This is a genomic window from Microbacterium sp. Y355 (assembly GCF_059445345.1).
Genome location: NZ_JCAIUD010000001.1, coordinates 3232580 through 3347922, shown reverse-complemented (window position 1 = coordinate 3347922; position 115343 = coordinate 3232580). Strand labels below are relative to the sequence as shown.

Here is a 115343-nt window from a genome sequence, read left to right as displayed (position 1 = left end):
CGAAACCGGCAAAGACTGCGAAGAAGCCTGCGCCGGCACCGAGGCCCGAACCGGCACCTGCACCGGAGCCGCGCGTCTTCCGCCTCGGCGCCGTTCCAGGGGCGACACCGGGCAAATGGATCGACACGTGGAACCGGCGGATGCCACACGTCACTCTGGAACTCACACCCATCGACAGGGCGACGCAGCGCGAATCCATCGACGAGTTGGATGCCGCCCTCATTCGCCTGCCTCTCCTCGACGAGAGCCTGCACCTGATCGCGCTCTATGACGAGATGCCGGTGGTCGTGGCATCCATCGAGTCCCATCTGCTGGTGGCGGACGAACTCGATCCTTCCGATCTAGCCGGAGAGGTACTGATCACGCCGCTCGATGATGTGCTCGGGCCCTTGGATATCCCCGGCATCCTGACCCCGAACTTCGCCCCTCTCGACACCACCGGAGAGGCAATCGCCACGGCAGCATCCGGCACCGGCATTGTGATCGTGCCGATGTCACTCGCCCGCATGCACCAGCGCAAGGATGCCGACTACCGCCCGCTTCGCGGAGGGCCGAGTTCCACCGTGGCCATCGCGTGGCCGCGCGATCGCACGACAGAAGACGTCGAGACCTTCGTCGGGATCGTCCGCGGACGCACCGCGAACTCCTCACGCTGAGCGACGGTAGGTTATCTGCATGGCCTCGCTTCTCTACGTCTGCGTGCGTCCTGAGCGCGGCGCCGCCGAGGCCGAGCACGCATCATTCCAACGTGGGCTCGGTGTCGCTGATCTTGATCAGCTCGACCTCCTCGCGGATCCCCTCACCGATGAGGTGCTCGCCCGGCACGACGGAATCGTCATCGGCGGATCGCCATTCAATGTGACGGATGCCGCGAAGACACCGTTGCAGGAGCGGGTCGAGGCCGATCTCGCGCGCATCGCCGCGCGCTCGCTCGCCGGAGAGACCGCCACCTTCTTCACCTGCTTCGGCATCGGCATCGTCACGCGGATGCTCGGCGGCGCGCTGACGCTGGCCCACCCCGAATCCACCAGAGCTACTGTGATCAGCACGACCGATGCCGCGGCATCCGATCCGGTCTTCGGGCCGAGTGCGCCGGCATTGAATGTCTTCACAGCGCACAAGGAGAGTGCGGTGGCCGTGCCACCCGGCGCCACGCTGCTCGCAACAAACGAGGACTGCCCCGTGCAGGCGTACCGCGTAGGTGAACGGCTGTATGCGACGCAGTTTCACCCCGAACCCAGCCCGCAGGATTTCGCCGACCGGATGACGTTCTACCGCAACAACGGATACTTCGACGCTACCGAGTTCGACGCCGTGGAAGCAGAAATCCTCGCCGCCCAGGGTGTGGGCGGCGAGGATCTGTTGAGCAGGTTCGCGCTGACTTTCGGGTAGTGCTGGCTTACGCCGCCTGGAGCACGGCTACCTTCACGATGAGACCGTTCTCGTCTGCGTCCAGTCGCACTACGCCACCATCGTCGAGAGCACCGCTGACCAGCAGATCGGCGATGCGGTCATCGACCTCGCGCTGGATCAGCCGGCGCAGCGGACGAGCACCGAACTCTGGCTCGTAGCCGTGCTCGCCGAGCCATGCCACCGCAGCATCCGTCACGTCGAGGCGCATGTCGCGCTCGGCGAGACGAGCTGAGGTCGCCCCCAACAGCAAATGCACAATGGGTGCCAGCTCATCTTGAGTCAGCTTCTGGAACAGCACGATCTCGTCGATGCGGTTGAGGAACTCGGGCCGCATCGCCTCACGAAGTTTGCCCATGACGCGATCACGCAGGTCCTTCATCGACGCGAAGCCGTTTGCTGCGGCATCCTGCGAAGAGACGAATCCGAGCGCACCGGAGCGCGACGCGAGGAACTCCGACCCGATGTTCGAGGTCATCACGATCACCGTGTTGCGGAAATCGACCGTGCGACCCTGCCCATCAGTGAGGCGTCCGTCGTCGAGCACCTGCAGCAGCAGGTTGAACACGTCAGGGTGTGCCTTCTCGATCTCGTCGAACAGCACGATCGAATACGGGTTGCGCCGCACCCGCTCGGTGAGCTGCCCTGCTTCGTCGTAGCCGACGTATCCGGGAGGAGCACCGACGAGCCGCGACACGGTGTGCCGCTCGCCGAACTCGCTCATGTCGAACCGGATCACCGCAGACTCATCGTCGAACAGCCGATCGGCGAGTGCCTTCGCCAGCTCGGTCTTGCCGACGCCGGTCGGACCGAGGAACAGGAACGATCCGACGGGACGCCGCGCGTCACCCATGCCAGTGCGGTTGCGCCGCACGGCGCGCGCAACAGCCGCGACCGCGTCATCCTGTCCGATCACCCGCGCGTGAAGCTCGCTCTCAAGGTCGGCGAGGCGCTCTCGCTCGCCCTCTGTCAGACGGCTGACCGGAATGCCGGTCGCCCGCGCGATCACCTCGGCGATCTCACGCTCGTCGACGATCGTCTCAGCAGCAGCCGATGCTCCCGCAGCGGCCATATCGATCTGGGACTGGGTCAGGGCGATCTCATCGCGCAGTTGCAACGCCTCCTCGTAGTGCTCGGTGGCGACGGCGTCGTTCTTGCGCACCTCGAGATCGGCGAGCTCGGTCACGAGCGCTGAGGTGTCGACGGGGAGGCCCAGCTTCAGGCGCAGTCGGGCGCCGGCCTGGTCGATCAGGTCGATCGCCTTGTCCGGCAGAACCCGGTCTGGAAGGTAGCGGGCACTCATGGTGACGGCGGCGCGCAGCGCGGCATCCGTATAGGTCACCCGGTGGTGATCCTGGTAGGCGTCCTTCAGCCCATCGAGAATGCGTACAGCGTCTTCGATACCGGGCTCGTCCACCTTCACTGGCTGGAAACGACGCTCCAACGCCGGGTCCTTCTCGATCTGGCGGTACTCCTTGAGCGTCGTCGCGCCGATCATGTGCAGGTCTCCGCGAGCGAGACGCGGCTTGAGGATGTTGCCCGCGTCCATGCCGCCCTCGCCGGATCCACCTGCTCCGACGACGGTGTGCACCTCGTCGATGAACACGATCACGGTGTCTTTGTGCGCGGCGATCTCATCCATGGTCTTGGTCAGACGCTCTTCGAAGTCGCCTCGGTAGCGGGTGCCAGCGAGCATGCCTGGGAGGTCGAGCGTGATCACGCGACGCCCCTCGAGTTGCGCGGGAACAGTGCCGTCGACGATCGCCTGCGCGATTCCGTCGACGATCGCCGTCTTGCCGACGCCAGCCTCGCCGATCAGCACGGGGTTGTTCTTCGTGCGCCGGCTGAGGATCTCGATGGTCTGTTCGACCTCTTCGGCGCGGCCGATCACCGGATCGAGCTCGCCGGCGCGGGCGCGGGCAGTCAGATCGATACCGTATTTGTCGAGCATGGGCGAAGCGGATGCTCCGGTCTCGGTGTCGTCCGTGTCGCCGCCGACGGGCGCGGTCACGTGCTCACGTGCAGACTCGGTGAGGGCATCTGCCGTCACGCCGACCTGTGCGAGCACCTGACCTGCTGGCACATCCTGGCCCAGCACAAGCGCGAAGAAGAGGTGCACAGGTTCGATGTACGTCGCACCGGACGAGCGTGCCACCTGATACGCGTGGAAGAGCGCGCGACTTGCACTCGGTGTGATCGTCGCGGCCTCCGCTGCAGCGCGTTCAGCGGGCAGCGGCAGTCGGGTCTCGACAGATTCGATGATCTGTTGCGGGGTCACACCGATGCGTTCGATCGCCTGGGTGACGGCGTCATCCTCGACAATCTTCCGCAGAACGTGCAGGGCATCAAGCTCGGTCTGTCCGCGCTCCAGCGCGAAACGGCCGGCGCTCTGCAGGATCTGCTGCGTGCGCGCGGTGAGGAATCGGCTGAGGTCGATCGAACGGGTCTGACGGGCTCGATCGCCCGCAAGGTAGCGCGCGAGGAACTCATCGAACGAGTTCGCGCCGGCATCGCTGAAGTCGTTGGGCATTGCATCCTCCTGAAAGTTGAGTGTACTTCGCTCAACTTCAACGCATACGGAGCCCGAGTATTCCTGGAGGTTCTCAAAAAGCCAGCATTGGGGGCTCTCAAAGATCGCGGATAAGGCCGATCCGCTCACGAAAATACGCATCCAGCGGCATGTACGCGCCGGTGTTCGACCAGCGCACCTGCGGCACACCGTCCACCGTTGCGAGCGGGCCGGAAGAGCCGCCGGCATCCACGGCATCCACATCGATGACCGACCATCCGATGTGCGCGACCTCGCCCTCGGCGAAGCCACCGCGCAGCGCCATCTGTCGGCGCGCGGCGCGCTCACGCGCCGACTCTGCCGTGTAGCCGCGGCGCCCTGGGTCTGCGGCGCGCAGCACCTCGGCCGTGGCCAGCACACGGTCATCGGTGAGCAGGAGCACACCGATGTGCCAGGCCTCCCCGATCCGCACGATTCGATCGCCACGCCACCGCGATGAACGTTCCTCGCCGAGGCCTTCCTTGGGCACGCCGACCAGTGCCGTACGTGCGGCCACCAGGAGCTTAGAAGCGGTCACAGTTCTCCCTGCGGCCGGTCGTGCTCGACAGCATCCAGTCGTTCGCGATCCCCTCGAAGTGTCATCGCGATCAACGGATAGATCAATACCGACAGCATCCCCGCACCGACCAGTGCTGCAGCGATCGCCGAGTCCAGGATCTTCTCGTTCACGCCGATCGCGGTCACGGCCACGATAATCGGCAGGCCGGTAGCCGCCATCAGGGCGATCGATGTGCGCTCCTTGACGTCGGCACCCACGGGTGCCGAGAGCTGCGCGGCGCTGCCACGAATCACGAGCAGGGCGATCAAGAACAGCGGCACCAAGGCGAGGGCGAGAGGTGACGCAGTGAGAGATGCGAGATCGAAGGTGACGCCGGTGTACAGGAAGAAAATCGGCACGAGGAAACCGAATGCGATCGCCTCAATCTTGCTCTCGATCGCGTCGGCGTCCAACTTCGGCGCTCGCGCCATAATGATGCGCCAGACCGCCCCTGCGACAAACGCGCCGAGCAACATATCGAGATCGAGAAAGACGCTGATCCCCACCAGCAACGCGATGAGCATCAGCACGAACCGCACGCCGAACTGATCAGAGGTGTGCAACGTGGCCCTGACGAGCTGGTGCAGACGCCCGTGCGGTGCGCGATGGGCGATGAACACCACGAGAGCGGCGAGGACCACGAATGTCAGCAGGATCGCGGTCGCGATCGGAGCCGTGCGTGTGCTGAGGAAGATCGAGATCGCAATCAGCGGCAGAAACTCCCCCACCGCGCCGATCGCGGTGATGACCTTCCCGAAGGGCGTGCCGAGCTCCCGTGCGTCGCGAAGAATCGGCATGAGCGTGCCCAGGGCCGTCGAGCTGAGCGCAATGCCGATCACGACCATTCCTTCGTCCGGCGCAATCAGGAATCCGACTCCGATGCCGAGCACCAGGCTGAGCAGCCATCCGAGAGAGGCGCGTACCAGCGGCCGACCGGCGACAGCGCGGAAGTCGATCTCGGTGCCCGCCACGAAGAACAGCACCGCGAGCCCGAAGTCGCTGAGTTTGTCGAGCACGACGCCCGGTTCCACCCAGCCGAGCACGGCGGGACCGACCAGGATGCCAAGGACGAGCTCGAACACGATGATGGGCACGCGCAGCACCGGGCGGATGCCGCGGGCCAGCAAGGGCGCAGCGACCGCCAGCAGTGGTACCAGCACTAGTCCTAGCTCGCTCGCGTTCATTCGCTCAGAGTATCGACACCACAGCCGGGCCGCTCGATTCGCCACCCTCCGGCGAACGGGGCAGAATCGACACAGACCTTTGCAAGGAGCATCCATGTCCCAGACCGATACCGCACGTCTGCTCATCGCCTGCGATGACCAGCCCGGAATCGTCGCCGCCGTCGCCAATGTCCTGGCCGAGCACGGCGCGAACATCATCTCGCTCGATCAGCACTCGACGGATGCCGAAGACGGACGCTTCTTCCAGCGCACAGTGATCCACCTTCCCGGTCTCTCCGCTGCGCGCCCGGCACTGGAAGCTTCACTCAGCACGGTCGCCGAGCGATTCCGCATGGAGTGGTCACTGCACGACACCTCGCTCCGCAAGCGGGTCGCGATCTTCGTCTCAAAGTATGACCACTGCCTGATGGAACTGTTGTGGCGCACGCAGCGCGGCCAGCTCGACATCGACATCACGATGGTCGTATCGAACCACGCCGATCTCGCCGAATCCGTGCGCACTTTCGGTGTACCGTTCGTGCACATCCCGTCTGGCGACAAGGTCGCCATGGAGCAGCGTCAGCTCGAGCTTCTGCAGGGCAACGTCGACCTCGTCGTTCTCGCCCGCTACATGCAGATCCTCACCGACGACTTCATCGAGAAGGTCGGAGCGCCGGTGATCAACATCCACCACTCGTTCCTGCCAGCCTTCATCGGTGCAAACCCGTACGCCCGCGCCAAGGATCGCGGCGTGAAGCTGATCGGGGCAACCGCGCACTATGCGACGGCCGACCTCGACGAGGGTCCGATCATCGAGCAGGACGTCACACGCGCCACGCACTCCGATTCTGCTGCTGACCTGCAGAGCCGCGGCGCCGATGTCGAACGTCTGGTGCTCGCTCGCGCAGTGCAGTGGCACGCAGAGGACCGCGTGATCGTGCACGGGAAGTCGACCGTCATCCTCTAGGGCGGATCTAGGGCGGGTCTCAGTTCACGACGTCGACTGCGAGCCCACGGGATGCCGCAGCGAGTCGCTTGTCGTTGGTCCAGAGCGCATCGCAGCCACTCAGCTGGGCCGCGGCGAGATGCAGCGCATCCGGCGTCTTCAGCCCGAAGTCAGCACGCACTTCTGCGGCTCGAATGAATGCCGCAGCGTCGAGAGGGACGCGCTCGAGCCGCTCGAACATCGCAAGATAGCGATCTTTGAGTTCGACGTTCTTCTCCCGCAACGGCACGACCAGGCATTCGTGAAGTGCGAGATCGCTCGATCCGACAGGCGTTTCCAATTCGCGCAGCGCTGCGCGCACAGCATCCCCTCGGGAACCGTGGTCTTCCAGCGCATAGATCAGGATGCAGGAATCCAGGTAGATCATTCCCAGGCATCCCTCGCTTCAGCGATCTGGGCATCCAGTTCGCCGCTGGTTCGCAAGAGTCGCGAAGGTACCGGGTTGGCCTCGATCCATCCGACCAATGCCGCGCCGTTCATGATCAGATCGACCGGACCGATCGGAACGAGTCGCGCCACCGGAGCGCCTCGCTTCGTGATCACCACGTCCTCGCCGGATTGCGACTCGGCGATCAACCGCGACAAATTGTTCCTCGCATCGAGAACACTATGCTGAACCATCTAGCCATTATAGCCAAGTTCCTAGCCAGATTGAAGGATGCCCGAATCAGGAACATGTCCCCAGATCAGGAGTTTTCTGCAGGTTCGTCCTGATCTCGGGAGGAGTTCCTGATTTCGGCAGGGGGTGGCGCGCCTTATAGCCCTGCCACCAGCTCAGCGAACACCTCGTCCGCGGCATCCCAGCGCGCCAGCGGCGCCGCCTGCCCGAGCCACAGGGACTGCAGCTCGCCGAGGTTCTGCTCCCCCGCGGCGACGCGGAAGCGCCCCGTGAGCCAGTTCTGCATCGGGAACGGCGCAATCGTTCCGCTCGCCTCGATCGCCCGCACGGCGCGGTTGCGGCCGCCGCGCGCCAGGCGTCCGCTCATCGCCTTGGTGAGCACGCTCTCATCGGCCGCCGTCTGCCTGATCGCTGCGCGGTGGGCATCGTTCGCCGCAGACTCGCGCGTCGCCAGGAACGCCGTGCCCACCTGAACACCGGATGCCCCGAGCGCACGCGCCGCAGCCACACCGCGCCGGTCGGCAATGCCTCCGGCCGCGACCACGGGAACTCGGACGGCATCCACGACCTGCGGCACAAGCGCGAACGTGCCGACGAGGGACTCCTCGGGCGCACGCAGGAAAGACACGCGGTGCCCGGCCGCCTCGGCGCCGCTGGCGATCACGACATCGACGCCGCCCGCCTCGAGAGCGACCGCTTCGGCCACCGTCGTGGCGGTGCCGATGACACGGATGCCGCGGCGATGTGCCTCCTCGACAACCTCAGCCGACGGAACCCCGTACACGACGCTGAGCACGGCAGGTGCGGCATCCCAGATCGCATCCAACTGTTCCTCGAGCGACGGCATATAGCGCTCCGGGCGCGAGGGGACCTCAACCCCCACCGCCTCGTAGAACGGCTCCAACGCCTGAGCGAACACGGTGTGCTGCGCGCCGGGCTCGACCTCATCGCCGGTCGGGAGCCAGATGTTCAACGCGAATGGCAGGGAAGTAGCCTCGCGCAGCGCGGTTACCGTCGAGCGAATCCGCGCACCGTCGTATCCATACAGTCCATAGGCTCCCAGACCGCCGGCATCACTCACCGCAGCCGTCAACGCGACGGACGAGAGGCCGCCGAAAGCACCGAGGAGAATTGGATGACGGATGCCGAGAAGCTCACGCAGATCGCTCATGCTCTCGAGGCTACGCCTCAGCCGGCCGCTGATACTGTCTATGACATGGTGGACACATTCGAGCAGCTCATGCGGCTCATGCTGTCTGCGCTCGGACTGATCAACATGCCCGATCTCGCCTCGCTCGATCTTGCTGCGCTGACCCTGTCCGTCGCGCTGCTCGCAGTCGTGACGCTCGTTGTCGCCTACACGTTCGGCATCGTGCAGCCCGGTCAGGGTTCATCCCCGCATCCGCTGCGCGCCATAGATCTGTCCGTCCTACTGTCTCAGAGCGATCCGGATGCTGCGGGCCACCCGCGTCCGCGGGCCCCGGGAGTCGCCTCCGCCGTGTAACCGTCCGAACGAGTCGGGAACACGGCATCAGGCCGACCTTCCCGACACTTCGAACGGACACTCTTTTGGACATCTATGCCTTCGGGCCCATCGCGGCGATCCTCGACACCGCGTGCGGCGCCCTCACCGGACTCGCAAACCTGCTCGAGCCCTTTACCGCAACGGCGTCCGCTGCGGCAGCCGTCATCCTCGTTACCCTGCTCGTGCGCGCCATCCTCATCCCGGTGGGAATCTCCCAGGCCAAGGCCGAACAGACCAGAGCGCGGCTGGCGCCGAAGCTGCGCGAACTGCAGAAACGGCACAAGAAGAACCCAGAGCGCCTGCAGCGCGAGACGATGCAGCTCTACAAAGACGAGAACACCTCGCCGTTCGCCGGCTGTCTGCCCGTGCTGCTGCAGGCGCCAGTCGTAGGCATCCTCTACACGCTGTTCCTGCGCACCGATATCTCCGGCCACCCGAACGAGCTGTTGACGCACGACCTGTTTGGCGCGACGCTCGGCACGAGCCTGGTCTCGATGGTATTCACCGGCCCGTTCTCGCTGTCGACGCTCCTCGTCTCCGGCGCGCTGATCGCGATCATGATCGTGGTTGCCGAGATCACACGCCGCGTGTTCCGGCCGGTGGCCGTCGACGACTCTCCAATGTCCTCACCAGGGATGCTGCGCATGATGAGCGCGCTGCACTACATGACCGCCGTGTTCGCGGTGTTCGTACCGCTGGCTGCGGGGCTCTATCTCACGATCACTGTGACCTGGACGCTCGTTCAGCGGATGATCCTGCGGCGGCGCTACCCGCTGACTGACACGGCGCCGGTCACGGTGTCGCCGGCTCGCTGAGCGGCGGATCACCCGGGTCGCCCAGAGTCGGATCATCTCGCCGTCTTCGGGTGCCAACCAAACTGACCCCGACACTAGCGGTGACCACGAACACGATCGCCAGCACACGCAATCCACTCGCATGCTGACCAAGCACGAGCCAGCCGGCAAGCGTCGCCGTCGCCGGCTCAAGACTGAGCAGGATGCCGAAGACGCGCTGCGGCATCCGCCTGAGCGCCGACAGCTCCAAGGTGTACGGGATGATCGAGCCCAGCAGGGAGGTGAGCAACACGAGAACCAGGAGCATGGGGTCGGCGGACACGATAATCGCCGCAGGGATGCCGAAAGGCAGCATCAGCACCGAGGCGACGACGAAGCCGATGGCGAGCGCACCTCGACCGGGGATGATCGCGCCCGCATGGGCTGTGGCACGGATATAGAACGCCCAGAACGCCGCAGCGATCAGCGCGAAACCCACCCCGATCATGTCAAGCGGGGCTTCGCCGAGCATCCCGTCGATCCCGAGCAGCGCGATGCCTGCGACCGCGAGCACCAGCCAGCCGGTGTCGACCAAACGCCTGGTCAGCAACGCCGACAGTACGAGCGGTCCGAGAAACTCGATCGCGACCGCGGGTCCGAGTGGAATACGCTCGATCGCCGCGTAGAACGCACCGTTCATGCCGCCCAAGGCGATGCCGAAGATGATTGCGGCGCGCCACTGCCGTCGTTTCCAGCGCCGCACCGCAGGGCGCACCGCCACGATCATCACGATCGCAGCGATGCTCAGTCGCAACGCCGTCACGCCCCAAGCACCGAGCGTGGGGAACAGTTGCACCGCCACCGCCGCGCCGAACGAGAGCGAAATACACGAGGCGAACACCATGGCGGCACCGATAACGGGACGCGAGGGTGCAGACGAAATCATGCTTCCAGTCTGCAGCGTGAAAGTTGCGCGTCGCGAGTTCAGCGAGGATTCAGCGCCACGCGCAGCGGCGCCCCTGGCGCGGACGCCGCTGCGAGCGCAGCATCCACATCGCTGAGCGGATACACCGCACCGACGACCTCGCTGAAAGGATAGGCGCGACCTCGGCCAGCAAGGAAGCCGACCGACGCGGACAAATCTGTCGCCGTGTAGTTGTGCACTCCCGTCACCGTCACCAGTCGCCGCACGATGCTTTCGGCATCGAGGGGAACCGGATCGGCCGGGAACACACTACCGACGAGCACGACAGTGCCGCCGATGTCGGCAGCGGCGATCGCGTCGCCGACGGCGTGGCCGGATGCCTCGATCACGATGTCTGCCGGCCCGGTCGCCGCTACCGCCCCCACCCCTCCGAACCGCTCGGCGAAGGTCCGTCGAGCAGCAGACGGGTCGACGACGGTGACCTCTGCGCCGGCATCCGCGGCGATCGCCACTGCAGACAACCCGACAAGACCTGCACCATAGACGAGCACGCGCACGCCCTCAAGGCCGCGTCCGGCGGCTCCGCGGGCGACTGCAGCCCACGCCGTGGCAGTAGCGCACGACGCGGGTGCGAGGATCGCGGCCGGCAGAGCTTCCGGCACGCGAACGATCGTGGTGCCCGTGCGCAGGTGAGCGTGGCTGGCGAACCCGCCGGTGAGCTCCCACCGCGGCTCAATGCGCTCGTGTCCGTACTTCGCCAGCGTCCGACATTTCTGGGTGAAACCCACGGCGCAGCGATCGCACGTGCCGCATGACACGGTAACGGACCACACCACACGGTCGCCGATGCGCAGAGCGCTGGCATCCGCTGCCATCACGCCGTCTTCTCCGACTGCGATCACCCGGCCGACACTCTCATGCCCCAGCACCAGCGGCGCCGGCGCCGAGCGATGCCCCTGAACGGTGTGCACATCAGAACCGCACACCGTCGAGAGCTCGATGGCCACGAGCACGTCGCCGCGGCCGAGGGCGACGCCAGGAACGGCTACGGTCTCGTGCGCCTGACCCACGCCGAGCCAGACCATGGCCGTTGCGGCGGGTCTCAGCGCGACGTCGTGCCGCTCCTCATGCGGCAGAAGAACACGCATGTCAGGTGGCCTGTGCGAGTGAAACACCGAGCAGATCGCGCTCTTCCAGCGCCGCCTGCAGACCTGTGATGTCATCGAGCACGGCATCCGCACCGGCATCCATCAGCGTCGCGCGATCATGTGCGCCGGTGAGCACCCCGGCGATGAAACCTGCGCCTGCCCTGAGACCGGACTGCACATCGCTGCTCGTGTCGCCAGCAACGGCGACGGCCTCAACCGAGGAGGTGCCGGTGCGCAGCAGCGCGGTGAGTACCAGGTCGGGCGCTGGGCGCCCACGACCGGCATCCACCGGCGACAGCGCCAGGTCAACCAGGCCATGCCAGCCCAGTCCATCAAGCAGCGCGTCACGAGTCACCGGGGCGAACCCAGTGGTGAGCGCGACCTTGAGACCGGCATCACGCAGGTTCGAGATAGCGTCAGCGGCGCCAGCAATCTCTGCCACGCCCTGCTCAGCGATGATCTCGGAGTAGGCACCCTCGAACGCGGCGGTGGCCGTAGTCGCGGCGGAGATGTCGCCACCTGCCAGGTGCGTGAAGACGTCGATCTTCGACATGCCCATGGTGTCGCGGACGTAGCGAAGAGCGTCATCCCACGGCATCCGATCGGCAACGCCGGTGCGTTCAGCGGCACGCTGGAACGCCTGCTCGACGACGCCGTCATCGCGGACGGTCGTTCCTGCCATATCGAGAACGATGAGTTCGATGTTGGTCATGGGGTTCCTCCCTGTGCGGGCTGCAACGCCCGGTCGTATGCGGTCTGAAGCGTGCGCTCGGCGAGCCCCAGACCCGTTGTCATGCCGATCCCCGTCGTCGCGGCGATCACGTGCAGGCCCGGTTCTGGCTCCTCGATGAGGAACTCGCTCGGTCCGGACGCGTACACGCCCTGCCAGCGCTCGAGCACGCGGAATCCATCGACGTCGAAGAGCACGCGAGCCTCGTCGAGGAAAGCGGCGAACGCTGCCTCCGGCTGAAAAGGCTCCGGCTGAATTGCCCTGGCGTGCGAGTCGCCAAAGATGAGCGAACCGTCCGGCAGCTGGGTGTACATCTGATTCAGATCGAGTGCGGCCAGATCGGGGCGCGCTGCATGCAGTCGCTCGCGCAGCGCCGTGGTCTCGGAGAACGCAGTGAAACGTCCATAGCGCAGCAACGACCACGCGGTCAGCAAGGGAGCATCGAGCGTGCGCGGTAGGTCTGCTGTGACCCGCATCATGTCGAGCGTGCAGCGGATGACGCCGGCTTGCTCGGCGAGATCAGGCAGTAGCTGATCGATGTCGTGATTTACCGCAGCAACGACGAGACCAGCGTCGATGGAGCCACGGGTCGTCTCGACCCGGCCCGAGGCCACCGTTGTCACAGCCGTGCGGAATCGGAACTCGACTCCGAGGGTTACCAGATGCCGGACGATTGCTCCCGCGGCTTCACGCGGGTTCGTCTGCAGGTCGGGTTCGAGCAGCGCGCCACCCAGTACTGCGTCCTGGCGCAGCGGCGCGCGGCTCAGCAACTCGTTCTGCGAGAGCATCCGCACGTCGCCGTCAGCTGATGCCCGCTCGAGCACGGCAAGTTCGTCGTCGTGGCGCGCGGCGATGAGGGTTCCGGATTCGCGCAGCCAGAAGTCGGCATCCTTCGCGAGTTTCAGCCACAACTCGCGTGAGGTGTCGGCGAACTCGCGGGCAAGACCGCTCTGAGCGCCGATGCAGACGTGACCGAAGTTGCGGATTGTCGCACCGACCGGCGCCTCGGTGCGATCGATGACGATGACGCTGAGGCCTCGTCGGATTCCGGCGTAGGCCGCGCCGAGGCCGACGATGCCCGAGCCGACTACGACAAGGTCTGCGGTATCTGCCGACATGGAATGGATCTTCACGGCGGCCTTTCGATGCAGACGAACTGTTCCGTGACAACTGTGACACTCGGCAGAGCGGCCACTGCGCCGATCCGGGAAGTGTTTGCCTTGCGTTAACCCGACCTTCGCTCGGGTGAACACGAGTCAAACAGGCCAGGCCGCGGGCGATTTCTACAGCGGCTTCTACCGGGCCGCAGCATGATTACGGCGACCACGATGGCGTCGATCCCGATGGCGTCGACGGACGCAAGGACGCGCATCCTCCACCACGGCATGGAGCGCGAGAGCATCCTCGTGGGGAGAGCCGAACCAGTGCGATCGCGAGCGCAAGGGGATTCAAAAGCCGAATACCGCGCTCGCGCCCGCGATCGCAGCGCTGGGGACGCTTTATTCTGGGGTGCTCCTCACGGTACCGAGGCACGGCTGCGGGAAGAAGGGACGAAGGTCGAAAGAGTATTAGACCTTCGTCCAATACTCTGCGCTAGTCGGGTGCTGCCGACATCACTCACACTGTGGGCAGCCGAGCCGACACCGTCCACCGATCATCGACTGCGCCGGCGCTGAACTCGCCGCTCGCCCCGAGCACCCGCTCAGCCATTCTGTTGAGGCCGGTGCGGCTGGAGGACAGGTCTCGCCGCGGCGCCACCGGAAGTGGGCTGCGGATCGTGAGCAGCACAGATTCGCCGTCGATTTCCAGCCCGATCCGTACTTCACCAGTACCGGCATACTTGAGGACGTTCGTCGCGGATTCGCGCACGATTCTGGCGAGAATGAGATCGCCCGCTCGAGAGATGCGATCGTCGCGAGGGTCTCCTTCGAAGACCACCGAATACCCTGCGTCCTCGAACTCGTGACGGGCTTCTTCGATGGCTGCGGCGAGTCCATCCGTCTGCCCGCCGGGCGAACGCGGTCCATCGTCGGCGAGCTCGATCACGAAGCGCAGATCGGTCATCGCCTTCTTCGCGGCAAGCCGGATCGCCTCCTGTGAGTTCTTGCTCGCCTCTGCATCGTCGAGCATCTGGACGTGCAGTGCCACCACGGTGAGTTGGTGCGCGATGCTGTCATGCAGTTCGCCTGCTATCCATCGCCGTTCGGCGAGCACTGCTTCATGCTCCTGCTGCGCCTGGATCGCGAGTTGCTGCTCCAAGCGGCGACCACGCGCCGACGCCATTCGAAGCGCGAAGCCGATCGCGCCCGACACCGCCGCGACGATGAGATAGATGCCGACATTCACTGTGACGCCGCGGTCGCTATAAGTAATGATCGCGGCCGCCAAGAGGAAGAAGGCGGCGTACGACAGAATCAGCGCGGTTCGCCCCAATCTCATGACCAGCCCGGCCGCAACTGCGGCAGCAAGGATCACAAGGAACTCGGATTCCGTGATGAATGACACGGCGAACAGGAATCCGAGTGAAGCGGTGGCTACCCAGGGCAACCAGAGGTAAAGCGCAAATGCTGCTGTGGTCGCGATACTGAGAAGGGAGGCGAGGAGATTAACGTCAGGAGAGAAGAAGATACCGAAGATGTCGACGGCGATGAGGCCACCGATGATCACCAGCATGGCGATGCGTTCGAGAGCGCTCAACGTCTCGCCCCGTGTCAACCGGAGAACGTCGGGTCCATCTCGGGGTGACAGGTCCAAAGCCATGGTCCCTTATTCTATTCGCCAGGGGCTTTAGCGGTAGATGCCAAGAGCTCGTGCAAGCTGTTCCCAAAAAGTCATAGTATTCACCGCCCTGATCTAGTCGTACGTCGAATGTCTGAATTCATCTTCTCTCTAGCTCGCAGCGGGCACATCTGACCTGCGAGCAGTCTTTGCTAGCCAAAGGTCTACATGCCACCAGGCCGGGCCTCCAGCCGCGGTTAGGCTTCCCCCATGCCGGAAATTCGCGTTCTCATCGTCGATGACGATCCCCTGGTTCGCGCTGCGCTCTCACACTTCGTCTCCCGCGCCCCAGACATCCAGGTCATCGGCGAGGCCGAGAACGGCATCGAGGCGATCGCCTCAGTGGAACAGCAACGCCCCGACATCGTCATGATGGACGTGCAGATGCCGGAGATGAACGGCATAGAGGCGACCGCGGCGATAGCCAGACGCTGGCCGAACGTGCGCATCCTCGCTGTGACCACGCTCGACGGTCGAGACACGGTCCTTCCGATGCTGAGCGCCGGCGCGTCCGGATATCTGCTCAAAGACTCCAGCGCCGAGGACATCGTCTCCGGGGTACGAGAAGTCCACCAGGGCGCAAGTTCCCTCTCACCTCGGATCGCGTCCATGCTCATCAAGCACGTGCGCGACACCGAACCCGCGGGCGGCACACCTTCAGGCGGCCTTGAGCCGCTCACCGAACGTGAGACAGAGGTGCTGCACCGTCTGGCCGACGGCATGTCGAATGCCGAGATCGCACGTACGCTCATCGTGTCTGAAGGCACCGTCAAGGCTCACCTCGGGCGCATCATGTCAAAATGGCAGGTGCGCGACCGAGTGCAGATCCTCGTCGCGGCCGCGCACGCAGGACTCGTGACTTTCCGCTGATCCCCGCGGCGGGCTCGGGCCCGCATGCCCGCGATAACCGGGCCGCCCGATTACGATCGAAGCATGCCCGTCACTTCTCCCGCCCTCGCTCACGCCGAGGATCTTGCCGATTTCGTCGCAGCGTCCCCCTCCAGCTATCACGCAGCTGTTGAGGTTGCGCGGCGCCTGGAAGAGGTCGGATTCGTGCGGCTGAACGAGGAGGACGCGTGGCCGACACCGGCCGGCGGCCGTTTCGTCGTCGTGCGTGACGGCGCCGTGATCGCATGGACTGTGCCGGCGGATGCCGCGGTGACGACTCCCGCGCAGATCTTTGGCGCACACACCGACTCCCCCGGTTTCAAGCTCAAGCCGAAGCCGACCACTGGCTCGCGCGGCTGGCTGCAAGCCGGCGTCGAGGTATATGGAGGGCCGCTGCTGAACTCGTGGCTCGACCGGGAGCTCCGCCTCGCCGGACGCCTCGCTCTGGCCGATGGGCGCGTCGTACTCGCCGACACCGGCGCTCTGCTTCGACTGCCGCAGCTGGCCGTGCACCTAGACCGCGAGGCGAACAGCGGACTGACGCTCGACAAGCAGTTCCACACCCAACCGGTGTGGGGCCTCGGCGACCCGACCGCGGAGGATCTGCTCGGCGAACTCGCGGCCTCGGCCGGGGTTTCCGCTGCGGACATCCGTGGGTTCGACGCGGTCGTCGCCGACTCCGCACGCGGTGCGGTCTTCGGCAAGGACAATGCGTTCTTCGCGAGCGGGCGCCTCGATGACCTGGCATCCGTGCACGCGGGAGTCGTCGCACTCGCCAGTGGCGGGGTGGGCGACCGCATCGCCGTCCTTGCGGCTTTCGACCATGAAGAGCTGGGATCGTCATCCCGCTCCGGAGCGGCGGGCCCATTCTTGGAAGACATCCTTGTGCGCGTATATGCCGGGCTCGGTGCGGATGCATCCGAACAGCGCCGGGCGTTCGCGGCGTCTTGGCACCTCTCCAGCGATGTCGGTCACTCCGTTCACCCCAACTACGCGCACAAGCACGACCCGATCGTCCAGCCGCTGCTCGGCTCTGGGCCGATCCTGAAGGTCAACGCCAACCAGCGCTACGCGACGGATGCCATCGGCGCCGCCGCCTGGGCACAGTGGTGTGAGACGGCAGGGGTGGCCTCGCAGGAGTTCGTCTCGAACAACGCGGTGCCGTGCGGTTCGACGATCGGCCCGATCACGGCGACCCGTCTCGGCATCCGAACGGTGGATGTCGGCATCCCGATCCTCTCGATGCACTCGGCACGCGAGCTCGCCGGGGTCTCTGATCTCTATGCGCTGACGCGCGTCGCCGACGCGTTCTTCTCGGCCTGAGTTCGGGTACCGACGCGATTTCCGCGACACCTGCACGAGCATCTGGCCCATCGGCACCTCAGTGGTGCCAATATGGGGGCATGTCCGAGAAGATCGCAGCTGGGCCCGGCCTGATCGAGCGCGCCGGCATCGAAGTCATCCCCGAATCTGAGCGAACGGCGAAGCCCCGCGACCTGTTCTGGCCGTGGTTCGCGGCGAACGTGTCGGTGTTCGGCATGTCGTATGGCTCGTTCGTGCTGGGCTTCGGCATCTCGTTCTGGCAGGCGACGATCGTGTCCGTCATCGGCATCGTGGTGTCGTTCCTGCTGTGCGGGCTCATCGCGATCGCCGGCAAGCGCGGCTCAGCGCCGACGATGGTGCTCTCCCGTGCGGCGTTCGGCGTGCTCGGACAGAAGGTGCCTGGCATCGTGTCGTGGCTGACCTCGATCGGCTGGGAGACATTCCTCGCGATCTTGGCGGTGCTCGCCACAGCTACCGTCATCACGCAGCTTGGCGGAGATGGCGAGAGCATCGCACTGAAGATCACCGCCACGATCATCGTCGCGGCGCTCATCGTCGCGGCATCCGTTCTCGGATATCACACGATCATGAAAATGCAGTCGGTGCTCACCTGGATCACCGGCGCCGTCACGATCCTCTACGTGATCCTCGCCTTCTCCCACATCGACTTCGCGGCCGTCATGGCCCTCCCCAGCGGCAGCCTCGCACAGACCATCGGCGCGCTCGTGATGGTGATGACCGGTTTCGGCCTCGGCTGGATCAACATCGCCGCCGACTGGTCGCGCTACCAGAAGCGCACCGCCTCGGATGGCGCGATCGTCGCCTGGAACACCATCGGCGGCTCCATCGCACCGATCATCCTCGTCATCTTCGGTCTGCTGCTTGGCGCATCCGACGAGGATCTACTGAACGCGATCGCCGGCGACCCTGTCGGCGCGCTCGCCACAATCCTGCCGATCTGGGTGCTCATCCCCTTCCTGCTGACGGCCGTGCTCGCGCTCGTGTCCGGTGCGGTGCTCGGCATCTACTCATCCGGCCTCACACTGCTCAGCCTCGGCATCCGCATCCCCCGCCCGTCGGCGGCCGCAATCGACGGCGTGATCCTCACCATCGGCACGATTTTCGTGGTGTTCTTCGCGACCGACTTCCTCGGTCCGTTCCAGAGCTTCCTCATCACGCTCGGTGTGCCGCTCGCCTCGTGGGCCGGCATCCTGATCGCCGACATTCTTCGCCGCAAGAAGGACTACGACGAGGATGCTCTGTTCGACGCAAAGGGTCGCTACGGCGCGTGGGACTGGACGTCGATCATCACCATGGTCGTCACCAGCGTCATCGGCTGGGGCCTGGTCATCAACAACTTCGCCGCGGAGGCCGCCTGGAACAACTGGCAGGGCTACCTGCTGTTCATCGTCGGCGGCAAGGACGGCGACTGGGCCTACGCGAACCTCGGCGTTTTCTTCGCGCTGGTGCTGTCGTTCGTGGTGACGTACTTCGCTCGCGCGGGAAAAATCCGGCGGCAGGAAGAAGCATGACCGCCAGCGAGTCCTGGCTCGTCGTCATCGATCCGCAGGTGATCTTCGCTTCGCCCGATTCCGCCTGGGGCTCGCCGCTCTTCGCCGACGCGATGCCTCATATCCGTGCACTGGCCGATGCCTTCGGCGAGCGCGTCATCGTCACCAGATGGATGCCGACGGCAGACCGATCCACAGCATGGGGCGCGTATTTCGAGGCCTGGCCATTTGCTGATCAGCCACCCACAGATCCGCTGTTCGATCTGGTTCCCGAAGCCCGTGATCTCAGCCCGCATCCGACACTCAACCTGCCCACGTTCGGCAAATGGGGAATCGAGATCGAGGAAATCGTGGGACGAGGTGCACACGTCGTTCTCGCCGGAGTCTCTACCGACTGCTGCGTGATCTCGACCGCGCTTGTCGCAGCGGATGCCGGAGCCCACATCACCATCGCTGCCGATGCCTGCGCCGGATCAAGCGCCGAGAATCACGCGGCCGCGATCCAAGTGATGGGGCTCTACCCACCGCAGATCACCGTCAATAGCACAGCAGAGGTGCTCGCGGAAGGCCCCTGAACAGGTGTCCAGCGTTTTGCTATCGTCAGTGCCAGCACGTAACTGGCAATGACTTTCACTGAGCGACACCTGACGAAACTGATGTGATGCCTGAAGATACCTCGCCCCCTGTTCGCTCGAACCGGCGAAACGCGGCCCCGCCGCCTCGCTGGCCGGTGCTGATAGGGTCGGCCGCGGCGATCCTGGCGATCGCTCTGTGGGCGATCCTTGCACCCGAACACGCGGGCGAAGTGATCGGCGTCATGGTCGTGTGGATCTCGTCGACCTTCGGCTGGTACTTCGTCCTCACCGCAGCAATCGTGGTGGTGTTCGTGCTGATCCTCGCGTTCTCCTCTGCGGGGCGCATCAAACTCGGACCCGACCACTCCAAGCCGCAGTTCAGCATGTTCACCTGGGCATCGATGCTGTTCGCGGCAGGTATCGGCATCGACCTGATGTTCTTCTCGGTCTCAGAGCCCGCAGCGCAGTACATGCATCCGCCGACCGGCGAGGGCGAGACGATCGCCGCCGCCCGGCAGGCGATCGTGTGGACGTTCTTCCATTACGGCCCCGTCGGCTGGGCGATGTACGCGTTGATGGGCGCCGCTTTCGCTTACTTCGCGTATCGCCGCAACCAGCCGCTCAGCATCCGCTCGGTTCTGGCCCCTGTACTGGGCAAATACTCCGCAGGATGGCTGGGGCACAGCGTTGACATCTTCACGGTCCTCGGCACCGTGTTCGGCATCGCCACTACCCTCGGCATCGGCGTCGTGCAGCTCAGCTATGGCATGCACGTGCTGTTCGGCACCCCCGACGGCGTCTCGATGCAGATCGCCCTGATCGTCTTGGCCGTGGCGATGGCCACCATCTCCACAGTGTCTGGTGTAGAGAAGGGCATTCGCAGGCTCTCCGAAGCGAACGTCATTCTCGCCATCGCTCTGTTGGTGTGGATCACCGTCACCGGCCAGACCCGGCTCATCATGGAGGGCCTGGTGATGAACGTCGGCGATTTCGTCGCCACGTTCCCGAGCATGCTCATGGAGACGTTCGCGTGGAGCCGTCCCGATGACTGGATGCAGGCATGGACGCTGTTCTTCTGGGCCTGGTGGATTGCGTGGGCACCGTTCGTCGGCCTGTTCCTCGCGCGCATCTCACGGGGTCGGACGCTCCGCCAGTTCATCCTCGGTGTGCTCGTGATTCCGTTCGCCTTCATCGCGATCTTCATCTCGGTCTTCGGTAACTCCGCACTCGCACTCATTCAGGGCGGAGATACCGCCTTCGCTGAAGCGGCAGTGAACACACCGGAGCGGGCCTTCTTCGACCTGCTGCAGCAGTATCCGGCGGCTCCGGTGGTTCTCGGCGTTGCCCTGCTGACCGGCCTCCTCTTCTACGTCACCTCCGCCGACTCGGGGGCGCTGGTGCTGGCGAACCTGACGTCGAAGATGGAAGATCCGAGACAGGATGCCGGCAAGCTGCAGCGCATCTTCTGGTCGCTCGCCACTGGTCTGCTGACACTCGGCATGCTGCTGGTGGGCGGCGTTCCGACGCTCCAGCAGGCCACCTTGATCATCGGGCTGCCGGTGTCGCTGCTGCTGTATCTGGTGATGATCTCGCTGTACCGCGCGCTGGGTTCCGAGAAGCAGCATCGCGCGGGATACCTCGCCGCGATACCGGGCAGATTCGGCCCCACGCAGACGAACTGGCGTCAGCGACTGAAACGCTCCACGACATTCCCACAGCGTGCCCAGACGATCGCCTATTTGGAGAAGATCGCCGCCCCCGCGCTGAAGGAAGTCACCGACGAGCTGCAGGCAGCCGGTGCGCAGGCGACGCTGGAGCGTATCGACATCGAAGGGCTGGACGTGCCCTCGATGGTGCTCACCGTGCACTTCGACGATGCCGAGGACTTCATCTACCAGGTGTATCCGATAAGCCAGGAGCTCCCGACCTTCGCCTACCGAAGCATCAGTCAGTCCGGCCAGTACTACCGGCTCGAGATCTTCACCGCTACTGGTTCACGCGGGTACGACGTCTACGGCTACACGAGCGACCAGCTGATCACCGATGTGCTCAGCGCCTACGAATCCCACCTGGAGTATCTGCGCATCACGGCCGATGTTCCGGAGCCCGTCTTCACAGAGGCACTGCCGGTGATCACCGATTGGCAAGGCGATTTCCAAGACCCGGCATCCGATGCGGACATGACCAGCCCCGACCCGACCGCTGCAGATGACTCAGCGAACATTCCCCCTGAAAAGGAGACCCCATGACCTCGACACTCTTCATTGACGGCGCCTGGACCTCGGCGATCGAAGGAGGGACCCGAGAGATCCACTGCCCGGCAGACGGCACGCTCGTCGCAGTCGTCGACGAGGCTTCGGAGGCCGACACGATCGCGGCGATCCACGCCGCACGGCGGGCGTTCGACATTGGCGAGTGGAGTTCGACTCCGGCGCCAGCGCGCGGCGACTTCCTGCTGCAAGTGGCAGAGCGCTTGCGAGAGCGCAAAGAGGAGTTCGCACGCGCCGAATCTCTCGACACGGGCAAACGCCTGATCGAATCGCGCATCGACATGGACGACATCGCGGCCTGCTTCGACTACTTCGGAAAGCTCGCCGCCCAAGATGCCGGGCGGATCGTGGATGCCGGCGACGCGAACGTGCTCAGCCGCATCGAGCACGAACCAGTCGGGGTGTGTGCGCTGATCACGCCATGGAACTACCCGCTGCTGCAGGCCGCGTGGAAGATCGCACCGGCGCTGGCCGCGGGAAATACGTTCGTCCTGAAGCCCGCTGAGCTGAGCCCGCACACGGCAATCCTGATGATGGACGTGCTCGATGAGCTCGGCCTGCCTGCCGGCGTCGCCAACCTCGTGCTCGGCGCTGGCGCCACCGCCGGCGGTCCGCTGTCCACGCACGAAGACGTGGACATGGTCTCGTTCACGGGCGGGCTGGTCACTGGTCGGCTGCTCGCGGCGAATGCCGCGGCGACCGTGAAAAAGGTGGCGCTGGAACTGGGCGGCAAGAACCCGAATGTGATCTTCGCGGATGCCGACTTCGATGCCGCGGTCGACAACGCGTTGAATGCGGCATTCGTGCACTCAGGACAGGTCTGCTCTGCCGGTGCCAGGCTGATCGTCGAAGAGTCGATCGCCGAGCGCTTCATCGATGAGCTGGTCCGACGCGCCGAGGCCATCCGCCTCGGCGGACCGTTCGACGACGATGCGGAGACCGGCCCGCTCATCTCCGCCGCGCACCGCGAGAAGGTCGACGCCTACGTGCAGGCCGGCGTCGCCGAGGGCGCACGGTTGCGCACCGGAGGGCGGGCACCTGCGGGCGATCTGGCGGACGGCTTCTACTACTTGCCAACCATCCTCGATCAGGTGAAACGCGGCATGTCGGTGGTGCGTGACGAGGCGTTCGGTCCTGTCGTCACCGTCGAGACGTTCTCCACCGAGGACGAAGCGGTCGAGATCGCCAATGACACCATCTATGGGCTCGCGGGCGCCGTCTGGACGCAGGATGCTGGGCGCAGCCAGCGCATCGCCCGGCGCCTCCGCCACGGCACGATCTGGATCAACGACTACCACCCCTACCTTCCGCAGGCGGAATGGGGCGGGTTCAAGCAGTCTGGCTTCGGCCGTGAGCTGGGTCCGATGGGGCTGGCCGAATACCAGGAAGCCAAGCACATCTACCAGAACCTCACCCCCGCGGTGACGGGCTGGTTTCCCGAGCACTGACGTACTGATCTGGAGTGATGACGATGAAGACGACGCATACCTTCGACTACGTGATCGTCGGCGGCGGCTCTGCCGGCGCCGCGGTGGCTGCCCGACTGAGCGAGGATCCCACCGTGACGGTGGGCCTGCTGGAGGCCGGGCCCTCCGACAAAGATGAACAGGTCGTGCTGCAGCTTGATCGTTGGATGGAGCTGCTGGAATCCGGCTTCGATTGGGATTACCCGATCGAGCCGCAGACGAACGGCAACTCGTTCATGCGGCACGCACGCGCGAAGGTGCTGGGCGGATGCTCCTCCCACAACTCCTGTATCGCGTTCTGGGCACCGCGCGAAGATCTCGATGAGTGGGCACACACACACGGCGCAAGCGGCTGGGAATCAGAACAGACGTATCCGCTCTACAAGAAGCTCGAGACCAACGAGCTGCAGGGCGAGCTTCACGGCCACGACGGCCCGGTACATCTGATGAACGTTCCGCCAGTCGACCCGTGCGGAATCGCACTGCTGGATGCCTGCGAGCAGGCCGGCATCCCCCGCGTGCAGTTCAACACCGGCGAGACGGTCATCAACGGTGCGAACTTCTTCCAGATCAACCGCCAGCCCGACGGCACTCGAGCATCGTCGTCGGTGTCGTACCTGCATCCGATTCTGGAGCGGGATAATCTCACGATCCTCACCGGGCAGCACGTCAAGGAACTCACCTTCGACGAGCACAACGTGTGCACCGGAGTCATCAGCGTCGACAACCCCTTCGCGCGCTCTTCGCACATCGAAGCACGTCGTGAGGTCATCGTCTCGGCCGGCGCCATCAACACCCCTCAGCTGCTGATGCTCTCCGGGATCGGCCCGGCCGCGCATCTGCGCGAGGTCGGTATCGAGGTGCGGGTGGACTCCCCCGGTGTCGGCTCGAACCTCGCCGATCACCCAGAGGGGGTCGTGCAGTGGGAGGCGAAGAAGCCCATGCCGCGCACATCGACGCAGTGGTGGGAGATCGGGATCTTCACACCGACCGAGGAAGGCCTGGACCGGCCCGATCTGATGATGCACTACGGTTCCGTGCCGTTCGATATGCACACCTATCGCGCGGGCTATCCCACAGCCGAGGAGATGATCTGCCTGACCCCGAACGTGACGCACGCCCGCTCGCGGGGGACGGTGCGGCTGCGCTCGATCGACTACCGCGACAAGCCCAAGGTGGATCCGCGCTACTTCACTGACTCAGAGGGCCACGACATGCGGGTGATGATCGACGGCATCCGCAAGGCGCGCCAGATCGTCGCGCAGCCAGCGATGGCCGAATGGGCAGGGCGCGAGCTCGCACCGGGAGCGGATGCCACGAGCGACGAAGATCTGGCCGACTACATCCGCGCTACTCACAACACCGTCTACCATCCGGTTGGCACGGTGCGGATGGGCTCGGCGGACGATGTCACCTCGCCCCTTGACCCACAGCTGCGCGTCAAGGGCGTGACCGGATTGCGTGTGGTGGATGCCTCGGCGATGCCGGAGATCACCACGGTCAACCCCAACATCACGGTGATGATGATGGGCGAGAAGTGCGCCCAGCTCATCCGCTCGGGGAGCTGAGCTCAGGCCGACGACCGGACGGCGGCGGCGATGTCGGCGGGTGTGCCGTGCCACGGAGCGCCGTGCCCAGGCAGCACCCACGACGCCTGGACCCGCGCCAGGGCGTCGAGGGATGCCAGCGCTTCTGCCGGCTCATCAGTGAAGGGGGCGGGCTGCGGGCCGCTGTGCCCGGTCAGAACGTGCCGGGTCGTGAGCGCGTCGCCAACGAAGACGGCATCCGCCGCGGGCACGTGGACGGCGATGCTGCCGGGCGAGTGACCGGGCATCCCAATGATCACCGGCGCGCCGGGCAAGTCGAGGACATCACCGTCGGCGACCGCGGTGACTTCCTTTACGTACCTCGTGCGCATCGCGTTCTTGCGCAGACCATAAGCGAAGAAGCCCAACATCGGGCCCAGTCGTGATGGGCCCATCGGGGTCTTCGGCTTCTCGCCAGTGCGGGTGCGAACAGCATCCGCCGCGTGCACGTAGACCGGCACGCCTGCCTCGCTTCGCAGCCGCTCGGCGAAGCCGATGTGGTCGCTGTCACCGTGGGTGAGGATGAGGCCGCGGATGTCGGAGAGCGGGCGGCCGATCGCCTCGAGCTCCTTCTGCAGATCATCCCAGTGCCCCGGCAGGCCGGCGTCAACCAGGGTGATGCCCTCGGGCAGGTCGATCAAATACGAGGCGACGATGTCATTTCCCAGACGGTGCAGGTGCGGTGCGAGCTTCATTTCGTGTCCTTTCCGCCATCCGCGTGGCGCTTGTCATAGCTACAGTACGTAGCTATGATGGCTAATGTCAATAGCTACTATCCGAGGAGACCAGGATGCCGACACCGGAACGCACGTCATATCCAGCGATCATCACAGCCGGTCGAGAAATCCTCGAGGAGAACGGCCCGGCCGGACTAACGATGAATGCTGTCGCCGCCCGCGTCGGGGTGCGCGCACCGTCGCTGTACAAGCGGGTGAAAGATCGGGATGCGCTGATCGCCGCCGTCGCCGAGGCGGTCGTGGACGAGGTCACCGCACGGCTGGAGGCCGCGGGCAATGATCTCGAGTCCCTGGCCCTCGCCTATCGCGCACACGCACATTCGACGCCGGAGGGGTTCCGCCTGATGTTCACCGCATCCGCCCCACTGACCTCACTCGATCGGGCTGCCGCTCCCGTCATCCGCGCCGCATCCGCACTCGTCGGCGAAGACGACGCGCTGGACGCAGCCCGCCTCTTCACCGCCTGGGCCACCGGCTTCTTACAGATGGAACTGTCCGGGGCGTTCCGACTCGGCGGAGACGTCGATCGGGCCTTCGCCTATGGCCTGCGAGCCATCATCGCGGGGCTGCGGCACCATTCAGCGGCATCCTGAACCCGGCCGACGCGCGAGAGAGAGGGAACTCCTGCCACACTGAACCGTGGAAGGGGTTCCATGACCACGCTCACGCACGAGGCCGCACACGACGAAGACAACCCGAAGAAGCCGCATCGGCGGTGGCGGAAGACGAGGATCACCCTCGGAATCATCATCGTCATCGCACTTGTGGTCGCGATCGTTGGAGCCATCACCCCCTGGCCATCCGCCATGGTGATCCGGGCCGTCTTCACGCAGGGCGGCGACGCCACGGCTGCCGAGATGGACAAGTACGTCCCAGACACGAAGCTCACCGAGACGCTCGATGTCTCCTACGGTGACGACGGCGTCGACACGACGATGGATGTCTTCACTCCGGCATCCGCCACAGGCCCCCTGCCGACCATCGTCTGGATCCACGGCGGCGCCTGGGTCTCCGGCTCGAAGGAGAACGTCGACCCGTACATGCGCATCCTCGCCGCCGAGGGGTACACGACCATCGCCGTGAACTACACGCTCGGCCCGGAGGGCGCTTATCCGAAAGCCGTGCACCAGATCAACACGGCGCTCGGGTACATCGACGAGCACGCCGACGAGCTGAACGTCGATGCGTCCCAGATCGTGCTCGCCGGAGACTCCGCAGGCGGCCAGCTGGCCAGCCAGATGGCGACGCTCATCACGAGCAAGGACTACGCCGAGATCATGGACATCACGCCCGCGCTGTCGTCTGATCAGGTCATTGCGACGGTGCTGAATTGCGGCGTCTACGACCTCGCCGCTCTCGCCGCGCTGGACGGCATCGTCGGCTGGGGCCTGAAAACATCGATGTGGGCCTACGCCGGCTCGAAGACCTGGGCGGAGGGTTCGACCGGCGCGACGATGTCGACCGTGAACTGGGTGACGAAGGACTTCCCGACCACCTACATCTCCGGTGGCAACGGTGATGGTCTCACCTGGCTGCAGTCGATTCCGATGGCTGACCGCCTGAGCGAATTGGGCGTCGACGTGACGACCCTGTTCTGGCCAGCACCTCATGAGCCGCAGTTGCCGCACGAATACCAGTTCCACCTCGACATGCCGGATGCTCAGACCGCGCTTCAGGCGACGATCAAGTTCTTGGACGCGAACACGACCCGCTGACCTGAACGCTCTTTCGGGGATACTCTCGGTGATCATGGGCACTGAAAACTCCACTGGCACAGGCAACGAGCGCGCGCTCGAAGACGGCATCGTCACCGACCTCACCGGACGGATGACCTACGGGTCATACCTCGAATTGGACAAGCTGCTGGGTGCCCAGCATCCGGTCAGCACACCTGAGCATCACGACGAGATGCTGTTCATCATCCAGCACCAGACCACCGAGCTGTGGTTGAAGCAGCTCCTGCACGAGCTGTCGTCCGCGCGCGACCTGTTGGCGAGCGACGACCTGCGCGAGGCGCTCAAGCGCGTCGCGCGAGTCAAACGCATCCAGGACGTCATGACCCAGCAGTGGTCGGTGCTCGCGACCCTCACCCCGACCGAATATGCGCAGTTCCGCGGAGCGCTGGGCAACTCCTCTGGGTTCCAATCCGTGCAGTATCGCGCTGTCGAGTTCGCCCTGGGCAACAAGAACGAGCGGATGCTGTCGGTCTTCCGTGATCACCCAGCCAACCTGGCGCTGCTCACTGTCGAGTTCGAACGCCCCACTCTGTATGACGAATTCCTGCGGTACGCGTCTCGCCGTGGCATCCCGATTCCGACCGAAATTCTCGAGCGCGACGTCCACGAGCCATACCGACCGCACGCGTCGCTCGTGCCGGCGATCCAGGAGATCTACGAGAACCCGAAGAAGCACTGGGATCTCTATGAGGCGTGCGAAGACCTGGTGGATCTCGAGGACAACTTCCAGTTCTGGCGCTTCCGGCATCTGAAGACCGTCACCCGCACGATCGGCATGAAACCCGGCACGGGCGGATCCAGCGGCGTCGACTTCCTGCAGCGAGCGCTGGCACTGACCTTCTTCCCCGAGTTGTACACCGTTCGCACCGAAATCGGTACATGATGCGCGCCGTCACCTACTTCGACGGAGCGGTGCTGCGCGAAGGGATGCTGACGAAGGATGCCAGCGGCATCACACTGTACCCCTCCCCTGCGCCACAGGATGCACAGCGTCTGGATGGCGTGATCACCGGGCTGTTCACCGACCACCATGTGCACCTGCAGCTCATCGATCCGAGCGGGCTCGCCACGAGCCGCCTGGGCAGAGTCATCGACCTGGGTGCAAACGTTGACGCGGTGCGCGAGTACGACTTCGCGCTTGAAGACGACGGGATCCAGCTCGAGTACGCCGGACCTTTCCTCACCGCCGTCGGCGGCTACCCGGCTGATCGGGACTGGGCGCCGGAGGGTGCCGTGCACCAGGTGCGGGATGCCGCGGATGCCGCCGCCGTGATCGGTCTGCTTGCCGCGGCAGGGGTGCGTTGGATCAAAGTCGTCGGCAACAGCGACGCGGGCCCAGTGCTGGACGACGAACTGTTCCGCGCGGTGGTTCGCGAAGCCGCTGAGCACCGCCTTCCGGTCGTGGCCCATGCCGAGGGTGCAGGTCAAGCGCAGAGGGTCGCGCACCTTGGTGCGTCCCGTCTCGCGCATTCTCCTTTCACGGAGCGCCTCACCGATGACGAGATCGCGGTGCAGGTGGCATCCGTGTCGTGGATCTCGACGATGGCAATCCACGAGGGTGCGGCGTACGCGCACGTGGTCGACAACGTGCGCCGTTTCGCGTCGGCCGGTGGAGATCTGGTCTACGGCAGCGACATGGGCAACGGCCCGACCCCGGTCGATCTGCGCGCCACCGAGATCGAGGCGCTGCGCGAGGCAGGCGTGGATGGGGTTGCTCTGCTGACGGCGCTCGCGCCGCTCGAAATCGGGTCGAGCGACCTGCTCCTTCTCCCTGACGGCGACCCTGTGCGCGCCCACCGTCTCACGATTGCCGATCTGGAGAACTGACATGTCTGATCTGCTTGAGGTCGCCCGTTCGCTGGACGCACGCGACCCGCTGGCCCCGCATCTCGACGCGTTTGTCGAGGCCCCGGGCGTCACCGCATACCTGGACGGCAATTCGCTCGGCAGGCCGCTGCGCTCGCTGCCCGACCGTCTCGCAGCGTTCGTGCGCGAGGACTGGGGCACACGTCTGATCCGCTCCTGGGATGAGCAGTGGATGGAACTGCCCATCGAACTCGGCGATCGGATCGCCGCGCTGTGCCTAGGCGGCGCGCCAGGGCAGACGGTCGTCGCCGATTCGACCACCGTGCTGCTGTACAAGCTCATGCGCGCGGCGGTGGCTGCGCGGCCTGACCGCAGCGAGATCGTGATCGAGGAGGGCAACTTCCCGACCGACCGCTTCGTCGCCGAGGGGATCGCCGCCGAACGCGGGCTGACACTGCGTTGGATCAGCCCCGATCCGGTGGCGGGCGTGCAGGTCGATGACATCGCCGAAGCGGTCTCAGAGCAGACCGCGCTGGTCGTGCTCAGCCACGTTGACTACCGCTCTGGCGCGTTGGCCGACATGGCCGCGATCACGAATGCCGTGCACGAGTCGGGCGCGCTCATGATGTGGGATCTGTGCCACTCCGTCGGCGTGATCCCGATCGATCTCGACGCGTGCGGCGTCGACCTCGCCGTCGGGTGCACGTACAAATATCTGGGCGGCGGTCCGGGCTCCCCGGCCTTCGCCTATGTCAGTGCGCGCCACCACGGAGTTTTGCAGCAACCCATCCAGGGCTGGATGGGGGCGGGCGACGTGTTCGCGATGGGTTCCGCATATGCGCCGGCCACCGGCATCCGTCAGTTCATCAGCGGCACGCCTCCGGTGCTCGGGATGCTGGCGATGCAGGGCATGCTCGAGAAGATCGAGGATGCCACGATCACGGCCGTGCGCGAGAAGTCGAAGGCGCTCACCGATCTGGTGGTTCGTGCCTTCGACCAGGAGCTCGCTCCCCTCGGTGTGCGACTGCTGAGTCCGCGCGATGCCGACCGCCGCGGCGGGCACGTGACGATCGGGCATCCGGACTTCGCCGAGGTGACCAAGACGCTGTGGGCAGATGGAGTGATCCCAGATTTCCGCTTCCCCGATGGCATCCGACTCGGGCTGTCGCCTTTGAGCACGTCCTACGTCGAGGCGGTGACCGGCGCGCTGGCCGTGCGTGACGCGCTGAGGGTGTGATGCGCTCGCCCTAGGATGAGAGGCGATGAGCAACGCCGGAAATGACACGAACTGCGGCCCCGGCTGCACCTGTGGCGCACCTGCCCGCGACCAGTTCCTGACACTCGGTGCGACCGTAGCAGCGAGCACCCCTGCATCCGCTGCTCCGGCAGCCGATGGGCATCCGATCATCCAGGCCGAGATTCCGGCAGGAACCTTCCTGATGGGCGATTCCTCCGGCGACCAGAACCCCGGCGACGGAGAGACACCACGGCACGAGGTGACGCTGCCCGCCTTCTCGATCGATTCGACCGCCGTCACGAATGACGCGTTCGCGGCCTTCGTCACCGCGACCGGGTACCTGACGGAGGCGGCGACCTTCGGCTTCTCTGCCGTCTTCCACCTCGCCCTCGCCGCTTCAGAGGACGACATCCTCGGTCAGCCACCGGGAACCCCCTGGTGGTACGGAGTCCGCGGCGCCGACTGGGCGCACCCCGGCGGGCGCGAGTCCAGCATCGAAGGCCTTGGCGACCACCCGGTCGTGCACATCAGCTGGAATGACGCGGTCGCCTACTGCGAGTGGGCCGGCCGACGTCTACCCACCGAGGCCGAGTGGGAGTATGCGTCCCGCGGCGGCCTGCATGCCGCCAAATACCCGTGGGGTGACGACGAGGTCGACGCCGGCGGGTGGAGGGCGAACATCTTCCAGGGCTCCTTCCCCGGCGAGAACACGCGGGAAGACGGATTCCTCACCACCGCGCCGGTCCGATCCTTCGAACCCAACGGATTCGGCCTCTGGCAGAGTGTCGGCAACGTCTGGGAATGGTGCTCGGATTGGTACGACCCGACGTACTATGCGCGTCAGCTCGCGGGCGCGCCCACGGGGCCGGATGCAGGTACCTCGCGAGTGCTCCGCGGCGGCAGTTACCTGTGCCACGTCTCGTATTGCAACCGGTACCGCAACTCAGCGCGGTCGCAGAACACTCCCGATTCCTCAATGGGCAACGCCGGCTTCAGGACAGTGACGAGATGACCAGACCACCCCGCTCCCGATTCCCCGCAGCCGTCTATCGGCACGGCGAAGAACCCGATGCTCGATTCACCTTCGCGAACGAGCGCACCTTCCTCGCGTGGACTCGGACCGCTCTCGCGCTGACTGCCGCAGGTGTGGCACTCGAGCTTCTCGGACTCGATTTGCAGCCCACGCTCAAGCTCGCCGCATCCCTCGTCCTGATCGGCACCGGCATCATCACCCCCGCGCTCGCATGGGTGAGCTGGATCCGCAGCGAACGGGCGCTGCGCCTCGGCAACCCGCTCCCCGCTTCGCTGCTGGCACCGCTGGCGGGACTCGCGGTGACCGTCGCCGGAGTGCTCATCCTGATCGCAACGCTGGTGTGATGGCGCTTTACGACTCTGGGCTTCAGCCAGAGCGCACCGAGTTAGCGTGGCGCCGCACCGCGCTCGCGATCGCCGTCGGCTCGCTGGTGAGCATGCGGGTGCTGCCCGTCATGCTCGGATCCACGCTGTGGATCCTTCTCGGTGTGGCCGGAATGATCATCGCGGCGTTGATGTGGCTCGCGGCGCGTGCTCGCTATCGCAACGGCTACCGCGCACTCCAGGATGACGCGGGTACTGTCGCGCTACCGGATGGACGCCTGATCGCGGCGACGGCCATGTTCAGCATCGGTGTGGGCCTTGTCGCTCTCGCCGCCGTGATCGTCTCTGCCGCCGCCTGAACTGCTGGCGCTAGCCAGCGACCTCACGCAGGAACGCCCGCACGTGTTCGCCGAGGCGCACAATGCGCGCGTCTCTCGCCGCCTCGCGGTCGAAGCCCTCGTAGGCGAGCGGCGGCAGCATCCGCACGTTGTGGGAACATCCGAGCTCGGCACAGACCAGCGTGCCGATCGTGTCACCGCCCCGACCAGCAGACCCGGCCTTGCGCGCGGCGAACAGTTGCACGTCGTTGCGGAGTGTGACGTCTTCGCACCACGAACACTGTGCGCGGGCGAGCACCCGCTGCTCGGCACGCTGCAGAAGCGCGCCGGTGAGCACACCGTCGACGTCGGTCACGACATATGCACGACGGGCGAACTTGGGGTCAGACCAGCCGAGATAGTCTCGCCGGTCGAAGTCGATCTCGGCGAAGCCGGGCGGCAATGTCAGCGAAGAGACCTCCTTGCGGGAGGCATTGATGAAGGATGCGCGGATGTCGCGCTCGTCGATGGGACGCATGGTGAAGTGCTTTCAGAAGTGAGGTGAGAGAAGTGATCACGGCATCCCTTAGATGGATGCCGGGTATGACAGATCACCGGCGACGGGAGTCCCGCCTCCGGCTGATGATCAGCCTCTGCCGCCGGCGCTGAACGCGCCTGCAACCACCTTTCGCGCCCTGCGGGCGCTCACATAAAACAACACCCGGTGAGCCTACTCCTGCGCAGTGAGCGGCGCGACTATGCGGTGAGCGGCGCGATCTCGTGGCGGTGCGGCGTACCGAAGCGGTGCGCCGAGATCGACACGGCCTGCTCGCGCAGGAACGGCAGCAGTTCGACCCTGCCGGCAGACACGACCGGGCCCGCATAGACCGCGACAGCGGGCGAGCCGCCGGTGTGCGCGGCGACCGCTGCGGCATTGCCGCCGACGAGGCGGATGCGTCCACCCGTCTCGGCGAGGCGTGCGGCACGGGCACCCCACGCTGCGGCATCTTCGACCGCGACGCCGACGCCGGATGCCGTCAGCCAACGCTGTGCGGATGCCGGCAGCTCGGCCGCAGTGCTGACGCTGAGGCGGGAACCGGCACGCACACCGGCCGCGATCACGCGGATCGCCTGAGCGGTGCCTGCCTGTTCGAGACGGATCGTCACAGGCAAGACGTCATAGCGCAGCGCGTTCTGCTCGGTGATGAGGCCGGTCGCATCGCGCACGGTGCCGAACTCGTCGCGCCAGGCGGCGACATCGGTGGAGAGGGCGCCCTGCAACCAGGCGGTGTCGGCATCCTCAGCATCCTTCGCGGAGCCGAGAGCCGCCAGCGCCGCCAGCGAGACCGCATCCTTCGGAGCATCAGCGGTGACCGGGGCGTCTTCCCAGTTGGACAGGCCGATCAGGTAACTCGGACCGCCGGCCTTGGTTCCGGCGCCGACAGCAGCCTTCTTCCAACCGCCGAACGGCTGACGCTGCACGATCGCGCCCGTGGTGCCACGGTTCACGTAAAGGTTTCCGGCCTGCACGTTCGCGAGCCACTGCGCGATCTCACCGTCGTCCAGCGAGTGCAGCCCCGAGGTGAGGCCGTAGTCGATGGCGTTGACCATCGCGGTGGCCTCATCCAACGTCTTTGCGGTCATGACGCCGAGCACAGGGCCGAAGTACTCGGTGAGGTGGAAGGGCGACCCGGCAGCGACACCCTCACGGATGCCTGGACGCCACATCTTGCCCTCGTCGTCGAGCTTCGACGGCTCGATGATCCACTTCTCGCCGGGCTCCAGCGTGGTGAGCGCGTGCAGGAGCTTGCCGTCGGCCGGGCCGATCAGCGGTCCGATGCGGCTGGAGCCGTCCCACGGCTGACCGACCTGGTACGAGCCGACCGCGTCGATGAGCTGACGGCGGAACCGCTCGCTCTGCGCGGCCGATCCGACAAGGATGACGAGGGATGCCGCAGAGCACTTCTGCCCGGCGTGGCCGAACGCCGAGTAGGCGACGTCGCGGGCGGCGAGGTCGAGATCGGCGTGCGGAGTGACGATGATCGCATTCTTGCCACTTGTCTCGGCGAGCAGTGGCAGGTCGGGACGGAAGCTGCGGAACAGCTCTGCCGTCTCGTATCCGCCGGTGAGAACGACGCGCTCGACAGCCGGATCGCTGATGAGGTGCTGGCCCAGTTCGCGGCCGTCGAGCTGCACGTACTGCAGCACCTCGCGCGGGACTCCTGCCTCCCACAGCGACTCGATCATGACGGCGCCGGAGCGGCGAGCCTGGCGAGCGGGCTTGATGATCACGGGAGAGCCGGCGGCGAGAGCGGCGAGCGTGGAGCCGGCAGGGATCGCAACGGGGAAGTTCCACGGCGGGGTGACGACGGTCAGCCCGACCGGCTTGTGCGTCGCGCCCTCGATGCTCTCTGCGCGCTTGGCACTCTCGGCGTAGTAGTGCGCGAAGTCGATGGCCTCTGAGACCTCTGGATCACCCTGCTCAAGCACCTTTCCGCACTCGGCGCCCATCACCTCAAGGAGGTCGGCGCGACGAGCCTCGAGGACGTCGCCGGCACGGTGCAGGATCTCTGCCCGACCGGCGGCGCCGAGGGCGCGCCAGGCCTCACCTGCCGAGGCGGCTGCGGCGATGACGGCATCGAGGGATGCTGCGTCCGACAGTGTGTGGGTGCGGACGGTCGCCTCTCCGAGGACAGAAGCCTCCATGCGGGAGCGAATCTGGTCGCCCCATGCACGGTTAGCAGCCAGGCTCGGGTCAGTGTCGGGCGCATTGTCGAACTCGTCACGCGGGGACGGCGCAGGCTCGGCGCTACGATCCTGCGTACGGTTCGGTCCTGGAACCTCGGCCGGCATCGATGCGATCGAGGCGAGGAAGCGGTCCCGCTCGCGGACGAACAGAGCGGGCTCATCATCAAGCTCGAAGACCGCAGACATGAAGTTGTCGGTGGACGCACCCTCTTCGAGTCGGCGGATCAGGTAGGCGATCGCGACATCGAACTCGGTCGGGTGCACGACAGGCGTGTAGAGCAGCAGCGAGCCGACCGTGCGGCGGACGACCGTCGCCTGCGCTGTGGCCATGCCCAGCAGCATCTCGAACTCGATGCCGGCCGTCGCGCCGCGCTGGTTCGCGAGCAGCCAGGCCAGCGCAATGTCGAACAGGTTGTGACCGGCGATGCCGATGCGCACGTTCTGCACGTGCTCCGGACGCAGTGCGTAGTCGAGTACGGCCTTGTACGAGGCATCCGAGGCCTCTTTGCTGTGCCAGGTCGCGAGCGGCCAGCCGTGGGTTTCGGCGTCCACCTGCTCCATCGGCAGGTTCGCACCCTTCACGACACGAACCTTGATCGGTGCCCCACCCGCAGATACGCGCGCGGCAGACCACTCCTGCAAGTGAATCATCGCACCGAGGGCATCCGGCAGGTAAGCCTGCAGAACGATGCCGGCCTCGAGACCGCGGAATTCCTCGCGGTCAAGGATCGAAGTGAAGACCGCAATGGTGAGGTCGAGGTCCTTGTACTCCTCCATGTCGAGGTTGATGAACTTCCCGCCGCGGGCCTTTGCGATGCGGAACAGCGGAACAAGCGCGCCTGCGGCATGCGAGACGGCCTCGTCGAACGCCCACGGGCTGTGCGGGGCGACGGTGGATGAGACCTTGATCGAGACGTAGTCGACATCGTCGCGTTCGAGGAGACGTCGCGTGCCCTCCAGACGACGGGCAGCTTCTTCCTCGCCGAGGATCGCCTCTCCGAGGAGATTGATGTTCAGGTGCACACCCTCGTCCGCACGGATGCGGCGAATGGCCTTGCCGAGTTTGGCATCGGTGGCGTCGACGATGAGGTGCCTGACCATCCCGCGCAGCACGAGACGGCTGATCGGAACGACGATGCCGGGGAATGCCGGCGCCAGCGCGCCACCGAGGCGGATGAGGGCGCGTAGTGCCACGGGGAGGAACTTCGGAGTGAGCGGAACCAGGCCCCGCAGGTTGAGGGCTGCGACCTTCAGGTCTTCCGGGCGCACCACACCGTCGACGAAACCGACGGTGAAGTCAAGGCCGTTCGGATCGCTGAGGACACCAGCGAGGCGCTTCGCCGCGGCGTCTGCGGGCACGTCACGACTCTCCACCAGCCAGCGCTGCACGAGCGCGATCGCGTCATCTGAGAGCGCTGCGAGATCAGCATTGCCGGTCACGGCGGATGTCGTCGGGTTCATCGGGTTTCCTCACTCCAGAGCGCGGCGGAACCGCGAGTCTTGATCTCAGTGTGGAGCCGCACTACCCTTCGTGAAAAGCGAGCGTTTACGATAGTTAATATTCGATTTTCTCGATGATTGCGAGGTGCTCCGTGTTCGAGTTGCGACGACTGCGTCTGCTGCACGAATTGGCCCTGCGGGGCACCATCTCGGACGTTGCCACAGCTCTCGCATACAGCCCGTCGACGGTGTCGCAGCAGCTTGCGCAACTCGAGCGTGAGGCCGGAGTATCGCTGCTCGAACCCGACGGTAGGCGCGTCAGACTCACGGCGCAAGGGCGTCTGCTCGCCGCACACGCGGCGCGCGCTCTGGAGTTGGACGAAGCCGCCCACGCCGAGCTGTCGTCGTCTCAGCACGCGCAGGAGCGGGTGCGGATCGCCGTCATGCCCACCGCCGCTGAGGCACTGGTGCCCCCAGCACTCACGCTGCTCGCCGAGCGGATGCCCGACCTTCGCTTGGAGATGGTGGAGATGGCCCCTGAGGAGGGGCTGTTCGAACTGCAGGCGCGGGGCTTTGACCTCGTGGTCGCTGAACAATACGCCGGGTACACACGTGAGCTGCGCGACGGAATCGATCGCACGCTGCTCGGACCGGACCCTGTGCGCCTGGCTGTACCTCCGACATCCTCGGCAGCGGAGCTTGCCGACCTGCATGATCGGCCGTGGGTGATGGAGCCCAAGGGAGCGGCAGTGCGGGAATGGACGATGCAGCAGTGTCGTGCCGCTGGTTTCGAACCGGACGTGCGATTCGAGGCGACCGACCTGATCGCGCATACGCGCCTGGTCGCCGCGGGCCACGCAGTCGCGGTGCTGCCCGATCTCGTCTGGACCGGAGACCGCTCCTCTGTACGACTGCTCGAGCTGCCAGGGTCTCCCGTGCGCGAGATCTTCGCGGCGACCCGCTCGTCTTCGCGCGACAACGCCGCGGTCGCGGCGGTGCTCACTGCGATGGCGGAGGCGCTCGCCGCGCACGTGCCGCGCTGAGTGCGCATCGGGCAGCACCCGGCATTCGTCAATGTTTCGCTGAGTGTCGGCGGCGTTTTCCTGCGGCGCGACAGCGACCTACTCTTGCCAGATCAGTTCCCAACCAGAGGAGATCACCGTGTCCACCCCGCTGCACCGCCTTTCACCCCTCGAGGTGACGGAGCGTGCTGCGTGCATGTGCGACCACGGCGACGTCTGCTCTTCGTTCACACCGGGACACGCGCTGCACCTGATCCAGGCGCGACTTGCGTCGGCGACATCCAGCGAATGGATCGACGGAATTGTCGAGTCAGCGGATGCCGTGAACGGCGGCCTCGTCGTGCGCGATCTCGACGGCACCGCGCACGCGCTGTGGAACGGTTCTGGGGCAGCTCTAGAGGCAGCCGAAGGCACCCCCGTGGCGCTGCACCCGCGCTATCACGTACTCGCCGTCGGGCGCGTGCAGTTCAACGTCGCGTCGGTCTGACCTCAGCCAGCGCGACCTGACTTGTTTCGGATGTAAAGCTGCTCAGGCAGCCGCCATCATCATGTTCTTCACGTCCATGCACGCGTCCATGCAGGCCTTGCAGGCCTGAGCGCACATCTTGCAGACCTCGCTGTGATCTGCGTGCTCCATGCAGGCATCCATGCACATCTGACACATGGCGATGCAGGCGTCGAGCATCGACATCATCACGGCGGGCGTCATCCCCTGCATCCGCAGCATCGAACGCATCATCGTGCCTGCCATGTCAGCGCAATTCATGCAGGCGGGGGCACAGTCCATCAGCTGCATCGAGCAAACGGTACAGGCCTGCTCACAGGCGGAGCAGGCATCCATACAGGCCTGCATGACGGCCATGTCCATCATTTCCATGCCAGGGGTCGTCTTCATTTCCTCAGACATGGCGCCCATCATCATCGAGTCCATCGCACACCGCTTTCCTCAGATCTCGGGGCGGGCAGGAGACCCGCCTGCGGCCAGGTTAGTCCTTCGTGGCCTGCGAGTCGATGGCGGATTGTGTGCGCAGCCAGCGCACCAGATCAGGCGCTGGCTGCCAGGCTGTCCGCTGAGTGCAGAGCCTCGACCATGGGTGCAAGTTCAGGCCGAGCGGCAGCATCGCCGAGCACCCGCGCGAGCGTCTCGTCGTGCACCGGACGCGTCTGCTCGTACAGGTCACGACCTGCGGCAGTGAGCTCGGTGTAGATCCCTCGGCGATCGTCGGCGCACAGCACCCTCGTCAGTAGCGCGCGGTCTTCCAGGCGAGACACCAGTCGCGTCGTGGCACTCGGGCTCAGCGCCGTTGCGCGGGCTAACTGCTGCATCCGCATGTGCCACCCGTCTTGACGGTTCAACGCGTCAAGCAGCGTGTACTCCACGACGGAAAGGTCAGCGGATGCCGATAGAGCGCGCTCGAGCTCCGCCTCAATCAGTCCGTGCAGCGCCGCGAGAGTGCGCCAACCGTGCGCGCGGATCTCGACAGCATCGTCAGCGATTCCCATATCCACTCTCTTTTCGTCATTTAGTTGCTTGCGCTTTATATTTGCGTGTGCAAGTATCTACATTGCTCGCGCAATATCCCGCGTCGACAACTAATTCAGGATAACAGGAGAACCTCGCATGCCGCTCGGCCTACTCGCACTCGCCATCGGAAGTTTTGGAATCGGACTCACGGAGTTCGTGATCATGGGGCTGCTCCCCGAAGTCGCCGCCGACTTCGGCGTCACCGAGCAGGCCGCGGGATGGCTCATCTCCGCGTACGCGTTGAGCGTCGTCGTCGGGGCATTAGGCCTGACCGCCGCAACGTCTCGCCTGCCACGCAAGTCCGTACTACTCAGCCTGATCATCCTGTTCATCGTCGGCAATGTCGTCACAGCCCTCGCCGCCGACTACAGCGTCGCGATGCTTGGCCGCATCCTCTCCGCACTCTGCCATGGTGCCTTCTTCGGCATCGGCTCGGTCGTCGCCGCAAGCCTCGTGGCTCCGGAGAAGCGTGCAGGTGCGATCGCGATCATGTTCACCGGCCTCACCGCCGCGAACGTACTGGGCGTCCCGTTCGGCACCTTCATCGGGCAGGAGTTCGGCTGGCGCGCGACGTTCTGGGTCATCTCCGGAATCGGCGTTCTTGCCTTCATCGGCATCGCAGCACTCGTCTCCGCCCCTGCCGAGAAGCAGGAGCCTGTGGGACTCCGCAAGGAGTTGCGCGCGTTCCGCTCCGGCCAGGTCTGGCTCTCGCTGACGGTCACCGTACTTGCCTTCGGCGGAATGTTCGGTGCGTTCACCTACATCGCCTACACGCTGACCGAGATCAGCGGTTTCGCGTCCGGAGCCGTCCCGTGGCTGCTGGTGCTGTTCGGAGCCGGCCTCGTCGTGGGCAACTGGTTGGGAGGCCGTCTGGCCGACAAATCAATCGACCGCACTCTCGTCATCTTCATCGCCGCGCTCACCGTCGCCCTCGTCTTCTTCGCCCTGTTCGCCGGATCGCAGATCGCCACCGTCATCGCACTGGTGCTCATGGGAGGGTTCGGCTTCGGAACCGTTCCCGGCTTGCAGAGTCGGATCATGGTCTACGCAGGGCAGGCACCGACGCTCGCTTCCGGTGCGAACATCGGCGCGTTCAACCTCGGCAATGCGATCGGCGCGTGGGCCGGCGGCCTCGGGATCGCTGCAGGGCTCGGATATGCGTCGCCATTGTGGATCGGCGCAGCCATCACCGTGGCCGGACTCGTCGTCATGATCATCGCCGCTGGCCTCGCAACGAAGCGCAGCGCGGATGCCACGAGTAGGGTCGATCTCGTCTCGGCGTAGTCTCAGTCTCGTGACATCGTTCACCGCGCTCCAGCGCCTCGTAATCGCCATTGCGGTCCTGGCATCCTTCGTGGCCTTCCTCGACGGCACCGTCGTCACGGTCGCGCTGCCTGCAATCAGTGAAGAGCTCGGCGGGGGCATCACGACGCAGCAGTGGGTCGTCGACGCGTATCTCATCACGCTCAGCGCGCTGATCCTGCTGGCAGGCTCGCTCTCGGACGCCTACGGTCGCGTTCGCATCATGCGCATCGGGCTCATCGCGTTCGGGGTGGCCTCAATAGCGGTGGCGGCCGCACCCGAACCGATCACGCTCATCATTGCCCGGGCTGCGCAAGGCGCCGCCGGAGCACTGCTCGTGCCGAGCTCGCTCGCACTGATCATGACGATGATGCGCGGCGAGCTGCAAGCGCGCGCGATCGGTATGTGGACGGCATTCACCACCGGCGCGCAGCTCGCCGGGCCGCTGCTGGGAGGGCTGTTCGTCGATCTGCTGTCGTGGCGCTTCGTTTTCCTCATCAACGTCATTCCCATCGGCATCACACTCGTGCTGCTCACGCGCCTGCGCCTCCCTGATCACGCGCGTGGCACGCGCGTCGACTGGTGGAGCGGGATGCTGTGCGCGGTGGGCCTCGGAGCACTGGTGTTCGCACTCATCGAACAGCCGAACCTGGGCTGGGGCTCCCCCACGATCTGGCTGCCAGGAGTCTTTGGCATCCTTCTCTTCGCCACATTCCTGGTGCGCCAGAAGTATTCGAGCGCGCCGCTGATGCCGCTCTCGCTGTTTCGCGCCCGCAACTTCGCGTGGGGCAACCTGGCGACGCTGTTCATCTATGCCGCTCTGTCACTGAACGGCTTCGTCATCGGCGTCTACCTCCAGGAGGGCGCTGGCCTCAGCGCGACCGCGGCGGGGCTCGCGAGCCTGCCGATCACGATCCTGATGATCCTCCTCAGCTCCCAAGCGGGCACGTGGGCGGGGAAAATCGGGCCACGGTTGTTCATGACTGTCGGCCCACTGCTGATGGCCGCGGGTGCGCTGCTGCTGCTCACCGTCTCGAGCGATTTCAGCTACTGGTGGCAGGTGCTGCCGTCGATGATCGTCATGGGACTGGGTCTGTCGTTGACGGTCGCACCGCTGACCTCTGCGGTGCTCGGCGCGATCGATGAGAACCGCTCCGGCATCGCATCCGCCGTCAACAACGCTATCTCCCGCGTTGCCGGACTCATCGTCGTCGCGATGCTGTCGACGATCGTCGGTGGCATGCTCGATCTCGACGGCTTCCACAGTGCTGCCTGGGTGACGGCGGCGTTGATGGCACTCGGCGGGATCGTGTCATTTGTCGGGATCCGCCGGGCGCCTCTCGTGGAGTCGCGGTGAGCCTCACCGGCCAAGCGCGCCGAGCAGATCCACGAAGTGGTCGAGATCAGCGGACGACCAGGAGTGCAGTCGCTCCCTGATACGCCCCTCGTATCGCGCGCGGGCGACCACGATGCGCTCCTGCGCGAGGGCCGTGGCGACCAGCACACGGGCGCGCCGATCCTCGGGATCCGGCACGCTCTCGACGAGGCCGAGCTCCTCGAGCTGGCGCACCTGGCGACTCACTGCCGACTTGTCGGTCTGCAGGCGCTCGATGATTGCGCCGGCCGACGTCGCCTTGCCGCTCGCGATCGAGGTCAGCACCTGGTAGCCGAGCGGCTGCAGATCGGGATGCACGGTCACCGCGGCCTCACGCCAGCTCACGCGAATCCGCGCGAAGAGCCGACCGAGTTCCTGCTCGACTCTGGTGACGGCCTGGTCGAGTTCAGTGTCCTCGATTGCACTTTCCACAGCGTCGCCGCCCGACGACGCGGGGGCAACAGCAGGCTCGGTGGACGACGACGCACTCATGCTCGCCAGCATACGGCGAAGCCCCGCCACTCGAATGCGTGGCAGGGCTTCATCTGGTCGTGCATCAGACCTCTGCGAGCAGCCGGAACACCTTCGATGCCGCCTGAATCTCATCCGGCGTCAGCTCGGCGAGCGCCTCGCGCAGCCGATCGGCGTGGTCGCCCCTCAGATCGGCGAGCGCGGCGCGAGCCTCCGGTGTTGCCGTCAGCACACGCTGGCGGCCGTCACGGTCGTCGGGGCTGGAGACCAGAAGACCGAGGTCCTCCAGCATCCGCACTTGGCGGCTGACAACGGATTTGTCCATCTCGAAGCACTCCGCGAGCTGGTGTGCATTCGCGCTGCCGGCACGGGAGATGAACGACAACAGCTTGTACCCTGCCGGCTGCAGCTCGGGGTGGACCCGCGCAGCGGATTCCTTCCAGAGCGCCCGCGCCCTGGCGAAGACCAGGTTCAGATGACCCTGGAACTCCGCCAGTGCGTCGTCGTCGGTCACCACCGCAGTGTCAACGGCGACCATCTCAGCGCCCGTTCTCCCGATCTTCGCGCTCGAGCACGGTCACCGCACCTGTCGCAGGTGATGCGGACTCGGCGCCCTCGAGCCGGATGGCACCGGTGGACAGGGATGCGCCCACTTCGGCTTCGGCGATCTCGATGACCGATTCCTCGGCCTGTTCGCGCAGCATCTCGGCGGCGTTCTTCGTCGACAGCGGCTTGTTCTTGATGAAGGCGATCGCGATGATACCCATTACGGCGAGCGGGATCGCGATGATGAAGGCTTCTGCGATGCCGTGTCCGTAGGCGGACTCAACGATCGTACGGATCGCCTCGGGCAACTCCGACATCTTCGGAACATCACCCGATCCGAGAGTCTGCAGAGCGCTGATCTCATCCGGAGTCGCCGGCGTGAAGCCCTTCAGCCCATCAGCGATGTGCGACGCGACACTGGTCGAGAGTATGGAACCCATGATCGTGACGCCGATGGTGCCGGCGATCGTGCGGAAGAAGTTGACGTTCGACGATGCGGCCCCCAACTGCGACGGGGGCGTGTCGTTCTGGACGATCAGCGTGAGGTTCTGCATCACCATGCCGAGACCGGCACCGAGGACGAACATGTAGACGGCCACGAGGGGGAACGGTGTGTCATAGCGCAGCGTCGCCATAAGCGTGACGCCGATGGTTGCGAGCACGGAGCCCGTGACCATCCACCCCTTCCACTTGCCGAACCGGCTCACCAGCTGGCCGATGATGATCGACGCGCCCATCTGACCGATGATCATGGGGATCGTCATGAGGCCGGATTCCGTAGGCGTGGCGCCGCGAGCGAGCTGGAAGTACTGCGCGAGGAAGACGGAGGTGGCGAACATCGAGACGCCGATGGCGATCGAGGCGATGACCGACAGCGTGAAGGTGCGGTTACGGAACAGCGACATCGGAACGATCGGTTCCTTCACGAAGAACTCGACCGCGATGAACCCGAGGATGGCAAGCACTGCGATGGCTCCGAGCGCCCAGCTCGTGGTCGAATCCCAGTCGAACTGGCTGCCGCCCATCGAGACCCAGATCAGCAGGGTCGAGACGCCGACGGCGAGCAGGACGATACCGAAGTAGTCGATCGAGATCTTGGTCCCGCGCTGCGGCTTGGGCAGGTGCAGTGTGAACTGCAGGAGCACCAGTGCGACGAGGGCGAAGGGAACGCCGACGAAGAAGTTGGCGCGCCACCCCAGCGTGTCGGTAATGAGTCCACCCAGAAGCGGACCGCCGATCGTGCCGAGAGCCATGATGCCGCCGACGACACCCATGTACTTGCCGCGTTCCCGAGGCGAGATGATGAGGGCGACGGAGATCATGACGAGCGACATCAGGCCGCCGACGCCGATGCCCTGGATGACACGAACCGCGATGAGCATGTTCGTGTCGGTCGAGAAGCCGGCGATGACCGTTCCGGCCGTGAAGAGGATGAGCGAGAGCTGGACGAGGATCTTGCGGTCGACGAGGTCGGCCAGCTTCCCCCAGATCGGCGTGGAGACCGCGGTTGCCAAGAGGCTCGCGGTGATGACCCAGGTGTACTGGGACTGAGTGCCGCCGAGGTCGGCGATGATGACGGGCAACGACGTCGAGACGATGGTGCCCGAGAGCACGGCAACGAACATGCCGACGACGAGGCCGGAGATCGCGGTGAATACCTCGCGCGCCGAGCGTGCAGCCTCGGGTGGGGCGGAAGTGGTGGAAGTCAAGGTGGGAGTGCTCCTGGAATTAGAAAGTTGATCTGGACCAACTATAAACCTTTAGTTGCGTAAGGTCAACTGTAGCTCTAGGTCAACTACTCGAGGTGGGGACGCGGCATGAGCACAGGAATACCGGCGTAAAGTAGATCCTCTTGAATACTCGAGCCGCCTCGGCTCGTTGACGGAGGTTCCGTGGCCGGAAATGCGACCACCCGCTTCGACAATGTCTCACTGTTGTCGGTTGCAAGTACCCTGCCTGGTCAGGTGACGACATCCCACGACATCGAGACTCGTCTCGCGACCGCGCTCACGCGGCTCAAGCTTCCTCACCGGCTCCTCCAGCGCGTCGCCGGAGTGCTCGAACGCCGCAACTGGGGCCCAGGCGAATCGGCCGACGACGCCACGGTATCGGCAGGCAAGCGCGCTCTCGCGGAGGCCGGAGTCGATCCCTCTGACGTCGGGCTCCTCATCAACACCTCCGTCACCCGCAAGCACCTCGAACCGTCTGTGGCTGTGCGCCTGCATCACGGACTCGGCCTGCCCAGCTCCGCCATCAATTTCGACGTCGCAAACGCCTGCCTCGGCTTCGTGAGCGGTATGAACCTTGCAGCCACCATGATCGAGTCCGGCCAGATCAGGTACGCGATCATCGTCAACGGCGAGGATGCAGACGACATCCAGACCAACACCATCGACCGGCTACTGAAGGACGCGTCCGATCGTGACGAGTTCATGCGCGAGTTCGCGTCGCTCACGCTCGGCTCCGGTTCTGCTGCGGCCGTCCTCGGACGTGCCGACGAGCACCCAAACGGCCATCGGATCCTCGGCGGAGTCACCCGCGCCGCGACGCAGTTCCACGAACTGTGCGTCGGCAGCGTCGACGGCATGTTCACGGATGCGAAGGGGCTCCTGAAGGGCGGCCTCGATCTCGTCGTCGCCGCCTGGAAAGAGGCGTCCTCAGAATGGAACTGGTCCTCGATGGATCGGTACATCACCCACCAGGTCTCATCCGTACACACGAACGCCATCATTAAGGCGGCGAAACTCGACCGCAGTCGTGTTCCGACGACATTCCCCAGGCTCGGCAATGTCGGCCCCGCATCCATTCCCATCACGCTCGTCGAGGAACAGGCGACGCTCTCCAAGGGTGATCGCGTACTCCTCATGGGCGTGGGCTCCGGTATCAACACCGCGATGATGGAGCTCACGTGGTGACAGAGAGGGTTTCCCTCCCTCCGCTCGGCCTGCCCGGCCTCGATCACCGTTTCAGCTGCGTCGCCGACGTTCCAGGACGCGGTATCGACGAGGGCATCCGCCGCGAATGGCACTACCTCGATACGGGTGAAGAGCTCGCCCGCCTCGACGTGCCCGTCGTGGGGACGATCCTCGCCGTGCACGGCAACCCGACATGGTCGTACCTCTGGCGAAACCTACTCGCCGCGTCGGTACAGGCGGCCTCGGCAGGGTCGCCTGCGTGGCGCATCATCGCTGTCGACCAGCTGGACATGGGGTATTCCGAGCGCACCGGCGTGCACCGGCCGCTCCAACAGCGCGTCACTGACCTCGCCGCGTTCACCCAGGCGTTGGACCTCACCGGCCCCATCCTGACCCTCGGTCACGACTGGGGCGGCGTCGTCTCGCTCGGCTGGGCGATCGATCACCAGACCGAGCTCGCCGGCATCATGCTGTTGAACACGGCTGTCCACCACCCCGAGGGCACGCCCATTCCCTCACCGCTACGACTGGCCGGCGCCCGCGGCATGCTCGCGGCATCGACCGTGCGCACCACCGCATTCCTCGAGACGACGCTTGCTCTCGCCTCGCCTGCTCTCGAAGATTCGGTGAAGGATGCGTATCGGGCGCCGTATCGCTCCGCTGCTCGACGTCAGGGAATCGGCGGCTTCGTCGCTGACATCCCGGTGGATGCTCGACACGAGAGCTTCCGCGAACTGGAGCGAATCGCGGCGGGCGTGGCAAAGCTCGAAGTTCCGGCGCTCATGCTGTGGGGTCCCCGCGACCCGATCTTCAGCGATCGCTACCTCAACGATCTGATTGACAGGCTCCCCCAGGCCGATGTACACCGCTTCGAAGGAGCAGGCCACCTCCTCGCTGAGGACCGGCCGTACGCCGACGCGGTGCTCACGTGGCTCGGGGACAACGCCGATCGACTCACCGGCGCAACGCCCGTCACGCGCGACGAGAACGGGCCGACATCTGACGAAGAACCGCAGCCCTTCGTACCGCTCTGGCACGGCCTCGACGAACGCCGCGACGACGATACGATCGCCGTCATCGACATGTCGACGCGCGGAGATCAGGGACCGCGGCGCGTGAGCTGGCGCCAGCTCGACGACCGAGTGCGCCGGATCGCGGCCGGGCTCTCCGAGATCGGCGTACGAAAAGGCGACCGAGTCTCGCTGCTCGTCCAGCCGGGACCGACGCTGACGGCGGTGATCTATGCCTGCCTGCGGATCGGCGCAGTCGTGGTCGTCGCGGATGCCGGGCTCGGAGTGAAGGGGCTGACCCGCGCAGTCCGCGGATCGTGGCCCGACTTCGTCATCGGGGAGATGCCGGGCCTCATCGCCGCACGTGCTCTCGGCTGGCCCGGAGTGCGCATCTCCGCCGTGCGTCTTGCGAAGGTCACCTCCGCTGCTCTCGGCGTCTCCTACACTCTCGGCGACATCGTCGCGCTGGGCGCCGATGCATCCGTTCCTGCGGAACCTGGTCCGAACGACGAGGCGGCGATCCTCTTCACCTCCGGGTCCACCGGCCCCGCCAAGGGCGTCGTGTACCGACACAGCCAGCTCTCTGCACTGCGAGATGTGCTCTCCGCTCACTTCGAGGTGACCGCAGACTCAGGGCTGGTGACCGGATTCGCGCCCTTCGCACTGCTCGGTCCTGCGCTCGGAACCCGCTCCGTGACGCCGGATATGGACGTCTCCTCCCCCCGCACCCTCACGGCGAAAGCCGTTGCCGCAGCCGTGCGCGAGTCGAAATCGAGCATCGTCTTCCTCTCCCCTGCCGCAATCCTCAACGTCGTCGCGACCGCTGATGAGCTGACTCAGGATGACCGCGATGAGCTCGCAGGCGTTCGCACGTTCTTGTCCACTGGTGCACCGATTAGCGCCGAGCTGCTCGCCTCAGCTGGCGCGCTCATGCCGAACGCGACTCCTCACACCCCCTACGGCATGACCGAGTGCCTGCTCGTGACGGACATCACACTCGACGGGATCCGTGACGCTGCGCGCGCGCCTGACACCGGCGTCTGCGTCGGTGCACCGATCGGTGAAAACCGCGTCCTCATCAGCGCGCTCGATGTGGATGGTCAGGTAACAGGTGAACCGAGCACCAGGCCAGGCGTCCTCGGCGAGATCGTGGTGTCCGCACCGCATCTGAAGGATCACTACGACCGGCTGTGGCTAACCGATCGCGCAGCCAATCGAGAGACAAGTCTCGGACCGGATACTGCGCACGAGCGCTGGCATCGGACCGGCGACGTCGGCCATCTCGACAGTCTCGGTCGCGTGTGGGTCGAGGGACGATTGCCGCACATCATCGTCACCGCTGACGGTCCCGTCGCCCCGGTCGGAGCAGAACAGGATGTCGAGCGGGTTTCCGCCGTACGCAGGGCCGCCGTCGTCGGCATTGGACCGTACGGACTGCGCCGCGCCGTCGCCGTCGTGGAAACGGTCGCCCCTACCGGCCGAGCACGGCTCGCGACTCCGGAGCTGACCGCAGCGGTGCGCGACAGCACGAACCTTCCACTCGTCGCCGTGCTCGCCGTGCCCCGTCTTCCCACCGACATCCGCCACAACTCCAAGATCGACAGGTCGCGACTGTCGGAATGGGCAGAGCGCATCCTCGCCGGCGGAAAGCCGACCGCGCCATGATCGTGCTCGTCACCGGAGCCTCCGGATTCCTCGGCGGGGCGGTCGCTGCCGAACTCGTCGCCGCCGGTCACGAAGTGCGCACGCTACAGCGACGGCCCTCCACCGTGGACGGCGCCATCGATTTCCTCGGCTCGATTACAGACCCACTTCTCATCGCCCGCGCGGTCGAAGGCGCCGACGGCGTCGTGCATCTCGCAGCGAAGGTGTCTCTCGCCGGCGACGCCAGCGCCTTCCACACGGTGAATGTGGAGGGAACGCGGTCGCTGCTCGACGCAGCAGAGCAGGCCCGAATTTCGCGTTTCGTCTACGTGTCATCTCCGTCGGTCGCGTATGCGGGCTCGTCGCTCGCCGGAGTCGGAGCGGAACCCGCATCGCCGGAGCGTGCGCGCGGAGAGTATGCACGTACGAAGGCAGCGGCCGAGCTGTTGGCACTCGCGCGCGATTCCGCAACAATGAGCGTTGTCGCCGTTCGTCCTCACCTCGTCTGGGGCCCTGGCGACACCCAGCTGATCGAACGGATCGTCGACCGCGCTCGACGAGGACGCCTGCCTCTGCTCAACAGTGGCACCGCCCTGATCGACACGACCTACATCGACAACGCCGCCTCCGGCATCGCCGCAGCTCTCCACCGCGCGGACGTCGCACACGGCCGTGCTTTCGTCCTCACAAACGGTGAGCCGCGTCCGGTGGGTGACCTGCTGGCAAGCATCTGCCTTGCCGCGGGCGTACGCCCCCCTCGATGGAGCATCCCCGCGGGGCTCGGTCGCGCCGCAGGCACAGTGATCGAACGGGTATGGGCCGTGCGACCCGGAACGGATGAGCCGCCCATGACGCATTTTCTCGCCGAACAGCTCTCCACGGCGCACTGGTTCGACCAGCGGGACACCCGCGAGGCGTTCGACTGGGCGCCGTCGGTCTCGCTCGACGAAGGACTCCGACGTCTCGCCGCCAGTTATTCGGCGTGAAGGCGCAGTAGCGAGCCCACCTCAGACCGCCACGACCTCCAGCACCAGCGCCGATGCGGGCGCCAGAAGCGGCGTGCGCAGCCCGATCCCCGTCAGCAGCGACCCTGGCAGCACGACGCCGCCGTCCGCCACCCAGGGCACGGTCTTCGGGTCGAGATACGTCTTCGTCGTCAGCGCTGACACGACCGAAACGCGGTAGGTCAGCGCGGAGTCAAGGCCCGGCAAGCGCAGGGCCGGGGGCACCGCCCACGCACCCGTGGTCTCGCGTGTCAGTCGGAACAGTGCGTGCCGCTTGTCATGCGCCACGGCACCGGTCAGCAACTGCCCCCCGTCCTCGGTCGCATCGTGCACGAGTTCGCCGGTGTGCATGAGTTCACGCAGCCGCTTGTACTCGAGAATCCACGCGGCAAGCTCGGTCCGCTCGTCGTCCGTGAAGCGGGTGATGTCGGTCTCGATGCCCGCGGACGCGAACAGGGTCGTCGCCATCCGGAAACGCAGGTCGGTCACGCGATGCGTCGTGTGCGCGGTGCTGGGCCCGACATGACTGCCGATCAGCTCTGGCGGCAGCAGCAGCTCGGTCCAGCGCTGGATGCGCGAACGCTCGATCGGGTCATTCGTATCGGATGCCCATACCCGGTCGGTGTGCGCGAGGATGCCGAGATCGACGCGGCCGCCACCCGAAGAGCACGATTCGATCTCCACGGAGGGGTGCCGCCGGCGCAGCTCACCGAGCAGCGCATACACCGCGCGGGTCTGCGCATCCACGCCGGCACGCCCCGCATGCGCGGCCTCGAGCAAATCGCGGTTGTGATCCCACTTCAGGTACTCGATCGGGTACTCGTCCAGGATCGCGCTCAAACGATCCAGCAGATACGCAGCAACCTCGGGCCGCGCCACGTCGAGCACGTGCTGATTGCGCCACGACCGCGTCTCGCGCTCCGGCGCCCTCAGCAGCCAGTCCGGATGCTCGCGTGCAAGTTCCGAATCGAGGTTGATCATCTCCGGCTCGACCCACAAGCCGAACCCCATACCGAGCGCGCGCACGTGATCGACGATGGGATGCAAACCCTCCGCCCACACTGCTGGGTCGACGATCCAATCGCCGAGGCCGGCGTCATCCCGTCGACGCCCGAGGAACCAGCCGTCATCGAGCACGAAACGCTCCACACCGACGGATGCCGCGGCATCCGCCAACGCGGTCAGCGGAGCCAGCGTGTGATCGAAGTACACGGCCTCCCAGGTGTTCAGCACCACAGGACGCGGAGAGGAGGGATGCGCCGGGCGCGCGCGCAGCGACCTGTGCATCCGCGACGACAGACCATCGAGGCCCGCATCACTCCACGCGAACCATGCCGTCGGTGACGCGAATGCCTCACCGGGCGCGAGCACGATCTCATCGGGACGCAGCAGCTCGCCCGCACCCAGCGCATTGCGACCTTCTGGCAGGCGGTCGGTGCGGTAGACGGCATCGCCGCTCCATGCGAGGTGCACTGCCCAGACCTCCCCTGTTCGGTCGCCGAAGCCCGGTGTGCCAGCGACAGCGAGCGTCGAGGCGTCGTGCCCCGTGCGCCCACGACGCGACTCACGCACCTGACTGCCCATCACGATCGGGCGGCGCTGCGGCGAGCGCTCTCGCGTCCACCGCCCAGTGAAGTCGAGCAGCTCGCTCGCACGCTCGGCAACGGGCAGCACTGCATCCAACCCCGCGACCGAGACCGAGCCGCTGCCCTCGTTCACGACGCGATGATCGACATGCAGCACACCGTCGGCGTCAAACCGCAGCACGCTCTCCAGCTTCAGCCCTTCGGCCGCCGCGACGATCGAGAAGCCGCGCTCGTCGGAATCAATCCGCTCGACGCTCCAGTCCGGCAGCAGCGGCGCCCCCGCGATCGCACCGGACAGGCCGGGGCGTCCCTGCCAGCCGTCTCGCTCGGTCGGCAGAATTGTGAACGGCCACGCCTCGTCAAGCGCGCTCGCGGGAATCTGGCGCACATTCGCAGCATCAAGAGCGGCCAAGGCATCGTCCGACGCCTCGCCGATGTCAGCGCCCCAGTGGAGCACCTCCGGCAGGCCGGCGTCGCGGAAGGCGACGACGAGCGCCGCACCGGCGGCGTGAAAGCGTCGAACATCGGACATGGCGGAGCCTCCGTCTAGATGGAGATTCCAGAGTCCCGCGCGCATCCACGGTTTGTCAAATCATGAAACAAAGAATTATGCGAGCATCCCTCGAATGGCGATTCCGGCACCTGCACGCGCCCACTCCGAGAAGTCTCCGGTGCGGACATCGAGGTCGACCTCCACCGCTTCCCTGTCGAGGCGGTCGGCGAGCGCCGCACGCATCGCGTCTCCGCCGAGCTCATGCACGGCGATGCCATCACCGGTGAGTACGACCTTCTGCGGATCCACGAGATTGACGACCGTGGCGATGAGCACACCCAGCGCCCGGCCGGCATCTGCAAAGACCGCACGCGCGATGGGATCACCCTCACGTGCTGCCTCGACGACCCGCGAGTAGTCCGCTCCCGCCTGGCGATACGCCCCAACGATCGCGTCGTTCACGAGCATGCTGGACGCGCAGCCTCGGTGCCCGAGGTCACAGTGCGGGCCAGCCTCATCCACGATCGTGTGACTCACCTGACCCGACCGTGCGTGCGCACCCTCGACGACATTTCCACCCACGACGAGACCGCAGCCGATACCCATTCCCACCGTAATGAGCGCCATGTCGTCAATGCCAGCACCCGCACCGAACCAGTGCTCGGTCGCGGTGAGCGCCTGCACGTCGTTCTCCACTGAGCATGGCATCCCTGTCGCTGCGACGACCATGGCACCCAGCGGCACATCCTCCCACTCGAGGAACGCTGACTGTTCCACCCGCGCACCGTCAGCGCGCCGGCTGACGCGCCCGGCGAGCGTGATACCGATGGCGACGAGGTCTGGCCATTGCACCGTGAACTCCCGGCATACGTCAGCGATCTGGCTGACGACGTCTGCGGGCTCGCGCGAGAGAAGCGCATGATCGACGGAGGCCACGATGGTGGCGGAAAGGTCCGTGACGACGGCGTAAAGGCGATCGCCGGTGAGCTTGACGCCGAGGAAATGGCGCGCATCCGCGCGCAGCGACAGGAGTTCCGATGGCCGACCGGTCTGCGCCATCAGCCGCGTCTCACCCTCAGCGAGGAAGCCCCCGTCGACGAGTTGCCTGGTGATGCGCGTGAGGCTCGCCCGCGACAGATGCAGGCGCCGCGCGATCTCCGCGCGAGGAAGCTCACCGTGAATGAGCACCTCGAGGAGCGCGGCGCGCACGGCCGGAGACATCTCATCCATGTTCGCTACTTTATTAGACACGTTTGTCACCTAATTAAACATAGTGGCTTGCGCCGAGGCACAGAGGATTGAAAGGATCTCATCACACCCACGATCGAGGATCTGACATGACACCCCGCCCTGCAGCAGACATTGTCTGGCACGCTCCGCGCATCTCCCTCACTTTCGCAGCTCCCATCGATGGGCCGGTGAGCGTCCTCTCGCTGCGCCCCTCCGGCTCCCCCGCGCCCACACCTGTCCTGCCCGAGGGCCACGGCGAACAACCACTCGTCGAGATCTCCGCGTTCGGCCACGGGCGCTTCCCCGGAAGTTTCCGCCATGTCGACACGGTCATCGGACGCGATCTGCGTCTCGTGTCGCACAACGAGTCAGAAATGAATGGATGCCACGAGCTGCGCATCGTTCAAGAAAGCATCATGCAGGAAGACGGCTCGCGCGGCATCCGCGTGACGAGCATATTCCAGGCACACGCCTCGGCCGCAGCAGTGCGCACCTGGACTGAAGTCACGACGGATGCTGGGCTCGTACTCGACGCCGTCTCGAGCTTCGCGACCGGATCGTTCCTCGCTGATGCGGAGGCATCGTCGGTCGATGCGATCGTGCTCACCCACGCCGACAACGACTGGATCGCCGAGAATCGTTGGAAGACCGAGCCGCTGCGCGCGGCCGGCCTCATCGATGTCGGACGCCACCTGCACCACCACCAGCCCCCACGCACGCGCATCGCGCTCGGCAACCGCGGGTCGTGGTCGAGCGGAGAGAAGGTTCCGACTGCGGCTCTGGCGGCATCCGATGGCGGCTATGCCCTCGCCTGGCAGATTGAGCACAACGGTCCGTGGCTGGCAGAGCTCGGCGAGAACGGCCGCGGCGCCTATGTGCTGCTCAGCGGCCCCACCGACCAGGAGCACCAGTGGAACGTGCGGTTGCACCCTGGAGAGACATTTCGATCCGCGCCGGTTTCCGTTGCCGTCGCCGTCGGCGATGCGACCGACGCACTGCGCGCGCTCACTGATCAACGCCGCGCCATTCGCCTTCCGCGCCCGGCCGATGATGCGCTGCCGGTCGTCTTCAACGACTACATGAACACGCTGATGGGCGACCCTACGACCGAAAAGCTGCTCCCGTTGATCGATGCGGCGGCAGAGGCCGGGGCCGACTATTTCTGCATCGACGCCGGCTGGTACGCGGATGGGCACTGGTGGGACGGTGTCGGAGCGTGGGAGCCCTCAGTCGTGCGCTTCCCCGGTGGCATCACCGAGGTGACCGACTACATCCGCTCGCGCGGCATGACGCCAGGGCTGTGGCTGGAGCCCGAAGTCATCGGTGTGCGCTCCCCGCTCGCCGAGACGCTGCCAAACGAGGCATTCTTCCAACGCCAGGGGGTGCGCATTGCCGAGCACGGCCGGCACCTGCTGGATCTGCGCCACCTGGCCGCTCGCGCGCACCTCGACGCCGTCGTTGACCGTCTCGTCGATGAATACGGCATCGGCTTCATCAAGATGGACGAGAACACGATGACGGGGCCGGGCACTGATCTCGACGGTCTCGCTCCCGGACACGGCCTGTTCGAGCACGCCCGCGCGCTGCTCAGCTGGATCGACGGCGTGCAATCGCGGCATCCGGCGCTCATCATCGAGAACTGCTCATCCGGCGCGATGCGCATGGACTACGCGCTGCTGTCACGCCTGCACATGCAGTCGACCTCCGATCAACAGGATCCCGTCGCATACGCCTCCATCGCCGCCGCCGCACCCGCGGCGATCCTGCCGGAGCAGGCCGGAAACTGGGCGTATCCGCAGGCGGGCATGACCGATGAGGAGCGCACGTTCGCGCTGGTCAACGGCGTGCTCGGCCGCATGTACCTTTCCGGCTATCTCAACCGCATGTCTCCCGTCGAGGTCGCCGCCGTGCGCGCGGCCGTCACTGCGCACAAGAGAGTGCTCGCCGACATCCGCGACAGGCACCCAGAGTGGCCCCTAGGCCTGCCCGCATGGGACGACGACTGGGTATCGCTGGGTCTCGGCACCGGTGATCACGCGTATCTGTCGGTATGGCGACGTGCCGGGTCCCAGACGGCGCGCCTGCACCTGCCGTGGGCGCAGGGTCGAGAGCTGTCGGTGGCGGCGTTCTTCCCCGCCGACGTCGGCGGGTGGACGTGGGCATGGGATGCCGCATCCGCCGTCCTCACGGTCACGGCATCAGGCGACGAGCCGAGCGCCCGAGTACTGGACGTGCGCGTCGCCTCAGCGCGCTGCCGCTGAGATGCGAGAGGGCGGGTGGCGCGCCGTGCGGCACACCACCCGCTCGGAAGACGTGCTCAGGCGACTGCCGGCGCTGTCTTCGTGCCTTCCCGCTCAGCGCCTTCCCATTGGCCGGTGAAGTGGTTGAAGCACACCGAGTTGTCCAGGGTGGCGCGATCCGGTGTCTTCTCCCCACTCACGACCTTGCCGATCCGCTCGGGGTCGGGGGCTGCCATCGCGAGCAGACGCGTGTAGTCGTGATGGGGGTCGAGGATGACGGCATCCGCTGGCCCCCGTTCGACGATGCGCCCCTTATAGAGGACGAGGATCTCGTCGGAGAAGTGGCGCGCGGTGGCGAGGTCGTGCGTGATGTAGAGGACGGCCAGGTCGTCCTCACGCTGCAGCCGACCGAGCAGGTTGAGCACTCCGAGCCGAATGGAAACGTCCAACATCGACACCGGCTCATCGGCGAGCACGACCTGCGCACCCGGCGCGAGCGCACGGGCGATCGCCACACGCTGACGCTGACCGCCGGAAAGCTCATGCGGACGCCGCTGCGCGAACGACTCGTCGAGATTCACGCGCTTGAGCATCTCGATGACCTTCTCGTAGGTCTCATCTGCTCCGCGGGTGCGCTTGTGAAGCTGCAGCGGGCGACTGATGTGGTGCTCGATCGAATGGAACGGGTTGAGTGAAGCGAACGGGTCCTGGAACACCATCTGCACGTGGCGCCGGTAGTCACGCCGTGCGACGGGTCTGCCATCTGCCTGCGTGACCCCGATCGTCCCGGACGTCGGCGTCTCGAGCTTGGAGAGGATGCGAGCGATGGTCGACTTGCCCGACCCCGACTCCCCCACCAGCGCCACCGTGCGTCCGGGCACGAGGTCGAAGGAAACCCCGTCGACCGCGCGGAATCGCTGGCGGCGCACGCCCTTGCGGATGCTGAACTCCTTGACCAGGTCAGTGACCTTCACACTCGTCATGCGCGCGCCTCCTCTGTGTCGGTGCCGGCGTCAGTTCCGGTGTCGGTCTCGGTGTCGATCCCGGTGCGGATGAACGATCCGCGTGATCCGCTGAGGCTCGGGAATGAGGCGAGCAGTTTGCGGGTGTATTCGTGTTGCGGGTTTCGATACATCTCGTCCGCACCGCTCAGCTCGATGATCTCGCCGCGCAGCATGACGGCGATGCGATCGCTGATCTCCAGCAGCAGCGGCAGATCGTGGGTGATGAAGATCACGGCGAAGCCGAGCTCATCTCGCAGGCGAACGATCTCGCGCAATATGTCGCGCTGCACGACGACATCGAGCGCCGTGGTCGGCTCGTCCATGATCATGACCTGCGGCTCGAGGATCATGGCCATCGCGATCATCACGCGCTGGCGCATGCCGCCGGACAGTTCGTGCGGATACGACGTGAGCCGCGATGGATCGACGCCCACGCGACGCATCACGTCGGCTGCCCGGTCTCGGCGCTCGCGCTTCGACATCTTCGGGCGGTGCTCCTGCAAGACATCCTCGAGCTGGGCGCGGATGCTGGTCACAGGGTTGAGCGCATTCATTGCGCCCTGGAACACCATCGACAGCTCCGACCAGCGGAACGCCCGCAGCCTCTCGTCGTCGAGCGCGAGCAGATCGATGTCAACACCAGCGCGATCGTGGAAGACGATGCTGCCGTTCGCGATGCGTGCTGGCGGCTTGTGCAGTCGGTTCACCGCGTATGCGAGGGTCGTCTTGCCACATCCCGACTCGCCGGCGAGGCCCAGGATCTCACCCGCCGCAAGTTGGAACGAGGCATTCTTGACCGCGGTGACTGGCTCCTCAACTTCGTAGACGACGGTGAGATCCTCGATCGTGAGAACAGGCCGACGGGCCTCGGTGACAGCGTTCATCGGCTGCGCTCCTTCCTGAGCTGCTCGCGGCGTGCACGGCGAGTCCGGCGCGCATGCTGGCGTACGTGCTTGAGCTTGGGGTTGATGATCTCGTCGATCGAGAAGTTCACGAGCGACAGGCCCATGCCGAACAGCGCAATGAGCAAGCCTGGTGGCACAAACCACCACCATGCACCCAGGGGCAGCGCGAATCCGTTCTGCGCGTAGAAAAGCATTGTTCCGAGCGTGGACGAATTGGATGCGCCGAGGCCGATGAACGACAGCCCTGCCTCGCCGAGGATCGCGGCGATGACAGCGAAGACGAACTGTGAGGCGAGCACGGGCAGCAGGTTCGGGAGGATCTCCACGACGATGACGCGCCATGCCCTCTCCCCTGCAACGCGGGAGGCGGCGACGTAGTCACGGTTACGGATCGAGAGCGTCTGTGCGCGAAGGACGCGGGCAGAGCCGGCCCAGCTCGTGATCGCCAGGACGACCGCAATAGTCCAAAGCCCTCGCGCCTCGGCCGGAACGAAGCCCGAGATGACGATGACCAGCGGCAGGCCAGGAATCACCAAGAACACGTTCGACAGGAGCGAGAACGCCTCATCGGCGAAACCGCCGATGTATGCGCCGAAGATTCCGAAGAACGCCGACAGCACGGTGGCAAGCACGCCGACGATGAGGCCGATCTCAAGTGAGCCGCGCGTGGCGTATGCGAGCTGCGCCAGCACGTCTTGGCCCGTCTGAGTCGTTCCGAGCAGGTGTTCGGCCGATGGTCCGGTGAGGCCGATGTTGCGGATGGTCGCCGGATCACCGACGAGATAAGGGCCGATGAGGCCGAACGCGACGATGCTGCCGATGAGCACAAGCCCGAACGCAAGCCATGGCGTCATCGTCGGGAGCATCTGGCGAAGTGCCGAACGTGATCGCTGGGATCGATTCGACCTCTCACGCGCCGCACGTGTGACGATCGTCTCGGTCGCGTCGGCGAGCTGAGGTTCAGTGGTGGGGACGATATTGGTCATGCGATCAGCTCCTTGTCCGCGTGCGGGGATCGATGAGGCCGTAGAACAGGTCGACGATCAGGTTCGCTCCGAGCACTGCGAGCGTGATGAACAGGAAGAGTCCCTGCATGAGCGCGTAGTCGTTGTTCGTCACCGCCGAGAGCAACTTGGAGCCGATGCCGGGGTACGAGAACACCTGCTCGGTGATGACGGAGCCGCCGACGACGAAGCCGAGTGAGATCGCGAACCCCGCGATGGATGGCAGCACCGCGTTGCGGGCCGCGTAGTGGCGCAGGATGCGGCCGTTGGAGAGGCCCTTCGCCTGGGCAGTGAGAATGTAATCCTCTGAGAGCGTGGAGACCATCATGTTTCGCATCCCCAGCAGCCATCCGCCGAGCGACGCGATCACGATAGTGAGCGCCGGTAGGAAGCCGTAGTAGATCGCCGAGCCGATGAACTCCCAGCTCCAGCCGGGGTCAAGGATGACGTTGTACCCACCCTGCGACGGAAACAGTCCGAGCCCGGTGGACAGGAAGTACACCAGGATGAGCGCGAGCCAGAAGTAAGGCACGGCCGCCAGCAGCGTCGTGGCCGGCACGAGCGAGTCCACCCAGGTTCCCGGCTTCCAGCCGACAAAGGCACCGAGGGAGATGCCGATGATAAACGCCAGCACTGTCGAGATGCCGATCAGCATGATCGTCCATGGCAGAGAGACGGCGATCACCTCGGTGACGGGCGCCGGGAAGTAGGTGACGGATACTCCGAGGTCACCTTTGAAGACGTTCACCAAGTAGCTGACGTATTGAACGATCAGCGGCTCGGACGAGTCGCCGCCGAGGAGGAGTTCGTATGCGCGCCTGGTCTCGGCCGAGACCTGTCCGCCTCGCTGCTGGAGCTTGGCGAGCAGAATATCGACCGGATTGCCCGGCAGTAGGCGTGGGATCAGGAAGTTGAGCGTCAGTGCCGCCCATAGGGCAACAACGTAGAAGCCCAGCTTTCGTATGTAGTAGTTCACCGGATCACACCCGCCGTCATCTCAAACCCCTCCTCGGCCACGTTCACTCGCCCGTCGGTGTCAGTGCCTTGAAGATCTGCGCGTTGTCAGGCGATGCCCAGATCGCCGGGAACGCGTACAGGTCATCGAGTGTGGGCCAGCCGGTGAACTTCGCGGCGTTGAACTCGCTCGTTGTTCCTCCGGTGAGTACCGGGATGTACGGCAGGTCCTCGACGATCGCGGCCTGGATGATGTCGAACTGCGCCTGGCGCGTCGCGAGGTCGGCCGGGTTCGTCTTCTTGAGCACGGCGAGTGCCTCATCGACGGCAGGGTCGCTGAAGCGCGCGACGTTGACGGGTGCTGCCTGACCGACCTCTGCGGTGTTCGCCGTCGAGAAGTAGTTGTTGTACAGGTAGTACGGGTCGGATGCTGCGCCCTGGCCGAGCGAGTCGATCGCCAGCTGGTAGTTGCCCTTGCTCTTCTTGTCGGTCCACTCGTTCCACGAGGACTGTGCGGCCGTGACGCCAATGCCTGCCGCCTTGAGCTGCTGGGCCATGGTGTCGATCGCGGTGATGTAGTCAGTCCAGCCGGTGACGACCTCGACCGTGAGGTTCAGCGCGACGCCATCCTTGGCGTAGATGCCGTCGGCATCCTTCTCGTAGCCGGCACCGGTGAGGATCTCGTCGACCTTGTCGAGGTCGGCCCCTGCGGGAACGCTCTTGTCTTCGATCGCGTCGGAGATGAACTCCTCCTGCGATGGCAGCAGTGCGAATGTCGGCGACATGTCGCTTGCGGTGTTCTGGAAGGCGAGCGAGTTCATCTGCTCGCGGTCGAGGGCGTAGTAGATCGCCTGGCGCACGGCCGGATCCGTCTGCGGGCCCGTGCAGCCGAGGTCGGCGTTCGAGCAGGTGAGCAGCGCCATCTGGTTTGCGCCGATCGTGATCGCCTCGTAGCCCGGGTAGTTCTCTGGAACGTTCTGGATGTCGGGGACAGGGCCCGTCTGCCAGTCGATCGTGCCAGCGGCAAGCGCGTCGGCTCCGGCGGTGTTGCCTGACAGCGACAGGTAGCGGACGTTCTCAACTGCGGGCGCGCCACCCCAGTAATCTTCGTTCGCGGTGATGGTGAACGCCTGCGGCTTGAAGTTTGCCAGCGTGTAGGGGCCGGTGCCCACCGGTTCGGCGACGACATCGGTGACGGGATCGATGCCTGACCAGATGTGCTCAGGAACGATGAACGTCTTGCCGAGAACCTCAGGGCCGGTGACGAACGCGGGCTCGGGGAATGCGATGCTGACGTGGAAGTCATCGAGTTTCGTCACCTCGCCGGCGAATCCGCCGGTGTTGATCGACGGGGTGTCGAGAATCATCTGGAACGTGAAGACAACGTCGTCTGCGTCGAATGCCTCACCGTCGCTCCAGGTGACGTCCTCGCGGAGCGTGAGATCGAGCTGCGTCCCGTCTTCATTCCACGTGTACTCGGTCGCGAGCAGCGGTTCGAAGTCTTCGGTGTTGACGTTCGTGACGAAGAACAGGGGCTCGAAAATCGTGCCGAGTCCACCGATGTTGGTGGGTGCGTACGGGTTGAAGTTGCGCTGGTAGTCGCCGGCCTGTCCGGTGAAGGCGACGAGCGTGTTCGCGTCGGACGCGGCACTGCCGGAGCCACCGGAGTCACCGGTGGAGGCACAGCCGGTCAACACGAGGCCGAGGGCGGTGGCGCCCGTGGCGATCGTGAGCGATGCGCGACGAGCGCGCTGTGAGCGAAGAATCATCCTTGGTCCTTTCCTCACGCCGCAGCTGGTGCCGCAGCGTCGACGAACCCTGTGCTGACGCAGGGGGCTGAGAGTGCGTTCTCCCGGACGCCATTGTTACGCACTGAAACGAACTCCGTCAAGCCAGTTAAGACACAAACGGAACAAAGTCGTCGAAGCGCTTCGGTGCCAGGGCAGAACGGGGACCCCGTCCGACATTCATCGGATGGGGTCCCCGTCATCGAGCTGGTGAGCTCAGGCCTGCAGGTCTCCTGCGTGTCGCAAAACGAGCGGAGCGGTGAATGCCGCAGGGTCGGTTCCCTCTGGCGCCCCGGTCACGAGGAACGAGTGGCTCTCGCCAGGCAACAATGTCACGAGGCCACTGTCGACCGATGCATCGACGTGCCCTCGATCCGCGAGCAGGAATGCGTCGCGGACGAACGAGCGCGCCGTCACTGTCACGCGCACGGCGCCATCCGCTGCTTCGGCAGAGACGTCGAACGATGCCTTCTCGAGACGCTGATCGACGACCTCGGCGAAGTTGTGCACCCCGCGACCGAAGCCGGGAGCGTCGATCACGAGCACCTCGCCCGCGGCATCCTCAGGCGCATGCAATGGGGCGGGAATCGCAAGGGTCGCTTCACCGCGCGCCGCGATCTCTGCGGTGACCGAGGTCTCTGCCAGCACTGTGCCGTCGAACGAGATACGGCGAATGGCGATGTCACCGGCCCAGGCCTCGGCGTGATCGTTGAGCAGAACTGCGGCGAGCGCTCCATCCCTCGGCTGCACGGTGATCAGGCGCGGTTCATAGACCGCCTTGAGCGCGTACCAGAGGGGCTTGCGGCGCTCGGCGAAGTCGACGGCCGCCCACGAGATGACTGGCCAATCGTCATTCAGCTGCCAGACGATCGAGCCGGTGTTGTACGGCGCGAGCGAGCGGAAGTGCGCGATGCCGAATCGCACGGCAGCCGCCTGGTTGAGCTGTGTGGCCCAGTGCCAGTCGTCGATTGTCGCGGGCTTTGGAAGGTGCGGGCCGTAACCGCGTTCGAGCTTGAGATTGCCCTTGTTTGCCTTCTGATGCACGAGCATCTGCTCGCCGTAGGGCTCGAGCGGGGAATCGTGCACGGCATCCGTGAGCGTCGTCCATGCGGGCGGCCCCTGGAAGCCGAACTCGGCGACGAAACGAGGCGTCCAATCGGCGTAGGCCGTGTAATCCTTCTCATTCCAGACATCCCAGATGTGCACCGTGCCGTGCGTGTCGAGGTTCGGGCTCACGTAAGAGGAGAACGAATAGGGGCTGCCCGCTGAGTAGAAGCGCGTTGGGTCGAGTTCCGCGAGCAGGCGCGGGAAGAGTCGGCGGTAGTACGCCTCACCCCACGTCTTGCCCTCGAGGCGCGTGCGCCATCCCCACTCGGCATAACCGACGATGTTCTCGTTGTTGCCGTTCCAGATCGCGAGCGATGGATGCGACGACAAGCGCGAGATCGCCTCGCGGGCTTCGGCTTCGATCTCGTCGGCGAGCCATTCTTCCTCCGCATAGGCGGCGCAGGCCAGCAGAAAGTCCTGCTGCACGAGGACGCCCTGCTCATCACAGATCGAGTAGAAGTCGTCGGACTCGTAGATTCCGCCACCCCACACTCGCAGCAGGTTCATGTTCGCCTCGGTCGCATCCGCGATGCGACGCGCGTAGCGGTCATGGTCGATCTCGGTGAGGAACGCGTGGTCAGGGATCCAGTTGGCGCCGCGGATGTGCACGAGCTGGTCGTTCACATACACCGCATACGGACTGCCGTGCTCGTCGGGCGCAATATCGACCCGCACAGTGCGGAAACCGATGCGGCCTTCCCAACTGTCGAGGTCAGCCAGTCGCACCGCGACGTCGTAGAGCGGCTGGGCGCCGTGGCTGCGCGGCCACCAGAGGTCCGCGTCGGCGACCTCGACCTGAATGTGCGTGCTGGTGGCGCCAGCGGTGATCTCGGCAGTGACGATCTGGCCGGCGATTTCAACCTCAACCTGGAGCGGCTTCTGTTTCAAACCGTCGGCGCGCTCGATTTCGATGTGGGCGTCGAGGATGCCAGTAGTGCCAATCTCGTCGGTCTTCACATCGACGAGCGGGCGGACGGACGCGATGCGCGCCGTCGACCAGGTCTCGATGCGGATGGGCTTCCAGATGCCGGCACCGGCGACATCGATGCCCCAGTCCCAGCCGAAGCTGCTGGCCATCTTGCGCACGGCGTTGTAGGGATGATGGTTCACGTAGGGACGTTCGCCGTGCTCGTCGGAGCGTGCGTGCGCCGCCGGCACGGGGGCGGCGAAGTCGATGCGCAGCGCGTTGTCACCTTCGACGAGCGCGGAGCCGATGTCGAAGCGGTATGAGCGGTGCTGGTTCTGGGTACGACCGACCTCGACGCCGTTGAGCGTCACGGTCGCGATTGTGTCGAGGCCGTCGGCGACGAAATCGCGACGCTCTGAGCCTTCGTCGTGCCAGCGGAATGTGGTCTCAAAAGTCCAGTCCACATCGCCGATCCACTGCTGCGCGGTCTCGTTCGCTCCGTCGAATGGTTCGTCGATGAGCCCGGCGCGCTGCAGGTCGAGGTGCACCGAACCCGGCACCTGTGCGGGTATCGAGTGACCTGCGACGTTCTCAGGCGCGGGACCTGAGGTCGCGGTGACGGTCCAGTTCTCGGACAGTTCGATGACGGTCATGCGGCTCCTTCGCCTCTGGTACACCCCGGTGGGCGCAACACTTAGTTCCATAGTCTTACAAACTCTGACGTATTGCGCGACCCCCAGTCGACATCAGCGGCAGCGAATTAGTGCCGCCATCCGGCGGATCTCGGCAGCCTTGATGTGGGTCAGGTCACTGTCGACGGATCCTGATCACCCGTGCAAACCGGCGTTTCACTTCGTCAAGCTATGGTCATGATCGGGGGTAATGATGCAGCCGAGCAACGAAGCGCACATGTCGGGAACAGGGCGCGCCGCCAAGACTAGGCGGGTCTTGTGGACTCTGATCGTGGTCACGTTGGTCGTATTCGCACTGCTCTACGTAGGGCGGCTGTTCTGGCTGAACATGATGGCCACCGAGGGCGACGTCCCGCCTGCGTCAGCGATCCCGTTGCCTGTAGGCGCCGAGATCCTCGGCGAAAGCACTGGTTGCGGGAGTGGCGGCTGCTCCACGACATTCACAGTCCGGCCCCCTGCAGGACAATCGCCGGAAGCTCTCGCCGAGGAAATGGGCGCGACTCCGCAGCTGGCTATTCCTGGGAACTTCTTCGACCCTCGCACGATCTGGGTGTCGGCGAGACCGGCGGGTAGCGTTCTCAATCTCGTCGTCGACTACTGGTCGTCGGAGTGGGTTCCGTAGATCAGCGCCGCGCGTGCTGCCGGCGACTGCGCTATCGTTTGAGTGTGATTACCGGATCGGCTCTATGCCATGCACAGGTTGGTAAACCGGAAGTTCTCTGAGGTTCTACCGGTCGTCTCGACCGGCGCAACCGCTCTCCTCGCCCGAGCAGCTTCATCGCCGCTCGCGGGCACCGCCGCCTTTGGCGTGCCGTTCGTATGCCCACGCATCAAACGGCATCTCGTACACGCCAGACAGAGACTTAGACAGGGAAATCACCATTTCAGCAACGTTCAATCACACCATCATCGCTTCGAAGGACCGTCATGAGTCCGCCAAGTTCTACCGGGAACTCATCGAAGCATCGGAAGCCGCCTCCTGGGGGCCGTTCTCCAACATCATGCTCGACGGCGGCGTGATGCTGCAGTTCGCGGAGCCACCCGTCGAGATCCAGATGCAGCACTATGCATTCCTGGTCGATGACGAGCTCTTCGATCGCGCCTACTCGCGCTTGGTCGACGGGGATGTGACCCACTGGGCAGACCCGCAGATGACCCGTTCGGGAGAGACAAACACCGAACACGGCGGACGGGGGGTCTACTTCAAGGACCCCTCCGGCCATGCCATCGAACTCATCACCCAGCCCTACCTCTAGAGAACGTCGGGTATGTCCTCGGACGCTCATCGGGCCAATGCCCGGTGGGGCGGGTAACGTCGGTGTCATCGCGGCGATCTGCGGCACAGAGGAGGGCCGGGCCATTGCAGGCCCGACCCTCCTCGACGCTTTGACTTTGTGTCAGCTGACCTCGCCTGCGGCCGCCTTTACAGCCGCGTCGATGTCCTCGATGCTGACGTCGAGCTGCTTCGCCACACGCTTCTCTGCTTTCAACTCGGCCTTCTCGACCGCGGCCTCTTCGGTGCTTTCACCGACGATGAGCAACGCGGCTTCCCCGACGTCGAGGAGGTCACCCAGCTCCTTGACCTCCTCGCGGGAGAGCCCCCTCGTGAGGTGGCCGCTCACCGCACCGATCGCGCCACCGACAACGGCCGTGCCGATGATCGCCGGCGGGAACAACAGGCCGACCACGGCGCCGATCGCGGCTCCGCCCCAGCCCCAGTGGCGGAAGGTCGTCTCGTCCTTGTTTACGTGGACCTTGCCTTTATCGTCTTTGGTGACGACGGCCGCGTCATAGGTTCCGATGGCCCCATCGGAATGCAGCTTCTTGAATGCGTCGTAGTCGACCCGGGCCTTATCCTTGCTCGGGTACGTTCCAATGAAGAGGAATACTCCGTCTGATTTTGTCATTTCGGCTCCTTCTCGTTGTGATGATGCCCGTCGATCGAACTACGCGCATCCTGACGCTCGTCACGCTATGCACGGGACGTCCAGTTGATAAGGGGGTTGCTAGGCGGCCGTGGTTGTGAGAAAACGCGCGCGGGGAAATCTGCCGCACCCCGCACTCACATCCACTTCTGCCGTCTGAACACGATGTAGAGCACGATCGCGAGCGCCAGCATCCCGCCGATCGCCATGGGACACCCGAACGTCCAGTGCAGCTCCGGCATGCACCACGGCAACGCCAGACACGATGAAACCCCCGATTTCTCGGGGGTTTCATTGGCGGTGACGGTGGGATTTGAACCCACGGTAGGGGTGAACCTACACAACATTTCGAGTGTTGCACCTTCGGCCGCTCGGACACGTCACCGCGAACGAGTTTACGCGACGGCGGGCTGTCGCGCGAATCGGCGCATTGTGAGCACGAAACGAGCTTTACCGCATGAGGAAGGACTAGGGAACTCCTGTCTCATGCAGCAACACTCGCCTCGTTGCCGCCCGGGATTGTGAGGCCGGGGCGAGTTAGGATGGCCTTACGGATGGACGGAGACGCCGGTCCGGAAAGGGTGTTCCATGAGCTTCATCACGTCAGCGGCGTTGGAGGAGACCGGATACGTCGTCCTCGACCGGTACGCCGATCCCATCGATCCCGCCGAATGGCTGGATCTCGACTACGTCGGCTGGCGTTCTTCCGGCATCACCCGCTTCGCACCACTGGCGAGCTACGCGGGCAAAGTCGAATGCAACGGCTTCTGGAATCAGACCCCGCCGCGCACCGACAAAGATGGCGTCTGGATTCCGAGTCAGGTCGAGAAGGCCCCCACACTCGCAAAGCTCGCCCAGGAGCCCGGCACGAACATCGGCCGCTGCCGCGTAATCGAACTGCAGCCGAACACCTACGCCGACGCCGTCTACAACCTGCACCAGGACGACAACAACCGCCTGAACGACGACGGCACCGGCTGGGTCGTGCGCTCCTTCATCAACCTCACCGACGACCCGGACTCGATGCTCATCCTGCGCGAAGACCGCTTCGACCCGGCGACCGAGATCAGGGTGGCGCTGCCCGTCGGCACCCGCATGGTTGTAGACACGCAACGCTTCTGGCACGCGGTCTGGCACCGAGGCAGCGCCCCGCGGTATTCACTCATCACGTCATGGACCTCTGGGCCAGAGCTCGACGCTTACATTGCCGACCTCAATGGCGACCAGCATCCGCAGAACGTCGCAATAGACCAGCAACTGATCGACGACGCGCAGGTCGAACTGCACCGCCGTATCGAAGAGCGCCGCCGCTCCTTCGAAGCGCAGGGGATCGTCATGGAGCCGCCGGTCGAGCTGTACTACTGACGCTCAGCTCTCCACGAAGTCGGCGAGGTTCCGCAGCGACGAGGTGAGTCCGTCGATGTGATCCGCTGCGGAGATGCCTTCTGGGACATCCTCTGCGCGGAAGACGACCTCCGAGCCTGTGCCGCACGCGATTGCCTCCCACGTCATCCGCATCGTTCCGCCGAATGCGGGATCATCCGATTCGAATTCGACGTCAGCCACAACGCGAACACCAGGGACCACCTCGACGAACGCACCCTCGACAACGTCCTGATCCGCGCTGCTCTTACCCGGCGCATCCTTCGCGTCGAGATAGGTGAGCACCAGCCGGTATCCGCCGCCGGGCTGCGCATCAAGGCGCTCCACCCGCCCGGTCATGCCCTCGGGCGGGAGCCATCTGGCCAAGGCCTCCGGGTCGATGAACGCCGCATAGACCCGCTCAGGCAATGCGCTGACCAGAAGACGTGCTTCGTCGATTCGCCCCATGCCGCCACGCTACGCCGCTACCGCCGAAGAATCCATCGAGCGGCTGACGGTCAAACGGTGCGCCCTGCCTCGATCCGCACGACGCGATCGACGGTGCCTACAGGCGGATCGACATGCGAGATCAGCAACACCGACTGCTCCCCTGCCGCGGAGAGCAGATCGCGAAGCAGTGTCTCGGATGCCTCGGGATCAACCCCGGCGGTCGGCTCATCCAGTACGAGCACCGGGAACCCGCGCAGCAGCGCCCGCGCCAGCGAGATCCGCTGCGCCTGCCCACCGGAGACCAGCGAACCGCGGTCGCCGACGCGCGCATCCAGTCCGCCTCGCTCCTGTGTCCAGCCCCTGAGGCCCACTCGGTCAAGTACGGCGAGAAGGTCGTCATCCGTCGCCGTGTCGCGGGCGAACAGCAGGTTCTGCCGGATGTCCTCATCGAACAACTGCGGGCTCTGCTCGCACAGCCCGATGATGCGTCGAAGCGCGGGCCCTGACAGCGCCGAGGCATCCGTCCCGCCGATCGTGTACTCGCCCTCTGACCGCAAGAATCCGACCAACACTGACGCCAACGAGCTCTTACCCGCGCCGCTCGGTCCGCTGAGGAGCACGCGCTCCCCCGCACCGAGATCCAGCGACACCCCGCGCAAAGTCGGTGCACCACCGGGCCACGACGCCCGCACATCGCGCAGGCGCAGAGCTGTACCGGCCGGCGCCTCGTCTGTTCCGGCATCCGTCCGCAGCTCCGCAGGAATCGAGGACGGCAGCACGTCGACGACGCGCTGTGCGCTCGAGCGCACGCTCCGCCAGGATGACGCCGCGATCGGCACCGCGCCGAAGACCTCGAACACGACCATCGGCACGAGCACGACGACCGCTAGCCATGGGCCATCGATCGTCCCGGTCACCAGCCCCGGGGATGCCGCTGCGACCGCCCACACCGACGCGACGCCCGCGAGCACCGAGACAACGCCTGCTGCGATCGCCTGCGCCAGCGAAGCACGGGTCACAGTGCGGCGAAGGGCAGCGTCAGCATGCTCGATGCGGTTCCGCGCTTGCGGTTCCGCTCCGTACGCCAACAGCACGTCGAGGCTGCCGAAGTAGTCGACGAGGGATGCGGAGAGCTCCGCCCGCTGCAGAGACACACGTTCCTCGGCACGAGATCCGAACACCCAGCCGAGCCCGATCGCGACGAGTGCCGCGATCGCCAGACAGGCGGCAAGCGTGAGTGCCGCGGGTGGCGAGATGAACGCGATGAAGCCCACCGCTCCGACCGCGACGACCGTCGCCACCGCGAGCGGCTGCACCACACGCAGCGGCAGGTTCTGCAGATTCTCCACATCATCGACGAGCGCCGACAGCACCTGTCCGCGATCAGTGTTGCCCAGCCCTGCGGGCGAAAGCGGGATGAGCCTGCGCACCATGTCAGAGCGCGTGCTGGCGAGCTGACGCAGCGCGGCATCATGCCCGGACAACCGCTCGAGATACCGGAACACCGCCCGCGACACAGCGAAGAACCGCACTCCGACGACCGCGATAGACAACGGCACCAGAGAGTCGACGATCGAGGCGCTGATGATCAGCCATCCGCTCACCGCGAGCAGCGACACCGCGGCCCCGGCCGACAGCACACCCCAGATGAGCCCTGGCAGGAACCGCCGCACCGGAGGCTGCGCGAGGCGCAAGACATCGCTGACCTTCACACCCTCACCCCCAGCTCTACGACTTGATCCGCAATCTCCCGCGCGGAGCGGCGGTGCGAGACGAGCAGGATCGTGGCCCCGGCATCCGCCCGCTCGCGCAGCGACTGCCACAGGCGGGCCTCGGTGTCGGCATCCAGCGCACTCGAGGGCTCGTCCAGCATCACCACGCGCACGGGGTCAGCGGCGTGCCTATACAACGCTCGCGCGACGGCGACGCGCTGCGCCTGGCCGCCCGACAGGCCGCTCCCCTGTATGCCTAGTTCCTGCGCCGGATCGAGATCGGCGGCGCACGCGTCATCGAGTGCCTCCCGGACCCCGGCGGCCGAGGGGTCCGGATCGCCCAGAGCCACGTTCGATGCGATCGTGCCCTGGATCAGCCCCGGCGTCTGCCCTGCCCAGGCGAGCCAGTCGGCCGGCGAGAGAGCACCGACGTCCTCGCCTGAGAACACCGCTGAGCCTTCAAACGCTGCAGCGCCGCGCAGAGCGGCCAGCACGCTGGACTTGCCCGCGCCGCTCGGCCCCTCGATCAGCGTGATCGTGCCGGGCAAAGCAGTGAATGAGACGGGTGGGAGGTCGCGGACACGGAGGTCGTTTGCGCACAACTTCGCAAAACCGGCCGTGATCCGGCCGTCGGAGGCCGTTTCCGCCCCATCCGCAGCCTTCTTTGCGAAGTTATGAACGGCGCCCGCCTCATCCAGCACCTCGAAGATGTCCTCGGTCGCCGCGACTCCCTCTGACGCGGCGTGGAACTGCACTCCAACCTGGCGAATCGGCAGGAACGCCTCCGGCGCCAGCAGCAGCACGAACAGCCCCACTTCGAGCGGCATGTCTCCTGCCAGCAGCCGGAACCCGACCGTCACAGCGATCAGCGCGACTGCGAGCGACGCCAGCAGCTCCATCGCGAAGCCTGAGAGGAACGAGAACCGCAGCACCTTCATCGTTTCGCGGCGATACTGCTCGGCCGTGATTTCGATCTGGGAGGCCGCGCGCCGCTCGCGTCCGAAGAGCCGCAGCGTGGCAAGCCCCTGCACTGTGTCGGCGAAGCGCGCAGCCAGGTGCTGCAGCGTCTGCCATTGCTTCCGCTGCACGGTGCGCGTCGCCATGCCGATGAGGATGAGGAACAGCGGGATGAGTGGGAGCGTGATGGTCGCGATCAGACCGCTCGGCCAGTCGAGCCACCACATCACGAGAACCAGTACCGGCGTCGCGATCACAGTCAGCACGAGCTGCGGCACGTAGCGGGCGAAGTAGGTGTCCAGAGCTTCGAGTCCGTGGCCAGCGGTCACTGCCAGCGATGCCTGGTTGCGAGTTGCCAGCCAACCAGGCCCCAACCGTCCGACGGCGCCGATCAACGCCGAGCGCAGCTGCATCCCCGTCTTCGCCGCGGCCGCAGAACCTGCGGCATCCGAGGCGGCGATCAGACCGCCACGCACCAGCGCCAGTGCGAGCAGCCAGATCAGCGAACTGCCAATGGAACGGTCCGCGAGAGCCCCCGTGATGGCATCCGTCAGAAACCAAGCGAAGGCAATGACGACGACGGTCTGAAGTACGCCGATGAACGCTGCGAGGGCGAAGAACCCCCGCGCGGCGCCGGCGTACCTCAGCAGCCTCGGATCGACGGGTTTCACGCGTGCGCCGGATCCCCGTCGAACGCGGTCCCTTCGATCGACGACCCCTCGATCGAGGCGCGGGTCACGCGCTTGCGGAACACCCAGTAGGTCCAGCCCTGATAGAGCAGCACCAGCGGCATGGCGAACAATGCCGTCCAGCTCATGATCGTCAGCGTGTACTGCGTGCTCGACGCGTTCTCAATCGTGAGGCTGAAAGCCGGGTCGATCGTCGACGGCAGCACATTCGGGAACAGTGCCGCGAACAGCGTGACGACTGCGAACAGTGTGGTCGCCGCCCCGAAGGTGAATGCCCAACCCTCGCGTCCCCGCGCATTGGAAATGATGGACAGCACCAGCGACACCGCGGCGAGCGCGGCCAGCACGAGCACCACGAGCGAGAAGTGCGCGGCCACGGTCCAGACCAGGAACGCCGCCGCGACGACCAGGGTCAGCAGTCCTGCACGGAAGGCCAGGCGACGAGCATCCGTCCGCAGCTGACCGTCCGTCTTGAGCGCCACAAAGGTCACCCCGTGCGTGAAGAACAGCAGCAGAGTGGTGAGCCCGCCGAGCAGTCCGTACGGGTTCAGCAGAGTGAGCAGCGTCCCCTGCATGATGTGGTTCTCATCCAGAGGCACGCCCTGCACGATATTTGCGAAGGCGACGCCCCACAGGAACGCTGGCACGGCCGAGCCGATCACGATCATCCGGTCGAATCCCGCTTTCCAGCGGGCGCTCTCGCGCTGGTGGCGGTACTCGAACGAGACACCGCGCAGGATGAGGGTCAGCAGGATGAGCAGCAGCGCCAGGTAGAAGCCGCTGAACAGCGAGGCGTACCACTCCGGGAAGGATGCGAACAGGCAGGCGCCTGCGACGATGAGCCACGTCTCATTGAGATCCCAGACCGGGCCGATCGTATTGATCACCTGCCGGCGCGAGACGTCGTCCTTACCGAGGAAGGGCAGCGACATTCCGACACCGAAGTCGAAGCCGTCAAGCACGAAGTAGCCGACGAAGAGGAAGGCGATGATGCCGAACCAGAGTGTTGCGAGATCCATTTCCGCGTCCTTCCTCAGTACACGACCGACGGCAGCTGGGCCGTCTCGTCGTCCGGTTGCTCGGCGGTGTCAGGACCCTTCTGCGCCGCCCTGATGATGAGGCGAACTTCGACCACGGCGAGCGCCGCGTAGATCGCAGTGAAAGCGATCAGTGATATCAGCACTTCTAGACCCGACGTGCCAGGAGAAACGCCGTCTCGGGTGGTCATCAAGCCGAACACGAGCCAGGGCTGGCGCCCCATCTCGGTAAAGACCCAGCCGACGATGTTGGCCAGCAGCGCGAGCGGGTATGACCAGATCGCGATCTTCCACATCCACTTCGCGGGCGGGTTCTTGGCATTCTTGCGAGTGAACCAGAGCCCGGCGAGTGCGATGAGAGCGTGCAGCATGCCCAGGCCGATCATCCAGCGGAAGGCCCAATAGGTGATCCACAGCACCGGAGCGAAGTTCGTGATGCCACTGTCGGCGAACTGCACCGCATATTCGGCGTTGAGATCGTTGATGCCGTGCACGCACGCGTCGAGGGTGTGCGTCGACAACAGTGACAGCAGATAGGGCACCCGGAGCGAGAACAGCTCGGAGCTGCCATCCGGTGTTCCGAGCGTGAACAGGCTGAATGAGGCATCCGCCCCGCAGACGGTGTTGAACGTCGCCTCGGCGGCGGCCATCTTCATCGGCTGCGCCACGTACATCGCGAGACCCAGCTGGTCGCCCGAGAGGGCCACTCCGGCGGTGGAGACGAGCATCCCCCACAGCCCGAACTTCAGCGAGACCCGCATCGTGTCGACGTGCTGGCCGCGCATGAGGTGCCACGCCGAGACCGAAATGATGACACCGGCGGCGAACATGAACGCGCCGAAGATTGTGTGCGGGAAGGCGGCGAGCGCGACCGGGTTCGTCAGCAGAGCCCAGATATCGACGAGTTCGGCGCGGTTGGTCTCGGGGTTGTACACATAGCCGACCGGATTCTGCATGAACGCGTTGGCAGCGATGATGAAATATGCCGACAGGATGCTGCCGATCGCGACGCACCAGATCGTGGCCAGGTGCAGCCTCTTGGAGAGCTTGTCCCATCCGAAGATCCACAGGCCGATGAAAGTCGCTTCGAAGAAGAACGCGAGCAGCCCCTCGAACGCGAGCGGAGCGCCGAACACGTCACCGACGAAGCGGGAGTAATCCGACCAGTTCATGCCGAACTGGAACTCCTGCACGATTCCGGTGACGACGCCCATCGCGAAGTTGATGAGGAAGATTTTCCCGAAGAACCGCGTCAGGTGCAGATAGTGGATTTTCGCCGTCCGCACCCATGCCGTCTGGAAGATCGCGGCTGACAGCGCCATGCCTATCGTCAGCGGCACGAAGAGGTAGTGGTAGATGGTCGTCAGACCGAACTGCCATCTCGCCAGAACCAGTGGATCCAACCACTCCATGACACGACTCCTTCACTCGAACTCTGACCAGATATTGTCTGGCCGATCCGCCGCGATGCGCCCTCATTCATTATCTCGAGCGACTGTGCGTCACCTGGCCGGAATGGGCCCTTTGGCGATAGTGATGTCGGATGCGGTCGATAGCCTTGTCGTATGGCCACCCGCAAACCCGCACCCCCCGCTTTCGTCTGCACCGAATGCGGATGGTCGACATCGAAGTGGGTCGGCCGCTGCGGCGAGTGCCAGCAGTGGGGCACGGTGCAAGAACAGGCTGCGAAGACGGGCATCCTCAGGCAGATGACTCCGCTCGCTCCTGGTGCCGATCGCGCCGCGCGTCCCATCACCCAGATCAGCACGGCCGATACGCCCCGCCGCTCCAGTGGGGTCGGTGAGTTCGATCGTGTGCTCGGCGGCGGAATCGTGCCGGGAGCAGCGATCCTGCTCAGCGGCGAGCCAGGAGTCGGCAAGTCGACGCTGCTGCTCGAAGTCGCCGCGCAAGCCGCACGGGGCGGACGACGGGTGCTGTACGCCAGCGCCGAGGAATCGCAGGCTCAGGTGCGACTGCGCGCCGAGCGCACCGGGGCCCTGCACGACGAGCTGTACCTGGCCGCCGAGACCGATCTCGCGACGATCCTCGGGCACATCGATGAAGTGAAGCCACAACTCGTCATCGTCGACTCGGTACAGACCGTGTCATCCTCGCTGTCTGACGGCGCGGCAGGCCAGCCCAGCCAGGTACGCGAGGTCGCTGCGACTCTGATTCGAGTCGCGAAAGAACGCAGCCTGCCGATCATCCTCGTCGGACATGTCACGAAGGACGGGCAGGTCGCCGGTCCTCGCATTCTCGAGCACCTGGTCGACGTCGTCTGCCATTTCGAGGGCGACCGCCAGACAGCGCTACGGTTCATCCGCGCGCTGAAGAACCGTTTCGGCCCGACTGACGAGGTCGGATGCTTCGAGATGACCGGATCGGGCATCGCCGAGGTTCCTGATCCGAGCGGCCTGTTCCTGGGCCACGGGTCCACCGAGCCAGGCACCTGCGTCGCGATCGCAATGGAGGGTCGCCGCGCACTGCCCGTCGAGGTGCAGGCGCTGACCGTGGACTCGACCGCGCCGAATCCGCGCCGGGTAGTGTCCGGCCTCGACTCGGCGCGCGTGGCCATGGTGCTGGCGATCCTCGAGAAACGCGGCGGCATCCCGACCGGAAAGCTCGACGTCTACGTCTCGACCGTCGGCGGCGTGCGATTCACCGAACCTGCGGCCGACCTCGCGATCGCGATCGCCGTCGCCGGTTCGATCCGGCAGTTCTCGGTGCCACGCACGATCGCAGCAGTCGGCGAGCTCAGCCTTGCGGGCGAGGTGCGTGCGGTCACGCAGGCAGCGCAGCGCCGGTCAGAGGCCACGAGGCTCGGTTATGAGCAGGTCATCGACGAGCGCTCTGGCACTCTCGACGCCGCGCTGAACGACGTCAAGTCGCGCAGCCGGTCTGCTCATCCGGCGAAGCCGCGTCGGGAAGACGACATCCCGCCCTTCTGAGCTGTCGCCCGGCGACGCCGGCCATTGGCTGGGCGACGCGCGGCGGTGGCTGGCGGACGCCCGGCGATGGCTGGCGATGGCTGGGGGACGCCCGGCGATGGCCCGGCGGACGGCCGGCGGTCGCCCGCCACACCCGCAAGAACAGATCAGGCTTCGAGCGCCTTCAGCAGTTCCTCCGGCGGGGCCTGCATCGGGTGCGGTCCCGCGATGTCGAGGAACACCGTGGTGATCGCCTCGCGATGCGTGGTCAGGAACTTGTGCAACCACGCCGGCGAATAGATCCCGACGCCGGGCGGCAGGTTCGCTGGCTTGTTCTTCGCATCGCTGAAGAGCAATAGTGCGACGTTCCCGGATGCCGGATCACGAAATGTCCACACCTCCCCGCCGTCAAGCGGGTTGTCGCGTGCGCCAGCTGAGAGCAGCGGCACCACAGTATTGCCGTTGCGCAGGGCGAGGGCGACTGCTGCCATGTCTTGCTTCTCGAGCGCCTGCGCGAGGGCCTCGGAGCGGAACTCTTCGGGTGCCGGCTTCTTACTCGCGGACTTCGATTTCTTCGCTGCCATGTACCCAGTTTAAAGATTGGGGCCCTCTCGAGTCGTCCAGTGGGGACTGGGGTACTCGAAAGGGCCCTCGGATCCTCGATCGGTGAATTGTCGAAGCGCTGGGGACGCTGAATACGACGCCACTGGGGATGGCTGACACCGAATTATCCCGAGAATCAATTCAATGGTATCCCAAAGATCGCGAAGTGTCTGCCTTGGAACAGTCATTCTGGACTCAGTACAGCAGGAACTGCGTAGTTGTCACACTTTCGAACCCGCCGATGGAGACCGTGAGATGGTACGACGCTCCGCCGCCGGGCGCTCGCGGGCGGTTCTCCTGCGCGCAGGTGCCCACGTCAGAGCGCGTGCGATCCCAGATGACGGGCGAACCGCTGGGCACAGATTGGCCGGCAGCGAGAGTCACAACCATGCTGCTGGGGTTCTCCTGGCAGTGCCGCGAGTCCCACCACTGGTCGCTGCCGCTGGTGACGATGAACGCTTGGGTGGCGGAGCCGACATCGATCGAACAGTCCTCGGAGCTTTTATTCGTCAGCAGGATCGAGAACTCCGGTAGCGAACCCGCCGGATACGTCTCGGCATTCGTGACGGCTTCGACGGTGATGTCCCCGGCCTGACACGGCGCAATCCCCGGCGTCTCCTCGGCGGTGGGCTCCGCGCTCGGCTGCGGAGACGGCGATTCCTCGTCCGTTGCCTCTGGCGCGGGTGTCTCCGTCTGTGCATCCGTCGCTGACGGCTTCGGTGTCGAGGTGGGCTGCGCGGTGGCATCCGCCCATGGCTGCGCGATGACGAGCCACGCCCCGACAGCCAGCGCGGCGAGCAGCACGATCAGGCCAAGGAACACGGCGAGGCGACGACGCCGATATTTGGCGCGATTTCTGCGACGATCAGCCATCACAGGTTCTTCAGCATCCGCATGTTCCCGAGAGTGTTCGGCTTCACGTGAGCAAGATCAAGGAACTCAGCGACACCCTCGTCCGGGCTGCGCAGCAGTTGCGAGTACACGTCGGGGTCGACGATCTGCTCACCGATCGGCGCGAATCCTCGGCTGGTGAAGAAGGAGGTCTCGAACGTGAGGCAGAAGAGTCGGCTGAGACCGAGCTCACGTGCACGCACCTCGAGGCCTTCGACGATTGCACGCCCGACGCCGTGGTGCAGCCAGTCGTCGCGCACGATCAGTGTGCGCACCTCTCCGAGGTCTTCCCACATCACGTGGAGCGCGCCACATCCGATGAGTTCGCCGTCTTTCTCGGCGACGATGAACTCCTGCACTGCGCCGTAAAGCACCGCGAGATCCTTGCCGAGCAGGATGCGTCGCTCGACCAGCGGCTCCAGCAGATGGTGGATGCCGAGGACGTCGGCGCTGCGCGCCGGGCGGACGGTGTACTCGTTCACGCCTCCAGCCTAAACTCGCCCCGCTCCCTCACCTCGGATTCACCTGATGGTTGCCTCAGGCAACTAAAAGAGTAGAGTGATTCCATGAGCACTGAGCCGGCAACCACCGAAGCAGTCCTGCTGGCATCCCTCACGCACCTCATGGCCCGCTGGTCGTCGACCAGCACCCAGGCCACCGTTGCCGCCGAGGCACACGTCGTGATCGATCCGATCGACATCGCTCCGCTGTACATGCTCGGGCTTCGCGGCGCCTCACGTGCCGGTGACCTTGCCGCCTCACTCCACGTCACCCGGCCGACGATGAGCAAGCAGCTCGCGCGCCTGGAGCACGCAGGGCTCATCGACCGAGACGCGGATCCCGACGATCGTAGGGGCACGGTCATCCGTCTCTCCCCCGCAGGCTCGCTCGCTCATCAGCGGCTTGTCGGGCGCGGCGTGGAGATGATGCACGAGGCCATCGCCGACTGGTCCGGCGATGAAGCCGCCCAGTTCAGCGCGCAGTTCGGCCGCTTCGTCGACGCACTGGGCGGCCACACCGAATCATCCGGACGCGAACCCGCAGCCGGACACGAGCGATCGAACCCACGGTCGCGAAATGGAGGAAAACCATGACCCGCACCTTTGTCGTTACCGGATCAGCGTCCGGCATCGGAGCGACCACAGCGCAACTGCTGCGTGACCGCGGCGAGCGCGTGATCGGCATCGATTTGAAGAACGCCGACGTCAAGGCCGATCTGTCGACCGCTGCCGGGCGCACGGATGCCGCGACACGCGCGATCGAACTCGCCGGAGGCATCATCGACGGCGTGATCGCGTGTGCGGGAATCTCGGCGCCGATCCCCCTGACGATCTCGGTGAACTACTTCGGTGTCACCGAACTGCTCGAACAGTTGCGTCCGGCGCTGGTCAAGTCCGATGCCCCGCGCGCTGCCGTCGTGTCGTCAATGGCGTCGTTGCAGAATCACTCGGCCGCGATGGTCGATGCCGCTCTCGCCGGCGACGAGGCTGCCGCACTGAAGATCGCCGAGGAGCTCACGGCCCAAGGGCCACGCGTTGGGTACCTCGTCTATCCGTCGTCCAAGCGCGCCCTGTCTCGTTGGGTGCGCCGCCAGTCGATCTCGCCCGAGTGGGCCGGCAACGGCATCCCGCTGAACGCGGTCGCACCCGGCACCGTTCTCACCCCGATGACGCAGAAGCTGCTCGAGACCGAAGAGGGCCGGGCGATGGTCGACGCGAACGTGCCGATGCCACTGAACTACCACCAGCCGCCAGAGTCGATCGCGAACCTGCTGATCTGGCTCACCAGCATCGAGAACACCCACCTCGCCGGTCAGGTCATCTACGACGACGGCGGCGCCGAAGCGTCGCTGCGCGGCGACGACGTCTGGTCGTGGGCCGACAAGGCCTGACCGCCGCGGTACACCTGCACGACCCAGAGACGGATGCACGACGAATACTGCTGTTTCGTCGTGCAGGTGTCGCCGAGTCGTGCAGGTGTCGCCGAGTCGTGCAGGTGTCGCCGAGTCGTGCAGGTGTCGCCGAGTCGTGCACGTGTCGCCGAGTCGTGCACGTGTCGCCGAGTCGTGCACGTGTCGCCGGGTCGTGCACGTGTCGCCGGGTCGTGCACGTGTCGCCGGCCGGGCATGAAGAAGGGCGGATGCCGAAGCATCCGCCCTTCTTCATATGAGGGTTACTCGCCTGAAGCGGCCGCCAGGTCGGGAGTCGCGGTGATCGCGCCGCCCGTGTTGATGCCGACTGCGACGCGCTCCCCACGAGGGGCGGTCTCAAACGTGAACTTGCCGTCTGCGGTGTCCACCTTGACGTGGTCGCCGGAGTTGAGCTCACCGTGCAGGATGCGCTCGGACAGGTGGTCCTCGATCTCACGCTGCATCGCACGACGCAGCGGGCGTGCACCGAGGGCCGGGTCGAACCCGATCTCGATGAGGCGTTCCTTGGCCGTCTGCGACAGCTCGATCGTCATGTCACGGTCGAGCAGACGCTCGCTGAGGCGCTTGGTGAACAGATCCACGATCTGCACGAGCTCGAGCTTCGACAGCTGCGGGAAGACGATGACGTCATCGACACGGTTGAGGAACTCGGGCTTGAAGTGGCGCTTGAGTTCTTCGTCGACCTTGCCCTTCATCCGCTCGTAGCTGGTCTGCGCGTTGCCCTCGACCTGGAAGCCGACGGGGCCACCGGCGATCGCGGACGATCCGAGGTTCGTGGTCATGATGATGACCGTGTTCTTGAAGTCCACGATCCGACCCTGGCCGTCGGTGAGGCGACCCTCCTCGAGAATCTGCAACAGCGAGTTGAAGATGTCGGGGTGAGCCTTCTCGATCTCGTCGAACAGCACGACGGAGAACGGCTTGCGGCGCACCTTCTCGGTGAGCTGGCCACCCTCTTCGAAGCCGACGAACCCTGGAGGGGCACCGAACAGCCGCGACACGGTGTGCTTCTCACCGAACTCGCTCATGTCGAGCGAGATGAGCGCATTCTCATCGTCGAACAGGAACTCGGCCAGCGCCTTGGCGAGCTCAGTCTTTCCGACACCGGTGGGGCCGGCGAAGATGAACGAGCCGGAGGGACGCTTCGGGTCCTTGAGCCCTGCACGCTGGCGGCGAATCGTGCGGGAGAGTGCCGCGATGGCCTCTTCCTGTCCGACGACGCGCTGGTGCAGTGCCTTCTCCATGAAGACGAGTCGGCTGGACTCCTCTTCGGTGAGCTTGAACACTGGGATGCCGGTCGCCTGAGCAAGAACCTCAGCGATCAGACCCTCATCGACGACTGCGTGAGTCGCGACGTCGCCGGAGCGCCACTGCTTCTCGAGGCGCAGACGCTCGGCGAGAAGACTCTTCTCCTCGTCGCGCAGCGATGCTGCCTTCTCGAAGTCCTGCTCTTCTGAGGCTTCTTCCTTCTGCTCGCGAACCTTAGCGATCTTCTCGTCGAACTCACGAAGCTCGGGAGGCGAGGAGAGGATGCTGAGGCGCAAGCGCGCACCAGCCTCATCGATCAGGTCGATGGCCTTGTCCGGAAGGAACCGGTCGCTGACGTAACGGTCGGCGAGGTTCGCGGCGGCGACGATCGCACCATCGGTGATCTGCACCTTGTGGTGAGCCTCGTAACGGTCGCGCAGTCCCTTGAGGATGTTGATCGTGTGCGGCAGCGTCGGCTCGCTGACCTGCACCGACTGGAAGCGGCGCTCAAGCGCGGCATCCTTCTCGAAGTGCTTGCGGTACTCGTCGAGCGTGGTGGCACCGATCGTCTGCAGCTCGCCACGGGCAAGGAGCGGCTTCAGGATGCTGGCCGCGTCGATCGCGCCCTCGGCGGCACCCGCACCCACCAGGGTGTGGATCTCATCGATGAAGACGATGATGTCGCCGCGTGTGCGGATCTCCTTGGTGACCTTCTTCAGACGCTCTTCGAAGTCACCGCGGTAGCGGGAACCTGCGATGAGCGAGCCGAGGTCGAGCGAGTAGAGCTGCTTGTCCTTCAGTGTCTCTGGGACATCGCCCTTGACGATGGCCTGAGCGAGTCCTTCGACGACGGCGGTCTTGCCGACGCCCGGTTCACCGATCAGGACGGGGTTGTTCTTGGAGCGGCGCGAGAGGATCTGCATGACCCGCTCGGCTTCCTTCTCGCGCCCGATGACCGGGTCGAGCTTGCCGTCGCGCGCGGCCTGAGTGAGGTTGCGACCGAACTGGTCGAGCACCGCCGAGCCTGCCTGCGTACCGCTGGACGAGTCGTTGGTCTGCGCGCCGACAGCGGCAGGCTCGCGCCCAGGGGCACCGGAGAGCAGCTGGATGACCTGCTGGCGCACCTTGTTCAGGTCAGCGCCGAGCTTGACGAGCACCTGAGCGGCGACGCCCTCGCCCTCGCGGATGAGACCGAGCAGGATGTGCTCGGTTCCGATGTAGTTGTGGCCGAGCTGCAGCGCTTCGCGCAGGCTCAGCTCGAGCACCTTCTTCGCACGGGGCGTGAAGGGGATGTGGCCGGTCGGCTGCTGCTGACCCTGACCGATGATGTCCTGCACCTGCTCGCGCACAGCATCGAGGGAGATGCCAAGACTTTCGAGCGCCTTGGCGGCGACGCCCTCACCCTCGTGGATGAGACCGAGCAGGATGTGCTCGGTTCCGATGTAGTTGTGGTTGAGCATCTTCGCCTCTTCTTGGGCGAGGACAACCACACGACGGGCTCGGTCCGTGAATCTCTCGAACATGTTGACTCCTTATTCGCACGGGGCGAAGACGCGGCAAGCGCCTGTACATCGAGAGTAACGACCGCACAGGGCTGGTATGCCCGTGTTCGCCGTCGGCATAGCGAGCCGGGCACTTGACACGGTTTATCGATAGTCGTTATGTTAACGAGAATCGATAACAACGATATTCGATAGGGATAGGGACATGACCGGAGACACAGTAGCGAACCGCCGGATGAAGCAGATCGAGAAGGTAACACTCGGCGTCGTTGCAGGAGCCGCGGCCGCCATCGGAATCGTCGACATCGTGGCGCTCACGATGCGAGTCGTCGCGCTCGCGGTTGACGACGCGATCACCGTCAACGGCATTCCGCTGATGGATTTCCCCGCCGAGCAGATCAGTGAGGCATCCGCACAGGTCACAAGTGCCGCCTTCGAATCACTGACCCTCACCGCGACGGGCCTGTCCGGGCAGACAAGGGGGCTGCTCATCACAGCATCCATCCTCACGGCACTGGTCGCGATCGGAATCTGCGCCGTCGTCGCCTGGTTGTGCGTGCGCGTTCTCGTCGGGCGACCGTTCGTCCGATCTGCGACGTGGGGAATCGGGATCGTCGCGATCCTCGTCGTGGTCGGGGGGCTGCTCGGTCCACTCTTCGAGAGCATCGCGAACGCCGAAATCGTGATGACGCTCGACATATCCGGATTGCCGGCCTTCCTCGCCGTACTCGACCTATCCCCACTCGGATGGGGCATGGCCCTCGCCGTCGTCGCGGGCGCGTTCGAAATCGGACAGCGCATGCAGCAGGACACGAAAGGACTTGTCTGATGAACGCTCGAGATCCGAAGCTTCAGGCGAAGCGCGATCGTGGCGACCTCCTGACCGGAATCGCGGTCGGTGCGATCGTCGTCGGCATCCTGGTTAACGACAGCATCCAGCGCATGCTCGAGCTGTTCGCCGTTCCGGGAGCGGTCACCGTCATGACCCGCGTGCCTGCGCAGGAGATCACCGCCGCCGTCGGCAGCGGCGTGCCTGCAACCGCCGAGATGGTGACGCTCACAGCATCCGGCGTCAACGTGATCAGCGTCGCGTCGCTCGTCATCGCGATCGTGCTGCGCGCACTTTGCCTCATCTCGGTCGCAGTGTTCGCAGTGATCGTCTGCCTGCGCCTGCTGCGCGGGATCGTCTTCGATCGAGTGAACACAGGTTTGACGTTCGCGATCTCGATACTGCTGGTCCTTGCCGGACTCGTTCCTCACTTCTTCGAGACCATGGGGTTCAACGGAGTGTTCGCGGCCCTCGGCGGCGACTTCGGCGATGGGCGGTGGTTGCTGTTCCGAGACGGAATACCGCTCTATATCGCGTCCGTCGCAGTGGGTGTTCTGGTCATCGTCTTCCGTCGGGGCGCGGCCATGCAGCGCGAGATAGAGGGGCTCGTATGACTCCCGCAGCGGAAGAGGAGGAGACCGGCATCCACTGCCGCCTCGACGAACTGCTCACCGAGCGCGGGATGACGCTCACCGAACTGAGCGCTCGGGTCGGGGTGAGCATCGTCAACCTCTCGGTGCTCAAGAACGACCGCGCGCGGGCGATCAGGTACTCGACACTTCGCGCCATCTGTGACGCGCTCGGATGTGAGGTTGGGGAGTTGCTTGTGGTGACGCCTCAGGATTGAGTCTGGGGCAACGCCAGGATCACAAACCCTCTCCCTCCGTCATCCGGCGTCATCTCCGCCCCATCTCACCGACGAACTCCTAGCGTTGACTCATCCCGCGCGCACAGCAGCGCGCTTCGACTTGGAGTCTCAATGAGCAGCACCACACGCGCCCCGAAAGCGCCAGACACCCGCAGCCCCGCCAGGAAGCTCCTGACTTCGTTCGGCTTTCAGATCCTCGCGGCCCTCGTCCTCGGCGTCATCGCCGGGCTCATCGGGCGCAACCTCGGCGCCACCGCGGAGAACCCCAACGGCCTCTCCGCCACACTCGATACGATCGGCAGCTCGTACGTCACGTTGCTTCGTGCGGCTGTCGTCCCCCTGATTTTCACCGCGATCGTCGCCAGCATCTCGAATCTGCGCCGCGTGCAGAACGCCGCACGCCTCGCCGGCCAGACCCTCCTTTGGTTCGCGATCACCGCGTTCATCGCCGTGACCATCGGAATCGTGCTCGGCCTGGTCATCCAGCCGGGTGCGCGCGCCGGCGACGGCCTCACGCCCAGCGAGCCCTACACCGTCGGCACCTGGTGGAACTTCCTCCTCGGCCTCATCCCGCAGAACTTCCTCGGCCTCGGCGTCAGCAGCGCGCTGGACCCCGAGTCGGGCGCTGTGGCATCCAATGTCAACTTCAACATCCTGCAGGTCATTGTCGTCGCCGCCGTCATCGGCATCGCCGCTCTCAAGGCCGGCAAGAAGGCTGAGCCCTTCCTCGCCTTCACCGAGTCGCTGCTGAAGGTCATCCAGCGCGTGGTGTGGTGGATCATCCGCATCGCGCCGATCGGGACCTTTGGCCTCATCGGCTCCGCGGTGATCAAGTATGGCTGGGAGAAGCTCGCCTCGCTGGCGTGGTTCGCCGCCGCCGTCTACATCGGGCTCGCTCTGTTGATCTTCGTCGTCTACCCGGTGCTGATCCGGGTTCACGGCCTGTCGATCAAGCAGTACTTCACCGGCGTCTGGCCTGCGGTGCAGCTCGGGTTCGTCAGCCGCTCGTCGATCGGCACGCTGCCGCTCACCGAGCGCGTCACCGAGCGCAACCTCGGCGTGCCCAGTTCGTATGCCTCCTTCGCCGTGCCGTTCGGCGTCACGACCAAAATGGACGGATGCGCCGCGATCTACCCGGCGATCGCCGCGATCTTCGTCGCGCAGTTCTTCGGCATTGAGCTGAACTTCGTCCAGTACCTGCTGATCGTGCTCGTCTCGGTCGTCGGTTCTGCGGCCACCGCCGGCACCACCGGTGCCACGGTGATGCTCACGCTCACGCTGTCCACCCTCGGACTGCCGCTCGAGGGTGTCGGCCTGCTGCTCGCGATCGACCCGATCCTCGACATGGGCCGCACCGCCGTGAACGTCGCCGGTCAGGCACTCGTGCCCACGATCGTCGCGAAGCGTGAGGGCATCCTCGACGAGGAGCTGTACAACGCCGACCGCGAGGGACTCCCGTTCGCGGATGACTCGACCGACTCGACAGAAGAGCAGGAAGCCGAGCCGGTCGCCGCACGCTGAGGCACCGCCTGACGAAGGGTGACGGATGCTTCGGCATCCGTCACCCTTCGTGCATCGCAGCACACTGTCTCGCGAACTGTGCACTCCTGGCGACGCCAGGTACCGGCCTGCACTGGCGGCCATCACCGGCCGCTGAAAGACTCTCGGTCATGGGCTTCGATTTTCAGGTGCGCGCGGACGGCAGTGTGGTGATCACTCACCACGGAAGACAGGCGACCGTCTTGCGCGGCGCTCGGGCCGCGGAGTTCCTCGAAGTCGTCGTTTCTGATCCGCAGGGCGCCATGGCCCGCTGGACCGGCAACTATAAGCACGGAAACGAACGTGCTGCCAAGGAGCATCCGCGTAATCGGCGTTGAGCTGCACCGACGCCCCGTCCTGCCGCCGACGCCCCGCGATACAGACGTCTGTAACGGGAGGCCTCGGCGAGAACCAGGGGCGCCGGCGAGGGAAGGATGCTACGCCCGCGACTGCGGCCGGGTCGCACCCCTCGTGTCGAGGGCGAGTTCCTCGGCGTCGATCGCGGCCATCAGCTCACGCATCACCTCTTCGTCGAGGTTGTCGGCGTCGCGCTCAGCCAGCAGCACCTCGCGTCGCACGTGCAGCCAGCCCTTCATCAAGGCCGTGAGATCGTCATAGGTCGGGCGCCTCGCGGCATCCTCGACCACCTGAATCTGTTCGGTCTCTGTCTCGACTCTTGACATTCGCCTCGTGAACACGTCGAACGCCTTCATCTCGGACGGCCCATACTTCGTCGCCCATTCCGCACGTTTCTTGTCGAGGAACGCCAGACCCGCCTCGCGGCTGCGCTTTCGCACCACGGCAATCGCCCTGGCATCCTCCGCGTGATCGACATCACTCGCGATGCCCAACCGTTTGATCAGCAACGGCAGTGTCAGCCCCTGCAACAGCAGGGTCGCCACGGTAACGATGAACGCGACGACCACGATGGCGTGCGAAGACTTCTCGTCAAGCGCTGCCAGGTCAGCCGCTGCGAGCGCGGTCGCCAGAGTCACCACACCCCGCATCCCCGCCCAAGAGATGATTGCGTTGTCCTTCCAGCTCAGCTCCGGCTCGGTCAATCGCTTCTTCATCTGCTCGGCAGTGATCGGCTGACGCCCTGGCCTTGTGCGCTGTTTCTGCTCGAACCTCCCGGCCGTGACCGCGCGCTCCCAGCGCCTGAGTCGCACCCGCTGCTGCCACCGCGCGAATGCGTGCGCCGGGTAGATATATAGCGGACGCACCAGCAGCACGGTGAGCAGCACGGCGCCGGAGAGCAGCAGAATATGCGCCACCGACTCCGATCCCAGATCGCTCAACACGCGACGGAACAGCAACCCGATGTAGGCGAAGACGAAGCTCTCCAGCAGCAGATCGGCCGACAGCCACAGCGGCGCCTCCTGCTGCCTCGTCGTGTAGTCGGTGCGCGGAGCGTTGAAGCCGACATACAGCCCCATGGCCACGACCGCGAGTACGCCGGATCCACCAAGATGCTCGGCGATCGCATAAGCACCAAATGGCACCAGAAGCCCGAACGTGCCGATCACGACAGGGTCGGCGACACGCATGCGCAGCTGGTGCAGGACAACGCCGAAGACCAGGCCGACGATCACACCAATCACGACTGCCAGCACGAACTGCCAGATTCCGTCCCACACCGTCAGCGCTTGCCCGGCGATGATCGCCGCGAACACGCGAAACAGCGTCAGCGAGGTGGCATCGTTGATCAGGCTCTCCCCTGACAGCACCGTCATGATGCGCCTCGGAAGTCCGAGCTTTCGACCGATGGCGGCAGCAGACACGGCATCCGGCGGGGCGACGATCGCACCAAGCAGCAGGGCGCCCGGCAACGTCAGAGCCGGCAGGATGAGCCACGCGACCAGGCCGACGACGACCGCTGTCAGCAGTACCAGCCAGATGCCCAGTCGGCGAATCTGCGGCAAGCTGCGCTTGAATCCGACGAATGAGACATCGAGGGCTGCGGAATACAACAGCGGCGGCAGAACAAGGTTCAGCAGCAGATGTCCGTCGAGTTCCAATTCTGGAATGAACGGCAGAAAGGATGCCGCGAGCGCGACTACCGTGACCAGCAGAGGTGCAGGCCACCCCCGCCAGCGCGCGAACGCAGCCACGACGACGGCACCGACGAGCACGTAGAAGAGCGTGGCATCCATCCGAAAAGAGTATCCCCCCACCTGCGGCTCGGGCCGAGGGAGCGCGAGCGCCGACGAACGCGAATCTCCTCAGACACCAAAGGTGCTTAAGACGTCAGGATTGTCCGTGTAGAGCCCGCGACTTCCGTGACAACGAGTCGATGATCACGGCGAGCAGCAGCACGGCACCGGTGACCATGAACTGCACGGACGAGTCGAGGCTCAGAAGCGTCAAACCGTTCTGGATCGACATGATCACGAAGATGCCCAGCAGGGCCGACCATGCCGAGCCTCGTCCGCCGAACAGACTCGTACCTCCGATGACCGCCGCTGCGATCGCAATGAGGTTCGTCGTTCCGCCGCCGCTGGAGATGCTCGCCGCAGTCAGCCGCGCCGCCGCCATCAGGCCGCCCACCGTTGCGAGCACTGTGCCCACCATGAGCGCTGAGATGTAGATGGCCTTGACGTTGATGCCGGCACGTCGGGCCGCCTCGACGTTGCCACCAACCGCGTAGATCCAGCGTCCCCAGCGCGTGCGTGTGAGCAGAGTTGCCATCACGGCGACGAACACGATGAACGTCAGGAACATGACGCCGACGCCGCGGTCGGTCGCCAGGTAGGCAATGGCGGCGACAGCGACGACGGCAATGATCACGGCCTTGATGACGATGAGTGACACCGGCCCTGTCGACAGCCCCGCCTTCACTCTCCGGCGTGCGCGTGCGAGGTCGCTCAGCACGATCCCGACGACGGCGACCCCGGCGATGAGATAGGCCAGCCACGGTGGCAGGAACCAGGAAGTCGCGAACTGCACCAACCACGATGAGTACGGCAGATTGATCGTGCCGGTGGGCCCGAGAACCCACAGCTGCAAACCGAGGAAGCCGAGAAGACCTGCCAGCGTGACCACGAAGGTGGGGACTCCGAACCGGGTGAAAAGGAACCCGTAGAGGAATCCGATCAGTGCTCCCACGGCGATGGCGAGCAGGATCGCCGCCCAGATCGGCCAGTTCATGTTCACAAAGGTGACACCGAGGATGGCCGAGGCCAGTCCGCTCAGCGAGCCGATCGACAGGTCGATCTGGGCGACCAGGAGCACCACGACCACACCCAGCGCGATGGTTCCCCCCGCCGCGCACTGCAGAGTGAGGTTGACGAGGTTGTCGGCCGCGAGGAAGTTCGGGTTCAGCAGCTGGAAAACAACCCAGATGACCACCAGCCCGAGGAAGATCGGCAGAGAGCCCAGATCGCCGGTGCGGACACGGGTGCCGAATGCGGCGGCCGCACCGCGGATGCCGTCTCCGCGTACCAGCCGTTCGTCCTGCAGGTCGAGGGCACTGGTGGTGGGCATCGAATTGTCCTTCACTGGCTGCGGTGTACTCATCGAGCGTCCTCCTCGTCGATGCGCGACGCCGCGCGGGTGCTGACCGGGTTGTCTGTGGCGCCGGTGATCGCGGCGACGATGTCCTCGTAGCTGACATCGGCGGTGCGGAAGATGCCGTTGTTGCGGCCGAGCCGGAGCACGAGCACGCGGTCGGCGACTGCCTGCACATCGGCCATGTTGTGGCTGATGAGGATGACGCCGAGCCCACGCTCACGCAGTCGCTCAACAAGGTTGAGCACCTCAGCGGTCTGGGCCACGCCCAGCGCCGCAGTGGGCTCGTCCAAAATGACGATGCGAGGTTCGCCGATCAGCGAACGGGCGATGGCGACGGTCTGTCGTTGACCGCCCGACAGAGATGCCACGGCGATTCGCACCGAGGGAATCTTTGCCGAAAGCTGACGCAGCAGGTCCCACGCCTGCTGCTCCATCAGCTCTTCGTCGAGAGTGGCGGTGCCGCGTTCACGCCCGAGGAACAGGTTGGCGACGACGTCGAGGTTGTCGCAGAGCGCGAGATCTTGGAAGACCGTGGCGATGCCCAGTTCACGCGACGCGGTCGGCGACGGGATCGCCGCCGGCGTGCCGTTGAAGGTGATGGTGCCACTGTCGGCAGGATGAACGCCGGCGAGGATCTTCACGAGGGTGGACTTGCCGGCGCCGTTGTCGCCAACCAGGGCGACGACCTCACCCGGGTACACGTCGAGGTCAATGTCGGTCAGCGCCCTGACGGCGCCGAATCCCTTGGAAATGCCTCGGATCGACAGGACCGGCTCGCGTACGGCGTCATGCTGTTCGTCAAGATCGGATGCTAGTGCCACGGAGATTCCTTCGCTGTGAGGCCGCGGTGCCGGCGAGATGCCGGCACCGCGGGTCGAGCCGTTAAGAGAGGCGGGTCACTTCAAACCGTGCTCGGCGCAGGCGTCAGCGTACTCCGCAGTGCAGATCTGGTCGACGGTGTACAGCCCGTCGGCGACGACTGTGTCCTTGATGTTGTCCACTGTGACTGCGACCGGCGTCAGCAGGAATGACGGGATCGAGTCACCGCTGTCGGTATCCACGGCAGTATCGGCCTTCGGTGACTCGCCTTCGGTGAGCGCGACGGCCAACTCGGCGGCCTTGTAAGCCTCGGGCTTGAAGGTCTTGTACACCGTCATGTACTGGTCTCCGGAGAGGATGCGCTGGAGGCCGGACAGAGCAGCATCCTGACCGGTGATAGGCGGGAGCGGGGTAACGCCGCCCGCCTTCAGCGCGGCGATCGCACCGCCCGCGGTGTCGTCATTGGCGTCGTACACGCCGGTGATCTTGTTACCGAACTTCGTCACCTGGCCGGCAACCCAATCCTGCGCCTTCGGCGGTTCCCATCCTGGGGTGTCGTACTCGGCGAGCACCGTCAGCCCGGATGCGTCGATGACGCTGTGCGCGCCCTTCTTGAACTGTGCGGCGTTGGGGTCGGTCGGCGATCCGTTGACCATGATGATCCCGGAGTCCTCTGGGAGACCGAGCTCTTTCATCCGGTCCACGAGCGCCTGCGCCTGCAGCTCGCCGACCTTCTCATTGTCGAACGAGACGTAGTACGCCACGTCTGCGCTGTCGATGAGGCGGTCATAGGAGATCACAGGGACGTCCTTGCCCTTGGCCTGATTGACGATTGCGGCCGCGGCCTTGCCGTCGAAGGGGTCGAGCACGAGCACATCGACACCCTGGGTGAGCATCGACTCGGCCTGCTGCTGCTGTTTTGCGGCGTCGCCGTCAGCGTTGGCGAACAACACCGTGCAGTCGGCGCACAGCTCTGCAACGCGCTCCTCAAAGTAGGGTTTGTCGGCGCTCGCGTAGCGCTCGGTGACATTGTCGGGAAGCAGCAGCCCGATCGTCGCGGCCGTTGCATCCGCCGTATCGGCGGGGGCGTCCTCACCGGTCTGTGTGCCGTTGGAGCATGCCGAGAGCATGCCCACCGAAAGAGCGAGCGCGGTAACAGCCACCAGCGCGCGCTTGGTTGTGTTCTTCATCGAAACCTCCATAGCTGTGCCGACCACTCTGGCGACCAACCGAGCATGGCAGGATTCAGCCATTGGCGTCAAGACTTGAACTCAATCCGTTCACAGAGTCGATTCGCGCACATTCGTCTCATCGATCGCCAGCACCGCAGCGCCTCGCGCGGCCGCCGCAGTGCCGAGCTGCCCCTGCACGACGTCCGGTATGCCGTCGCCGCTGACGATCACCGTGTTCTCCATCGCCAGCCGGATCGGCCCCAGCAGCAGCTCTCCGGCGCGCGCGAGGTCTCCGCCAACGACTATCCGCTCTGGGTCGAAGAGGTTGCACAGGTTGCCTGCCGCCAGCCCGATGTGGCGGCCTGCCCTGGCGAGCGCTCGGATGCACGCGTCGTCGTTCGCCATAGCTCGCACGACAACATCGCCGACCTTCGTGATCCCACCCACGTCGCCCAGCTCCTCGAGGATGGCCGGGCCACCGGCGATGGCCTCCAAGCATCCTCTGTTGCCGCATCGACACAGCGGACCGTCTTCGAGAATGACAGTATGGCCGAGCTCGCCTGCTGTGCCATTGTGGCCGCGCAGCAACCGCCCTTCCAAGAGCAGACCAGCGCCGATGCCCTCGTCCGCATCGATGAAGATGACGTTCTGCTTACCGCGCCCCGCACCCAGCCTTGCCTCTGCGAGCGTCGCGAGATTCGAGGCGTTGTCGAGGAAGATCGGCTGCCGCAGTCGCCGGTGCATGACCTCAACGATGTCGACTCCGGTCCAGCCGCGCAGGATTCCCCGCCCCGCGACACGCCCCGATGCCCGATCGATCGGGGCCGAGACCGCCATGCCAACGCCGCGCAGCTCGTCGATGCCGGATTCGAGATTCGAGAGGATGTCGGCCAGCAGGAGCGATGCCCGATCGAGCTCGTTGTCGGCGCGGTGATCACGAGCCAAGGGCATGTGATTCTCACCGAGCACCGTGCCGTTCACGTCGGCGACCACAACGCGCAGATGCCGTGCGGCGACATGGACACCGGCAACGAGACCTACAGCGCGGGCAAAGGAGACCAATGTGGCGCGGCGCCCGCTGCGAATGCTGGGTGCCGTGCGCAGGACGCCACCCGCGGTGAGCTCCTTGACGATGTTCGACACGGATGCTGCTGACAGCCCCGTCACCGCGGCGAGCTCGACCTGCGTCAGGCTCCCCTGTTTCTTGATCGCAGCCACGACGCGACGCCGGTTGGCTTCACGCAATGAAGCCTGCGAGCCTGGAGGACGCCTTTGTGATGTCACGACGTCACCTTACCCGGCGTCGGCATCGCACGCGCTGTCATCACGCGGTTGCCACGCGGGGAATGTGGGACGATCGCCAGGCGTTGCACCTAAGGATGACTGCTATAGCCCCCGCCCTGTCTGTACTCGACCTCGTCCCGGTGCGCACCGGCCAGACCAGCAGTGAGGCGATCGCAGCGTCACTCTCGCTCGCCGAGATCGCCGATCGGCTCGGCTACCGCCGCTTCTGGTTCGCCGAGCACCACAACATGCCGGCGGTGGCATCCACCACTCCTCCGGTTCTGATCGCCGCCGCGGCCGGGCGCACGAAGCAGATCCGACTCGGCTCTGGCGGCGTGATGCTGCCGAACCACGCGCCCCTCATCGTCGCCGAGCAGTTCGCTGCGCTCGAGGCCATCGCGCCGGGACGTATCGACCTCGGCCTCGGCCGTGCGCCAGGAAGCGACCCGGTGATCACCCAGCTCCTGCGCGGTTCCGGCACCACCAGCGATGTCGAGCAGTTCCCGCGCCACGTGCAGGACATCGCCGCGTTCCTCGCGGGCGACGGTGCGACCCTGCGCTTCACGTCCGGCGGCGAGTACACCGTGCATGCCACACCTTCCGCGACCAGCTCTCCCGAGATCTGGCTGTTGGGCTCAAGCGACTACTCGGCTCAGCTCGCGGCATCCCATGGTCTGCCCTACGTGTTCGCAAACCACTTCTCCGGCCAGGGCCTCGAGCGTGCTCTCGATCTGTACCGCACCGGATACCAGCCCAGCGAGGAGCATCCAGAGCCGCGCACTTTCCTCACCGTCAACGTGGTGGCCGCACCGACCGCCGCCGAGGCCGAGGCGCGTGCACTCCCGCAGTTGCGGATGATGGCGCGGCTGCGCCTTAACAAGCCTCTGACCGCACTCGAGACCGTGGAAGAGGCGCTTGCTGCGACACCGGATGCCGCCACCGATCAGGCCGTCCAGGCCGGGCGTGCGCGCTGGTTCGTCGGCACTGGCGAGTCCGTCGCCGCCGAGACGCGCGAGTTCGCCGCGAAGTACGGCGTCGACGAGGTCATGATCTCCCCCGTGGCCGGCGTCTACGAGGCCGAGCCTAAGGACTCTCCGGCTGGCCGCGCCCAGACGCTGGAGCTCATCGCCGCAGCGCTGTAAGGGCTGCGCCCGGCCGGGTCCGCCATCCTGACGTTCGAGCCTCAGGTGTCGCACCTGGCCGCTTCAATCGACACATAGCGGCAAAACGCGCCACCTCATCAAACGCCCCCAACGGTCAGGGGTCGCACTTGGTCGCCCTCGGCATCCTGAAGCGGCAGGCTACGACCCCTCCCGGCGGAACAGCCCGACTACTCCTCCGGCGCGCCGGAGAGAAGCCCGCGGAGCCAGTCGCGCGCTTCGACAAACACCTCATCCGAGTAGCGGTCCGGGTAGTGCACGATCCGACGGTCGGCACGAGGATACGAACCGAGGAACACCACGCGCGGGCTGAACCGACGGATGCCGAGCAGCGCATCCGCCATCCGCTCATCCTGCACGTGACCGTCGGCGTCGAGCACGAATCGGTAGCGCCCGAGCTCATCTCCGATGGGGCGGGACTCGATCAGCGACAGGTTGATGCCACGTGTCGAGAACTGCTCGAGCATGTCGAGCAGCGCACCGGGTCGGTCATTGGGAAGCTCGACGATCAGGGAGGTCTTATCAGCGCCGGTCGGATCTGGCGGAGTGGTGGTGCGGGTCACGAGCACGAAGCGCGTGACGGCCGAAGAGTTGTCGCCGATCTCGGATGCCAGCACATCAACGTCGTAGTGCTGCACGATCCCGGGGGGAGCGATCGCCGCCTGCGCGGGCGATGAGCCATCAAGTACGCCGATCGCGGATGCCACATTGCTGGCCGCCGGAAAGTGCGAGTGGTTCGGAAGATTCTCGCCCAGCCAGCCGTGGCACTGGGCGTAGGCGACCGGATGCGCCGCGATCACTGTGACATCCTCGAGCTTCGTGCCGCGCGGAGCGACCAGCACGAAGTTCACGCGCACCAGATACTCGCCGACGATGCGCAGCCCGGGCAACGTTGCGAGAGCATCCTGTGTGGTGGAGACGCCACCCTCGATGGAATTCTCGATCGCAATCATCGCCGCGTAGCTGCGCCCTTCAAGCACGTCCGCGAGAGCCTCGCCGACGTTGTGCACCGCACGCCAGTCTTGACCTCGCGCCTCGGCCACCTGGTCAAGTGCCGCTTCGGTGAAGGTGCCCGCAGGGCCCAGGTAGCTGTAGGTACGACGTTCAGTCACGCGTTTTACCCTAGCCCTCCTGCCTCACCCGCGCCGCGAGACTTCACCTATGTCCTCGACGCCGGGGATATTCATGACACATGTGAAGTTTCGCGGGATGTCGGGGAGGAGGAAAAAGGGGCAGACTGGGACCATGACCAGCCGTGCCGGCCTCCCCGCGGAGGAAAGTGACCTCATTGACGTCGACGAATTGATCGCCGCGTACTACGACCGCCGCCCGGATCCGAGTGATCCGGCTCAGCGCGTCGCCTTCGGCACGAGCGGTCACCGCGGCTCATCGCTGTCGAACAGCTTCAATGAGCAGCACATCCTCGCCACCACTCAGGCGATCGTCGACTACCGCCGTGCGCAGGGCATCACCGGTCCGCTGTTCCTCGGACGCGACACTCACGCCCTCTCCCTGCCAGCCGAGCGCACCGCCATCGAGGTGCTCGTCGCCAACGGCATCGAGGTGCGCGTCGATTCACGCGACTCCTACGTACCGACTCCGGCGCTCAGCCACGCGATCCTCACCTACAACCGCGAACTGTCGGCGGATGCTGCCGGCCGCTCGGACGGCATCGTCGTCACCCCGTCGCACAACCCTCCGCGCGATGGCGGGTTCAAGTACAACCCGCCGCACGGCGGCCCCGCCGACACTGACGCCACGAGCTGGATCGCGAACCGTGCAAACGAACTCATCGAGGCAGGCCTTGATGCCATCAAATCGAAGAGCTTCGCCGACATCGACTGGGATGCCCTGCCGAGCTATGACTTCCGCGACGCCTACGTGCGCGACCTGGCCACGATCATCGACATCGATGCCATCAAGAACGCCGGCGTCCGCATCGGCGCCGATCCGCTCGGCGGCGCATCCGTCGAGTACTGGGCGCTGATCAAAGAGGTATACGAGCTGGAGTTGACCGTCGTCAACCGCGAGGTCGATCCGACCTGGCGTTTCATGACGTTGGACTGGGACGAGAAGATCCGGATGGATCCGTCGTCGCCCAACGCGATGGCATCCCTCGTCGCCAAGAAGGGCGACTTCGACGTGCTCACCGGAAACGACGCCGACGCCGACCGGCACGGCATCGTGACTCCGGATGCCGGCCTCATGAACCCCAACCACTATCTCGCGGTCGCGATCGATTACCTGTTCTCGCACCGCGATGCCTGGCCACGGGATGCCGCGATCGGCAAGACTCTCGTCTCGTCGATGATCATCGACCGGGTCGCTGAGTCTCTCGGTCGTCGTCTGCTCGAGGTTCCGGTCGGATTCAAGTGGTTCGTGCCGGGACTGCTCGACGGCTCGGTCGCATTCGGTGGCGAGGAGTCTGCCGGAGCATCCTTCCTCCGCAAGGACGGCACCGTCTGGTCGACCGACAAGGACGGCATCCTGCTGTGCCTGCTCGCCGCCGAGATCATCGCGGTCACGGGCAAGAGTCCGTCAGAGCGCTATGCCGAACTCGAGCTGGCGTTCGGAGCATCCGCTTATCAGCGCGTCGACGCTCCGGCAACGCCTGCGCAGAAGGCAACGCTCGGAAAGCTCACCCCGGATGCCGTCGCGGCGACCTCGCTCGCGGGTGAGCCGATCACCGCGAAGCTGTCGCACGCGCCAGGCAACGGTGCAGCGATCGGCGGGCTGAAGGTGCAGACCGAGCACGCCTGGTTCGCAGCTCGTCCTTCCGGCACGGAAGACGTCTACAAGCTCTACGCCGAGAGCCTGCTCGGAGCAGAACATCTCGCCGAGGTGCAGGCCGAGGCTCGCGCTGTGGTGTCGGCGGCGCTGGGCGGCTGAGCTACCGCTCCCCTGCATCGGCCCCGTACCGGCGCCAGACGCTGTTGCGAAACCAACTGTGCTCGCGACGAGCCCTCCCGAGAACGGTGATTTATGGTCAGCGCATTGAGCTTCGACCGTTTTCTTCGCAATGCTCGCGAGCGGGTTTCTGAGAGCCGCCGGGAAGGCGGATATACCCGTCACCGTGGCGGCACCGCCGCGGATCTGTACGGAACAGCAGCGGCCGTCGGGATCAGGATTGCGCTCGGCGACCGCCCCACGGGTCCCGAGGCGGCAGATCTGCGCCGCGCAGTGAATTCGTTCGCGACAGCAGACGGGCTGTTCGCGGATCCGACTCACGGCGAAATCCACCGCGCGGCCACCGGACTGACGACACTCATGGTGCTCGGAGAATTGCCTTCTGCCCCCGCCCGCTTACAACACCTGCTGCGCGCGGAGGCGGCAGCCCCGTTCCTCGCCGGACTCGACTGGGATCAGCCGTGGCCTGCGTCCCACGATGCGGCCGGGCTCCTCGCCATCGGCGTCGTCTGCGCTGGGGCTGAAGAGAACGATCGGACCCATTGGCTTGACCACTATCTGGGCTGGCTGGACGAGCACGCCGATAACGACACGGGACTCTGGCTCCGCGATCGAATGGGGGCTGTCGGCGAGGACCCAGGACTGTTCGGAAATCTCGGATGCAGTTTCCACATGCATTTTCTCTACGAGTGGCTCGGGCGCGGGTGGCCGCATCCATCTGGCGTCGTTGACACGGGGCTTCTGCTTCTGCACGAGACAGCGACCGTACTGCCGTCCGAGGAGAGCTCGCTCGACGCGTGGGGATTCCGGCAGCTTGACTGGGTCTACTCAGTGGGTCGGTCGGCGCGCGAAGGTCACCGCGCAGCGGAGGTCACGGCGGCGTGTGAGACGCTCGCCGACCGCGCTGCCGCCGCCCTGTCGGCTCCGGATGCCACGGAAGGTGATCTACACGTCGTCCAGGCGCGAGTCGGGCTGGTAGCCGAACTCGCGGTGCAACTACCCGACGCGATCGATACCGGCGGATTCTCCCTCCGATCCATCCTCGACGTGCGCCCCTTCATCTGACATCGTCACTGGTGAATCTCCGGTCTCCGCTTCGATAGGCGGATCCCGGTCGAAGCAGATCCTGGCTGCTACCAGGCGTACGCCTCCGGGGCTGGGCCGCCCGGGCCCGGCCAGATGCGATCGAGCCGATCTAGATCCTCTTCGCTCAGCGTCACCTCCAGTGCGGCGAGGGCACTGGTTAGATGCTCCATCCGCCGGGGACCGACGATGGGCGCGGTGACCACCGGTTGGTGCAGTAGCCACGCGATTCCGAGGACGGCCGGATCGATCCCGCGCTCGTCGGCGAACTGCTCGTACTGTTCGATCTGTACGCGATGCTCACCAAGCTTCGAAGCATCGCTTCGTGCTGTGTCTGTCTTGCGGAGCACGCCCGCCAGTCTTCCGCCAGCCAAAGGTGACCACGGAAGCAAACCCATCCCGTAGGCAGAAGCTGCCGGAACGACCTCCAGCTCTACCGTCCGATTCGCCAGACTGTATACAGACTGCTCGGTGACGAGTGGCAGCCGATGTGAGGCGGCTGACAATTCCTGGTACTGAGCGATATGCCAACCAGCGAAGTTTGACGAGCCCAGATAGACGATCTTGCCCTGGTCGCGCAGCCGCGTGAAAGCATCCAGCACCTCATCCACCGGGACGTGGCGGTCGATGTGGTGCATCTGGTAGAGATCGATCCTGTCGGTCCCCAGACGCCGAAGCGAAGCCTCCACGGCGCTGCGAATGTGCAGCGACGATAATCCGCGATCATTCACACCGGGGCCCATGACCTCGTGGACTTTCGTCGCGAGCACCACCTGGTCGCGCACGCCGCGGGACGAGATCCACCGGCCGAGCAGAGCTTCCGTCTGGCCGGGTTCCGGTCCCCACGGCGGTCCCCCGTATGCGTCGGCGGTGTCGAAGAAGGTCACGCCGCGTTCAAACGCGAGGTCGAGTATGGCGAATGACTCATCCTCGCCGATCACAGGACCCATATTCATGGTTCCCACGGCGATGCGACTCACCTGCGCGCCGGAGCGGCCCAGTCGGGTGTACTTCACTTTGTCTTCTCCTCTGTGCGCATCCCTGCCAGGGGCGGTGTACCCACGGAGCTCGCCAATTTTCTGGTCAGATCATCCAAGGCGATCCCCGATCAACGCGAGGTTCTGGATCGCCGCCAGCCCATACTGGGCCGCGTCATTGGTCGACACGCTGGGTGCCTCATCCACTGGGTTGAGCACGTGCGGCACCCCCACCCGATTCAGCGTGAGATCGCGACGGTGGACGAGCCATTCCCCAACCCCTTCGAACGCCTGCCAGGCCAGCTCGGCGAGCGCAGCATCGTCGGTGCTTGCAGCGACGTACGCCGTCAGTCGGCTGTGCGCCTGTTCGAGATGGATGCCGGAGAGCGGAGCTCCGACCGCCGCTGTCTGCTCCTCCGGCGTTGCCAGATACAGGCGGCAGTAATCGAGCCACGCGTCCCGGAATCCAGGTACGTCCACAAGGTCGATCAGCTCGCTGCACACCTCCACGAGCCCGAACACTGCGCTCAGATGCGACACCGAGATGCGGTCGCGACTCGTGTCGAAGCGGCCAGTGTCCAGGTCGTACAGCGCCTCGCCGGTGAGGAATCCGTGTGGAAGAGCACCGATGTCGGCCATGGTGCCGAGCAACCGGTCGCGGGAGCGCGTGTCGCCGGTGCGCTCCCAATCGGTGAGCCACGTCGCAGCCAGCGCGCCCCAATCCGTCCCGAGCCCGACGGCGAGCGCCGAACGATCCGGGCGGTAGGTCGCGGCATCCGCTCGCACCTTCCGGGTGGGATCGGTGTCGAGGAAACGCTGGTCGCTGTCCCGCAGTTCGGTGAGCAGGTCGCCAACTCGCTCGTCCGCGGTCAGGTAGTGGAAGATGCGCCGGTAGATCGGGCTGCTGATGCGCAGTTGCTTGGCGCTGCATCCCCAGTGCTGCACGTTGTGCCGTGATCCGAGCCCCTTCCAACGACCGAGGTGATAGACGTCGACCTCGCCCGTGTGCCTGGTCATCGCCTCTGCGAGTCGGAACACGTCGGCGCGACCGCTGCGCAGGTACGAGTACCAGAGCCACAGATCGGGTGAGAGCTCGCTGTTGTCCCAGGCATAGCCGCCGACGTCGTAACGCCAGACATGACGGTCGGCGTCGTACGCGTGCATCACGTCGCCGTAGTCCCAGAACCCGTACCAGCTGCGCTGCCCGATCTGGCCGAGATAGAAGTCCAGGAGGAAGTCGATGCTGTCCTCGATCTCCCCTCGAAGCGGTGTCGACCGATCGATCGGCGCCCAGTCACCGAACACACCCACGGCATCGAGGTGCGCGGGAGTCGGCTGCAGCAGCGGAGGAGTCTGCAGCCGCGCCACGTCGTCGGCTGCGCGTTCGATCGGCGGGGTGGCTGCGTAGGCGAACAGCGTGAGCTCGTGGGTGCGCGCGACGCCTTGCGCCTCGCCGAAGCCCGGCTCGTAGTCCTCGTAGGTGATCTCAAGCGCCTCGAGTTGCGTTGCGAAGTCATCCTGCCCGAGACCATCGTGATAGAACCGGACGTCCATCGGCTGCGCCTCCGGCGCGTACAGCCACGCCGTGACCTCCGCCCGTTCAGATGCCGCGCCCCGTATGTCGAGCTGACCAGGATGCGATTGCCAGAAGCTCCGCACTCCGACGCCGAGCCCGCCACCCGGATCGCTGACCGAGACGAAGCCCTCGGCCCTCGTGCCTGCGCCCGCGCTGATCCACGCGTGCCCAGGGGCGGTGCGCTTGCGGATGCCGAAGCCGTCGGCGCTGAGCTGGGTGAGCGTGGCATCTGACCAGGCCGGAATGAGATCCAGCCGCTCTGATACTTCCGGGTTCCATCCGGAGGTCGGCGACGTCGCATCTCCCCTGATTTGTGCGGCACGCACCTCTGCACCAGGATCGCGGCGGAGGCCGGTGAGCCCGCGCACCGCTTCGGAGAAGAAGCCCCCATCAGCACCGGCGAACCGGACATGCCGATCGTGCAGCGCTGCCCGCAGCGGTACCCCTGCCCTGACACCGAGACCGGTGAGGAAATCGACCTCGCCGTCGCCGTCCCAGATCACCGTATGCACGACGCGGATCTCCGCAGAGCCCGCGACCAGGACGAGTCGCACGATGAACGGCAGCCACTCCCGCTCTCCCGACTCTGCCCGGTGCGTGCCCTCAAGCCGCACGACAGCCCTGATAGGGCCTTCCTGCTCGACATCGACCAGTGAGATGCGCGAGCGGAACTGCTCCCGCGGCGCGCTGCCGCCGTCCTCCGCGATCTCGTCCTGCCGCAAGCTGACCAGACGGATGTCCTCGGCGATCGTGGCACCGTCTCGCGTGATCTTCCGTATGAGCGCGTCGACCGAACCGCCCTGCTCGGGCACGGAAATCTCCACCGCGATCACACCGTTGTCGACGACCACCGCGCCGGCCTCGCGGCGCACCCGCACCGGCCGTTCGTGCTCAGGAGCCTCGGATGCGGCATCTGCCACGATCTCGTATTCGCCGACAACGTCCGTGGCGCCGAGCGCCGCGCCCGTCCACTTCACCGACCCGTCGGGCCAGGTCGCGAGGGGCCAGAACTGTCCGGGCACGTTCACGCCATCGCGGCGAAGGCGAAGTTCCGAGGACGATGCGACACTCCCGCGCGGAAGCGGTGCACCCCAGGTGACACCCGAGGGCAGCACCGCCGGGGCGACGTCATCGAGCCAGCGCAGGGGGACGGCCGGAGTGGCGGGGACGGTCATAGCGAATGCACCTCAAGGTTTCGGTAGCAGGCGGTCAGCGGGGTCATCTGTCGGAATCCGATGCGGCCATCGCGCACCCGTGGTCCGTTTGATTCGTCATCGACCCAGTCGAAGAGAACGAGGTCGTCGATCGAGAAAGTCACGCGGGCACCGTCTTTGATGACGCAGATGCGGTAGAACGCTCCGCGTGCGTCGTCGACGGACGGCAGGGGGTCGGCACCCTGACTGACCAGATGGAACCCGGGCGACTTGCGCAGATTGCAGGTATGGAAGGCGCGTTCGTCTTCCCATCGCCTGCGGAAGTAGGACACATGCAGGGTGCGGATATCGCCGGAGTGATACTGCGGGTAGACGCCCTTTCGCGCAGCGAGTCCATCGTCGAAGATCCCGCCGCCACCCACCGCAGCCGCACCGAAGAACAGCATGGCAAGACCCGGTTCGCTGCGCGGGGACATCTCCCAGGTGATGCGGATGCGATCACCGAAAACCTCCGGGCACCACAGTGTCCAGTGCTCATCGATTTCTCCGCCGCTGGAGAGGATCAGGCCGTCCTCTTCCGCCGCCGCGACCATCGGCCCTTCGGAAACCCAGCCGGCCAGATCTCCAGGAGACACCAGCGGATTCGCATACAGCAGAGCCGTCATCCCTTCACCGAACCGATCAGCATCCCCTTCGCGAAGTGCTTCTGCAGGAACGGGTAGAACAGCAGGATAGGCAGGGTCGCCACGACAATAACGGCGAACTTGATGCCCTGCGCTGGAGGCATTTGACCGGGGCCAGCCTCCAGCATCGACAGATCAGTGGCGACCGTGACCTGGCGCAGGAACATCTGCAGCGTCCACATCGAGTTGTCGTTGAGGTACAGCAGCGGCGACATGAAGTCGTTCCAGATGCCCACGGCGTAGAACAGCGCGAAGGTGGCGAGCACGGGCTTGGAGAGCGGGAGGATGATGCTCCACAGCGCCTGCATCTCGTTCGCTCCGTCGATCTTCGCTGATTCCTCAAGCTCAGCCGGAAGTTGCTCGAAGAAGTTCTTGATGATGATGAGGCTGAACGGATTGATCGCCATCGGCAGGATCAGCGCCCAGTACGTGTCGAGCATCCCCAGATCCTTGACGACGAGGAACGTCGGGATCATGCCGCCGGAGAAGACCATTGTGAACACGATGAGCGAAAGCAGCGTGCGCCGCGCTGGCAGGTTTCCCTTCGACAGCGGATACGCCATCGACGCGGTGAGGAACAGCTGGATCAGCGTCCCGACCACCGTCACCCCGATCGTCGTCGCCATCGCGCGCAGGAACGTGGGGCTCGTGAGGATCGACTCGTAGGCGCGCAGGCTGAACGTCTCTGGCCACACGAAGAACGACCGGGTAGCGAGTTCGAGTTCGGTGGCGAAGGAGCCAGCGATGACATAGACGAACGGGATCAGCGCAACGACACCAACTGCCGTGAGCAGAACGACGTTGAACACGTCGAAGACTTTGCCACCCGGGGTGTTGAACCGGTACTTCTCGCGTGCCATCAGAAGATCCCCGTCTGGTTGAAACGTTTGGCGAGCCAGTTCGCCCCGAAGATCAGCACCACACCAACGACCGCCTTGAAAAGGCCGACCGCGGTGCTGTAGCTATAGGAGCCCTGGGTGATGCCCATGAAATACACGTAGGTGTCGAAGACGTCGGCGACCTGACGGTTCAGCGAGTTCGTCATCAGATAGATCTGCTCGAAACCGGTGTTGAGCACCTGCCCCATCTGCAGCACGAGCAGGATGATGATCGTGGGGCGGATGGCCGGGAGCGTCACATGCCAGACGCGTTGGAAACGCCCCGCCCCATCGATGATCGCCGCCTCGTACTGCTCCTGATCGACGCTCGCGAGCGCGGCGAGGAAGATGATGGTGCCCCAGCCGGTGTTCTTCCAGATGTCCTGCAGGACGATGATCGGGCGGAACCAGGCCGGGTCGGTGAGGAAGCTGGTCTCCGTTCCGAGCAGACCATTGATCAGCTGCGTCAATGGGCCGATGTCCAATGCAAACAGCAGATACGTCAGCGACGCGACGACTGTCCACGACAGGAAGTGCGGGATGTAGATCAGCGTCTGCACGGAGCGTTTGACGATGTTGACGCGCAGCTCATTGAGTAGAAGCGCGACGACGATCGTCAGCGGGAAGGCGACGACGACACTCAGCAGCGCCAGGATCAGGGTGTTCGTCATGATGCGCCCGAAATCGGGGCTGGCGAACAGATCCTCGAAGTGCTTGAAGCCCACCCAGGGGCTGTCGGCGATACCGAGGAAGGGGACGTAGTCCTTGAACGCGATGACCGCGCCGCCCATCGGCCCGTACCGGAAGACCGCGAAATAGATGAGTCCAGGCAGCAGCATCAGATACAGCCACTTGAACTGGGTGAAATGCACTCGTGCGCCCCGACGACGCTTCAGCGGCGGAACGGTGAGAGCCTCCGTCTGTGTGACGGGTGAGTCCAGAACGACCACGCGATCTCCTGTCGGTGCGGGAGGGGCGGATGCAACTCGCATCCGCCCCTCATTCGGTCAGTTCTGGCTGCTCAGCTCGTTGATCTCGGCGATGATGTCGTCTCCGCCACTGCTGCGCCACAGCGCGACCGCGTCCTTGAGACCGTCGAGGTCGATCTGACCGGCGATGTACTGGATCCGCGCATCCGAGACGATGACGTCCAGCTGGGCGCCCTTGGAGACGTAGGTCTCTGAGACATAGGCCGCTGCCTCGTCGTACCTCGCATTCTCGGAGTCCGAGGCTTCGATCTCCTTGCGCTTGTCGTACATCTCCTGCTCGTACTCCGTCGCCTGCTTGGGGAGGTAACCCTGGAAGCCCGTGACGTTCATACCCAGCTGGCTGTAGCTGAGCACGGCATCCTTCAGTTCCTGCGGGGCGTCGTCGATGGGAGCAGCGAGCTCGCCGTCCAGCGTGTAGGTCTCCCCCTCGATACCGTTGTTGAGGATGGGCCCCGCCTCGGTCGAGTTCAACTTGTCGAGGACTTCCAGCACTGCGCGCAGCTCGGCTTCGGTGCGCACGTTCGTCTTCGGAATGGCCAGGAATCCGCTGTAGCCCGTGGTCGGGTGGGCGTTCAGCTCCCCCTCGGGTCCGGTGAGGTTTCCGGCGATGTCGACGTACTGGTCGAAGCCGTCAGGGTCAGATTCCTTGAACAGGTTCATCAGCACGCCTGCACGCGAGTGCACGTCGATGATGATGCCGCCCTTGCCATTGAGGAAGGGCTCGTTCCACGTCGCCGAGTCGAAGGTGGCGTAGTCGGGGTTCACGTAGCCGCCGTCGACGAGTTCTTTCTCGTACTCCACCGCGTCGAGCCACTCATCGGTCGTGAAGCTCGGCACCAGTTCGCCGTCGCGCTCGGTCCACCGGTTGCCAGCGCCGAACCACGTCTCGATCACGTCATACGGGCTGTTGCTGCCGATCGCGCCCGGCCACTTGGGAATGATCAGTCCGTAGGTGTCGTCGACGCCGTTGCCGTCTGGATCCTGCTCGGTGAAGGCTTTGGCGACCTCATACAGGTCTTCCGTGGTTTGCGGCGTTTCAAGCCCGACGTTCGCCAGCCAGTCCTTGCGGATGATGACGGCTGCGCGCATCACGTCGCGGGCGCGGAAGACGCCGTACACCTTGCCGTTCACACTCGCGGCTTCCTGCACCTCGGGGAAGGTCGTCTTCAGGTTGGGGTAGTCGTCCAGGTATTCCGTGAGATCCCAGAAGGCGCCGGCCTCTGCGTTGCGGACGAACCCAGGGTCCTTGCCCTGGATGACCATGACCTGTGGGATGTCATCCCCGGCGAGCGTGATGTTGGTCTTGTCCAGGTACGACGAGTTGGGCACCCAATTGATGTCGAGCTCGACACCGGCGATGTCCTCGAGGGCGGCCTGGATCTCATTGCCCTCGGCCGGAGCGTTCGTGACCAGATACGGTGCCATGATCGACAGGCTCTTCAGTTCGGCGGTCTCACCTTCACCTCCGCCTGAGCCTCCTGCTGAGCATCCGGCGAGGACGACGGCACCGGCGGTGGCGAGTGCCAGACCGCTGAGCTTTCTGATGTGCTTCATGTGAACTCCTTCGTTCGTGCTGTTGCGAGATGCAGGGGTGAGGTTGCAGGGGTGAGGTTGGCGGGATCGGGATGGTCAGCCAGCGGCGATGGGAACCGCGTCGGCGACAACAGCGGCGGCGAGCTGCCGGTCGTTCGCTGCGAAGAAGGCCAGGCACAGGGCTGTGTCGATCGTGAGCCACGTGCCGAGCGAGAGGAACGGGATGATGCCCGGAAGAATCAGGCTCGCGGTGACGACGACGACAGCAGCGAGAACCAGCAGCAGCACGTGGGCGAGGTTGCGCAGCATCCATCTGGACGCCGTCAGAACGTAGGCCCGTAGCGGCAGGTCGTAGTGGACGTAGAGCGGGACGACGACGGCCAGCAGCGCGAACGTGAGCACGAGTGCTGCCAGAGTGAGAATTCCGGATGCCTCGGCGAGCGTGCCTGCACCGGCGAAGCCGATCGTGTTCACCGTGAGGATGGCGCCGATGATCAGGATGGGCGCCAATACGGCGTTCGCTCGCCAGAACTCGCGACGCCATGCCTCGGCGAACGTGCGCACGGCTGGGAAAGCTTCACCGCGGAGCCGGCGGCGGGTGAGCTCGGCGGCTGCGACTGATGCCGGCGCCGCGCCGAGCACAATGCCGCCAGCGAGGGTGAAGACGTACCAGAGGACATTCACCGTCATGACCCAGAACAGCCAGTCGCAGGCTGCATGGGCGCGGATCGCCCACCCGCCTGACGCGGTTCTATTGCTCATGAGGATCTCCATCGATCGGCATTCCGCGCGTGTCAGCGATACGGTTTCGGGGCGGGAATGCGCTTTCCGTTCCCGATGCTAACCCACGAACCAGGACGCGTCAACCACAGCAGGAAAGCGCTATCCATGACACACTGCTGTCACAGCCGTTCGCATCCCACAGTGGTGCCCAGCGTTTGAGGAATCGAAGATGATCTATCACCTGGCAGGCGACTCGACCGTCGCTCCCATGAAGCCCGCAGAGAGTCCGATGTCGGGGTGGGGACACTTCCTTGAACGACATGTCGAACTCCCCGTCCGAAACCTCGGCTTCGGCGGCGCGACCACCGAATCTTTCCTCTCCTCCGGCAGCTGGGCAGAGCTTCTGTCTGAGGTCCGCACGGGCGACACCGTCGTGATCCAGTTCGGACACAACGACCAGAAGCAGCCAGAACTCGCCGCTCGCAGCGGCTACACCGATCGGCTGCGCCGCATGGTCGCCGATGTTCACGAGCAGGGCGCCCTCGCGGTGCTGTGCACGTCATGCGAACGTCGTTGGTTCGACGACGCCGGTCAGCTGACTCCGACGCACGGCGACTATCCGAACGCTGTGCGAGATCTCGCCCATGAGCTCGATTCCCCACTCATCGACCTCACGGCTTTCACCTCCTGGCTGTATGAAGATCTCGGCGAGGCCGAGTCCACACGCATGCTTTCGCACTTCGCTCCGGGAGAGGCAGCCGCGTGGCCCGACGGGCTGACCGACAACACGCACTTCCGCGTCGAAGGCGCCGATCGCATTGCGGCGTTCGTTGCCCGCTCGCTGCGTGCGATCGCACGACAGGGCGGCGACCAGCCCGCGAAAGGCTCGCAGATCGTCAGCTGACGCGATTGCGTCGAAGACCACTCCCCCGAAAGGACATCAATGACTTCCCGCTTTGAGATCGGTGACACCGATTTTCTTCTCGACGGCGCACCGCTTCAGATCATTTCGGGGGCGATGCACTACCCGCGAATTCATCCGGGCCACTGGCGTGATCGCATCCGCAAGGCTCGCCTCATGGGACTCAACACCATCGAGACCTACGTCGCCTGGAACGCGCATGAGCCGGTCAGAGGTCAGTGGGATGCCACCGGCCAGAACGACCTCGGCCTCTTTCTCGATCTGATCGCCGAAGAAGGCATGCACGCGATCGTGCGCCCAGGGCCGTACGTGTGCGCCGAGTGGCACAACGGCGGTCTGCCGACCTGGCTCACCGCCGACCCGGAGGTACGACTCCGCAGCTCTGACCCTCGCTACATCGAAGCCGTCACCGGCTACCTGGAAAAGATCAACGACATCATCGCTCCACGCCAGATCGACACCGGCGGCAGCGTCATCCTGGTGCAGATCGAGAACGAATACGGCGCCTACGGCTCAGACAAGGCCTACCTCGCAGAGCTCATCCGACTCACGCGCGACGCGGGCATCACCGTGCCACTAACCCAGGTAGACCAGCCGATCCCGCACATGCTCGAGAACGGCGCACACGAGGGGCTTCATAAAACCGGATCCTTCGGCTCTCGCATCCACGAACGCCTCGCCACTCTGCGCGAGCACCAGAGCACCGGCCCGCTGATGTGCATGGAGTTCTGGTGCGGTTGGTTCGACCACTGGGGCGAGAAGCACCACACCACGACATTCGCAGACAGCGCCGCCGATCTCGATCTGCTGCTGAGCGCCGGAGCATCCGTCAACATCTACATGGTCCACGGCGGCACGAACTTCGGTCTGACCGCCGGAGCGAACGATTCCGGACGCTATCTGCCGCTCGTGACGAGCTACGACTACGACGCGCCGATCAGCGAGTCGGGCGATCTCACCGAGAAGTTCCACGCGTTCCGCAATGTGATCGCAAAACATGCTGCGGTTCCTTCGGATCCGCTGCCCACGGCCATCGAGGCACCGACGTTGACCGTCCCACTCGAGAGCGTCGGAAACCCGCTCCCATCAACAGCCTTCGACCACGGCGAGTTCAGCACCCCGCCGTCGATGGATGATCTCGGCGCCGACGTCGTGCTCGTGGAGTACTCGACTCGCATCGCATCCGAGGAGACGACGGTGCTGGCGGCGGACGTTCGAGACGTCGCATGGGTGACTCTGGATGACCGCCCCGTCGGCATGCTTCAGCGGACAACCGGTGATCTTGCCCTTGCTCTTCCTCCCGGGGATCGCCTTCGCCTTCTGGTCGAAGAGACCGGACGTGTCAACTACGACACGAAGATCGGCGAGCACAAGGGAATCATCTCCGCACCGACGCTCAACGGCATCCCTGTGGACGGCCCCTGGCAGGTGCGCAGCATCGACGTCCCCCGACTCGCCCATGCCGTCGCGAACGCGTCGAGCGATTCGCGCGATTCGGTTGCGATCGCCAACGCCCATGCGGCCGGTCCGGTGGGTTTGCGCGCAGGATTCGACCTGGATGCGCCCGCGGATCTCTTCCTCGACACTGCAGGCTGGGGCAAGGGCTACGCCTGGATCAACGGCTTCTTCCTTGGTCGATACTGGCGTCGTGGACCCCAGCGCACTCTGTACGTGCCGGGGCCGGTGACGAAGCAGGGCCGCAACGAGATCGTCATCGTCGAGCTCGAGGCGATGACTGATGCGACGGCGCGCTTCCTCGCTCGCCCGAACCTCGGACACGAAGTCGAATGAGCGCGTCGGAGCGCGGCCCAGTCGGCCCGCTGACTGCCCGCCACCTGCCCTGGTCGGTGCCGGCACGTTCTGCCGGCATGCCGACAACGGAGGATGCCGGCCGCGGGATCACTGTCACGGAACGTGCGATTCTGCGCGAAGGAATCGGATGGATTCCGATCTCGGGGGAAGTGCACTACAGCCGTCTGCCCCGTGCCAGGTGGGCAGAGCGGCTGTGCCAGATGCGCGCGGCAGGCCTCACCGTGGCCTCGACATACGTGTTCTGGTTGCACCACGCCCCCTCTGCCGGCGCAGCCGATTTCGAGGGCGCTCTCGATGTCGGCGCCTTTGTCGACGAGTGCGAGACGGCCGGCCTCGAGGTCGTGTTGAGAATCGGCCCGTGGGCGCACGGTGAAGCGCGCAATGGCGGCTTCCCCGATTGGGTGCAGCAGCAGGATCTGACCCACCGCAGCGACGATCCGCGTTACCTCGCACTCGTGCGGGAATGGTTCGGCCAGCTGGCCGAAGCGCTCGCTGGACGCGCCACCCCTGGCGGGGTTGTCATCGCCATCCAGTTGGAGAACGAACTCTACGATCGCCCAGAGCATCTTGTGACTCTCAAGCGGATGGCGCGCGAAGCGGGGATCACGGCTCCGCTGTGGACGGCCACCGCGTGGGGCGGTGCCGACCTGCCGCATGGCGAGGTCTTCCCGCTGTTCGGGGGCTATGCCGACGGCTTCTGGGTCGATCCTGATCAGCCGTGGGACCCCACCTTCCGTGCACATTTCCTGCCGTCCCACGATTGGGACGATCCGGGTGTCGGTGCGGACGTCCGCGCGATCCACAGCGACCCAGCCATCGCGGTCGAAGTCGTCCCCACAACAGATCTGCATGGCTTTCCCCCGGCGACCTGCGAACTCGGCGGCGGCATGGCCACCGCGTACCACCGCCGTCCGGTGCTTGACCCGAAGGACACCGCCGCGCTCGCGCACACCAAGATCGGCAACGGGTCGGCATGGCAGGGCTACTTCATGTATTCCGGAGGCCGCAACCCCGCACCAGGGATGCAGGAGACGCAGTCGACCGGCTACCCCAACGACATGCCGGAACTCAGCTACGACTTCCACGCCCCGATCCGTCAATCCGGAGACCTGGGCGGTACGGCACCGCTGCTTCGTGCGCAGCATTCCTTCCTGAACGCATTCGGCGATCGGCTGGCCGATATGACATCCACTCTTCCGGAGGCCCGTCCGAGCGGAGTTGATGACCGCGACGCGCTGCGCTGGTCGCTGCGCAGCGACGGCGCCGAGGGGTTTGCCATCATCTCCCACCACCAGCCTTACGAGCGGCTTGAGTCCGTCAGCGACGTACAACTGCAGATCGAGATGGGTGCCGGCTCGATCACGGTGCCCTCTCGCCCCGTCGACATCCCATCCGGCACACTCGCGCGCTGGCCACTCGGCCTGCGCATCGGCGGTGCACACGTGCGCTGGGTGACGGCCTCGGCGCTCACCGTGCTGCCGGGTGCGACGTCGACACTCGTACTGGTGGCTGATGCCGGCATTCCCGTTGAGATCGCGATCGGCGACACGGCGCCGGTGACGATCCAACCGAGCGCCTCGCCGATCCGGACCACCGGGGCAGACATCCTGGTGCTCCCGGACTCCGAGGCGGCACGGATCTGGGTGCGCGAAGATGCGCGCGGCAATCGGCACCTTCTGCGCACGTATGCCGAACTCTCCTGGGACGAGCGGACCGTGTGGCTGCGCTCCGATGCCGGCTCCGCAAGCCTCGATAAATACGATCCGCAGTCGCGCACATGGGTGCCGTGCGAGGTGGAGCCTCGCGGCGCCCAGGCTGCGCAGTCGAACGTAACAATCGTCCCATCGCGAGCCGCGAACGAGGTCCCAGTCGACTATGGTTTCGGCGCAGGCCGTCATCGCGCACCAGAGGCCGCGATTGTGGATGCTTCGGCCGCCGTCTACGTCTTCGAGCTGCCAGAGTGGGCCGCCGATCCCGCGCATGATGCCGTGCTCGAGATCGACTGGGAGGGAGATGTCGGACAACTGCGCGTGGACGATGTCACGGTCGATGACCGCTTCTGGGACGGCACCAGATGGCAGGTGTCACTCATCGACGTCGGCGTGACCGGGCACAGCGCTGTGACGTTGCGCGTCCTGCCGCTCTCGTCCCACTCAACGGTCGCGCTCGCTCAGCAGGCGGCAGCGAGACTCCGTGCTGCCTCAGACGACGGACTCCGCGGTGCGCCCTCCGTCACCGTCCGCTCCCGCGGACTCTGGCGTGCGACCGACGCCTGAGTTCGAGGCGCTGCTGGGCGTCTGAGCCGCTTCAGGCGGCGAGGAACAGTTCGAGGAGCGCGAGAGCCTCGGACTGCTTCGTCGACTCATCCAGAAGCCACTGCGTCTGAAGACCATCGGATGCCGCGATGATGAGGGCTGCGACGGCGTCAGGGTCGACATCGGCGCGCATGCGCCCGGTTTGCTGCTGCCCGCGCACCTGCTCGGCGATCTCGGCGCGCAGGTGCGCGAAGCGCTGCGTCGCCCAGGCCGTTGCGTGCGCATGCCCTTCCTCGAGCGCGGATGACACGAGTGTCGAGTACAGCTGCACGAGCCCAGGGATCTCCCGGTTGCGCTCCGCCGATCGACTCATGCCCCCGACGGGTTCAGGCTCAGCGCCCGGGATCTCCGTCGAGGCGATCGTGCGCGACGACTCCCGATAGACCTCGATGAGAAGCTCTTCCAGCGACCCGAAGTAGTGCCTGAGTGCCGCGTGGGTCACTCCGACGGCTTCAGCGATGGCACGCAAACTGGTGCGATCGGCGCCGCGCTGTGCGAACACCTCGATCGCACGATCGAGGATCTCCTGACGCCTGGCCACACCCTTGGCATAGGCACCTCGGGAGGGTGCTCTCGGGGCATCAGCACCGGCATCGGGTGCCGGCATCCCGGCTTCGGCTGTCATGATCATGATCCTACTCAGAAAAAACCTCCACACGGGGGTTTTCTCTGATACTGTCGCACCACACCATTGAAATCACCTCAACGAGGAGCATTCACACTTGTCCGTTCTCACTTCCATCCAGCTCTTCACCGTCAACCAAGACCTTGACGCAGACCTCGATAAGACGCTCGACGCCATCGCCGCGCGCGGCTTCACGACAGTCGAGCCCTACAACTTCGTGCGTCGCGCAGATTTGCTCGCCGCCGCGCTGTCATCTCGCGGACTCTCCTCTCCGACGGGGCACGCGTTCGTGGCATCCGCATCCTTCGTGAACCCCGATGGCAGCACGACGGACAGCGACGTCCCGACCCTCGACGAGACTTTCACCGCAGCGGAGAAGCTCGGGATGACAGTCGTCATCGAGCCGTACACCGACCCTGCCCGTTGGACCAGCGTCGAGCAGATCCAGGAGATCGCCTCGCTGCTCAACGTCGCCGCCGATGCGGCCGCCGCGCGCGGCATCCGCATCGGATATCACAACCACGCTCACGAGCTCGAGGCACGTTTCGGCGAAGAAACCGGTTTGGAGATCCTCGCAAATCACCTCGACCCGCGCGTCGTGCTCGAAGTCGACCTGTACTGGGCGGCCCGCGCTGGCGTCGACGTCCTCGCGCTGCTGCGCACCCTCGGTGACCGCGTCGTCGCCGTGCATGTGAAGGACGGCACACTCGACGCCGAGAAGGTGAACGCGTATCCGCCTGCAGATCAGGTTCCGGCAGGCGAAGGCGTCGTGCCGCTCGCGGAGGCGCTTGCCACTGCGAGCGCTCTCGAGTTCGCCGTCGTCGAGTTCGATCACTTCGATGGCGACCTGTATGCGGCCATCGAGGCGAGCCGCGTGTTCCTCGATGAGACCGTCCCGGCTGAGAAGGTCACCCGCTGATGGCCGCCAGCGGACCCGTCGGCGTCGGCATCATCGGCGCAGGCAACATCAGCGATCAGTACCTGTCACACCTCACACAGTTCCCCGACGTCACCGTCCTCGCCGTCGGCGACCTCCTCGAGGACCGTGCTCGTGAGCAGGCAGCGAAGTATGGCGTCCCGAACGCCGGCGGCGTCGATGTCGTGCTGAACGACCCCGACATCGAGATCGTCATCAACCTCACCATCCCCGCCGTGCACGTCGCGGTATCGGAGAGCATCATCGCGGCAGGCAAGAACGTCTGGACCGAGAAGCCGATCGGCGTCGACCGCGCATCCTCGCGCGGACTGCTCGAGAAGGCGGGAGCGGGCGGCCTGCGCGTCGGCGTCGCACCCGACACCGTGCTCGGCCCCGGCGTACAGACCGCGAAGCGGGCGATCGCCCGCGGTGACATCGGGCGTCCGCTCTTCGCGCAGACGACGTTCCAGTGGCAGGGGCCGGAGATCTTCCACCCGAACCCTGGCTTCCTCTATGCCGTGGGCGGCGGGCCGCTGCTCGACATGGGGCCGTACTATGTCTCCACGCTCGTGCACATCTTTGGCCCGGTCGCAGCTGTCGCAGCTCTCGGGCTCAAAGGATCCGAGCACCGCACGGTGCAGGTCGGTCCGCTCGCAGGCGAAACCTTCCCTGTCGAGGTGCCCTCGACCGTCTCCGTGCTCATGCAGTTCGAGAACGGCGGCCAGGGCCAGAGCCTGTACAGCACCGACTCGGCGCTGCGCCGCCAGGGTCTCGTCGAGATCCACGGCACGGAGGGTTCGCTGATCATCCCCGACCCGAACACGTTCGGCGGAGAGCTCACCATCGTGCGCCCGGCTCCGGATGCCGGATCCGATCCGATCCGCATCGACCTGCCGCAGGAGGGCATCCTGACCGGCCGCGGTCTCGGCGTGCTCGACATGGCCCGCTCGATCCGTGCCGGCCGTCCGCACGTCGCCACCGGCGAGCTCGGCTACCACGTGCTCGACACCCTCCTCACGATCGAGGAGGCCGCCACGGCCGATAGCAGCGCCTTCGTTCCGATCGAGAGCACTCTCGACCCGGTAGGTGCGCTGGGTGCGGACTTCGACCCGCTGGCCAGAACCCTCTGAGTCAGAGTTCGGGAGAAGCGGCGGCAGAGGGCGGGAGCTTTCCCGGGTAGGACACGTCCGGACGCAGAGACTGGAGCTGTTCGATCTCGGCACGCGTGAGCTCACCGAGGCTGGCGCGTTGCGCGATGCCCATCGTTTGGACATCGCCGGCCACGTCATAGTGGACTCGGTCGCCGTACTGCTGCATGATCACCCACGCGTAGACCGCACGTTGCTCTGCGCTTTGCCTGGAGTACTGCTTCACCAGCCAGATCAGTACACCGAAGAAGAGGAGGCTGGTCAGTCCGACCATGAAGGACTGACCAGCCGAGTCTTCGCCCGGCGAGATCGCGATGACAACCGCCAGAAACGCGAACAGAACGGCCAGCACCGCAGACCCCGCGATCTGGGTCGCCCAGTAGCCTTTGCCCTGGTATGCCTTGCTGTCAGTCACCGACACAGCTTAAGCGGGTGAGTTGCGTGCGAGCGCGCTACCGGCTGCATGGAGCCAGCGACGCGGGTCGGCGATAGCTGCTTCCCCTGAACCGGCGAGATCTGTGAGAGACACGGATGCGCTGAATAGTGATGTATCGGCGTCTGAGGTGATCCGCCCGGCGACCAGTACCGCACGCACCCCCGCCTCCGCCGCGACCCCCGCTACGAACGAGGGCACCTTGCCGTCGCCGGACTGACCGTCGTAGGAGCCCTCTCCGGTCACGACGATGTCGGCGTCGGCGATCGCTTCGTCGAGTTCGATCAGCCGCGCGACTTCACCAGCACCCGGAGCGAGCTCGGCACCCCAGCGCGCCAGTGCTGCGCCGGCCCCGCCGGCTGCACCGGAGCCAGGCAACTGCGGGTCAAAGCCGAGCAGATCGGCGAGGCGCACCAGTGCGGCGTCGACGCGCACGATGTCGACGGCATCCGTCAGCCCCTTCTGCGGTCCGAACACGGCCGCAGCACCGTGCGACCCGACCAGCGGATTCGTGACATCCGAGAGAACGAGCACCTCAGGCGCAGAGCGAAGGCCTTCGAGATCAACCACCGCAAGATCCAGCAGTCCGCGGGCACCGGGCGCGATCGGTAACCCGTCGACATCGGTGAAGCGCGCGCCGAGCGCGGTCAGCAACCCGGTACCCCCATCCGTCGAGGCGCTCGATCCGATACCGAGCACGAGGCGAGAGACGCCATGATCGAGCGCGGCGACGATCGCCTGACCGAATCCGGTCGTGTCAGCGTCGAAGGGGCGCAGGTCGTCGACCAACTCGATGCCAGACGTTGATGCCAGATCGATCACACCGGTGCCGCCGGGCGTGGCATCCGTCGGTGGGAGAAGCAGCCATTCGGCGTCCACCGGCACTCCCGCAGGTCCGTCCACGCGCACCGGCACTCGCACGGCACCGGGCACGGCCGCATCGAACGCGGCCGCCGTGCCCTCGCCACCGTCGGCCATGGGGCGCATCACGAACTCAGCCGTCCGATCGACGGCGGCCCACCCATCGGCGAGCGCCTGTGCGGCATCAGCCGCAGTGATGGACCCCTTGAAGCTGTCCGGTGCGAGTACGACCTTAGTCATCTATGTCTCCCCCTATGAGCGTGTCGTCGGTCAAGACAGCGGGGGCGTACTGGATCGCAGGAGAACTTCGAGGCGGAGCGCATCGTCGTCCTGCACCCACTCCGGATCAGTCGCCGCGCGGAAGGTCTCGTATCCGACGTCTTCCAACGGCACATGCACGGTCGTGAGGGCCGGGGTTACGTCGCGCCCGGTGGGAATGTCGTCGAACCCGCACAGAGCGATGTCGGCGCCAACCTCGCGCCCGGCCGCACGGATCGCCGACAGAGCACCGATAGCGACCACGTCGCTGATGCCGAACACGAGCGTTCCTGGGTCGATGCCGTCCTCAAGTGCCTGCGCCATGACGTCGGTGCCCGAATCACGCGTGAAGGCACCACGGTAGACGCGCGGTTGCGCTCCGCCTGCAGCGGTGAATCCCTCTTCGAATCCGGCCAGCCGTGCATCGCTGGTCACCACGCCCTCGGCGGCTGCAAGCACGATTGCCTGACGATATCCTCGCTCGGCGAGTGCGTCGCCCAGGGCTTTGGCTCCCCCTCGGTTGTCGATCCCGACGGCGCGCACGGTGTCGGATCCGACACCAAGAGCCACGACCCGCCCACCGGACGCCGTCACCGCGTCGAGCTCTTTGGCCAGTTCTGGGGCGATCTCGGGAGAGGGACGGGATGCCGCAAGAATCACGCCGCGCGGCCGCTGACCACGCAGGGCCCGCACGAGGCGCACCTCGCGCTCTGGGTCGCGTTCGGTGATCGCGATCGTGACGACCAGTCCCGACTCATCGGCTCCTCGGGCGACGCCGGATGCCAGTTCGCCGAAGTACGGGTCGGCAATGTCAGCCACGAGCAGTGCAATGATGGCCGACGTGCCACGGGCCGTCGCCTGCGCAGAGAGGTTCGCGGTGTATCCGAGCCTTTCAGCGGCCGCCTCGACCCGCTCCCGATAGGAGTCAGCGACCTTGCGCGTCGAGCCGTTCAGCGCCCTCGATGCGGTGGCCAAAGAGACACCGGCTTCTCGTGCCACGTCGTGCAGCGTGGCTGAGCCGGAGTGCGCGGGAGCAGGAACGTCAGTCACAATCGTGATTCTAGGCGGTGAGGTGCGGCGAAATGGCGGAACCGAAGCCCGCAGCGGTTCGGCGAACGACTTCGAGCGGGTCTGTCGCCCAGACTTTCTCGTTGAAAATCTCCACTTCGATGTCTCGGTCGTACCCGCTATCCAGTACCGCTCGGGTCATCGGCCCAAAGTCGATGACGCCTTCACCCGGGTAGTGGCGGCCGAGGAGCACATCCAGCGGAAGCGGTGTCTTCCAGTCACAAACCTGGTACGTCGCGATGCGTCTCTCACGACCAGCACGCTGGATGCTCGAGATCACCTCCGGATCCCACCAGATGTGGAAGGTGTCCACCGTGACGCCAACGACGGCCGGGTCGAAGTCTGCCGCGATGTCCAACGCCTGCCCGAGAGTGGCCACCACGCAACGATCGGACGCATACATCGGATGCAGCGGCTCGACCGCGAGGGTCACACCTGCGGCGGCAGCGTCAGGGGCGAGTTCCCCGATGGCGTCGCGGACTCGCTCACGAGCACCAACCAGATCGCGCGAGCCCTCTGGCAGGCCGCCGGCGACGAGCACGAGGGTGGCAGTGGATCCTTCAGCGCCGGCCGCCGCGAGGACGGCAGTCTCTTCGATCGCGACCCGGTTGTCATCGATCGACGCTCGACGTGCTGGCCCCTCGGGGATCGTGAAGAAGCCGCCGCGGCAGTGCGTGGTGAACCGCAGCCCTGAGCCCGCGAGCATGGCCGCCGCCTCCGTCAAGCCGACCGCCTGTACCGGCTCACGCCACAACCCGATCGCCTGGACTCCGGCCTCGACCGTCACCCGAAGCGCTGTGGCCAGGTCGGCGTACTTGATGGTGGCCTGGTTGATAGACAGGCGCGGGTCTGGAACGTTCATGCGTCCACTCCGTTCAAGCGCAGCATCGCGTGCCAGCGCGTGTGGGCGAGTTCAGGGTCTTCCAGCGCGAGCGATGCGTTCGCAAGCTCGACGATGCGGCTGAGGTGCGGAAGGCTTCGTGCCGAGTGGAGCCCTCCGATCATCTGAAAAGCCGGCTGATGACCATTCAGCCAGGACAGGAACGCCACACCCGTCTTGTAGTAGAAGGTCGGCGCGGCGAACACCTGTCTGCTGAGTTCCTCAGTGGGCCCGAGTATGCGCAGGTACGCCTCTGGATCTCCCGCATCCAGCGCCTGAATCGCC

General features: G+C 65.4%; 103 protein-coding genes and 1 tRNA gene (2 of these 104 running past the window's edge). 47 read left to right on the top strand and 57 right to left on the bottom strand.

Translation table 11 applies throughout. The features are described from left to right. Nucleotides 1-656, top strand: the 3' portion of a protein-coding gene (locus AC1C2O_RS16080; protein WP_495431446.1) for a LysR substrate-binding domain-containing protein. It extends 73 nt beyond the left edge of the window; only the last 656 of its 729 coding nucleotides appear in the window; its start codon lies beyond the left edge, outside the window; its stop codon occupies nt 654-656. Nucleotides 657-675: 19 nt separating this feature from the next. Then, complete coding sequence (locus AC1C2O_RS16075) at nt 676-1392, top strand: glutamine amidotransferase-related protein (protein ID WP_495431445.1); 717 nt, start codon at nt 676-678, stop codon at nt 1390-1392. Nucleotides 1393-1399: 7 nt separating this feature from the next. On the opposite strand, the gene AC1C2O_RS16070 is transcribed toward AC1C2O_RS16075, so the two are convergent. From AC1C2O_RS16070 to AC1C2O_RS16060, 3 genes are all read right to left on the bottom strand, one after another. After that, entirely contained in the window at nt 1400-3940 is a 2541-nt protein-coding gene (locus AC1C2O_RS16070) for an ATP-dependent Clp protease ATP-binding subunit (RefSeq protein WP_495431444.1), read from the bottom strand. Nucleotides 3941-4037: 97 nt separating this feature from the next. After that, nucleotides 4038-4496, bottom strand: a complete 459-nt coding sequence (locus tag AC1C2O_RS16065) for a glutaminase (protein ID WP_495431443.1) — start codon at nt 4494-4496, stop codon at nt 4038-4040. Then, a complete protein-coding gene (locus AC1C2O_RS16060; RefSeq protein WP_495431442.1) occupies nt 4493-5701 on the bottom strand; it encodes a cation:proton antiporter in 1209 nt (402 codons plus the stop codon). The genes AC1C2O_RS16065 and AC1C2O_RS16060 overlap by 4 nt, the downstream gene beginning before the upstream one ends. 94 nt (nt 5702-5795) lie before the next feature. On the opposite strand from AC1C2O_RS16060, the gene purU reads away from it, so the two are divergent. Continuing rightward, nucleotides 5796-6647: a formyltetrahydrofolate deformylase gene (gene purU, locus AC1C2O_RS16055; RefSeq protein ID WP_495431441.1), complete on the top strand. Its 852-nt coding sequence runs from the start codon at nt 5796-5798 to the stop codon at nt 6645-6647. Between the two features lie 19 nt (nt 6648-6666). On the opposite strand, the gene AC1C2O_RS16050 is transcribed toward purU, so the two are convergent. From AC1C2O_RS16050 to AC1C2O_RS16040, 3 genes are all read right to left on the bottom strand, one after another. Then, nucleotides 6667-7053: a type II toxin-antitoxin system VapC family toxin gene (locus AC1C2O_RS16050; RefSeq protein WP_495431440.1), complete on the bottom strand. Its 387-nt coding sequence runs from the start codon at nt 7051-7053 to the stop codon at nt 6667-6669. After that, nucleotides 7050-7307: a type II toxin-antitoxin system Phd/YefM family antitoxin gene (locus AC1C2O_RS16045; protein ID WP_495431439.1), complete on the bottom strand. Its 258-nt coding sequence runs from the start codon at nt 7305-7307 to the stop codon at nt 7050-7052. Before AC1C2O_RS16045 ends, AC1C2O_RS16050 begins: the two co-directional genes overlap by 4 nt. A gap of 134 nt (nt 7308-7441) precedes the next feature. Next, entirely contained in the window at nt 7442-8476 is a 1035-nt protein-coding gene (locus AC1C2O_RS16040; RefSeq protein WP_495431438.1) for an NAD(P)H-dependent flavin oxidoreductase, read from the bottom strand. Between AC1C2O_RS16040 and AC1C2O_RS16035 the strand changes: the two genes are divergently transcribed. Together AC1C2O_RS16035 and AC1C2O_RS16030 are read left to right on the top strand one after the other, a co-directional pair. After that, nucleotides 8441-8809, top strand: a complete 369-nt coding sequence (locus AC1C2O_RS16035; RefSeq protein WP_495431437.1) for a DUF6412 domain-containing protein — start codon at nt 8441-8443, stop codon at nt 8807-8809. The genes AC1C2O_RS16040 and AC1C2O_RS16035 overlap by 36 nt on opposite strands. 65 nt (nt 8810-8874) lie before the next feature. Then, nucleotides 8875-9645 (top strand): YidC/Oxa1 family membrane protein insertase, encoded by a 771-nt coding sequence (locus tag AC1C2O_RS16030; RefSeq protein ID WP_495431436.1) that lies wholly within the window; start codon nt 8875-8877, stop codon nt 9643-9645. On the opposite strand, the gene AC1C2O_RS16025 is transcribed toward AC1C2O_RS16030, so the two are convergent. From AC1C2O_RS16025 to AC1C2O_RS16005, 5 genes are all read right to left on the bottom strand, one after another. Then, nucleotides 9623-10549 (bottom strand): EamA family transporter, encoded by a 927-nt coding sequence (locus AC1C2O_RS16025; RefSeq protein WP_495431435.1) that lies wholly within the window; start codon nt 10547-10549, stop codon nt 9623-9625. The genes AC1C2O_RS16030 and AC1C2O_RS16025 overlap by 23 nt on opposite strands. 38 nt (nt 10550-10587) lie before the next feature. After that, complete coding sequence (locus AC1C2O_RS16020) at nt 10588-11676, bottom strand: alcohol dehydrogenase catalytic domain-containing protein (RefSeq protein WP_495431434.1); 1089 nt, start codon at nt 11674-11676, stop codon at nt 10588-10590. 1 nt (nt 11677) lies between these two features. Beyond that, the gene (locus tag AC1C2O_RS16015; RefSeq protein ID WP_495431433.1) at nt 11678-12388 is read right to left on the bottom strand and encodes an HAD family hydrolase; all 711 of its coding nucleotides are present in this window, start codon (nt 12386-12388) and stop codon (nt 11678-11680) included. Next, on the bottom strand, nt 12385-13524 hold the full coding sequence (locus AC1C2O_RS16010; protein ID WP_495431432.1) for a TIGR03364 family FAD-dependent oxidoreductase: 1140 nt from the start codon (nt 13522-13524) through the stop codon (nt 12385-12387). Before AC1C2O_RS16010 ends, AC1C2O_RS16015 begins: the two co-directional genes overlap by 4 nt. A gap of 499 nt (nt 13525-14023) precedes the next feature. Then, nucleotides 14024-15103 (bottom strand): sensor histidine kinase, encoded by a 1080-nt coding sequence (locus AC1C2O_RS16005; protein ID WP_495431431.1) that lies wholly within the window; start codon nt 15101-15103, stop codon nt 14024-14026. 291 nt (nt 15104-15394) lie between these two features. On the opposite strand from AC1C2O_RS16005, the gene AC1C2O_RS16000 reads away from it, so the two are divergent. The 7 genes from AC1C2O_RS16000 (at nt 15395) to AC1C2O_RS15970 (ending at nt 24785) form a co-directional block, all read left to right on the top strand. Beyond that, on the top strand, nt 15395-16054 hold the full coding sequence (locus AC1C2O_RS16000; protein WP_495431430.1) for a response regulator: 660 nt from the start codon (nt 15395-15397) through the stop codon (nt 16052-16054). 63 nt (nt 16055-16117) lie between these two features. After that, entirely contained in the window at nt 16118-17395 is a 1278-nt protein-coding gene (locus tag AC1C2O_RS15995; protein ID WP_495431429.1) for a M18 family aminopeptidase, read from the top strand. Between the two features lie 80 nt (nt 17396-17475). After that, on the top strand, nt 17476-18927 hold the full coding sequence (locus tag AC1C2O_RS15990; protein WP_495431428.1) for a purine-cytosine permease family protein: 1452 nt from the start codon (nt 17476-17478) through the stop codon (nt 18925-18927). Next, nucleotides 18924-19481, top strand: a complete 558-nt coding sequence (locus AC1C2O_RS15985) for a cysteine hydrolase family protein (protein ID WP_495431427.1) — start codon at nt 18924-18926, stop codon at nt 19479-19481. The genes AC1C2O_RS15990 and AC1C2O_RS15985 overlap by 4 nt, the downstream gene beginning before the upstream one ends. An 86-nt stretch (nt 19482-19567) precedes the next feature. Beyond that, nucleotides 19568-21730, top strand: a complete 2163-nt coding sequence (gene betT / locus AC1C2O_RS15980) for a choline BCCT transporter BetT (protein ID WP_495431426.1) — start codon at nt 19568-19570, stop codon at nt 21728-21730. Then, nucleotides 21727-23199, top strand: a complete 1473-nt coding sequence (locus AC1C2O_RS15975) for an aldehyde dehydrogenase family protein (protein ID WP_495431425.1) — start codon at nt 21727-21729, stop codon at nt 23197-23199. The genes betT and AC1C2O_RS15975 overlap by 4 nt, the downstream gene beginning before the upstream one ends. A 23-nt stretch (nt 23200-23222) precedes the next feature. Further along, nucleotides 23223-24785, top strand: a complete 1563-nt coding sequence (locus AC1C2O_RS15970; RefSeq protein WP_495431757.1) for a GMC family oxidoreductase — start codon at nt 23223-23225, stop codon at nt 24783-24785. A 2-nt stretch (nt 24786-24787) separates the two neighbouring features. On the opposite strand, the gene AC1C2O_RS15965 is transcribed toward AC1C2O_RS15970, so the two are convergent. Next, nucleotides 24788-25498 carry an MBL fold metallo-hydrolase gene (locus tag AC1C2O_RS15965; RefSeq protein ID WP_495431424.1) on the bottom strand — a complete coding sequence of 237 codons (711 nt, stop codon included), beginning with the start codon at nt 25496-25498 and terminating at the stop codon, nt 24788-24790. 95 nt (nt 25499-25593) lie between these two features. Here AC1C2O_RS15965 and AC1C2O_RS15960 point away from each other — a divergent pair, with 95 nt between their 5' ends. From AC1C2O_RS15960 to AC1C2O_RS15925, 8 genes are read left to right on the top strand one after another with little or no spacing between them, the layout of a single operon-like run. Next, nucleotides 25594-26133, top strand: coding sequence for a TetR/AcrR family transcriptional regulator (locus tag AC1C2O_RS15960; protein WP_495431423.1), 540 nt, complete (start codon nt 25594-25596; stop codon nt 26131-26133). 60 nt (nt 26134-26193) lie between these two features. After that, complete coding sequence (locus tag AC1C2O_RS15955) at nt 26194-27255, top strand: alpha/beta hydrolase (protein ID WP_495431422.1); 1062 nt, start codon at nt 26194-26196, stop codon at nt 27253-27255. Between the two features lie 34 nt (nt 27256-27289). Further along, nucleotides 27290-28159 (top strand): tryptophan 2,3-dioxygenase, encoded by an 870-nt coding sequence (locus AC1C2O_RS15950; RefSeq protein WP_495431421.1) that lies wholly within the window; start codon nt 27290-27292, stop codon nt 28157-28159. After that, nucleotides 28156-29103, top strand: a complete 948-nt coding sequence (locus AC1C2O_RS15945) for an amidohydrolase family protein (protein ID WP_495431420.1) — start codon at nt 28156-28158, stop codon at nt 29101-29103. The genes AC1C2O_RS15950 and AC1C2O_RS15945 overlap by 4 nt, the downstream gene beginning before the upstream one ends. Before the next feature lies 1 nt (nt 29104). Then, on the top strand, nt 29105-30319 hold the full coding sequence (locus AC1C2O_RS15940; protein WP_495431419.1) for a kynureninase: 1215 nt from the start codon (nt 29105-29107) through the stop codon (nt 30317-30319). 25 nt (nt 30320-30344) lie between these two features. Continuing rightward, nucleotides 30345-31331 carry a formylglycine-generating enzyme family protein gene (locus tag AC1C2O_RS15935; protein ID WP_495431418.1) on the top strand — a complete coding sequence of 329 codons (987 nt, stop codon included), beginning with the start codon at nt 30345-30347 and terminating at the stop codon, nt 31329-31331. After that, nucleotides 31328-31696, top strand: coding sequence for a YidH family protein (locus AC1C2O_RS15930; protein ID WP_495431417.1), 369 nt, complete (start codon nt 31328-31330; stop codon nt 31694-31696). The genes AC1C2O_RS15935 and AC1C2O_RS15930 overlap by 4 nt, the downstream gene beginning before the upstream one ends. Continuing rightward, nucleotides 31696-32034 (top strand): DUF202 domain-containing protein, encoded by a 339-nt coding sequence (locus AC1C2O_RS15925; RefSeq protein ID WP_495431416.1) that lies wholly within the window; start codon nt 31696-31698, stop codon nt 32032-32034. The genes AC1C2O_RS15930 and AC1C2O_RS15925 overlap by 1 nt, the downstream gene beginning before the upstream one ends. 10 nt (nt 32035-32044) lie before the next feature. Here the strand turns inward: AC1C2O_RS15925 and AC1C2O_RS15920 are convergent, their stop codons facing one another. Together AC1C2O_RS15920 and AC1C2O_RS15915 are read right to left on the bottom strand one after the other, a co-directional pair. Next, nucleotides 32045-32530 carry an FBP domain-containing protein gene (locus AC1C2O_RS15920; protein WP_495431415.1) on the bottom strand — a complete coding sequence of 162 codons (486 nt, stop codon included), beginning with the start codon at nt 32528-32530 and terminating at the stop codon, nt 32045-32047. Nucleotides 32531-32748: 218 nt separating this feature from the next. After that, nucleotides 32749-36201 carry a bifunctional proline dehydrogenase/L-glutamate gamma-semialdehyde dehydrogenase gene (locus AC1C2O_RS15915; protein ID WP_495431414.1) on the bottom strand — a complete coding sequence of 1151 codons (3453 nt, stop codon included), beginning with the start codon at nt 36199-36201 and terminating at the stop codon, nt 32749-32751. 131 nt (nt 36202-36332) lie between these two features. On the opposite strand from AC1C2O_RS15915, the gene AC1C2O_RS15910 reads away from it, so the two are divergent. Beyond that, nucleotides 36333-37223, top strand: coding sequence for a LysR family transcriptional regulator (locus tag AC1C2O_RS15910; RefSeq protein ID WP_495431413.1), 891 nt, complete (start codon nt 36333-36335; stop codon nt 37221-37223). Between the two features lie 118 nt (nt 37224-37341). Further along, complete coding sequence (locus AC1C2O_RS15905; protein WP_495431412.1) at nt 37342-37689, top strand: hypothetical protein; 348 nt, start codon at nt 37342-37344, stop codon at nt 37687-37689. 42 nt (nt 37690-37731) lie between these two features. Here AC1C2O_RS15905 and AC1C2O_RS15900 read toward each other — a convergent pair whose 3' ends face one another. Then, nucleotides 37732-38133, bottom strand: a complete 402-nt coding sequence (locus AC1C2O_RS15900) for a four-helix bundle copper-binding protein (protein ID WP_495431411.1) — start codon at nt 38131-38133, stop codon at nt 37732-37734. Between the two features lie 113 nt (nt 38134-38246). Further along, a complete protein-coding gene (locus AC1C2O_RS15895; RefSeq protein WP_495431410.1) occupies nt 38247-38705 on the bottom strand; it encodes a MarR family winged helix-turn-helix transcriptional regulator in 459 nt (152 codons plus the stop codon). Nucleotides 38706-38823: 118 nt separating this feature from the next. Here AC1C2O_RS15895 and AC1C2O_RS15890 point away from each other — a divergent pair, with 118 nt between their 5' ends. After that, the gene (locus AC1C2O_RS15890) at nt 38824-40011 is read left to right on the top strand and encodes an MFS transporter (RefSeq protein WP_495431409.1); all 1188 of its coding nucleotides are present in this window, start codon (nt 38824-38826) and stop codon (nt 40009-40011) included. A gap of 10 nt (nt 40012-40021) precedes the next feature. Next, a complete protein-coding gene (locus tag AC1C2O_RS15885; RefSeq protein WP_495431408.1) occupies nt 40022-41386 on the top strand; it encodes an MFS transporter in 1365 nt (454 codons plus the stop codon). Between the two features lie 3 nt (nt 41387-41389). Here AC1C2O_RS15885 and AC1C2O_RS15880 read toward each other — a convergent pair whose 3' ends face one another. From AC1C2O_RS15880 to AC1C2O_RS15870, 3 genes are all read right to left on the bottom strand, one after another. Beyond that, nucleotides 41390-41896: a MarR family winged helix-turn-helix transcriptional regulator gene (locus AC1C2O_RS15880; protein WP_495431407.1), complete on the bottom strand. Its 507-nt coding sequence runs from the start codon at nt 41894-41896 to the stop codon at nt 41390-41392. A 64-nt stretch (nt 41897-41960) separates the two neighbouring features. Further along, complete coding sequence (locus AC1C2O_RS15875) at nt 41961-42389, bottom strand: MarR family winged helix-turn-helix transcriptional regulator (protein ID WP_495431406.1); 429 nt, start codon at nt 42387-42389, stop codon at nt 41961-41963. Between the two features lie 25 nt (nt 42390-42414). Beyond that, a complete protein-coding gene (locus AC1C2O_RS15870) occupies nt 42415-44130 on the bottom strand; it encodes an MDR family MFS transporter (RefSeq protein ID WP_495431405.1) in 1716 nt (571 codons plus the stop codon). A gap of 183 nt (nt 44131-44313) precedes the next feature. Here AC1C2O_RS15870 and AC1C2O_RS15865 point away from each other — a divergent pair, with 183 nt between their 5' ends. The 3 genes from AC1C2O_RS15865 to AC1C2O_RS15855 are packed head-to-tail and all read left to right on the top strand — an operon-like array spanning nt 44314 to nt 48976. Further along, a complete protein-coding gene (locus tag AC1C2O_RS15865) occupies nt 44314-45336 on the top strand; it encodes a 3-oxoacyl-ACP synthase III (RefSeq protein WP_495431404.1) in 1023 nt (340 codons plus the stop codon). Next, entirely contained in the window at nt 45330-48011 is a 2682-nt protein-coding gene (locus AC1C2O_RS15860) for an alpha/beta fold hydrolase (protein ID WP_495431403.1), read from the top strand. Before AC1C2O_RS15865 ends, AC1C2O_RS15860 begins: the two co-directional genes overlap by 7 nt. Next, on the top strand, nt 48008-48976 hold the full coding sequence (locus AC1C2O_RS15855) for an NAD-dependent epimerase/dehydratase family protein (RefSeq protein ID WP_495431402.1): 969 nt from the start codon (nt 48008-48010) through the stop codon (nt 48974-48976). Before AC1C2O_RS15860 ends, AC1C2O_RS15855 begins: the two co-directional genes overlap by 4 nt. Nucleotides 48977-48997: 21 nt before the next feature. Here AC1C2O_RS15855 and AC1C2O_RS15850 read toward each other — a convergent pair whose 3' ends face one another. Beyond that, nucleotides 48998-51112 carry an alpha-galactosidase gene (locus AC1C2O_RS15850; protein ID WP_495431401.1) on the bottom strand — a complete coding sequence of 705 codons (2115 nt, stop codon included), beginning with the start codon at nt 51110-51112 and terminating at the stop codon, nt 48998-49000. A 75-nt stretch (nt 51113-51187) separates the two neighbouring features. Next, nucleotides 51188-52303, bottom strand: a complete 1116-nt coding sequence (locus tag AC1C2O_RS15845; RefSeq protein ID WP_495431400.1) for an ROK family protein — start codon at nt 52301-52303, stop codon at nt 51188-51190. Nucleotides 52304-52410: 107 nt separating this feature from the next. On the opposite strand from AC1C2O_RS15845, the gene AC1C2O_RS15840 reads away from it, so the two are divergent. Continuing rightward, nucleotides 52411-54564: a glycoside hydrolase family 36 protein gene (locus AC1C2O_RS15840; protein ID WP_495431399.1), complete on the top strand. Its 2154-nt coding sequence runs from the start codon at nt 52411-52413 to the stop codon at nt 54562-54564. Between the two features lie 56 nt (nt 54565-54620). On the opposite strand, the gene AC1C2O_RS15835 is transcribed toward AC1C2O_RS15840, so the two are convergent. From AC1C2O_RS15835 to AC1C2O_RS15810, 6 genes are all read right to left on the bottom strand, one after another. Then, on the bottom strand, nt 54621-55526 hold the full coding sequence (locus AC1C2O_RS15835; RefSeq protein WP_495431398.1) for an ABC transporter ATP-binding protein: 906 nt from the start codon (nt 55524-55526) through the stop codon (nt 54621-54623). Further along, nucleotides 55523-56431 carry an ABC transporter ATP-binding protein gene (locus tag AC1C2O_RS15830; protein ID WP_495431397.1) on the bottom strand — a complete coding sequence of 303 codons (909 nt, stop codon included), beginning with the start codon at nt 56429-56431 and terminating at the stop codon, nt 55523-55525. The genes AC1C2O_RS15835 and AC1C2O_RS15830 overlap by 4 nt, the downstream gene beginning before the upstream one ends. Beyond that, nucleotides 56428-57438, bottom strand: coding sequence for an ABC transporter permease (locus AC1C2O_RS15825; RefSeq protein ID WP_495431396.1), 1011 nt, complete (start codon nt 57436-57438; stop codon nt 56428-56430). Before AC1C2O_RS15825 ends, AC1C2O_RS15830 begins: the two co-directional genes overlap by 4 nt. A 4-nt stretch (nt 57439-57442) precedes the next feature. Beyond that, a complete protein-coding gene (locus AC1C2O_RS15820) occupies nt 57443-58432 on the bottom strand; it encodes an ABC transporter permease (RefSeq protein WP_495431395.1) in 990 nt (329 codons plus the stop codon). Nucleotides 58433-58475: 43 nt separating this feature from the next. After that, on the bottom strand, nt 58476-60179 hold the full coding sequence (locus tag AC1C2O_RS15815) for an ABC transporter substrate-binding protein (RefSeq protein WP_495431394.1): 1704 nt from the start codon (nt 60177-60179) through the stop codon (nt 58476-58478). Between the two features lie 234 nt (nt 60180-60413). Further along, complete coding sequence (locus tag AC1C2O_RS15810) at nt 60414-62864, bottom strand: glycoside hydrolase family 2 protein (RefSeq protein WP_495431393.1); 2451 nt, start codon at nt 62862-62864, stop codon at nt 60414-60416. A 310-nt stretch (nt 62865-63174) separates the two neighbouring features. Between AC1C2O_RS15810 and AC1C2O_RS15805 the strand changes: the two genes are divergently transcribed. After that, entirely contained in the window at nt 63175-63525 is a 351-nt protein-coding gene (locus AC1C2O_RS15805; RefSeq protein ID WP_495431392.1) for a hypothetical protein, read from the top strand. A 181-nt stretch (nt 63526-63706) separates the two neighbouring features. Beyond that, on the top strand, nt 63707-64159 hold the full coding sequence (locus tag AC1C2O_RS15800; RefSeq protein ID WP_495431391.1) for a VOC family protein: 453 nt from the start codon (nt 63707-63709) through the stop codon (nt 64157-64159). A gap of 141 nt (nt 64160-64300) precedes the next feature. Here the strand turns inward: AC1C2O_RS15800 and AC1C2O_RS15795 are convergent, their stop codons facing one another. Together AC1C2O_RS15795 and AC1C2O_RS15790 are read right to left on the bottom strand one after the other, a co-directional pair. Continuing rightward, nucleotides 64301-64810: a DUF1269 domain-containing protein gene (locus tag AC1C2O_RS15795; RefSeq protein WP_495431390.1), complete on the bottom strand. Its 510-nt coding sequence runs from the start codon at nt 64808-64810 to the stop codon at nt 64301-64303. Between the two features lie 313 nt (nt 64811-65123). Further along, nucleotides 65124-65213 (bottom strand) — tRNA-Ser (locus tag AC1C2O_RS15790). 203 nt (nt 65214-65416) lie between these two features. Here AC1C2O_RS15790 and AC1C2O_RS15785 point away from each other — a divergent pair. After that, a complete protein-coding gene (locus AC1C2O_RS15785) occupies nt 65417-66193 on the top strand; it encodes a hypothetical protein (protein WP_495431389.1) in 777 nt (258 codons plus the stop codon). A 3-nt stretch (nt 66194-66196) separates the two neighbouring features. Here the strand turns inward: AC1C2O_RS15785 and AC1C2O_RS15780 are convergent, their stop codons facing one another. From AC1C2O_RS15780 to AC1C2O_RS15760, 5 genes are read right to left on the bottom strand one after another with little or no spacing between them, the layout of a single operon-like run. Continuing rightward, on the bottom strand, nt 66197-66658 hold the full coding sequence (locus AC1C2O_RS15780) for an SRPBCC domain-containing protein (RefSeq protein ID WP_495431388.1): 462 nt from the start codon (nt 66656-66658) through the stop codon (nt 66197-66199). A gap of 50 nt (nt 66659-66708) precedes the next feature. Beyond that, nucleotides 66709-68352 carry a thiol reductant ABC exporter subunit CydC gene (cydC, locus tag AC1C2O_RS15775; protein WP_495431387.1) on the bottom strand — a complete coding sequence of 548 codons (1644 nt, stop codon included), beginning with the start codon at nt 68350-68352 and terminating at the stop codon, nt 66709-66711. Further along, the gene (cydD, locus tag AC1C2O_RS15770; protein WP_495431386.1) at nt 68349-69980 is read right to left on the bottom strand and encodes a thiol reductant ABC exporter subunit CydD; all 1632 of its coding nucleotides are present in this window, start codon (nt 69978-69980) and stop codon (nt 68349-68351) included. The genes cydC and cydD overlap by 4 nt, the downstream gene beginning before the upstream one ends. After that, nucleotides 69977-71017, bottom strand: coding sequence for a cytochrome d ubiquinol oxidase subunit II (gene cydB, locus AC1C2O_RS15765; protein ID WP_495431385.1), 1041 nt, complete (start codon nt 71015-71017; stop codon nt 69977-69979). Before cydB ends, cydD begins: the two co-directional genes overlap by 4 nt. 14 nt (nt 71018-71031) lie before the next feature. Continuing rightward, the gene (locus tag AC1C2O_RS15760; RefSeq protein ID WP_495431384.1) at nt 71032-72447 is read right to left on the bottom strand and encodes a cytochrome ubiquinol oxidase subunit I; all 1416 of its coding nucleotides are present in this window, start codon (nt 72445-72447) and stop codon (nt 71032-71034) included. A gap of 153 nt (nt 72448-72600) precedes the next feature. On the opposite strand from AC1C2O_RS15760, the gene radA reads away from it, so the two are divergent. Beyond that, nucleotides 72601-73983, top strand: coding sequence for a DNA repair protein RadA (gene radA, locus AC1C2O_RS15755; RefSeq protein ID WP_495431383.1), 1383 nt, complete (start codon nt 72601-72603; stop codon nt 73981-73983). Nucleotides 73984-74129: 146 nt separating this feature from the next. Here the strand turns inward: radA and AC1C2O_RS15750 are convergent, their stop codons facing one another. The 3 genes from AC1C2O_RS15750 to AC1C2O_RS15740 all read right to left on the bottom strand — a co-directional run bounded on the left by AC1C2O_RS15750 (nt 74130) and on the right by AC1C2O_RS15740 (nt 75938). Next, nucleotides 74130-74546, bottom strand: coding sequence for an SseB family protein (locus AC1C2O_RS15750; RefSeq protein ID WP_495431382.1), 417 nt, complete (start codon nt 74544-74546; stop codon nt 74130-74132). A gap of 214 nt (nt 74547-74760) precedes the next feature. Continuing rightward, entirely contained in the window at nt 74761-75438 is a 678-nt protein-coding gene (locus AC1C2O_RS15745; RefSeq protein WP_495431381.1) for a hypothetical protein, read from the bottom strand. Then, a complete protein-coding gene (locus tag AC1C2O_RS15740; protein ID WP_495431380.1) occupies nt 75438-75938 on the bottom strand; it encodes an amino-acid N-acetyltransferase in 501 nt (166 codons plus the stop codon). Before AC1C2O_RS15740 ends, AC1C2O_RS15745 begins: the two co-directional genes overlap by 1 nt. Nucleotides 75939-76022: 84 nt before the next feature. On the opposite strand from AC1C2O_RS15740, the gene AC1C2O_RS15735 reads away from it, so the two are divergent. After that, a complete protein-coding gene (locus tag AC1C2O_RS15735) occupies nt 76023-76550 on the top strand; it encodes a MarR family winged helix-turn-helix transcriptional regulator (RefSeq protein WP_495431379.1) in 528 nt (175 codons plus the stop codon). Then, nucleotides 76547-77347: an SDR family oxidoreductase gene (locus AC1C2O_RS15730; RefSeq protein WP_495431378.1), complete on the top strand. Its 801-nt coding sequence runs from the start codon at nt 76547-76549 to the stop codon at nt 77345-77347. Before AC1C2O_RS15735 ends, AC1C2O_RS15730 begins: the two co-directional genes overlap by 4 nt. A 281-nt stretch (nt 77348-77628) precedes the next feature. On the opposite strand, the gene AC1C2O_RS15725 is transcribed toward AC1C2O_RS15730, so the two are convergent. Then, on the bottom strand, nt 77629-80157 hold the full coding sequence (locus tag AC1C2O_RS15725; RefSeq protein WP_495431377.1) for an ATP-dependent Clp protease ATP-binding subunit: 2529 nt from the start codon (nt 80155-80157) through the stop codon (nt 77629-77631). Between the two features lie 184 nt (nt 80158-80341). On the opposite strand from AC1C2O_RS15725, the gene AC1C2O_RS15720 reads away from it, so the two are divergent. From AC1C2O_RS15720 to AC1C2O_RS15700, 5 genes are all read left to right on the top strand, one after another. After that, nucleotides 80342-80965, top strand: a complete 624-nt coding sequence (locus AC1C2O_RS15720) for a hypothetical protein (protein ID WP_495431376.1) — start codon at nt 80342-80344, stop codon at nt 80963-80965. Next, nucleotides 80965-81579: a hypothetical protein gene (locus tag AC1C2O_RS15715; RefSeq protein WP_495431375.1), complete on the top strand. Its 615-nt coding sequence runs from the start codon at nt 80965-80967 to the stop codon at nt 81577-81579. The genes AC1C2O_RS15720 and AC1C2O_RS15715 overlap by 1 nt, the downstream gene beginning before the upstream one ends. Then, entirely contained in the window at nt 81576-81812 is a 237-nt protein-coding gene (locus tag AC1C2O_RS15710) for a helix-turn-helix domain-containing protein (protein ID WP_495431374.1), read from the top strand. The genes AC1C2O_RS15715 and AC1C2O_RS15710 overlap by 4 nt, the downstream gene beginning before the upstream one ends. A 132-nt stretch (nt 81813-81944) precedes the next feature. Beyond that, the gene (locus tag AC1C2O_RS15705) at nt 81945-83354 is read left to right on the top strand and encodes a dicarboxylate/amino acid:cation symporter (RefSeq protein WP_495431373.1); all 1410 of its coding nucleotides are present in this window, start codon (nt 81945-81947) and stop codon (nt 83352-83354) included. Between the two features lie 149 nt (nt 83355-83503). Further along, a complete protein-coding gene (locus tag AC1C2O_RS15700) occupies nt 83504-83710 on the top strand; it encodes a hypothetical protein (RefSeq protein WP_495431372.1) in 207 nt (68 codons plus the stop codon). A gap of 99 nt (nt 83711-83809) precedes the next feature. On the opposite strand, the gene AC1C2O_RS15695 is transcribed toward AC1C2O_RS15700, so the two are convergent. The 5 genes from AC1C2O_RS15695 to AC1C2O_RS15675 form a co-directional block, all read right to left on the bottom strand. Beyond that, entirely contained in the window at nt 83810-85525 is a 1716-nt protein-coding gene (locus AC1C2O_RS15695) for a cation:proton antiporter (protein WP_495431371.1), read from the bottom strand. A gap of 94 nt (nt 85526-85619) precedes the next feature. Continuing rightward, nucleotides 85620-86888 carry a sugar ABC transporter permease gene (locus tag AC1C2O_RS15690; protein WP_495431370.1) on the bottom strand — a complete coding sequence of 423 codons (1269 nt, stop codon included), beginning with the start codon at nt 86886-86888 and terminating at the stop codon, nt 85620-85622. After that, nucleotides 86885-87703, bottom strand: a complete 819-nt coding sequence (locus AC1C2O_RS15685) for an ATP-binding cassette domain-containing protein (RefSeq protein ID WP_495431369.1) — start codon at nt 87701-87703, stop codon at nt 86885-86887. The genes AC1C2O_RS15690 and AC1C2O_RS15685 overlap by 4 nt, the downstream gene beginning before the upstream one ends. Nucleotides 87704-87778: 75 nt before the next feature. Beyond that, nucleotides 87779-88891, bottom strand: coding sequence for an ABC transporter substrate-binding protein (locus AC1C2O_RS15680; RefSeq protein WP_495431368.1), 1113 nt, complete (start codon nt 88889-88891; stop codon nt 87779-87781). 90 nt (nt 88892-88981) lie between these two features. Then, nucleotides 88982-90157 carry an ROK family transcriptional regulator gene (locus AC1C2O_RS15675; protein WP_495431367.1) on the bottom strand — a complete coding sequence of 392 codons (1176 nt, stop codon included), beginning with the start codon at nt 90155-90157 and terminating at the stop codon, nt 88982-88984. A gap of 95 nt (nt 90158-90252) precedes the next feature. Between AC1C2O_RS15675 and AC1C2O_RS15670 the strand changes: the two genes are divergently transcribed. Next, nucleotides 90253-91299, top strand: coding sequence for an LLM class flavin-dependent oxidoreductase (locus AC1C2O_RS15670; RefSeq protein ID WP_495431366.1), 1047 nt, complete (start codon nt 90253-90255; stop codon nt 91297-91299). Nucleotides 91300-91487: 188 nt separating this feature from the next. Here AC1C2O_RS15670 and pheA read toward each other — a convergent pair whose 3' ends face one another. Next, nucleotides 91488-92429, bottom strand: a complete 942-nt coding sequence (gene pheA, locus AC1C2O_RS15665) for a prephenate dehydratase (protein WP_495431365.1) — start codon at nt 92427-92429, stop codon at nt 91488-91490. A gap of 133 nt (nt 92430-92562) precedes the next feature. On the opposite strand from pheA, the gene pgm reads away from it, so the two are divergent. Next, the gene (gene pgm / locus AC1C2O_RS15660) at nt 92563-94206 is read left to right on the top strand and encodes a phosphoglucomutase (alpha-D-glucose-1,6-bisphosphate-dependent) (protein ID WP_495431364.1); all 1644 of its coding nucleotides are present in this window, start codon (nt 92563-92565) and stop codon (nt 94204-94206) included. Between the two features lie 105 nt (nt 94207-94311). Further along, the gene (locus AC1C2O_RS15655; RefSeq protein ID WP_495431363.1) at nt 94312-95289 is read left to right on the top strand and encodes a hypothetical protein; all 978 of its coding nucleotides are present in this window, start codon (nt 94312-94314) and stop codon (nt 95287-95289) included. Between the two features lie 68 nt (nt 95290-95357). Here the strand turns inward: AC1C2O_RS15655 and AC1C2O_RS15650 are convergent, their stop codons facing one another. The 7 genes from AC1C2O_RS15650 to AC1C2O_RS15620 form a co-directional block, all read right to left on the bottom strand. Continuing rightward, nucleotides 95358-96323, bottom strand: a complete 966-nt coding sequence (locus AC1C2O_RS15650; protein ID WP_495431362.1) for an aldo/keto reductase — start codon at nt 96321-96323, stop codon at nt 95358-95360. 72 nt (nt 96324-96395) lie between these two features. Further along, entirely contained in the window at nt 96396-99035 is a 2640-nt protein-coding gene (locus AC1C2O_RS15645; RefSeq protein ID WP_495431361.1) for an exo-rhamnogalacturonan lyase family protein, read from the bottom strand. Continuing rightward, on the bottom strand, nt 99032-99679 hold the full coding sequence (locus AC1C2O_RS15640) for a DUF1961 family protein (RefSeq protein ID WP_495431360.1): 648 nt from the start codon (nt 99677-99679) through the stop codon (nt 99032-99034). Before AC1C2O_RS15640 ends, AC1C2O_RS15645 begins: the two co-directional genes overlap by 4 nt. Beyond that, entirely contained in the window at nt 99676-100557 is an 882-nt protein-coding gene (locus AC1C2O_RS15635; protein ID WP_495431359.1) for a carbohydrate ABC transporter permease, read from the bottom strand. Before AC1C2O_RS15635 ends, AC1C2O_RS15640 begins: the two co-directional genes overlap by 4 nt. Next, nucleotides 100557-101525 (bottom strand): ABC transporter permease, encoded by a 969-nt coding sequence (locus AC1C2O_RS15630; RefSeq protein ID WP_495431358.1) that lies wholly within the window; start codon nt 101523-101525, stop codon nt 100557-100559. The genes AC1C2O_RS15635 and AC1C2O_RS15630 overlap by 1 nt, the downstream gene beginning before the upstream one ends. Before the next feature lie 57 nt (nt 101526-101582). Beyond that, a complete protein-coding gene (locus AC1C2O_RS15625; protein WP_495431357.1) occupies nt 101583-103118 on the bottom strand; it encodes an extracellular solute-binding protein in 1536 nt (511 codons plus the stop codon). A gap of 75 nt (nt 103119-103193) precedes the next feature. Then, the gene (locus tag AC1C2O_RS15620) at nt 103194-103859 is read right to left on the bottom strand and encodes a YesL family protein (protein WP_495431356.1); all 666 of its coding nucleotides are present in this window, start codon (nt 103857-103859) and stop codon (nt 103194-103196) included. A gap of 190 nt (nt 103860-104049) precedes the next feature. Here AC1C2O_RS15620 and AC1C2O_RS15615 point away from each other — a divergent pair, with 190 nt between their 5' ends. Genes AC1C2O_RS15615 through AC1C2O_RS15605 form a run of 3 tightly spaced genes read left to right on the top strand, consistent with a single transcriptional unit; the run spans nt 104050 to nt 108830 of the window. After that, on the top strand, nt 104050-104724 hold the full coding sequence (locus AC1C2O_RS15615; protein ID WP_495431355.1) for a rhamnogalacturonan acetylesterase: 675 nt from the start codon (nt 104050-104052) through the stop codon (nt 104722-104724). A gap of 39 nt (nt 104725-104763) precedes the next feature. Continuing rightward, the gene (locus tag AC1C2O_RS15610) at nt 104764-106533 is read left to right on the top strand and encodes a glycoside hydrolase family 35 protein (RefSeq protein ID WP_495431354.1); all 1770 of its coding nucleotides are present in this window, start codon (nt 104764-104766) and stop codon (nt 106531-106533) included. Next, on the top strand, nt 106530-108830 hold the full coding sequence (locus tag AC1C2O_RS15605; RefSeq protein WP_495431353.1) for a beta-galactosidase: 2301 nt from the start codon (nt 106530-106532) through the stop codon (nt 108828-108830). Before AC1C2O_RS15610 ends, AC1C2O_RS15605 begins: the two co-directional genes overlap by 4 nt. A 31-nt stretch (nt 108831-108861) precedes the next feature. Here AC1C2O_RS15605 and AC1C2O_RS15600 read toward each other — a convergent pair whose 3' ends face one another. After that, entirely contained in the window at nt 108862-109494 is a 633-nt protein-coding gene (locus AC1C2O_RS15600) for a TetR/AcrR family transcriptional regulator (protein WP_495431352.1), read from the bottom strand. A 97-nt stretch (nt 109495-109591) separates the two neighbouring features. On the opposite strand from AC1C2O_RS15600, the gene AC1C2O_RS15595 reads away from it, so the two are divergent. Then, the gene (locus tag AC1C2O_RS15595) at nt 109592-110413 is read left to right on the top strand and encodes a sugar phosphate isomerase/epimerase family protein (protein ID WP_495431351.1); all 822 of its coding nucleotides are present in this window, start codon (nt 109592-109594) and stop codon (nt 110411-110413) included. After that, nucleotides 110413-111540, top strand: a complete 1128-nt coding sequence (locus AC1C2O_RS15590; protein ID WP_495431350.1) for a Gfo/Idh/MocA family protein — start codon at nt 110413-110415, stop codon at nt 111538-111540. The genes AC1C2O_RS15595 and AC1C2O_RS15590 overlap by 1 nt, the downstream gene beginning before the upstream one ends. Before the next feature lies 1 nt (nt 111541). Here AC1C2O_RS15590 and AC1C2O_RS15585 read toward each other — a convergent pair whose 3' ends face one another. The 5 genes in view from AC1C2O_RS15585 to AC1C2O_RS15565 are tightly spaced (at most 30 nt apart) and all read right to left on the bottom strand, a layout consistent with a single transcriptional unit that may run on beyond the window. Next, nucleotides 111542-111973: a hypothetical protein gene (locus AC1C2O_RS15585; RefSeq protein WP_495431349.1), complete on the bottom strand. Its 432-nt coding sequence runs from the start codon at nt 111971-111973 to the stop codon at nt 111542-111544. 9 nt (nt 111974-111982) lie between these two features. Further along, nucleotides 111983-113092 carry a glycerate kinase gene (locus AC1C2O_RS15580; protein WP_495431348.1) on the bottom strand — a complete coding sequence of 370 codons (1110 nt, stop codon included), beginning with the start codon at nt 113090-113092 and terminating at the stop codon, nt 111983-111985. A 30-nt stretch (nt 113093-113122) separates the two neighbouring features. After that, a complete protein-coding gene (locus AC1C2O_RS15575; protein ID WP_495431347.1) occupies nt 113123-114160 on the bottom strand; it encodes a LacI family DNA-binding transcriptional regulator in 1038 nt (345 codons plus the stop codon). Nucleotides 114161-114170: 10 nt separating this feature from the next. Next, complete coding sequence (locus AC1C2O_RS15570) at nt 114171-115040, bottom strand: sugar phosphate isomerase/epimerase family protein (RefSeq protein ID WP_495431346.1); 870 nt, start codon at nt 115038-115040, stop codon at nt 114171-114173. Continuing rightward, nucleotides 115037-115343, bottom strand: partial view of a dihydrodipicolinate synthase family protein gene (locus tag AC1C2O_RS15565; protein ID WP_495431345.1) — the 3' end only. 866 nt of this gene lie beyond the right edge of the window; the window shows 307 of its 1173 coding nt (coding positions 867-1173); the start codon falls outside the window, past its right edge — the gene reads right to left on this strand; it ends in the stop codon at nt 115037-115039. The genes AC1C2O_RS15570 and AC1C2O_RS15565 overlap by 4 nt, the downstream gene beginning before the upstream one ends.

Bases quoted from the DNA above. Each gene is read 5' to 3' on its own strand.
- AC1C2O_RS16075 (WP_495431445.1), top strand. From the start codon at position 676: ATGGCCTCGCTTCTCTACGTCTGCGTGCGTCCTGAGCGCGGCGCCGCC.
- AC1C2O_RS16070 (WP_495431444.1), bottom strand. From the start codon at position 3,940: ATGCCCAACGACTTCAGCGATGCCGGCGCGAACTCGTTCGATGAGTTC.
- AC1C2O_RS16060 (WP_495431442.1), bottom strand. From the start codon at position 5,701: ATGAACGCGAGCGAGCTAGGACTAGTGCTGGTACCACTGCTGGCGGTC.
- purU (WP_495431441.1), top strand. From the start codon at position 5,796: ATGTCCCAGACCGATACCGCACGTCTGCTCATCGCCTGCGATGACCAG.
- AC1C2O_RS16050 (WP_495431440.1), bottom strand. From the start codon at position 7,053: ATGATCTACCTGGATTCCTGCATCCTGATCTATGCGCTGGAAGACCAC.
- AC1C2O_RS16045 (WP_495431439.1), bottom strand. From the start codon at position 7,307: ATGGTTCAGCATAGTGTTCTCGATGCGAGGAACAATTTGTCGCGGTTG.
- AC1C2O_RS16035 (WP_495431437.1), top strand. From the start codon at position 8,441: ATGACGGATGCCGAGAAGCTCACGCAGATCGCTCATGCTCTCGAGGCT.
- AC1C2O_RS16040 (WP_495431438.1), bottom strand. From the start codon at position 8,476: ATGAGCGATCTGCGTGAGCTTCTCGGCATCCGTCATCCAATTCTCCTC.
- AC1C2O_RS16025 (WP_495431435.1), bottom strand. From the start codon at position 10,549: ATGATTTCGTCTGCACCCTCGCGTCCCGTTATCGGTGCCGCCATGGTG.
- AC1C2O_RS16020 (WP_495431434.1), bottom strand. From the start codon at position 11,676: ATGCGTGTTCTTCTGCCGCATGAGGAGCGGCACGACGTCGCGCTGAGA.
- AC1C2O_RS16015 (WP_495431433.1), bottom strand. From the start codon at position 12,388: ATGACCAACATCGAACTCATCGTTCTCGATATGGCAGGAACGACCGTC.
- AC1C2O_RS16010 (WP_495431432.1), bottom strand. From the start codon at position 13,524: ATGTCGGCAGATACCGCAGACCTTGTCGTAGTCGGCTCGGGCATCGTC.
- AC1C2O_RS16000 (WP_495431430.1), top strand. From the start codon at position 15,395: ATGCCGGAAATTCGCGTTCTCATCGTCGATGACGATCCCCTGGTTCGC.
- AC1C2O_RS15995 (WP_495431429.1), top strand. From the start codon at position 16,118: ATGCCCGTCACTTCTCCCGCCCTCGCTCACGCCGAGGATCTTGCCGAT.
- AC1C2O_RS15990 (WP_495431428.1), top strand. From the start codon at position 17,476: ATGTCCGAGAAGATCGCAGCTGGGCCCGGCCTGATCGAGCGCGCCGGC.
- AC1C2O_RS15985 (WP_495431427.1), top strand. From the start codon at position 18,924: ATGACCGCCAGCGAGTCCTGGCTCGTCGTCATCGATCCGCAGGTGATC.
- betT (WP_495431426.1), top strand. From the start codon at position 19,568: ATGCCTGAAGATACCTCGCCCCCTGTTCGCTCGAACCGGCGAAACGCG.
- AC1C2O_RS15975 (WP_495431425.1), top strand. From the start codon at position 21,727: ATGACCTCGACACTCTTCATTGACGGCGCCTGGACCTCGGCGATCGAA.
- AC1C2O_RS15970 (WP_495431757.1), top strand. From the start codon at position 23,223: ATGAAGACGACGCATACCTTCGACTACGTGATCGTCGGCGGCGGCTCT.
- AC1C2O_RS15965 (WP_495431424.1), bottom strand. From the start codon at position 25,498: ATGAAGCTCGCACCGCACCTGCACCGTCTGGGAAATGACATCGTCGCC.
- AC1C2O_RS15960 (WP_495431423.1), top strand. From the start codon at position 25,594: ATGCCGACACCGGAACGCACGTCATATCCAGCGATCATCACAGCCGGT.
- AC1C2O_RS15955 (WP_495431422.1), top strand. From the start codon at position 26,194: ATGACCACGCTCACGCACGAGGCCGCACACGACGAAGACAACCCGAAG.
- AC1C2O_RS15950 (WP_495431421.1), top strand. From the start codon at position 27,290: ATGGGCACTGAAAACTCCACTGGCACAGGCAACGAGCGCGCGCTCGAA.
- AC1C2O_RS15945 (WP_495431420.1), top strand. From the start codon at position 28,156: ATGATGCGCGCCGTCACCTACTTCGACGGAGCGGTGCTGCGCGAAGGG.
- AC1C2O_RS15940 (WP_495431419.1), top strand. From the start codon at position 29,105: ATGTCTGATCTGCTTGAGGTCGCCCGTTCGCTGGACGCACGCGACCCG.
- AC1C2O_RS15935 (WP_495431418.1), top strand. From the start codon at position 30,345: ATGAGCAACGCCGGAAATGACACGAACTGCGGCCCCGGCTGCACCTGT.
- AC1C2O_RS15930 (WP_495431417.1), top strand. From the start codon at position 31,328: ATGACCAGACCACCCCGCTCCCGATTCCCCGCAGCCGTCTATCGGCAC.
- AC1C2O_RS15925 (WP_495431416.1), top strand. From the start codon at position 31,696: ATGGCGCTTTACGACTCTGGGCTTCAGCCAGAGCGCACCGAGTTAGCG.
- AC1C2O_RS15920 (WP_495431415.1), bottom strand. From the start codon at position 32,530: ATGCGTCCCATCGACGAGCGCGACATCCGCGCATCCTTCATCAATGCC.
- AC1C2O_RS15915 (WP_495431414.1), bottom strand. From the start codon at position 36,201: ATGAACCCGACGACATCCGCCGTGACCGGCAATGCTGATCTCGCAGCG.
- AC1C2O_RS15900 (WP_495431411.1), bottom strand. From the start codon at position 38,133: ATGGACTCGATGATGATGGGCGCCATGTCTGAGGAAATGAAGACGACC.
- AC1C2O_RS15895 (WP_495431410.1), bottom strand. From the start codon at position 38,705: ATGGGAATCGCTGACGATGCTGTCGAGATCCGCGCGCACGGTTGGCGC.
- AC1C2O_RS15890 (WP_495431409.1), top strand. From the start codon at position 38,824: ATGCCGCTCGGCCTACTCGCACTCGCCATCGGAAGTTTTGGAATCGGA.
- AC1C2O_RS15880 (WP_495431407.1), bottom strand. From the start codon at position 41,896: ATGAGTGCGTCGTCGTCCACCGAGCCTGCTGTTGCCCCCGCGTCGTCG.
- AC1C2O_RS15855 (WP_495431402.1), top strand. From the start codon at position 48,008: ATGATCGTGCTCGTCACCGGAGCCTCCGGATTCCTCGGCGGGGCGGTC.
- AC1C2O_RS15850 (WP_495431401.1), bottom strand. From the start codon at position 51,112: ATGTCCGATGTTCGACGCTTTCACGCCGCCGGTGCGGCGCTCGTCGTC.
- AC1C2O_RS15845 (WP_495431400.1), bottom strand. From the start codon at position 52,303: ATGGATGAGATGTCTCCGGCCGTGCGCGCCGCGCTCCTCGAGGTGCTC.
- AC1C2O_RS15840 (WP_495431399.1), top strand. From the start codon at position 52,411: ATGACACCCCGCCCTGCAGCAGACATTGTCTGGCACGCTCCGCGCATC.
- AC1C2O_RS15835 (WP_495431398.1), bottom strand. From the start codon at position 55,526: ATGACGAGTGTGAAGGTCACTGACCTGGTCAAGGAGTTCAGCATCCGC.
- AC1C2O_RS15830 (WP_495431397.1), bottom strand. From the start codon at position 56,431: ATGAACGCTGTCACCGAGGCCCGTCGGCCTGTTCTCACGATCGAGGAT.
- AC1C2O_RS15825 (WP_495431396.1), bottom strand. From the start codon at position 57,438: ATGACCAATATCGTCCCCACCACTGAACCTCAGCTCGCCGACGCGACC.
- AC1C2O_RS15815 (WP_495431394.1), bottom strand. From the start codon at position 60,179: ATGATTCTTCGCTCACAGCGCGCTCGTCGCGCATCGCTCACGATCGCC.
- AC1C2O_RS15810 (WP_495431393.1), bottom strand. From the start codon at position 62,864: ATGACCGTCATCGAACTGTCCGAGAACTGGACCGTCACCGCGACCTCA.
- AC1C2O_RS15795 (WP_495431390.1), bottom strand. From the start codon at position 64,810: ATGACAAAATCAGACGGAGTATTCCTCTTCATTGGAACGTACCCGAGC.
- AC1C2O_RS15785 (WP_495431389.1), top strand. From the start codon at position 65,417: ATGAGCTTCATCACGTCAGCGGCGTTGGAGGAGACCGGATACGTCGTC.
- AC1C2O_RS15780 (WP_495431388.1), bottom strand. From the start codon at position 66,658: ATGGGGCGAATCGACGAAGCACGTCTTCTGGTCAGCGCATTGCCTGAG.
- cydB (WP_495431385.1), bottom strand. From the start codon at position 71,017: ATGGATCTCGCAACACTCTGGTTCGGCATCATCGCCTTCCTCTTCGTC.
- AC1C2O_RS15760 (WP_495431384.1), bottom strand. From the start codon at position 72,447: ATGGAGTGGTTGGATCCACTGGTTCTGGCGAGATGGCAGTTCGGTCTG.
- radA (WP_495431383.1), top strand. From the start codon at position 72,601: ATGGCCACCCGCAAACCCGCACCCCCCGCTTTCGTCTGCACCGAATGC.
- AC1C2O_RS15750 (WP_495431382.1), bottom strand. From the start codon at position 74,546: ATGGCAGCGAAGAAATCGAAGTCCGCGAGTAAGAAGCCGGCACCCGAA.
- AC1C2O_RS15745 (WP_495431381.1), bottom strand. From the start codon at position 75,438: ATGGCTGATCGTCGCAGAAATCGCGCCAAATATCGGCGTCGTCGCCTC.
- AC1C2O_RS15735 (WP_495431379.1), top strand. From the start codon at position 76,023: ATGAGCACTGAGCCGGCAACCACCGAAGCAGTCCTGCTGGCATCCCTC.
- AC1C2O_RS15730 (WP_495431378.1), top strand. From the start codon at position 76,547: ATGACCCGCACCTTTGTCGTTACCGGATCAGCGTCCGGCATCGGAGCG.
- AC1C2O_RS15725 (WP_495431377.1), bottom strand. From the start codon at position 80,157: ATGTTCGAGAGATTCACGGACCGAGCCCGTCGTGTGGTTGTCCTCGCC.
- AC1C2O_RS15720 (WP_495431376.1), top strand. From the start codon at position 80,342: ATGACCGGAGACACAGTAGCGAACCGCCGGATGAAGCAGATCGAGAAG.
- AC1C2O_RS15715 (WP_495431375.1), top strand. From the start codon at position 80,965: ATGAACGCTCGAGATCCGAAGCTTCAGGCGAAGCGCGATCGTGGCGAC.
- AC1C2O_RS15710 (WP_495431374.1), top strand. From the start codon at position 81,576: ATGACTCCCGCAGCGGAAGAGGAGGAGACCGGCATCCACTGCCGCCTC.
- AC1C2O_RS15705 (WP_495431373.1), top strand. From the start codon at position 81,945: ATGAGCAGCACCACACGCGCCCCGAAAGCGCCAGACACCCGCAGCCCC.
- AC1C2O_RS15700 (WP_495431372.1), top strand. From the start codon at position 83,504: ATGGGCTTCGATTTTCAGGTGCGCGCGGACGGCAGTGTGGTGATCACT.
- AC1C2O_RS15695 (WP_495431371.1), bottom strand. From the start codon at position 85,525: ATGGATGCCACGCTCTTCTACGTGCTCGTCGGTGCCGTCGTCGTGGCT.
- AC1C2O_RS15690 (WP_495431370.1), bottom strand. From the start codon at position 86,888: ATGAGTACACCGCAGCCAGTGAAGGACAATTCGATGCCCACCACCAGT.
- AC1C2O_RS15680 (WP_495431368.1), bottom strand. From the start codon at position 88,891: ATGAAGAACACAACCAAGCGCGCGCTGGTGGCTGTTACCGCGCTCGCT.
- AC1C2O_RS15670 (WP_495431366.1), top strand. From the start codon at position 90,253: ATGACTGCTATAGCCCCCGCCCTGTCTGTACTCGACCTCGTCCCGGTG.
- pgm (WP_495431364.1), top strand. From the start codon at position 92,563: ATGACCAGCCGTGCCGGCCTCCCCGCGGAGGAAAGTGACCTCATTGAC.
- AC1C2O_RS15645 (WP_495431361.1), bottom strand. From the start codon at position 99,035: ATGACCGTCCCCGCCACTCCGGCCGTCCCCCTGCGCTGGCTCGATGAC.
- AC1C2O_RS15640 (WP_495431360.1), bottom strand. From the start codon at position 99,679: ATGACGGCTCTGCTGTATGCGAATCCGCTGGTGTCTCCTGGAGATCTG.
- AC1C2O_RS15635 (WP_495431359.1), bottom strand. From the start codon at position 100,557: ATGGCACGCGAGAAGTACCGGTTCAACACCCCGGGTGGCAAAGTCTTC.
- AC1C2O_RS15625 (WP_495431357.1), bottom strand. From the start codon at position 103,118: ATGAAGCACATCAGAAAGCTCAGCGGTCTGGCACTCGCCACCGCCGGT.
- AC1C2O_RS15620 (WP_495431356.1), bottom strand. From the start codon at position 103,859: ATGAGCAATAGAACCGCGTCAGGCGGGTGGGCGATCCGCGCCCATGCA.
- AC1C2O_RS15615 (WP_495431355.1), top strand. From the start codon at position 104,050: ATGATCTATCACCTGGCAGGCGACTCGACCGTCGCTCCCATGAAGCCC.
- AC1C2O_RS15610 (WP_495431354.1), top strand. From the start codon at position 104,764: ATGACTTCCCGCTTTGAGATCGGTGACACCGATTTTCTTCTCGACGGC.
- AC1C2O_RS15605 (WP_495431353.1), top strand. From the start codon at position 106,530: ATGAGCGCGTCGGAGCGCGGCCCAGTCGGCCCGCTGACTGCCCGCCAC.
- AC1C2O_RS15600 (WP_495431352.1), bottom strand. From the start codon at position 109,494: ATGACAGCCGAAGCCGGGATGCCGGCACCCGATGCCGGTGCTGATGCC.
- AC1C2O_RS15590 (WP_495431350.1), top strand. From the start codon at position 110,413: ATGGCCGCCAGCGGACCCGTCGGCGTCGGCATCATCGGCGCAGGCAAC.
- AC1C2O_RS15580 (WP_495431348.1), bottom strand. From the start codon at position 113,092: ATGACTAAGGTCGTACTCGCACCGGACAGCTTCAAGGGGTCCATCACT.
- AC1C2O_RS15570 (WP_495431346.1), bottom strand. From the start codon at position 115,040: ATGAACGTTCCAGACCCGCGCCTGTCTATCAACCAGGCCACCATCAAG.